Genomic DNA, 94,264 nt, shown 5'->3' with positions numbered 1-94,264 from the left:
AGGAGATCTCGCAGAACGGGCTGGGCGGCGCCGACGTGCACGCCGAGACGAGCGGTGTCTGCCACTTCGCGTACGACGACGAAGAGACCTGCATCGCCGAGGTGCGCTACCTGTTGTCGATGCTGCCGCAGAACAACCGCGAGAACCCGCCCCGGGCGGAGTCCTCCGACCCGGTCGACCGCCGCAGCGACGTCCTGCTGGACCTGGTGCCGGCGGACGGCAACCGGCCGTACGACATGGCCAAGGTCATCGAGGAGATCGTCGACGACGGCGACTACCTGGAGGTCCACGAGCGCTGGGCCCGCAACATCATCTGCGCCCTCGCCCGGCTCGACGGCCAGGTCGTCGGCATCATCGCCAACCAGCCCCAGGTGCTGGCCGGTGTGCTGGACATCGAGGCGAGCGAAAAAGCTGCGCGCTTTGTCCAGATGTGCGACGCTTTCAACATTCCGATCATCACTTTCCTGGACGTTCCCGGATTCCTCCCCGGTGTCGACCAGGAGCACGGCGGGATCATCCGACACGGCGCGAAGCTGCTGTACGCCTACTGCAACGCGACGGTTCCGAGGATCTCGCTCATCCTGCGCAAGGCGTACGGCGGCGCGTACATCGTGATGGACAGCCAGTCCATCGGCGCCGACCTGACCTACGCCTGGCCGACCAACGAGATCGCCGTGATGGGCGCCGAGGGCGCGGCCAACGTCATCTTCCGCCGCCAGATCGCCGATGCCGAGGACCCCGAGGCGATGCGGCACAGGATGGTCAAGGAGTACAAGGCCGAGCTCATGCACCCGTACTACGCGGCGGAGCGCGGTCTGGTCGACGACGTCATCGACCCGGCCGAAACCCGCGAGGTGCTCGTCAAGTCCCTGGCGATGCTGCACACCAAGCACGCAGACCTGCCGTCCCGCAAGCACGGCAACCCCCCGCAGTAACCCTGCGGAAACCTCTCTCACGGAGACTGACACCCATGGACAACGCTGACATCCGCGTCGAGAAGGGCCACGCCGAGCCCGAGGAGGTCGCCGCCATCACCGCGATCCTCCTGGCCCGTGCCGCCGCCCGCGGCTCCGCGCCCACGGCGACGCACCGTGGCCGCGCCAAGGCCGGCTGGCGCCGCCTGGAGCGTGAGCCGGGCTTCCGCGCTCCGCACAGCTGGCACTGAGCCCGTACGACGAAGAAGGGCCCCTCTCGGGAAGAGAGGGGCCCTTCCGCATGCGCTGCCCGACGCGCAATGCCGTGGGACGTGGAAAGGGGCACCCTCCAGCGGAGGGCGCCCCTTTCCGTGCGTACGGGTCCCGCTACCGCAGGCGCGCCATGAGCGCGTGCTCCACGAGTGTGATGAGCGCCGACTTGGCGTCCGCGCGGTGGCGGGCGTCCGTCGTGATGATCGGGGTGTCGGGGCCGATCTGCAGGGCCTCGCGCACCTCGTCCGGCTGGTACGGCTGGTTGCCGTCGAAGCCGTTGAGGGCGATGACGAACGGCAGCCCGCTGTTCTCGAAGTAGTCGACCGCCGGGAAGCAGTCGGCGAGACGGCGGGTGTCGACCAGGACGATGGCGCCGATGGCACCGCGCACGAGGTCGTCCCACATGAACCAGAACCGGTCCTGACCGGGCGTACCGAAGAGGTACAGGATCAGGTCCTGGTCCAGGGTGATACGGCCGAAGTCCATGGCGACCGTGGTGGTCGTCTTGTCCCCGGTGTGGGTGAGGTCGTCGATACCGGCCGACGCGGACGTCATGACGGCCTCTGTGCGCAGCGGGTTGATCTCCGAGACGGCGCCGACGAACGTGGTCTTGCCCACGCCGAAGCCGCCCGCCACCACGATCTTCGCGGAGGTGGTGGAGCGGGAAGGACCGCCGCTAGAGCTTGCGAAGTCCACTGAGCACCCTTTCGAGCAGTGTCACGTCTGGCTGGCCGCCGGCGTTCTCGTCGCCGCCGGGCTGATGGATGGCGACCAGGCCCGCCTCCGCCAAGTCGGCGACGAGGATCCTGGCCACGCCGAGTGGGATCGACAGCAGGGCCGAGACTTCGGCCACCGACTTGATCTCCCGGCAGAGGTTGCAGATCCGCTGATGCTCGGGCAGTTGGCCCTGCATCTGGTGCGGCTGCGCGGTGGTGTGCACCAGCGCCTCGATGGCGAGCTGGTACCGCGGGCGGGTCCGGCCGCCGGTCATGGCGTACGGACGCACCAAGGGGTTGTTCGACGCCCCGGCGGGCGCCGGCTCGGGACGACGCTGCGGCTGCACCGGCTGAATGCGCGGTGCCGGCGGCTGGTCGTACGGCGACGGGCCGGGACCCTGCGGCGCGTACGGCTGCCGGTGGCTCGGGGCGGAGGGGAAGTTGTACCGGTTCGCGGAACCGTCGTTCTGGCCCTGGGCAGGGCCGTACGACCAGTTGCCCGTATGAGAACCGCCTGGGGGTGTTGCCACTTTCTCTCCTCCTCCGACCGTGCCGGGCACCCATCCCTGTGGAGCCGCGTCCCGAAACCTTACGGCCCCGGGACGCGAAAACGCACCGTCTGATTGTCAGTTGAGAAGGCTTCCCTGGAGTTCGGCGCGCAGGTCCGGGGTAAGAACCGTGCCTGCGCGGTCGACCAGGAGTGCCATTTCGTACCCGATGAGGCCGATGTCCGCCTCGGGGTGGGCCAGGACGGCCAGTGACGAACCGTCGGAAATGGACATGAGGAACAGGAATCCCCGCTCCATCTCCACAACCGTCTGATTCACGCTGCCACCCTCGAAGATCCGGGAGGCGCCTGCCGTCAGAGACGTCAGACCGGAGGCGACGGCCGCGAGCTGGTCGGCGCGGTCGCGGGGGAAGCCTTCGGACATCGCCAGAAGGAGTCCGTCGGCGGAGACCACCACCGTGTGGGACACCCCCGGGGTGTTGTCCACGAAGTTGGTGATCAACCAGTTCAGGTTCTGTGCCGCCTGGCTCATCGGGCTCACACTAACGCTCCTGGTTGTAGGTGCTGTCAGGACCGAAGCCCTGGCCGTTCGTTTCACTGCCTGCGTTGCGTCCGCGCTGGACACCTCGACGCAGGTTGCTCAGCCTGCCCCGGACGTCCTCCGGGGCGCGGGAGACCTGGGGGCCTCCCTGGGGGGTGGTCTCGGCGGCTCCCTCGACCAGGTTGGCCTTGGGTACCCGCCGCGGCAGACCGGAGGAGGTGACACCGCCGGCCTTCGGCTTCCGGAGCTGGGAGGCCTGCTGCCACCGCTCGTCGTTCGCCGAACGCCAGCCGCTGTCACCGTTGTTCTGCGGTGCGGAGGCCGGCACGTCCTGGCGCACCCGCGCCGCGCCGTTCGAGCCGTTCGACCCGTTCGTACCGCCCGCGATGGATCCACGGCGCGGCAGCCCTGCGTCGGTCAGCTGGTGAGCGGCGTTGGAGGCCGATCCCGGACGGTCGAAGCCTACGCGGTCCTGCTCATTCACGTCACCGGCCTGCGCCGATTCCGCTTCCGGAGCGTACTGGCCCGGGTAGCCGTTCTGGTAGCCGCCCTGCTGCGGCCAGTCGTCCTGGTAGGACTGCTCCTCGTACGCCGGGAAGCCGTCGGACGCGGCGCCGCGGGCGGCCGCGGACTCCTCCTGGGCCGACTCCGCATACCCGGGCTCGGGGTAGCCGCCGTTCGGGGCGTAGGCGTCGCGCTGCGGCAGGCCGCCGTTCGGCGCGAAGTACTGCTCGTCGTACGCGGGCTGCTGCCGCTCGTCGTACGACGTGTGCAGCTGCTCCTCGTACGGCGGCTGCGGTGCGTAGCCCGTCGGCTGCTCCTGGTAGCCCGTACCGCTTGTGTCGTACCCCTGCGGGGCGTCGAAGTCGTCGGCGTAGGCAGGACCCTCGCCGCCCTCCGGACCGGGCTGCTGGCCGTGCGACTGGGCCTCAAGGGCCGCGCGGCGCTCCTCACGCATCAGCGAGCGGCCCACCGGGTCAAGATCGCGGATGTCGTCGGGAACCTCGGTGTAACGGCTGTCGTCGAAGCCGAGCTCGGCCGCAGTGCGCATCGGCGCCTGCGGGAGCTGGTTGAAGCTCTCACCCTGGAACTGCTGCTCCGGGATGATCTGGGAGACCGTGAACTCCTCGCGGTTCAGCGACTGTTCGCCACCGCCACCGTGCGTGATCGCGTCCGGCAGCATGACCAGGGAGGTCGTGCCGGCCTGCTCGCCCGAGGGGCGCAGCTGAACGCGGATGCCGTGCCGGTCGGACAGCCGGCCGACCACGAACAGGCCCATGCGCTGGGAGATCGCGGCGTCCACCGTCGGCGGGTTGGCCAGCTTGTGGTTGATGTCCGCGAAGTCCTCGGCGGTCAGGCCGATGCCCTTGTCGTGGATCTCGATCATGACCCGACCGTCGGGGAGACGGGTGGCGGTGACGCGAACCTTGGTCTGCGGGGAGGAGAACGTCGTGGCGTTCTCCAGCAGCTCGGCCAGCAGGTGCACGAGGTCGGTGACCGCGCGGCCGTGGATCTCGGCCTCCGGAACGCCGGACAGCTCGATGCGCTCGTACTGCTCCACCTCGGAGGAGGCGGCGCGCAGGACGTCGACCAGCGGGACCGGCTGGTCCCAGCGGCGGCCGGGCTCCTCGCCCGCGAGGACGAGGAGGTTCTCGCCGTTGCGGCGCATACGGGTCGCGAGGTGGTCCAGGCGGAAGAGGTTCTCCAGCTGGTCCGGGTCGGCCTCGTTGTTCTCCAGGTCGGTGATCAGGGTCAGCTGGCCCTCGATCAGCGACTGGTTGCGGCGCGAGAGGTTGGTGAAGATCGCGTTGATGTTGCCCCGCAGCAGGGCCTGCTCGGCGGCGAGCCGGACGGCCTCGCGGTGGACCTGGTCGAAGGCCCGGGCGACCTCGCCGATCTCGTCCGTGGAGGTGATCGGGATGGGCGCCACGCGGGTGTCGACGCGGCCGGGGTCGGTGCGCGAGAGCTGGTCGACCAGCATCGGCAGACGCTGCTCGGCGATGCCGAAGGCGGCGTTGCGCAGCTGGCGCATCGAGCGGCTCATCTGGCGGGCCACCAGACCGGCCAGGATGAACGCGGCGAGCAGGGCGACCACGACCACGGCACCGGTGATGAACGCCGAGGTCTTGGCGTTGTCGGCGATGTCGGAGGCCTCGTTCACGGCCTTGTCCGCGAGATCGAACTCGATCTGGTGGTAGGCGTTGAACTTGAGCGTGTTGAACGCCCACCAGTTCTGCGCGGTGATGCCCTTGGTGGCGAGCCCGGCGCGGGTGGTGGTGCTGGTGTCGCTCAGGGTCGCCAGGGCCGAGATCATCTTGGTCGGGTCGGCCGGCGGCGGCACGTAGTTCGGGTCCTTGCCCTTGGCCGCCTCGGCCATCGCCGCGCCGTCGGACCTGACCTTCGTCTCGGCCGTGTTCAGCTTCACCGTGTCGGCGTCGGTGCCACCGCCCTTGTACTCCTCGACGGCGATCCGCTCCAGGTAGGCGTACGAGGAGAGGGAGACCCGCTGGGTCGCCAGGTTCGGGGCGTCCGGGCCGGGCTTGATCAGCAGGTGCATGCCGATCGAGCGCTCCAGGGACAGGGCGGCCTTGGTCAGCGAGATGGCGTAGACGGTACGGCCGTAGGAGGTGATGTTGCCGGTGCCCAGACCGAGTTCGTTGGCGAACTCCATCAGGGGGTGGGCGATGTCGACGTAACCCTCTTCGGTCTGGACGCCGGTCACCTTCTTGCCGAAGGCGATCGCGCGCAGGTCCTGGAGCTTCGGCTCGCTCTCCCGGAACTGCTTCAGGCGGCGCTGCAGGCCCGCCTTCTGCGGCATGTTCTGCGCGGCCTGGTCGAAGGCGTCGGCGGCCTCGTCGGTCTTCTTGCGGATCGCGACGACGGTCGCGTCGTCCTGGCCCTTGCCCTGCAGCAGCGGGGCGGCGCTGACGTCACGCTCGACGTAGAGCGCGTCGGCGTAGCCGAGGGCGGCACGCACCAGGCGCGCGGTGTTCTCCGCGTCCTGGGCCTCCTGCCAGGTGTCGATCGAGCTCTTCACCTGGAAGCCGCCCATGACGAGGCCGACCATCACGGGTATGAGCAGGATCGCGTTCAGCCTGGTCGGCACCCGCCAGTTGCGGGGGGAGAAGCGGCCACCGCTCTTCGCGGGAGCGGCCGCCGGCTCCGAGCCGGGCACAGGGGTGGGCGCCGCAGCGCGCGGCGGCGGGGTGAAGTTGCCCCGCGCCGACGGCTCGGGACCGTTCTTGCTTCGCCTCACTCGACCAACAACCTCTCGGCGGCGGGCACCTACGTCGTGCCGCAGTCTCTCAGAGCCCGGTGTGTCACAGACCACTGGTGAGTACGTCTTTGACTATTGGGCAGTTCAGGCATTCCAGCACGTGGACCTGCGCACTTCCAAACAGTGGAAAGGGTCGATTCCCTGTGATGTAAGCCCTAGATAAATCGGTCATAAAGAGCGAGCCCCGTCAAAAGACGGGGCGTTTGTGGACGCAGCGATACCGCTTGACCGCGACGCGTGGCGATACCACCGGATTCCTCTGCCGAAACGTTATGAACACCGGAGCCGACCGTGTCAAAGGCCACAGCCGGCTCCGGTGTACTTACGACAACTGCCGTACGGCACTCCCGACTTGAGTGCTACCTCAGCCGTGCCATGAGGGCGTGCTCGACCAGCGTGATCAGCGCGCTCTTGGCATCGGAGCGGTGCCGCGCGTCCGTCGTGATGATCGGGGTGTCCGGCCCGATCTGCAGCGCCTCACGCACCTCTTCCGGCTGGTAGGGCTGCTGCCCGTCGAAGCCGTTGAGCGCGACCACGAACGGCAGACCCGAGTTCTCGAAGTAGTCGACCGCGGGGAAGCAGTCGGCCAGGCGCCGGGTGTCCACGAGCACCACCGCGCCGATGGCACCGCGCACGAGGTCGTCCCACATGAACCAGAACCGGTCCTGACCGGGCGTACCGAAGAGGTACAGGATCAGGTCCTGGTCCAGGGTGATACGGCCGAAGTCCATGGCGACCGTGGTGGTCGTCTTGTCCCCGGTGTGGGTGAGGTCGTCGATGCCCGCGCTCGCGGACGTCATCACGGCCTCCGTGCGCAGCGGGTTGATCTCGGAGACGGCGCCGACGAACGTGGTCTTGCCGACGCCGAAGCCGCCCGCCACCACGATCTTCGCGGAGGTGGTGGCCCGGCCTCCGTCAGAGCTTGCGAAGTCCACTGAGCACCCTTTCGAGCAGCGTCACGTCCGGAGCGCCGCCGTTGTTCTCGTCGCCACCCGGCTGGTGGATGGCGACCAGGCCGGCCTCTGCGAGGTCGGCAACCAGGATCCGGGCCACACCGAGCGGCATGGCGAGCAGCGCCGACACCTCGGCCACGGACTTCACCTCGCGGCACAGGTGGCAGATGCGCTGGTGCTCCGGGAGCAGTCCCATGAGCGCTGCCGGGTCGGCCGTGGTGCTGATCAGTGCCTCGATGGCGAGCTGGTAGCGCGGCCGGGTCCGGCCACCGGTCATCGCATACGGACGTACCAGCGGCTGGTCGCCCTCATCCCCGTACGGCTCCGCGTACGGATCATGAGAGGCGGTGGGCGGGGTCATGAATCCTCCGGGCGGGACAGCAAGTGCTCGGTCAGTCGGGCCGTCTGTCGGGGCCGGTGGGGGGATTGTGTCGGCCGGACGGTGATTTGGTGAGGTGGGTGTTGCCGGGGCCGATCAGTGAAGCAGACTTCCTTGGAGCTCGGCGCGCAGGTCGGGCGTGAGTACCGCGCCCGCGCGGTCGACCAGCAGCGCCATCTCGTAGCCGACGAGGCCGATGTCGCACTCCGGGTGGGCCAGGACGGCCAGCGACGAGCCGTCCGAGACGGACATGAGGAAGAGAAAACCTCGTTCCATCTCGACGACCGTCTGCGCCACGTTGCCGCCCTCGAAGATCCGGGAGGCCCCGGCCGTCAGCGAGGTGAGCCCGGACGCGACCGCCGCGAGCTGGTCGGCGCGGTCGCGCGGGAAGCCTTCCGACATCGCCAGAAGGAGACCGTCGGCGGACACGACGACGGTGTGGGACACCCCGGGGGTGTTGTCCACGAAGTTGGTGATCAACCAGTTGAGATTCTGTGCCGCCTGGCTCATCTGGCTCAACTAACGCTCCTGCTGGTGAGTGGGGTTCGGGTAGCTGCCGGTCTGGCCGGTATTGGCCTGCCGACCCTGCGCGATTCCCCGACGGAGATTGGTCAGCCGGCCGCGTACGTCATCGGGCGCACGCGAGACCTGCGGACCGGTTTGGTGCTGTTGCTGCTGAGCCGTACCCGGGACGAGGTTCGCCCTGGGCACCCGGCGCGGCAGGCCGGAGGTGGTGACGCCGCCCGCGGCCGGCTGCCGTACACGCTCTGCCTGCCGGACGAGTTCGTCGTTCGGCGAGCTGCGCCAGGAGCTGGTCACGGGACGCTGGGGGGCCGCGGAAGCGGCGGCGGGCGCGGGAGCCTGCGGCTGCTGCGGGGCCGGGGCGGGAGCCGAGCCGTTGCTCTGCTGCTGCCCCTGGCCGCCACGGAACCAGTTGGTCTCCAGGGTGTCGTACAGCGGCGTACGGCCGTCACCGGGACTGCTGGCCGGCGGCAGGGCCTCCGGCTCGTGGCGGGCCGGACGCTGCTGCGGGGCCTGCGGACGCTGGGCGCCGAAGTCGCCGCCCTGTCCACCGCCCACCTGCGGCCGCTCGAACTGACCCGTGTTCTGGGCGTTGTTCGGCGCGGGGTTGTGACGTCCGGGCAAGGAGTGCTGCCCGGTGGAGCCGGAGTCGTACGCCTGCGGGGCCGCGAACTGGCCCGTGGAGGAGCCGTCCTGCTGTCCGCCCGGCGCACCGAAGATGTCGGAGCGGACGTACGCGTTGTTGCCCTGCTGGCCGTTCGCACCGGGGCGGGCGTACTGGCCGGTGGAACCGGGGTCGTAGGCCGGTGCCGCGGGGTACTGACCGGTGTTCTGGGCACCGCCGTTGAAGTCCGGGCGGGGGAACTCGCCGGTGGCGGAGGGACCCTGGGCGGCGTCGATCCGGGGGATCTCGGACGTCGAGCCGGGGCCCTGGCGGTCGTCCACGCGCGGCATGCGCGCGGTCTGCGAGGGGTCCTGCTCGTCGTGGCCGCGCGGGGTGTCCAGCGAGGCGTGGGAGAGCTGTCCGGTCTCGTTGCCCCAGCCCGCGGCCGACGCGCCCGCGCCGGGCAGCTCGGCCCGCGCACCGCCGCGCGGCGGCAGCTGACGGCCCTGGTCCGCGGCATTGCCCGGACGCTGCGGGGCCGCGCCGCGGCCGCCGAACATGTCCTGCTGCGGGTTCTGCGCGGCACCCGGCGTCTGTCCGCCGAAGGTACCGGCGCCGGCACCGGCCGGAGCCGAGCGGTTCTGCTGGGGAGCCGACGGACCCTGCGGGCCACGGGCCGCGCCCGGGGCACCCGGACGGCCGTTCTGACCGGCGCCCGGAAGCGCGGCACGCGCGCCCTGGGCGGAGCCGACCTGGCCACGCGGGTTCGAGCCGAGGCCCGGACGTCCGCCGCCCGCACCGGCACCGAGAGCCCCGCCCGCGGCACCCGCGCCGAGCGCGCCGCCGCCCTGGCCGCCGCCCCGACGGGCCGCGGCCGCACCGGCCGCTGCCTGCGCGACGGCCGGACCGCCGGAGGACGCGGGGGCGCCGGGCTTGCCCGCGGCCGGCTTCTTGCCGCCCTGGGCGACGTCGACGGGCAGCATGACCAGCGCGGTCGTACCACCGGAGTCGGACGGGCGCAGCTGGATGCGGATGCCGTGACGCTGCGACAGACGACCGACCACGAACAGACCCATTCGGCGGGACACCGAGACGTCCACGGTGGGCGGCGAGGCGAGCCGCTCGTTGATCGCCGCGAGGTCCTCGGGGGAGAGGCCGATACCGGTGTCGTGGATCTCGATCAGCACGCGGCCGTCGGGCAGCGCGTGACCGGTGACCTTGACCTTGGTCTGCGGCGAGGAGAACGAGGTCGCGTTCTCGAGCAGCTCGGCGAGGAGGTGCACGAGGTCGTTGACCACGCGGCCGGCCACTTCGGTGGTCGGCACGGAGGCCAGCTCGATGCGCTCGTACTGCTCCACCTCGGACGCGGCGGCGCGGAGCACGTCGACCAGCGGGACCGGGCGGGTCCAGCGGCGACCGGGCTCTTCACCGGCGAGGACGAGGAGGTTTTCGCCGTTACGGCGCATGCGGGTCGCGAGGTGGTCGAGCTTGAACAACGAGGACAGCTGGTCCGGGTCGGCCTCGCGGGACTCCAGCTCGGAGATGAGCGAGAGCTGGCGCTGGATAAGACCCTGGGAGCGGCGCGAGAGGTTGGTGAACATCGCGTTGACGTTGCCCCGCAGAAGGGCCTGCTCGGCGGCGAGGCGGACCGCCTCGCGGTGCACGTCGTCGAAGGCCGCGGCCACCTGGCCGATCTCGTCCCGGGAGTGCACACCGACCGACTCCACGGACGTGTCGACGTCCTGCGGGTCGGACTCGGAGAGCTGCTTGACCAGCTCGGGCAGACGGTCCTGGGCGACCTTGGTGGCGGTCTCCTGCAGACGGCGCAGCGAGCGGATCATGGAGCGGGCCACGACGAAGGCGCCGACGAGCGACACGCCGAGGACGATGAGGATCAGGACACCGGAGATGATCGCGTCGCGCTCGGTGGCGTTACGCAGCTCGCGGGCCTTCTGCTCCATGTCCTCGAGCAGCGTGTGCTCGATCTTCTTCATCTGCTCGATCTTGGTCGAGCTGTCGTCCACCCAGTCGCGGTAGGAGCGCTTGGGCTGGTCCTTGAGGCCCTCCGAGCCGCCGAGGGCACGCTTGGCGTAGGTGTCCGCGGACTCGATCGTCGGGTTGCCCTCGTCGATCGGCTTGAGGAGCTCGGCGGCGTTGCCGGAGTAGATCTTCCGGAAGATGGTGACTTCGGAGTTCTCGCTGGACAGCGCCGACTGGGCGTAGAGCCGGTCGTTCTCCGAGATGCGGCCGGCCTCGGTGTTGTTGTCGGGCAGGGCCGCGGCGACGACGGCGCGCTGCACGGACGCGTACTCCTTGGCGGTGGAGAACGCCGCCAGGGCGCGGGTGCGCTGGATCATCTCCGGGTTGCTGGACGCCTCCGCCATGTCCTGCGAGAGGTCGATCAGCTGGGTGATCAGGCGGTGGTAAGCCTCGACCGTCTGCGTCGAGTTGTTCTTGGACTGGTAGGCCGACCGGCGGATCTTGGCCAGCTGGTCCAGCTGTCCGGCCAGACCGACGAGGCTGTCACGGACGCCCTGGAGCTGGCCCGCCTTGCTCGCCGCGTCGATCTCCTCGGACGCGTTGAGGAAGTTCTCCTTCGCGCGGTCCGTCTTGTCCTGGTAGCCCTTGACCGTGTAGTCGGTCGCCTTCAGGCCGTGCGCCAGCGGACCGGCGGACTGGTCGCGCTCCTCCTGGAGCGCGGCGGCCAGTTCGGTGGCCTGCTTGGTCATGTCCGTCAGCAGCTTCATGTTGTCGAGCTGCTGGATGTCGTCCATGGAGTCGCTGATGCGCAGCGCACCCAGCGAGGTGGCCGCGACCACGGGGAGCGCGAGCAGCGACACCAGACGCGTGGAGATGCGCCAGTTGCGCAGGGCTATGCGCGGTCCGGGGCCGGTCGGTCCCTTGGTGGACTTCACCGGCGGTATGGATTTCGGGGCGCCCGACGGCGTCGGCGCGCCGGGGCGCCCACCGCCGTCAGCGGACTGGGTCGGGCCCGGGTTCTGGGCGTGCTGGGGCGAGGAACCGCGGTCGGTCCCGCCATGCGGCTCCGGCTCCGCCGAAGCACTGCCATCCCTCTTGAAACGTCCCTGCACTAGCGTCGCAACCTCTGGACCAGGCACCCCTCCGCGCGAACGGAAGGACACGGTGTCGGCGTTGTGGGGGACGCCCTGAATGCGCCCCCCGGGTGGTCGTGAGTGACCGGCGCTGGACTCCCCCTGCCTCGCCGCCACCCGGCGCTGGTAGCGCCCTGTGCGCCGGCTCGATCCTGCGGCGGTCCGTGGAATTCCAGCACAGTGCCGGATCTCCAACAAGGGCCGTGGACCGAGCTGTGACCTGAGTGACAGGGAGTGAGTGACGCGTTACGAGACGTGGAAATTGATCTCGTACATAGCGGGCATATCCGTGTGAATTACTGGAGTTGGGCGGGTGTCCCAGTCGCCATGATCAGGAGCGGAATGATGGCTTCAGTGGGCCAATGTCCGTTTCGTTGCCATGAGTTGCGGGCCGGAATTGACCGGTTTGCCCGCGAGGTCGTGAGCAAACTCACACGCCGACCACGGCCACTTCGCGTCTTCGGCGGCGCATTGAATGTTTAGCCTGGCGCTTGACAAGACGCGTGCCTTTGTAAATCAGCACCCACACAGGACAGGGCCCAGGACAACCGTGAAGACGACGATGATGTTCCGCACCATAGCCAACCCGCGTCGCACGACTCTGGCGCACCTCGACGGCGCCGACGACCTGCAGACCCCGGAGCAGCCGGAGCACTCCGTCGACCTGCCCGCCCAGACCGCCAACCCCAGGCGCACCATCCTGGAAGAGGTCCCGGTGACCGCCGCCGTCGCCGAGTAGTACGGCCGCCGGCCGCCGAATGCTCAAGGCGGCCGCGACAGAAGTCCGGGGCGCCCCCGCAGGAGGGGCGCCCTTTCGGCGTCCGCGCCCGCGCCCCGGGGAATATGGGCGAGGCCCGGCCCCTTTGCCGCGTTAGCCTGGAGCGTCAGACTCCAGCCGGCTCGGTTTCTCAGGTAAGGGGCGCAAGGATCCCGTGCGCATCGCCAGGTTCTCCATCGACGGGAACGTCGCCTTCGGCGCGGTCGAGGGCGAGAAGCAGGACGAACTCGTCCTCGACATCATCAAGGGCATTCCGTTCGCCGACTTCGAGCTCTCCGGTACGAAGGTGCCGCTGAGCAAGGTCAGGCTGCTCCCGCCGGTGCTTCCCAACAAGGTCGTGGCCTTCGGCCGCAACTACGCGGAGCACGCGAAGGAGCTGGGCAACGAGGTCCCGGACGCCCCCTTCGCCTTCTTCAAGCCGTCCACCTCGGTGATCGGCCCCGGCGACGAGATCCAGTACCCGTCCTTCTCCGAGGAGCTGCACCACGAGGCCGAGCTGGCCGTCGTCATCGGCCGGCTGTGCCGCGAGGTCCCCCGGGACCGCGTCAAGGACGTGATCTTCGGCTACACCTGCGCCAACGACGTCACCGCCCGCGACGTGCAGCGACGCGAGAAGCAGTGGGCGCGGGCCAAGGGCTTCGACACCGCCTGCCCGCTCGGCCCCTGGGTCGAGACCGACCTGGACCTCGCCGCCGCGTCCGACCTGACCATCCAGCTCACGGTCAACGGCGAGCAGCGCCAGCTGGGCCGGACGAGCGAGATGATCCACTCCATCGAGGACCTGATCGTCAACATCTCCGAGGCCATGACGCTGCTTCCCGGCGACGTGATCCTCACCGGCACCCCGGCTGGGGTCGGCCCCCTGCACGTCGGCGACGAGGTCGCCGTCACCATCGAAGGCATCGGCACTCTCACCAACAAGGTTGTCAAGCGTGGCTAGCGCATCCGGCTCCCCCGTACGCGTACGTTTCTGCCCCTCGCCCACCGGTAACCCCCATGTGGGCCTGGTCCGCACCGCTCTGTTCAACTGGGCGTTCGCCCGGCACCACCAGGGCACTTTGGTCTTCCGTATCGAGGACACCGACGCGGCCCGCGACTCCGAGGAGTCGTACGCCCAGCTGCTCGACGCGATGCGCTGGCTGGGCTTCGACTGGGACGAGGGCCCCGAGGTCGGCGGCCCGCACGCGCCGTACCGGCAGTCGCAGCGCATGGACCTCTACAAGGAGGTCGCCCAGAAGCTGCTCGACGCCGGCCACGCCTACCGCTGCTACTGCTCCCAGGACGAGCTGGACACCCGCCGCGAGGCCGCCCGCGCCGCCGGCAAACCCTCCGGCTACGACGGCCACTGCCGCGACCTGAGCGCCGAGCAGGTCGCTCAGTACGAGGCCCAGGGCCGCACCCCGATCGTCCGCTTCCGGATGCCCGACGAGACGATCACCTTCACCGACCTGGTGCGCGGCGAGCTGACCTTCACCCCGGAGAACGTGCCGGACTACGGCATCGTCCGCGCGAACGGCGCCCCGCTGTACACGCTGGTGAACCCGGTCGACGACGCGCTGATGGAGATCACCCACGTCCTGCGCGGCGAGGACCTGCTCTCCTCCACCCCGCGGCAGATCGCCCTGTACAAGGCGCTGATCGAGCTGGACATCGCCCAGCAGATCCCGGCCTTCGGGCACCTGCCGTACGTGATGGGCGAGGGCAACAAGAAGCTGTCGAAGCGCGACCCGCAGTCGTCGCTGAACCTCTACCGCGAGCGCGGCTTCCTGCCGGAGGGCCTGCTCAACTACCTGTCGCTGCTCGGCTGGTCGCTCTCGGCCGACCAGGACATCTTCTCGATCGACGAGATGGTCGCGGCCTTCGACGTCACCGACGTGAACCCCAACCCGGCCCGCTTCGACCTGAAGAAGGCCGAGGCGATCAACGCCGACCACATCCGCCTGCTCGACGTGAAGGACTTCACGGAGCGCTGCCGGCCGTGGCTGACGGCCCCGTTCGCCTCCTGGGCGCCGGAGGCCTTCGACGAGACGAAGTGGCAGGCCGTCGCGCCGCACGCGCAGACCCGCCTCAAGGTCCTCTCCGAGATCACCGAGAACGTCGACTTCCTGTTCCTGGCCGAGCCGGTCTTCGACGAGGCGAGCTGGACGAAGGCCATGAAGGAGGGCTCGGACGCCCTGCTGCGCACGGCCCGCGAGCAGCTGGACGCGGCCGACTGGAACTCCGCCGAGTCCCTGAAGGAGGCCGTCCTGGCCGCCGGCGAGGCGCACGGCCTCAAGCTGGGCAAGGCCCAGGCCCCGGTCCGGGTGGCCGTCACCGGCCGCACGGTCGGCCTGCCCCTCTTCGAGTCCCTGGAGATCCTGGGCAAGGAGAAGACGCTGGCCCGCATCGACGCGGCGCTGGCGAAGCTCGCCGCATAGCGCTCACACAGGAGGGCGGCGTCCGGTTCGGGCGCCGCCCTTCGCGCATCCACCGACCCGTCACCCGGCCTCGCCGCCGGCCCAGGCTGACCGGCACCTCCGCCTGGAAGCTCACCGCCCGCCCGAGGGATGCCGAGGGTCCGGCGCTGACGCTGTCCGCTCGATGACCCTGGGCTGACCGCGCGTCGAGGAGGGTACGGTCGGAGCATGAGCATTCATGCCGTGGTCTGGGACGTGGACGACACCCTCTTCGACTACACGACCGCGGACCGCGAGGGCATGCGCTCCCATCTGGCGGCCGAGGGCCTGCTCCACGGGTACGACACCCCGGAGCAGGCCCTTCTGCGTTGGCGGGAGATCACCGATCAGCAGTGGGCCCGGTTCTCGGCGGGGGAGGCGACGTTCGAGGGTCAGCGGCGCGACCGCGTACGGGTGTTCCTGGGCGCGGAGCTGACCGACGACGAGGCCGACGCCTGGTTCGGGCGATACATCGGTCACTACGAGGCGGCCTGGGCCCTGTTCCCGGACGTCCTGCCCGTCCTCGACCTCCTCGCCCGCAGCCACCGGCACGCGGTGCTGTCCAATTCCAGTCTCACCGTCCAGGACCGCAAGCTGCGCGTCCTCGGCGTGCACGACCGCTTCGAGGCCATCCTGTGCGCGGCCGAACTGGGCGTCTCCAAGCCCGAGGCCGAGGCGTTCCTCGCCGCCTGCGACGCCCTGCAGCTCGCCCCGCATCAGGTGGCGTACGTCGGCGACCATCCGGAGATCGACGGGCGCGGCGCCGCCGAGGCGGGTCTGCTGTCGGTCTGGATCGACCGTGACGGCGCTTACACCAGCGGTGATGGGCCCACCGGCCGGCACCGGATCGCCTCGCTCGCCGAACTCCCCGCGATCCTTGGCGCGGATACCCGTTTTGGAGCCCCGTCCACCTTCAGGTAATGTTCTTCCTGCGCCGCCGGGGAGCGGGCCGAGAGGCCGGAAACCGGGGGAGCAAACTAGAACAAGATCCCCTCAGGGGCTTGCGTTCCAGTGGCCTATGGTGTAATTGGCAGCACGACTGATTCTGGTTCAGTTAGTCTTGGTTCGAGTCCAGGTAGGCCAGCTCGCAGAGCTCATCTGCAACCAGCGGATCACATCCGCAAGCCCCCGTTGTGTAGCGGCCTAGCACGCTGCCCTCTCAAGGCAGTAGCGCCGGTTCGAATCCGGTCGGGGGTACAGATCCTTCCCGCGAGGACAGTCAGGGTAGCTCCCGCTGACCTCGATGCAGGATCGCTAGGGCCCCCGTTGTGTAGCGGCCTAGCACGCCGCCCTCTCAAGGCGGTAGCGCCGGTTCGAATCCGGTCGGGGGTACTGCTGGTCTAAACCACATTGGTCTATGGTGTAATTGGCAGCACGACTGATTCTGGTTCAGTTAGTCTTGGTTCGAGTCCAGGTAGACCAGCTCGGATCCGCGGAAACGCGTGATCCTCGCCCCCGTTGTGTAGCGGCCTAGCACGCCGCCCTCTCAAGGCGGTAGCGCCGGTTCGAATCCGGTCGGGGGTACAGAACGAAGGCCCTCCGCTTCGGCGGAGGGCCTTCGGCTTGTCCGGGGACCGGAGGCCGGGGGCTACTCGAAGCCGTAGCGCCGTGCGGACTCCTCCTCCTGGGCCAGCCGGTGCAGCGCCTGGAGCAGCGGTTCGGCGAGGATCGCCCCGAGCACGGCCGTCTCCACCTTCTCGGCCTCGGACGGATGCGTCTCCACGAAGTCCAGGTCGAGCACGGCCGCCCGGTGCATCAACTGCGCGTACGCGACCAGCCGTTCGGACTCCCAGTCGTAGCCGAGCCGCCGGAGCGCGGCCACCGCCACCACCAGCGAGCGGTACGCGGGGGAGAGGGTGACCAGGGCCTGCGCGTTCGCCCAGCCCAGCGTCCGCAGCAGTTCGCCCACTTCTTGGTGCGCGGCCCGGACGTACTCGTCCTCCTCGTCCGGCTCGCTCACCTGGGGCAGTGCCCACAGGGCGGCCCCCATCCGGATCGTCCGGCCGAGCGACTCGTCGTCGACGTGCTTCAGCACCTCGCGCACCGTGGCCACCGGCACCCGGCCGACCTGGATCATCGCCCGCACCAGGCGCAGCCGGCGCAGGTGCTCCTCGTCGTACTCGGCCGTCGTGGTGTTGACCTGGCGGCCCGCCGGCAACAGCCCTTCGCGCAGGTAGTACTTGATCGTCGCGGTGGACACACCGCTGCGCCGACTCAGCTCGCCAAGCCGCATGTCTTGCGCCCTTCCTTGGTAAGTGCCACTATCCAAGCACCGCCGAGAAGGATAGTGCCGCTATCCGATAGGGGATCCGGAGGCTCGTGATGGTCGTGAAGCCGGTGCCCGGGCGCACCACCGCCGCGGTGGACGGGGACGCCGTGGTGCTCCTGATCGGCATGCGCGTCAACCACTTCTGGGCGGTGCACCAGTGGGTGCCGGTCATGGTGTCGATGCTCCGCATGCTGAAGGAGCTCGGACGGGACGCCGAGCGGGGGCTGCTGGGGCACGTACTGCTGACGGCCTCGCCGCGGACGTACTACGTCGTCCAGTACTGGGAGTCCAAGGAGAAGCTCTACGCGTACGCGCACTCGCCCGACATGTTCCACCACCGGGCGTGGGCGATCATCAACCGCAAGGAGCGGGCGGGAAAGATGCGCGGGCACGTCGGGCTGTGGCACGAGACGTACGTCGTGCCCGAGGGGTCGCACGAGTCGATCTACGCCGACATGCCGGCCTTCGGTCTCGCGGCGGCGCACGGTCAGGTCCCGGTCGAGACGCGGGGGCGCTATGCCAAGGACCGCTTCGCGCACCGCTCGGCCGCGGCCGGTGAGAAGACGGGTTGACGGGCCGAGTCGGCATGTCGGTCGGCGAGCCCGACCGGCAAGGGGGACGGGGGACCGGGGAGGGCCTGCCGCGGCGTTGAGGCCGGCCTTCCCCGGGAGCGTCCCTGATCCGGTGGTCAGCCGGAGCGGCGCAGGGCCTCGGACAGGCGCGCGGCGGCGTCGATGACCGCCTGCGCGTGCATACGGCCTGGGTGGCGGGTCAGGCGCTCGATCGGACCGGAGACGGACACGGCGGCCACCACGCGGTTGGAGGGGCCGCGTACCGGCGCGGAGACGGACGCGACGCCCGGCTCCCGCTCGCCGATGGACTGGGCCCAGCCGCGCCGCCGTACACCCGACAGGGCCGTCGCCGTGAAGCGGGCGCCCTGCAGGCCCCGGTGCAGGCGCTCCGGCTCCTCCCAGGCCATCAGGATCTGCGCGGACGAGCCCGCCTTCATCGTGAGGGTCGAACCGACCGGGACGGTGTCCCGCAGGCCGGACAGGCGTTCCGCCGCGGCCACGCAGATGCGCATGTCACCCTGGCGTCGGTAGAGCTGCGCGCTCTCGCCGGTGATGTCACGCAGGTGCGTGAGCACGGGGCCCGCCGTGGCCAGCAGACGGTCCTCGCCCGCCGCCGCGGCCAGCTCGGCGAGCCGGGGGCCGAGAATGAAACGGCCCTGCATGTCGCGCGCCACCATGCGGTGGTGTTCCAAAGCCACGGCAAGGCGGTGAGCCGTGGGTCTTGCCAGTCCGGTGGCCCCGACCAGTCCCGCGAGGGTGGCCGGACCGGACTCCAGAGCGCTCAGGACGAGGGCCGCCTTGTCCAGAACGCCGACGCCGCTACTGTTGTCCATGCAACGATACTCGCGTCTCACTCTGTGAAACGCAAGTTCAATTTTCGGTGAGACGCGCAACCCTTGTAAGCACAACGGCCCGAGCACCGAACGGGCCAGGCGGCGAGTGCCCGTGAACAGGGGCGCGGGCGCTGCCTCCTCAAGATCTCTAGTTGGGCCGGCGCACCATGGCCGGCCGAAGGGAAAGCGATGGGTAGGACACTCGCGGAGAAGGTCTGGGACGACCACGTCGTCCGGCGCGCCGAGGGCGAGCCCGACCTCCTCTTCATCGATCTGCACCTGCTGCACGAGGTGACCAGCCCGCAGGCCTTCGACGGGCTTCGGCTCAGCGGCCGCCAGGTGCGCCGCCTCGACCTCACCATCGCGACCGAGGACCACAACACCCCGACCCTCGACATCGACAAGCCCATCGCGGACCCGGTCTCCCGCGCCCAGCTGGAGACGCTGCGCAAGAACTGCGCCGAGTTCGGCGTCCGGCTGCACCCGCTGGGCGACGTCGAGCAGGGCGTCGTCCACGTCGTGGGCCCGCAGCTGGGCCTGACCCAGCCCGGCACCACCGTCGTCTGCGGCGACTCGCACACCTCCACGCACGGCGCCTTCGGCGCGCTGGCGTTCGGCATCGGCACCTCCCAGGTGGAGCACGTGCTGGCCACCCAGACGCTGCCGCTGGCCCGCCCCAAGACCATGGCCATCACCGTCGAGGGCGAGCTGCCCGAGGGCGTGACCGCCAAGGACCTGATCCTGGCGATCATCGCCAAGATCGGTACGGGCGGCGGCCAGGGCTACATCCTGGAGTACCGCGGCTCCGCCGTCGAGAAGCTCTCGATGGAGGCCCGGATGACCATCTGCAACATGTCGATCGAGGCCGGTGCCCGCGCGGGCATGATCGCGCCCGACGAGACGACCTTCGAGTACATCAAGGGCCGCGCCCACGCCCCCGAGGGCGAGGACTGGGACGCCGCCGTGGCGTACTGGAAGACCCTGAGGACGGACGAGGACGCGGTCTTCGACGCCGAGGTCGTCATCCACGCCGACGAGCTGTCGCCGTTCGTCACCTGGGGCACCAACCCCGGCCAGGGCGCGCCGCTTTCGGCGCAGGTCCCCGACCCGGCTTCGTACGAAGACGCTTCGGAGCGCCTGGCCGCCGAAAAGGCCCTGGAATACATGGGGTTGGAGGCCGGCCAGCCGCTGCGCTCCATCAACGTGGACACCGTCTTCGTAGGCTCCTGCACCAACGGCCGCATCGAGGACCTGCGCGCCGCCGCCGACATCCTGCGGGAGCGCAAAGTCGCCGACGGCGTACGGATGCTGGTCGTCCCGGGCTCCGCGCGGGTCGGTCTGCAGGCCGTCTCCGAGGGCCTGGACGTGGTCTTCAAGGAGGCCGGCGCCGAGTGGCGGCACGCGGGCTGTTCGATGTGCCTGGGCATGAACCCGGACCAGCTGGCCCCGGGTGAGCGCTCCGCGTCCACCTCCAACCGCAACTTCGAGGGCCGGCAGGGCAAGGGCGGGCGTACGCACCTGGTGTCGCCGCAGGTCGCGGCCGCGACCGCCGTCCTGGGCCACCTGGCCTCCCCGGCCGACCTGGCCGACGCAACCGCCGCCCCCGCTGGAGTCTGAGAGCCATGGAAGCATTCACCACCCACACCGGCCGGGCCGTCCCGCTGCGCCGCAGCAACGTCGACACCGACCAGATCATCCCTGCTCACTGGCTCAAGAAGGTGACCCGGGACGGGTTCGAGGACGGGCTGTTCGAGGCCTGGCGCAAGGACCCGGAGTTCGTGCTCAACCGCCCCGAGCGGCAGGGCGCCACCGTCCTGGTCGCGGGCCCCGACTTCGGCACCGGCTCCTCCCGTGAGCACGCCGTCTGGGCGCTGCAGAACTACGGCTTCAAGGCGGTCATCTCCTCCCGCTACGCAGACATCTTCCGCGGTAACTCGCTGAAGAACGGCCTGCTCACGGTGGTTCTGGAGCAGCAGACCGTGGACGCGCTGTGGGAGCTCACGGAGAAGGACCCGCAGGCCGAGATCACGGTGGACCTCGAGGCCCGTGAGGTGCGCGCCGAGGGCATCACCGCCTCCTTCGAGCTGGACGAGAACTCCCGCTGGCGGCTGCTGAACGGGCTGGACGACATCTCCATCACCCTCCAGAACGAGGCCGACATCGCCGCCTACGAGGCCAAGCGGCCCTCCTACAAGCCGCGGACGCTTCAGGTCTGAACCAAGTCCCGAACGGGTCGAGATTCGGCCACCGCAACACCCCCTCTGTACCCCCGATCGCCACGATTGGGGGTACAGCCATGTCTGCACCCGAACGGCCCTGGGCGTTCCCGCAGGTCCGCTCAACTTCCCACGTTAGTGCGGCGGTTGCCTGGGTAAGTGAGTGCTGTGATTGCGGGCTTGGCAAGTGCCCGGAAGGCCATTCGAGGCGGCAGTTGCACCCTGCGCAGGCGACAACTCGCCCCAGATGGCACAATCTGTGCATGGACAGCGACGGCCAACTCACGCTCTATACGGCGGTCGCGGCCCAACTGAAGGAAGCGCACGCAAGAGTGCGCGCACTGCAAGTCCCGGAGGGCGTACGGATGGCGCTGACCCGGAAGCTGCTGGTCATTACGGCCGCGGCCAAGCACGATCTCGCCGATGCGGCAAGGCGTCTGGAGCGGTTCACGGCGGACCTGGACGAGGGTCGAATCCCTGACGAGGAACGCTGAACCGCCCGAGACAACCGAGTCGGTTGCGGCACAAGGGTGATAAGCCCGTTTCGTGTTTGATTTGCGGTATATATCTGCCTAACGTGCGAAAAAGCTTGAACACTTTCGTTCTGGCGATGTCTCCGAAGGGGAAGACGTGAACAAGGCGCAGCTCGTTGAAGCGATTGCCGACAGGATGGGTGGCCGCCAGCAGGCCGCCGATGCTGTCGATCATGTTCTGGACGCCATCGTCCGCGCGGTCGTCGCGGGCGAGCGGGTCTCGGTCACCGGCTTCGGGTCCTTCGAGAAGGTGGACCGCCCCGCCCGCTACGCCCGTAACCCCCAGACGGGCGAGAGGGTTCGGGTCAAGAAGACCTCCGTGCCGCGCTTCCGCGCCGGTCAGGGCTTCAAGGACCTGGTGAGCGGCTCGAAGAAGCTGCCGCGCGGCGGCGAGGTCGCCGTCAAGAAGGCGCCCAAGGGCAGCCTGACCGGCGGAGCCGCCGCCACGGTCAAGAAGGCCGTGGCGAAGAAGACCACCAAGGCGGCCGCGAAGAAGGTCACGGCGAAGAAGGCGGCGCCCGCGAAGAAGGCCGTCACCGCCAAGAAGGTCACGGCGAAGAAGACGACCGCCAAGAAGACCACGGCGGCCGCCAAGAAGACGACCACGGCCAAGGCCGCGGCCAAGAAGACCACCGCCAAGAAGGCCCCGGCGAAGAAGGTCACCGCCAAGAAGGCCCCGGCCAAGAAGTCGACGGCCCGCAAGACCACCGCCAAGAAGGCCACCGCCCGCTAGAGGCGAGGCGCAGGGGCACTCACACGCCGGGCCGGACTCCCGTGGGGAGCCCGGCCCGCGGCGCGTCCGCGGGGACGCTCAGAACGTCTGCAGGGTCACGAGCGTGATGCGGAGGCCGTCTTCGGCACTCTCCGTCTCGATCCGTACGCGCTGTCCCGGCCGCAGCAGCCGCAGCCCTCCCGCGTCGAACGCCGGAGCGTCGAAGGGCACCGGCGTCCCGTCGTCGAGCAGTACCTGCCCGCTGCGGGTCTCGGGGTCGTACGTGTATGCGGTCGCCTGCATGGCGGAAGCCTACTGTGCCGCTACTGCCCGGGAATCAGCAGCCGGGCCGTCGCCGCCGCCGTCCGCGGACCCACCCCCAGCGCCAGCGCCGCCCGCAGGTCCTCGCCGGTGTCCACGTCCTGGCGTACCGAATCCACCGCGTCCAGCCCGAGTTCCACCGCCCCCGACGCCCGGTGTCGGGCCCGGGAATCGACGCCGAATGCCGGGTGCAATTCCCGGCCGCCGGCCGCCGTCAGCAGCGTGGTGCCGATTGCGGCCGCGTCGGGGAGAAAAGCCCGCGGGAATTGAGCCGCCGCGGCCAGGACCCGGGACAATTCCGCGGGGCGCAGGGCGGGCAGATCGGCGTTCAGGGCCGCCACGGGGGTTTCGGCACGCCGGGACCGTACGACCCTCGCCCCGTGCGCCAGGGCGGCGTTCAGGCCGCCACCGGGCTCGTCCGCCACGATGCGGGCCCCCAGCGCCGCGAGCTCGCGGCCCGCGAGCGCGTCGCCCGTGACGACCGCCACATCCCCGACCTGCGGACAGGCCAGCGCCGCGGCCACCGTGTCCTGCGCGAACGCGAGGGCCAGCCCCGGGCGCAGCCCGTCGGCGGCGGTGTCCGAGAGCCTGCTCTTGGCCCGCGCCAAGGGCTTCACGGGGATGACCAAGGTCCACTGCACCGGCGTACCGTCCCTTACTGGTTGCGGTCATTGTCACCCGGGTCCTCTGGCGGCCCGGGCGGCGGGGCGTACGGTGTTCTCGACAGACCGGCGGCCTGGGGCGACACTTGTGCGGCCCCCCCGGCCCCGGGGGGCAGTCCTAGAGGAAGGTGTCCGAGTGTCCCGCCGCAGAATCGGCTTCTGGTACCGCTTCGCAGCGGTCCTGTGCAAACCGCCGCTGGTGATTCTGATCAAGCGGGACTGGCGTGGAATGGAGCACATTCCGGCCGAGGGTGGATTTATCACCGCGGTGAACCACAATTCCCACGTCGACCCCTTCGCGTACGCGCACTATCAGTACAACACCGGACGCGTTCCGCGATTCCTGGCGAAGAGCGGGCTTTTCAAGAAGGGATTCGTCGGTGCCGCGATGCGCGGCACCGGGCAGATCCCCGTCTACCGCGAGAGCACCGACGCGCTCAGCGCGTTCCGGGCCGCGATCGACGCCGTGGAACGCGGTGAGTGCGTCGCCTTCTACCCCGAGGGCACCCTCACCCGCGACCCGAACGGCTGGCCCATGACCGGCAAGACCGGTGCCGCGCGCGTGGCCCTGCAGACGAAGTGCCCGGTCGTCCCGGTCGCGCAGTGGGGCGCCAACGAGCTCCTGCCGGCGTACGCCAAGAAGCCGGACCTCTTTCCGCGCAAGACGCACCACGTCCTGGCCGGCCCGCCCGTCGACCTGTCGCGCTTCTACGACCAGGAGATGACCCCGGAGCTCCTCAAGGAGGCCACCGAGGTCATCATGGCCGCCATCACCCGCCTGCTGGAGGAGATCCGCGGCGAGAAGGCGCCCGAGACGCCGTACGACCCGCGCCGCGAGCGGATCGAGCAGCGGCGCCGGACCGAGGCACAGACGCAGACGCAGGGCAGGCAGGCAGAAGGGCAGGGACGGGGCAAGTGAGCAAGCCGGTCAAGGCGGCGGTCTTCAGCGCCGGTTCGTGGGGCACGGCGTTCGGCATGGTGCTCGCCGACGCGGGCTGCGAGGTCACCCTGTGGGGCCGCCGCGCGGAGGTCGTGGAGGCGATCAACTCCACCCGGACGAACCCCGACTACCTGCCGGGCGTCGAGCTCCCGGCGAACCTGCGGGCCACCACCGACCCGGCCGAGGCCGCCGCCGGCGCCGACTTCACGGTCCTCTCGGTGCCCTCCCAGACCCTGCGCGCCAACCTCGCGGAATGGGGTCCGCTGCTCGCGCCCGACACCGTCCTCGTCTCCCTCATGAAGGGCGTCGAACTGGGCTCCACGATGCGAATGAGCGAGGTCATCGAGGACGTCGCCAAGGTCGGCCGGGACCGCGTCGCGGTCGTCACCGGGCCCAACCTGGCCCGGGAGATCGCCGCCCGCATGCCCGCCGCCGCCGTGGTGGCCTGCACCGACGAGGCGGTCGCCCAGCGACTCCAGGCCGCCTGCCACACCCCGTACTTCCGCCCGTACACCAACACCGACGTCGTCGGCTGCGAACTCGGCGGCGCGGTCAAGAACGTGATCGGGCTCGCGGTCGGCATCGCCGACGGCATGGGCCTCGGCGACAACGCCAAAGGCTCGCTGATCACGCGCGGTCTCGCCGAGACCACCCGGCTCGGTCTGGCGCTCGGCGCCGACCCGCTGACCTTCTCCGGACTCGCGGGCCTGGGCGACCTGGTGGCCACCTGCTCCTCGCCGCTGTCCCGCAACCACACCTTCGGCACCAACCTCGGCAAGGGCATGACCCTGGAGGAGACCATCGCGGTCACCCGGCAGACCGCCGAGGGCGTCAAGTCGTGTGAGTCCGTGGCGGATCTGGCCCGCAGGCACGGCGTCGACATGCCGATCACCGAGACGGTGGTGGACATCGTGCACGAGGGCAAGCCGCCGGTGGTCGCCCTCAAGGAGCTGATGTCGCGCAGCGCGAAGCCCGAGCGACGCTGAGCGACGCCGGACGGCCCCGCCGTTCCAACGCTGTCTCAGGGCACTACCACCGGGTACTCTCAACGCGATATGAGCACCGAGAACCTCCCCCAGAGCCCTGAGCAGCAGTCTCGCAAGCCGCGCGTGGCGGTCGTGTTCGGCGGCCGCAGCTCCGAACACGGGATCTCCGTGGTCACCGCCGGCGCCGTACTGCGCGCCATCGACCGGACCAAGTACGACGTCCTGCCGATCGGCATCACCCGGGACGGCCGTTGGGCGCTCACCGCGGACGAGCCGGACCGCATGGCCATCACCGACCGCCGCACGCCGAGCGTCGAGGAGCTCGCGGAGTCGGCCGAGGGCGGCGTGGTGCTCCCCGTCGACCCCGCCAACCGCGAGGTCGTCTACAGCGAGCCCGGCTCCGTGCCCAAGGCCCTCGGCGAGGTCGACGTGGTCTTCCCGGTGCTGCACGGCCCGTACGGCGAGGACGGCACCCTCCAGGGTCTCCTGGAGCTCTCCGGCGTCCCGTACGTGGGCGCGGGCGTGCTCGCCTCGGCCGTGGGCCAGGACAAGGAGTACATGAAGCGGGTGTTCACCTCCTTCGGGCTCAAGGTGGGCCCGTACGTGGTGATCCGGCCCCGTGAGTGGCAGCAGGACGAGCCGGCCGCCCGCAAGAGGATCGTCGACTTCGCCGGCGAGCACGGCTGGCCGCTGTTCGTGAAGCCCGCGCGCGCGGGTTCGTCGATCGGCATCACCAAGGTCGACGACCTCTCGGGCCTCGACGAGGCGATCGCGCAGGCCCAGCGGCACGACCCGAAGATCCTGGTGGAGGCCGCGGTGCGCGGCCGCGAGATCGAGTGCGGCGTCCTGGAGTTCGAGGACGGCCCGCGTGCCTCGGTGCCCGCGGAGATCCCGCCGCCGGACGCGCACGCGTACTACGACTTCGAGGCGAAGTACATCGACTCCACGCCCGGCATCGTCCCGGCCCCGCTCACCGACGAGGAGACCGCCGAGGTGCGCCGGCTCGCGGTGGACGCCTTCGACGCGGCCTCCTGCGAGGGCCTGGTCCGCGCGGACTTCTTCCTCACCGAGGACGGCGAGTTCGTGATCAACGAGATCAACACGATGCCCGGCTTCACGCCGATCTCGATGTATCCGCAGATGTGGCAGGCGACCGGGATCAGCTACCCGGAGCTGGTGGACCGCCTGGTGCAGGCGGCCCTGCGCAGGTCGACGGGTCTGCGCTGAGCGCTCCGCTGGAAGTGCCGAGACGGCCGTCCATCGTCTGCGGCGACGTCGTGGCTGGTCGCGCAGTTCCCCGCACCGGCCCCGGGCGCCGGGCGGGCGGCCGTCAGGTCATGGAGGCGATCCCCTTGGGGATCGCCTTCTTCACAGCCGCCGCCAGGTCGATGAGCACCTGGGCGCCGTCGTCCTGTTGCGACATCCCGTCCGGCAGGCTCACCTGCACATACGTCTCGCGCTCGGCCGTGGTGAACCGCCACGTCCCGTCGTCCAGCTTCTCCATCAGCCAGTCCACGCCGTTGACCCCGCCGCCTATCGCGTCGGGGTCTTCGCCACGGGCGACTTCGGGGTCGATCATCTTCGGCGGCCGGGTGATTCCGCAGCGCAGTATGATCGCCGGGCTTCCCCAGCCCGCCGTGAAGGCGGACCGGGGCTCGGGGTCGTTGCGCTTGCGTCCGTCGACCGTCCGCGGCAGCACCTCGTGCAGGGCCCGGCACTGCGCGGCCGTCTTCGCGTCGGGGCTGGGAACCGCGACGGTGGCACTGTCGTCTGCTGATGAGCAGCCCGCGACGCCGATGAGCAGGGCGAGCGCGGGCACGCCGATCGGCCGGTGACGGAAGATGTTCACCGGCCAAGGGTAGACGGGGGCTACAGATGGACGACCGGGCAGGTCAGGGTGCGGGTGATGCCGTCCACCTGCTGGACCTTGGCCACCACCAGGCGGCCGAGGTCGTCGACGGTGTCGGCCTGTGCGCGCACGATGACGTCATACGGTCCTGTCACGTCCTCGGCCTGGATGACTCCAGGGATCTTGCTGATCGTCTCGGCGACGGTCGACGCTTTGCCGACCTCCGTCTGGATCAGGATGTACGCCTGTACCACGGAACCTCCAGGGCGGCCACGAGGATCATGTGGGGAAAAGGAACGCCACGGTATCGCGTCGCCGCTCGCCGCGGGGAGACCTGCGGAGACCGAGGCTTGCGCGCCGGGGTGCGGGTACGACAGAAGTTGACGGTCATCTCGACCGTAATGGGGGCGAGAATGGCGCGCGAGCGGGTACGGACAGGCGACGAAGGGGCGATAGGGCAATGAAGGGCACTGTTGGTGAGCTAGGGGAATTCGGGCTCATCAGGGAGCTCACCTCCCGTCTCACCACCACCCCGGCGGTCCGGGTCGGCCCCGGCGACGACGCCGCGGTGGTCGCCGCGCCCGACCGCCGGGTGGTGGCGAGCACCGACATCCTGCTGGAGGGGCGGCACTTCCGCCGCGACTGGTCCACGGCGTACGACGTGGGGCGCAAGGCGGCCGCGCAGAACCTCGCGGACATCGCCGCCATGGGCGCCGTACCGACCGCGCTGCTGCTCGGCCTGGTCGTCCCCGCCGAACTCCCGGTCACCTGGCCCACCGAGCTGATGGACGGCCTGCGCGACGAGTGCCAGGTGGCGGGCGCCTCGGTGGTCGGCGGGGACGTCGTACGGGGCGACACGATCATGGTGTCGATCACCGCGCTCGGCGATCTGCGCAACCAGGAGCCGGTGACCCGGGCCGGCGCGCAGCCCGGCGACCTCGTCGCGGTGACGGGCTGGCTGGGCTGGTCCGCGGCCGGTTACGCGGTGCTGTCCCGGGGCTTCCGCTCGCCGCGCGCGTTCGTCGAGGCCCACCGGCGCCCCGAACCGCCGTACCACGCGGGTCCGGCCGCCGCCGGGCTCGGCGCGACCGCGATGTGCGACGTGAGCGACGGACTGATCGCCGACCTCGGGCACATCGCCGAGGCCAGCAAGGTCCGTATCGACATCCGCTCCGGCGCGATCGACATCCCGTCGCAGATGAACGACATCGGCCAGGCCGTCGGCGTCGACCCCATCCAGTGGGTGCTGACCGGGGGAGAGGACCACGCGATCGTGGCGACCTTCCCGCCGGACGTGAAGCTGCCGGCCCGCTGGAAGGTCATCGGCGAGGTCCTCAACCCCTCGGCGCTGCCCCAGGTGACGGTCGACGGGGCCCCGTGGACCAGCAAGGGCGGCTGGGACCACTTCGGGGACATCGAGTCGTGAGCGCCCCGCCCAGGGTCCTCACCGTGGCCGGCTCCGACTCCGGGGGCGGCGCGGGCGTCCAGGCCGACCTGAAGACGATGCTGGCGCTCGGCGTGCACGGCATGAGCGTGATCACGGCGGTGACCGCGCAGAACTCGCTCGGCGTGCAGGGCGCCTGGGAGCTGCCGGTGGAGGCGGTGCGGGCCCAGTACCGCAGCGTCGTGGACGACATCGGCGTCCAGGCCGTGAAGACCGGCATGCTGGCTTCGGCGGAACTCGTCGAGGCGGTGGCCGAATTGATCACCGGCACACACGCCCCGGCGGTCGTGGACCCGGTGGGCATCTCCAAGCACGGCGACTCGCTGCTGGCCGCCTCAGCGCTGGAATCGGTGCGCACGAAACTGCTGCCGGCGGCGACCGTGGCCACCCCGAACCTCGACGAGGTGACCCAACTCACGGGCCTGCGGGTCGAGTCGGAGGAGGGGCTGCGGGAGGCGGCCGCGGCCGTCCTGGAGTACGGCCCGCGGTGGGTGTTGATCAAGGGCGGGCATCTGCCCGGGGACGCCGTCGACCTGCTGACCGACGGCTCCGAGGAGCACTGGCTGCGGTCACCCCGGCACGACAACCGGCACACACACGGCACGGGCTGCACGCTCGCCTCCGCGATCGCGGCCGGGCTGGCGAAGGGCCGGACGGTGCCGGCGGCGGTGGGGGCGGCCAAGGAGTACGTCACCGGGGCCATCGCGGCCGGCTTCGCGCTGGGCGCCGGGATCGGGCCGGTGGATCACGCCTGGCGGCTGCGGGCCTGATCCGCGGGGACGGCGAAGGCGAGGACGGCCGACGCGAGGACGGCCGACGCGGGGACGGCCGACGCGGGGACGATCGACGCGGGGACGGCAAAAAGCCGGCCCACCCTCAGGTGGACCGGCTCCATGCAGCGAACCAGCAGTGGCCGCGCGCTCAGCGTTTGCGTCAGCGCGAGACCTTGCCGGCCTTGATGCACGAGGTGCAAGCGTTCACGCGCTTCGGCGTCCCGCCGACCACGGTACGCACACGCTGGATGTTCGGGTTCCAGCGGCGGGACGTACGGCGGTGCGAAAACGAGATGTTGTTGCCGAAGCCCGGCCCCTTGCCGCAGACGTCGCAGTTGGCAGCCACGGGTCACTCCAAAGACTTCAGATGCACTTACGGTTGATCCCGGCATGCCGGGATCGAGATCCTAGGATCTGAGATCTTGAGTGGCGTTGCCAGGGGGAATGGCCCGATCGGGATCGGGCAACCGGAGCAGCATACAACGACTGCGTCCGTACAACGAAACTACCATGGCAGCTCAGGCCCCCGCCCCAGGCCCTCCTCCGGCGCGCACCGACCCGGGGTCTACGCTGCGTCCCACGTCCAGCAGCTCAGGGAGGCGCAGGTGGCGCAGGTGCCGCAGACATTCTTCGATGCTCTCGCGGTGCGCACCTGGTGCGGTCTCGCACTCCGGGCGCTGGGGCAGGCGCGCGAGGAGATCGACGCGATCAACGTGTACCCGGTGGCCGACGGCGACACCGGCACGAACCTCTATCTGACACTGGAGTCCGCCGTGGCGGCGGTCGAGGCCGTGTTCGCCGGGTACGAGGCGGGTCCCGCGCAGGGCACGGGACCGTCCCTGGCCGACGCCGTGCACGCCATGGCCCACGGGGCCCTCATCGGGGCACGCGGCAACTCCGGCACCATCCTCGCCCAGCTGCTGCGCGGCATGACCCAGGTGCTCACCGCCGACGGCACGACCGCCCACACCGACGGACCGGGACTGCGGCTGGCCCTGCGGCACGCGGCCGACTCCGCCCGCCAGGCCGTGGCCCACCCCGTCGAGGGCACGGTGCTGTCCGTCGCCTCGGCCGCCGCCGACGCGGCCGAGGGCGCCGAGGGAGACTGCGGAACGGTCGCGCGCGCGGCCTACGAGGGGGCGCGCACCGCGCTCGCGGCGACTCCGGGGCAGCTGGCCGTCCTGGAGCGGGCCGGAGTGGTCGACGCCGGCGGGCGGGGCCTGGTGGCGGTGCTGGCGGCCCTGGTGGAGACGTTCACGGGGGAGGCGCCGACGGGGGTGCGGTCGACGGCGCCCGCGTACGGAGGGCACTCGGAGGCCCTCGCGGAGGCCCCCGCGCGCGGGGCGGCCGCCGCCCCGGAGGCGCCCGGGTGCGACGACGGGCCGGCGGAGGGCGGGCCCGCCTTCGAGGTCATCTATCTGCTGGAGGCCGAGGACACCGCCGTGGCACGGCTGCGCGAGCGGCTCGACGGCCTCGGCGACTCCCTGGTCGTGGTCGGCGGCGACGGACTGTGGAACGTCCATGTGCACGTCGACGACGCGGGCGCCGCCGTGGAGGCGGGCGTCGAGGCCGGGCGGCCGTACCGGATCAGGATCACCCACTTCGGGCTCGGCGACGCGCACACCGGCCGCGAGCGGCCGCCCCGCGAGCGGGCCCAGCGCGCCGTCGTGGCCGTCGTACCCGGCGAGGGCCTGGCCGGGCTGTACACCGAGGCCGGCGCCACCACCGTGCTCGCGCGCCCCGGGGAGCCGCCCGCCAGCGGGGAGCTTGTCCAGGCCGTACGGCGCGCCCACGCGCGCGAGGTGGTGCTGCTGCCCAACGACGCGGAGCTGCGCCACACCGCGGCCGCGGCCGCGGAGCAGGCGCGCGCGGAGGGGATCCGCGTCGCTCTCATCCCGACCCGCTCGGCGGTCCAGGGGATCGCCGCGCTCGCCGTGCACGCGCCGGAGCGCCGCTTCGACGAGGACGTCGTCCAGATGACCTCCGCGGCGGGCGCCACCCGCCACGCGGAGGTCGTCGTCGCCGAACGCCAGTCCTGGACCATGGCCGGCATCTGCCAGGCCGGGGACGTCCTAGGCCTCATCGACGGCGATGTGGCCGTGATCGGCTCGGACGTCACGGCCACCGCCGAGACCGTCCTGGACCGGATGCTCCAGGCCGGCGGCGAACTGGTCACCCTCGTCCTGGGCGACGAGGCGCCCGAGGAGATCGCCGGCCGCCTGGAGACACGGGTCAGGGAGTCCTACCTCGCCGTCGACACCGTCGTCTACCGGGGCGGACGGCAGGGAGCACTGCTGCTCATCGGCGTGGAGTGATCCCCTCCCGCGGGAGGGGGCACCCGGCGCCCGTCCCTCACCCCCGGCGGGCCTCCGGGAGGTCGGGCAGGTCCAGCATCTGGTGCGCCTCGGCCCGTCGCGCCCGCACCGCCTCGTCCGTGCCGTCGGCGCCCTCGTAGGCCGCGAGCACCGCACGCGCGCGTGCGGCCGCGTCGGCCGGGCGGCCCAGGTCGGCCTCCAGCCAGCCGGCGGCGAGCTCGGCACCCGTGCGGCTGTGCAGGCCCTCCTCGCCCAGCGAGCCGAACACGGCGCTCGCCCGCACCGCCTGGGCCAGCGCCTCCTCGAACGCGGCCCGGATCGCGGTGTCCTCGGCCTCCTCGGACGCCGAGCGGGCCACCAGGTCGGCGAACTGGCGATGGGTGTGACCCAGTTCGGCGGTGAGCGACTCGCGCGCCTCCGCGTCGTCCACCGTCTCCAGGGCCGCCTCGCACTCGCCGACCGCGTCCGCCATCAGGTCCCGGGCCCGGTCGGGCCCGGCCCCCGAGCGCAGCGCCAGCCACGCGCGGGCCCGCAGGCTGCGGACCAGGCCGTGGACGTTGCCGAGGGAACGCCACAGGTCGCCCGCGCGCGCGTAGGCCTGGTCCGCCTCGGCGGGCAGCCCCGCCTGGCCGAGGGACTCGGCGGCGAGGTGGGCCAGCGTGGCGTGGTCCTGCTGCTCGGGCCAGTTCCGGGCGATCTCGGCCGCCTGGAGCCGGCGTTCGGCCGCCGCGCGGTGCTCGCCGAGCTCACTGAGACAGTCGCCGAGCCACCACTGCGTCTGCACGATCGCGCCGTCGCCGTGCGTCTCGGCACTCAGGTCGGGCAGCGCCGACTCCAGCACCTCGGCGGCCTCCGGGTAGCGCCCCTGCCGCAGCAGGAAGCCGCCCAGCTGATGCCGAGCCCAGGAGCCCAGGGTCGTGCTCTCGCCCGCCTCGTCGGCCCAGTGCGCCGCCTCCAGGGCGTGCTCCGCCGCCTCCCGCACCTCGCCCAGGCCCCCGACGACCTCGGCGAGCTGGAGGTGCAGCTGGGCCCGCCCCGTCGCCTCCAGGAACGGCCCGCCGTGCTCCAGGGACGCGCGCAGCGCCCGCTCCGCCTCCGCCATGTCGCCGAGCTGGTGGGCGAGAGCGGCCACCCGCACCTCGTACTCCACCGCGAACCACGGCAGCCCGCCTTCCACGAACTCCCGCGCGGCGCGCCGGAACAGCCTCGCCGCGGCCTCGGCGTCCCCGGTGAGCTCCGCCAGCTCCGCGAGCATCGCCTGCCCCTCGGCGGCCCGGGACGCCAGCCGCACGTCGCCGCCGGTGTGCCCGTGGACCAGCGCCAAAAGCTCCCGTACGGCCCGCTCGGCGTCCGGCAGGGTGTGCTCCCCGTGCTCGTGCGCCCGCCGCATCAGGATCCGGGCCCGCCCCATCAGCACGGACGCGGTCTGCCGTACGCCGGTGCCGTCCTCCGCGTACAGCGCGAGGGCCTGGTCGTAGGGCTCGGCGACCGCCGCGAGCGCCTCGTCGACGTGACCCGACAGGGCGCGTACGTAGGCCGCACGCGTGCGTGCCGCCAGCGCCTCTCCGGGGTCGCCCCCCTCCGCGTAGAGCTCGGCCGCCCGCTCGAACAGGCCGATGCCGTCGGGTCCGCGGTCCATGGCCTCGTGGTCGGCGATCTCCGCGCGGTCCAGCGCGTCCAGTTCGACCCCCTCGGTGGCCCGGGCGACCGCCGCCCACGCCTCGATGGCGTTCGGCCGGAGGGTGTCCGACAGCCGCCGGGCCTCGGCGATCAGCGCCGGCACGTCCGGTTCCTCCTCGGGGCCGGCGACCGCGGCGGCCGGGGGCGCCGCGGGGGTGCGCACGGTGACCGTCCGCACGCCCAGCGGCAGCCGCTCCACCGGCGGACGCTGCTCCATGCGCGCGCGGGCCCGCTCACCGATGTACGGGGTGCCGTTGCGCCGGTCGAACTGCCCCGCCAGGTCCAGGGCCTCGGCGCGCGCGTGGGCGGCGAGTTCCGCCGCGGTCCACGCCCGCCCCGCGGGACCGGGCACCCGCTGCCCGCCCAGCCCCAGGGCGGTCAGGCGGTCCATCAGCAGGGACACGACGGTCATGAAGTCCAGCCGGCTGCGCGGCTGTCCCGCGTCCGTGAAGTAGGCCGGCCGCTCCGCGAGCAGCTCCAGGCCGCGCGCCTCGTTGCCGGTCAGCGCGCAGAACTCCACGTGGTCCGCGTACGCGCCGCGCATGCTCTCCATGGGCCGCACCAGCCGCAGGCCGCGCAGGTGGTGCGCGCGCGCCTCGTCCGTGCGGCCCAGCCGCAGCAGCGGCGTCAGGGAGGAGGCGAGCACGCTGTGCGGCTCGTGGGCGCAGGTGTACTCGCCCTCCAGGACCGGCCGCCACAGCTCCAGCGCCTCGGCGTCCCGGCCCCGGGTCACCTGCCAGATGCCCTGCCCGTGCAGCTCGCAGGCGTGGCAGTCGGCCATCCGGTCCCGGTCGGCGGCCAGCCAGGCGCCGTACGCCCGCTCCGCGCGGTCCAGGTCCCCGATGTGCGCGGCCACGTTGAACTCGGCGCTGCGCACGGCCCGTTCGGAGTGCCCGGCCAGCCGGTAGCGGTGCTCCATCTCGCCGAGCCACTTCTCGATCGAGGCGAGCGGGATGTGCGGCTGGTCCAGCATGCCCGAGGACATCCACTTGAAGACCCAGTGCAGCGAGTGGGTCTCGTACTCGTCGAAGTCCTCCGGGCGTTCGTCCCACATGCGCAGCAGCCGCGCGAACGGGACGAACATCTTGTCCTTCTCGGAGCTGTAGTTGTAGACCTTCAGCTGGTGCCCGAGCGCCTCGATCACGGCGAGCGGGATGTTCAGCCGCTCGGCGTCGGCGAGCAGTTGCTCCGCGCGCGCGTTGCGTGCCGGGCCCTCCGGCTGCTCCCCGTTCTCCGCCATCGCCCGGCGCAGCGCGTCGAAGTCGGTGATCCCGCTGTCTTCGGTCATCGGCGACCGTCCTCCCCGTGAGTGGCCCATTCCAGGAGGCCGATGAACGCGCGGTTGAGCAGCGCCGAGTCGGCGGGCCGCAGCGGCCGCTGGGCCATCAGCAGCGCCTGTCCGTACAGCGACTCCGTGGCGGTGCCGATCAGCTCCGGGTCCTTCAGGGAGCTGATCCGCCGGATCAACGGATTGAGGTGGTTGAGCACCAGACGCGCGCGCGGGGCGCTGCCGCGCAGCGAGCCGAGGATGCCCGCCCACAGGTCGTCGGCCTGCTCCTCGGCCTCCGCGCGGGCCTGCTCGTGCCGGGCGCCCCGGTCGTCCAGGTGCAGCGCGGGCACGGACAGCGGGTGGAAGGCGCGCAGGACGACGTCACAGCCCAGGGGGTCGAGCTTGGCCCGCGCGGCCGCCAGGAAACCGGACAGCGCCAGCTCCTCGGCCGGGTCGACCGCGTCCAGGTGCGCGGTCACGGTGTCCGCGTCCAGCTCGGCGACCACCGTGCCCGGGCGCACCGACGGCAGCGCCTCGACCAGCTCGCTGTCGTACGTGTAACCGCCGTTGATCACCCCGATGCCCTGCGCGGAGGCGATCGGCGCGACCTGCCGGTACTCCTCGACGGTCCGGGTGAAGTGCACCACCGGGTGCCGCTGCGCGAACTCCTCCAGGGACAGCCGTCCGTCGGTCGTCTCGAAGGGCAGCCACGGCAGCATCGTGCGCAGCATCTCCGGATCGTGCCGGGCGAGGGACTTCACTCCCAGGTGGTGCACCGCCAGGAACGCGGACAGCCGGTCGGGGTCGCCGGCCGCCAGTGCGGTCAGCCAGGACCGAATCCTTTCGCCGAGCGCCTCCCGTACGGCGGCGAGGGTCTCGTCCTCGTACAGCGACTCGCGCGAGGCCGTGGGCCGCAGGCTGTCCGTGTCCAGGACGCAGCGCACGAAGAACGCCCAGTCCGGCAGCAGCTGTTCGGCCCGCTCGGTCAGCAGCATGCCCTTCAGGTGCACCCGGTGGGTCGCCCGCTGGGCCGGGCTGACCGCCGCGGGCAGCACGTACGCCACCCCGCGGATCCCGGCCAGCGGCACGTTCAGCTCGATCGAGTCCAGCGGAGTGAACCCGAACAGCTCGCGACAGTGCCGGGCCAGCGCCACCCGGCGGGTGGCGGGGGAGGGATACGCGCGGTCCCAGGGCGCGGGCAGGTCGGTGACCGCCTCGTCGCCGACGCGGACGTCGTAGGGCAGCAGCGCACCGAAGTCCCGGGCCAGGGCGAGCACGCGCTCGGGCGAGAGCCACTCGGCCGACCCGGCGCGCGCCTCCAGGTGCACGGTGGTGCCGGGTTCGGGGCGCGCCTCGTGGGGCAGCGTCCGCACGGTGTACGAGCCGTCGTCGCGGGCCGTCCACTCCACGGGCGGGGCATCGGGCGTACGGGCGCTGCGGCTGACGACCCGGATCCGCTCGGCGACCACGAAACAGGCCAGCAGGCCGATGCCGAACTGGCCGAGGAAGTCGGAGCGGGCCTGCTGCAGCCCCTCCGCGCGCTTGGAGCTGCGGCCGATGGTCGCCAGCAGACTGTGCACGTCCGACTCGGTGAGTCCGACGCCGGTGTCCTCCACCCGCAGCGCACCGCCGTCGGCGTACAGCCGCACCCGCGCCGGGGCGTCCGGCTGCCCGGCGCGCCGGGCCGTGATGGCGTCCACCGCGTTCTGCAGCAGCTCGCGCAGATAGACCTTGGGACTGGAGTACAGGTGATGGGACAGCAGGTCCACCAGACCGCGCAGGTCGACCTGGAACGTGTGAGGTGACTGGGATGCCTGGGATGACTGTGAGGTCTGGGAGTCCATCGTCGCAGCGCCGGTGGGGGGATTTCGCGACGGCGCGGGGTCGGGCGGTCCCGTGTGAGGCGGTGACCGCGGGGGATGGCCGGAGCGCGCCATCCTAGAGCCCCAACAGCCCGTCTGACCAGGGGTTTCCCGGTATGTATACGGCAATGTCAGTGACGTGGTGTGCAATGGATCTCGTGCCCGCACTGGAAGAACCACTGAAACAACCACTGAAGTCAGTGCTCGGCCCCGCCACCGCGAAGGTGATGGCCGAGCACCTCGGCCTGCACACCGTCGGCGACCTCCTGCACCACTACCCGCGCAGGTACGAGGAGCGCGGGCAGCTCACGCACCTGGCCGATCTGCCCATGGACGAGCACGTCACGGTGGTCGCCCAGGTCGCCGACGCCCGCCTGCACTCGTTCGCCTCCTCCAAGGCGCCCCGGGGCAAGGGCCAGCGCCTGGAGGTGACCATCACCGACGGCAGCGGCCGCCTCCAACTGGTCTTCTTCGGCAACGGCGTTCACAAGCCCCACAAGGAGCTCCTGCCGGGCACGCGCGCGATGTTCGCGGGCAAGGTCTCCGTGTTCAACCGCCGCCTGCAACTGGCACACCCGGCGTACGAGTTGCTGCGGGGCGACAGCGACGAGACGGTGGAGAGCTGGGCCGGCGCCCTCATCCCGCTCTACCCGGCGACCGCCAAGCTGGAGTCCTGGAAGATCGGCAAGGCGGTCCAGACCGTCCTGCCCAGCGCCCAGGAGGCCGTCGACCCGCTGCCCGAGTCCCTGCGCGAGGGCCGCGGCCTGGTCTCCCTGCCCGAGGCCCTCCTCAAGATCCACCGCCCGCACACCAAGGCGGACATCGAGGATGCCCGCGCCCGCCTCAAGTGGGACGAGGCCTTCGTCCTCCAGGTCGCCCTCGCCCGCCGCCGCCACACCGACGCCCAGCTCCCGGCGGTGCCGAGGAAGCCCAGCCCGCACGGCCTGCTCACGGCTTTCGACGACCGCCTCCCCTTCACCCTCACCGACGGCCAGCGAAAGGTCTCCAAGGAGATCTTCGACGACCTGGCCACCGCCCATCCCATGCACCGGCTGCTGCAGGGGGAGGTGGGCTCCGGAAAGGCTCAGCCTCTCGACTCGCTCGTGCTGACACCCGTGGGCTTCCGGCGTATGGGGGATTTGCGGGAGGCGGACGAAGTCGTCGTGCCGGACGGCGGGATCGCACGGATCGACGGAGTCTTTCCGCAAGGAGAGCGCGATGTCTGGCGCCTGGTTCTTTCCGACGGAAGTTCTGTCGAGTGCGACGACGAGCATCTCTGGATCGTGGGTACGAGCCGTGGGTGGCACCGTTCTCAGGCACCCAAGATCATGACGACCCGGGAGATTCGTCTCGACACGTTCAAGGCGAACGGAGATTCGAAGTGGTATCTCCCGGTGGCCACTCCGGTCGACCTGGGAGACGATTGTGGACTGCCCCTCGATCCGTATCTGTTCGGTCTCCTGTTGGGAGACGGTTCATTTCGCCACAACCTGCGTCTGGCCACCATCGATGACGAGATCCGTGTCGCTGTGGCGGCAGCGGTGGCACCCGAGTGTGGCCTGATCCCGGTCAAGGGGTCCCATGGTGACTACACGATCCAGCTTGTGGAACGTGCCGGAGGCGCGCGCAATCCTGTGATTCAAATCCTGCGTGATCTGAATCTGTGGGGTGTGACGTCGCACGAGAAATTCGTCCCCGACGAGTTCAAGAACACCTCGATCAAGAACCGTCTGGCTCTGCTCCAAGGGCTTATGGACACCGACGGCACAGTCCAGCCGGATGGCATGAGCATCTCGTTCTGCTCAGCCTCGCGCAGGCTCGCGGACGATGTCGCCTGGCTTGTGCGGTCACTGGGCGGTCGAGCGCGCGTTCTGCAGAAGAAGGCAGCCTTCGACGTCTCAGTGGCCATGCCTGGCGAGTACGCTCCGTTCAGGCTGACCCGCAAGGCCGATCGCGTACGGCCCAGGTCGAAATACAGCACGTTCCGGCGCGGAATTCGCGCGGTCGAGTATGTGGGACGGAAGCCCGTCCAGTGCATCAGCGTCGCCCACCCCAGCCATGCCTACGTCACCGACCACTTCACGGTGACCCACAACACGATGGTGGCGCTGCGCGCCATGCTCGCCGTCGTGGACGCCGGCGGGCAGGCCGCCATGCTCGCGCCCACCGAGGTGCTCGCCCAGCAGCACCACCGGTCGGTCGTCGAGATGATGGGCGAGCTCGCCGAGGGCGGGATGCTGGGCGGGGCCGAGCAGGCCACCAAGGTGGTGCTGCTCACCGGGTCGATGGGGGCGGCCGCGCGGCGGCAGGCGCTGCTCGATCTCGTCACCGGCGAGGCCGGGATCGTGATCGGCACGCACGCGCTGATCGAGGACAAGGTCCAGTTCCACGACCTGGGGCTGGTCGTGGTCGACGAGCAGCACCGGTTCGGGGTGGAGCAGCGCGACGCCCTGCGCGGCAAGGGCAAGCAGCCGCCGCACCTGCTCGTCATGACCGCCACGCCGATCCCGCGCACGGTCGCCATGACCGTCTTCGGCGATCTGGAGACCTCCGTCCTGGACCAGCTCCCGGCCGGCCGCTCACCGATCGCCAGCCATGTCGTCCCGGCCGCCGACAAGCCCCACTTCCTGGCCCGCGCCTGGGAGCGGGTGCGCGAGGAGGTGGAGAACGGGCACCAGGGGTACGTCGTCTGCCCCCGGATCGGGGACGAGGAGGTGGACCCGAAGAAGAAGTCGCCCGAGGACGAGGCCGAGAAGCGTCCCCCGCTCGCCGTCCTCGACGTGGCCGACCAACTGGCCAAGGGCCCGCTCGCCGGCCTGAAGGTGGAGGTGCTGCACGGCCGTATGCACCCGGACGACAAGGACGCCGTCATGCGCCGCTTCGCGGCCGGGGAGAGTGACGTCCTGGTCGCCACGACCGTGATCGAGGTCGGCGTGAACGTCCCGAACGCCACCGCGATGGTGATCATGGACGCCGACCGCTTCGGCGTCTCCCAGCTCCACCAGCTGCGCGGCCGCGTCGGCCGTGGCTGCGCCGCCGGTCTCTGCCTCCTGGTCACCGAGATGCCCGAGGCGAGCGCGGCCCGCCAGCGGCTCACCGCGGTCGCCTCCACCCTGGACGGCTTCGAGCTCTCCCGCATCGACCTCGAACAGCGCCGCGAGGGCGACGTCCTCGGCCAGGCCCAGTCCGGCGCCCGCTCCAGCCTGCGGGTGCTCGCCGTCATCGACGACGAGGAGGTCATCGCCGAGGCCCGCGAGGCGGCGGCGGCGGTGGTGGCGGCCGATCCGGAGCTGAGCCGGCTGCCGGGCCTGCGCACGGCCCTGGACGCCCTGTTGGACGAGGAGCGGGAGCAGTACCTGGAAAAGGGGTGAGCCATGACGGCCGTACGACGCGCGGCACCCCCCACTTTCGCCTGCCAGACTGGACCTGTCACCGCCCCACGACCAAGGACCCCACATGACCCGCGTGATCGCCGGCACGGCCGGCGGACGCCGCCTGGCCGTCCCGCCGGGAACCGGTACGCGTCCGACCTCCGACCGCGCGCGCGAAGGCCTCTTCTCCACCTGGCAGTCCCTGCTGGGCGGCCCGCTGGACGGCGAACGCGTCCTCGACCTGTACGCCGGCTCGGGCGCCGTCGGTCTGGAGGCCCTGTCCCGCGGCGCCGGCCACACCCTGCTCGTCGAGGCCGACGCCCGTGCCGCCCGCACGGTCCGGGACAACGTGCGCAGCATCGGCCTCCCCGGTGCCGAGGTCAGGGCGGGCAAGGCGGAACAGATCATTCGGACACCGGCGCCGGCCGAACCGTACGACATCGTCTTCCTCGACCCGCCGTACGCCGTCACCGACGACGATCTTCGCGAGATTCTGCTCACACTCCACACGGAGGGCTGGCTCGCGGAGGAAGCGCTCGTCACCGTGGAGCGCAGCACCAGAGGTGGCGAATTCCACTGGCCCGACGGCTTCGAAGGGCTCCGGGCCCGCCGTTACGGCGAGGGAACGTTTTGGTACGGTCGCGCCGCCTCTACGTGCGAAGACGCACGATGACCGGACCGGAGAGCGAGGGATCACAAGTGCGCCGCGCCGTATGTCCCGGGTCGTTCGACCCCATCACCAACGGACACCTCGACATCATCTCCCGCGCCTCCCGCCTCTACGACGAGGTCTACGTCGCGGTGATGATCAACAAGGCCAAGCGGGGTCTGTTCGAGGTCGACGAGCGGATCGACCTGATCCGCCAGGTCACCGCCGAGTTCGAGAACGTCCGGGTCGAGGCCTTCCACGGCCTCCTCGTCGACTTCTGCAAGCAGCGCGACATCCCCGCCATCGTCAAGGGTCTGCGCGCCGTCAGCGACTTCGACTACGAGCTGCAGATGGCCCAGATGAACAACGGCCTGTCGGGTGTCGAGACGCTCTTCGTGCCGACCAACCCCACCTACAGCTTCCTGTCCTCCTCGCTGGTCAAGGAGGTCGCGACGTGGGGCGGCGACGTCTCCCACCTGGTCCCGCCGGTGGTGCTCGAAGCGCTCACCAAGCGCCTCGGCAGGGACTGACCGGCTGACGCCCCGTCACCCGGTGTCGGACGGCCACCCCATGGACGTACAGTCGTCCCGTCCGTCTCCAACACAGCTGTAGAGAGTGGCGAGCACAGGTGGACGTGCAGAAGAAGCTCGACGAGATCGTGGACGCGGTCTCCGGTGCCCGGGGCATGCCCATGTCGGCGTCGTGCGTGGTCAACCGCGCCGACCTGCTCGCCCTGCTCGAAGAGGTGCGCCAGGCGCTGCCCGGCTCCCTCGCGCAGGCGCAGGAGCTGATCGGTGACCGTGAGCAGATGGTCGAGCAGGCCCGCCAGGAGGCCGAGCGGATCATCGGGCAGGCGCACGCCGAGCGCGGCTCGCTGATCTCCGACACCGAGGTCGCCCGCCGCTCGCAGGCCGAGGGCGACCGGATCCTCGCCGAGGCCCGCAAGGAGGCCGAGGACGTCCGCGCCGAGGCCGACGACTACGTCGACTCCAAGCTGGCCAACTTCGAGGTCGTCCTCACCAAGACCCTCGGCTCCGTCGGCCGCGGCCGCGAGAAGCTGCTCGGCACCGGCCCCGGTCTGGACGAGCAGGGCTACGAGGACGAGGACGCCCCCGAGCGCAGCCACGACCCGGAGACCCTGCGCCGCGACGCCGACGCCTACGTGGACGCCAAGCTGGGTGCCTTCGAGGCGGTCCTCGCCAAGACGCTGGAGGCCGTCGGCCGCGGCCGGCAGAAGCTGCACGGCCGCATCGCCACGGACGACCTCGGCGCCCTCGCCGACGACACGTCGACCTTCCAGCACTCCAGCGACGCCGACTACCTGGCCGACCTCGCCGCCCTCGCGGACACCCCGGCCGAGCGGCCCGCCGACCCCCGGCCCGCCGAGCCGCAGCCGGCCGCCGCCCAGTACGACCAGCAGCCCGCCTACGGCTACCAGCAGCAGGACCCGTACGCCGGCTTCCCACAGCAGCAGGGGTACGCCCAGCAGGACCCGTACGGCTACCAGCACGCCGATCCCTATTCCCCCACCTCCGGCTACGCTCCGGCGGGAGGTGCCCCCTTCCAGGGCTACGACGCCCAGCAGGCCGCCTACGACCCGAACCAGGTCCCGCAGCAGCCCCAGCAGGCCGCCCAGCAGCAGGGCTACGCCCTCGACGAGACCAGCCTCTTCGACACGAGCATGATCAGTGCGGAGCAGTTGCGGGCCTACGAACAGGGCCGCGGCCTGTAGTCAGGACACCGGTGCGGCCTGCGGCGACGTACCGGATTGGGCCGAGAGCGAAAGGTCCAGTATCCTGGCTCTTCGGTCGCGTGTACGTCCGCGATCTGCGCTGCCCCGGGACACCACAGGGCAGTGTCCCGCAGAGCGAAGAAGATCGAAAGCAGGAATGGCCTCCAACGCCCGCCTCGACCACCGAAACCCCTTCGTGTTCGACACACACGAGCTGGGGAGGCGTCCTGGTGCGCTGCAGCGGCTGACCCGCACGGTCGACGCCCCCAGGGACTTCGGTCTCCAGGGAGTCATCGAGGTGCCGGAGGGCGCCCCGGTGGAGCTCGACCTCCGCCTTGAGTCGGTCATGGAAGGTGTGCTCGTCACAGGCACCGCCCGTGCACAGGCCGAGGGGGAGTGCGTAAGGTGTCTGGAGCCGCTTCAGCTCGACGTCGAAGCGGACTTCCAGGAGATGTTCTCGTACCCTGACGCCGACGACCGGGGCCGCGTGAAGGCGGAACCGGCCGACGACGCCGAGGAAGACGAGGACAGGCTCCTTCTCGAGGACGGCCTGTTCGACCTCGAACCCGTGCTGCGGGACGCGGTGGTGCTCGCACTGCCGATGCAGCCGGTGTGCCAGGAAGACTGCCCGGGCCTGTGCTCCGAATGCGGGGCGCGGCTGGCTGACGACCCGGACCACCACCACGACGCCGTCGACATCCGTTGGGCGGCATTGCAGGGACTCGTCGGCACCATGTCGGACGGCGAGAAGGACGAGATGAGCGGCGACGGGCCTGAATCCGCGCGCGCCGCCGAGAAGCAGGAGAAGTAGCCGTGGCTGTTCCGAAGCGGAAGATGTCGCGCAGCAACACGCGCCACCGCCGGTCGCAGTGGAAGGCTGCGGTCCCCACCCTGGTTGCGTGCGAGCGCTGCCACGAGCCCAAGCTGCAGCACATCGCGTGCCCGTCTTGCGGCACCTACAACAAGCGCCAGGTCCTCGAAGTCTGAGCGGGCTGGTGAGAGGCACTGTGTCCAGTCCCAAGAAGGCGGAAGACGCCATGGCGGACGCACCCGCCAAGAAGAAGGCGGACAACACGGCCTCGTCCCACACGCTTCTGGAAGGGCGGCTCGGCTACCAGGTCGAGTCCGCCCTTCTGGTGCGAGCGCTGACCCACCGTTCCTACGCGTACGAGAACGGCGGTCTGCCGACGAACGAGCGGCTGGAGTTCCTCGGGGACTCCGTCCTCGGCCTCGTCGTCACGGACACGCTGTACCGCACCCACCCGGACCTGCCCGAAGGCCAGCTGGCCAAGCTGCGGGCCGCAGTGGTGAACTCGCGTGCGCTGGCGGAGGTCGGCCGCGGGCTCGACCTGGGCTCCTTCATCCGGCTGGGCCGCGGTGAAGAGGGCACGGGCGGCCGGGACAAGGCGTCCATCCTCGCCGACACCCTGGAAGCGGTGATCGGCGCGGTCTATCTCGATCAGGGCCTCGACTCGGCGTCCGAGCTGGTGCACCGGCTCTTCGACCCGCTGATCGAGAAGTCCTCGAACCTCGGAGCCGGCCTGGACTGGAAGACCAGTCTCCAGGAGCTCACCGCGACCGAGGGGCTCGGCGTGCCCGAGTACCTGGTCACGGAGACCGGCCCCGACCACGAGAAGACCTTCACTGCTGCCGCCCGCGTCGGAGGCGTCTCGTACGGCACCGGCACCGGCCGCAGCAAGAAGGAGGCGGAGCAACAGGCCGCCGAGTCCGCATGGCGGTCCATCCGGGCCGCGGCGGACGAGCGCGCCAAGGCGGCCAAGGAGGCCGCCGAGGACGACAGTCCGTCCTCCGCCTCCGCCTGAGCGAAACGGAAGAACAGCGCACCGAGCGCCCACCCCGGCCCCGGGGCGGGCGCTCGGCTCGTACACGGTAGTCACGGGGGTCCCGATGCCGGAGTTGCCCGAGGTCGAGGTCGTACGTCGCGGTCTGGAGCGGTGGGTCGCCCACCGTGCCGTCGCCGACGCCGAGGTCCTGCACCCGCGTGCGGTACGCCGTCACGAGGCGGGCGCGGACGACTTCACGCACCGTCTCAAGGGCCATCGGGTCGGCGTTCCCCGCCGTCGCGGCAAGTACCTGTGGCTGCCCCTGGAGGACACGAACCAGTCCGTCCTGGCCCACCTCGGGATGAGCGGTCAGCTGCTGGTCCAGCCGGCCTCGGCCCCCGACGAGAAGCACCTGCGCATCCGGGTCCGCTTCGCGGACGGCCTCGGTACCGAGCTGCGCTTCGTCGATCAGCGCACCTTCGGCGGCCTGTCGCTGCACGACAACACCCTCGACGGACTGCCCGACGTCATCGCGCACATCGCCCGCGACCCCCTCGACCCGCTGTTCGACGACGAGGCCTTCCACCAGGCGCTGCGCCGCAAGCGGACCACCATCAAACGGGCGCTGCTGGACCAGTCGTTGATCAGCGGCGTCGGCAACATCTACGCGGACGAGGCCCTTTGGCGCGCCCGCGTGCACTACGAGCGCCCGACCGCCGGCTACACCCGGCCGCGCACCGCCGAACTCCTCGGCCACGTGCGGGACGTGATGAACGCGGCCCTCGCCGTCGGCGGCACCAGCTTCGACAGCCTGTACGTCAACGTCAACGGCGAGTCCGGCTACTTCGACCGCTCACTGGACGCGTACGGCCGGGAGGGCCTGCCGTGCAAGAGGTGCGGCACGCCCATGCGCCGCCGCCCCTGGATGAACCGGTCCAGCTACTTCTGCCCGACGTGTCAGCGGGCGCCGCGCGTGTCGTCGTAACGCTCGCGGGACGCCAGTACGTCGTCCATGCGGCCCTCCACGAAGTGGATGAGGTCCAGCAGGCGTGCCGCGACCTCGCGGCCCAGGGGAGTCAGTTCGTAGTCCACGCGCGGCGGGTTGGTCGGCTGCGCCTCGCGGTGCACCAGACCGTCGCGCTCCAGCGCGTGCAGGGTCTGGGACAGCATCTTCTCGCTCACGCCGTCGACGCGGCGGCGCAGCTCGTTGAAGCGCATCGAGCCCTCGTACAGCGCGCCGAGCGTGAGACCGCCCCAGCGGCCGGTGACGTGCTCCAGGGTGCCGCGGGAGGGGCAGGCCTTGGCGAACACGTTGTACGGGAGGTCCTGCTCCTCGGAGCACGCCTGGGTGGTCGTCATACCGAGAGCGTACTCGAATGCAGCGCTCACCGGCGGGTTGCACTATCCAATAGTTAGTGCTTTCCTTCTATCAGTGCCGGTGAGCTGGTCATTCGCCCCGGCCGTCTTTCACGTCCCCCTGAGGAGTACTTGCTGTGACCACGCCTGTTGTCTCCATCGCCTACCACTCCGGCTACGGCCACACCGCCGTCCTCGCCGAGGCCGTCCGCGCGGGTGCCGCCGAGGCCGGTGCCGAGGTGCACCTGATCAAGGTCGACGAGATCACCGACGAGCAGTGGGCGGCGCTCGACGCCTCCGATGCGATCGTCTTCGGTTCGCCCACCTACATGGGCACCGCGTCCGGCGCCTTCCACGTGTTCGCCGAGGCGTCCTCGAAGCGCTGGTTCGGACAGGACTGGAAGGACAAGCTGGCCGCCGGCTTCACCAATTCCGGCTCCAAGAGCGGCGACAAGCTGCACACGCTTCAGTTCTTCCAGATCCTCGCCGCCCAGCACGGGATGAACTGGATCAACCTCGGACTGCACCCGGGTTGGAACAACAGCGAGGGCTCCGAGCACGACCTCAACCGCCTCGGCGTCTTCGCGGGCGCGGCCGCCCAGACCAACGTCGACCAGGGCCCGGACGCCGTCCACAAGGCCGACGTGGCGACGGCGGAGCACCTCGGGCGCCGCGTGGCCCAGACGGCGAGGGTGTTCCTCCAGGGGCGCGCGACGGCCGCCTGAACCTCTGGCAAGAGGCCTGTCCGAGCCCGGTGCCCGTCACCTTCGTCGCCCCGGCTCGGGTGCGTGACGCCGCTACTCGTGCTCGTGGCCGAGGACGTCGTACAGCCCGTGCTGGACGTAGCGGCGCACGGCGTCGCCGACATGAGGGTCGAGCAGGAGCCATTCCCGCGCGGCCGTCACCATCTGCCCCAGGGCGAGAGCTTCCTCGTGCGGCCTGAGTTCGACCCGGTCGGTCACCCCACAGGCGATAGATCCCGCCCGCGTTCCCGGGCCTGTGGCCTGCACTTTTGTCAGTAGCCGAAGTCCTGCGTCCACCACGGGCCGCCGGCGCCGAGGTGTACGCCGACGCCCAGCGTCTTGAAGTCGCAGTTCAGTATGTTCGCGCGGTGGCCCGGGCTGTTCATCCAGGCGTCCATGACGGCCGCGGCGTCGGCCTGGCCCCGGGCTATGTTCTCGCCCCCGAGGCCGGCTATGCCGACCTTGGCCGCCCGGTCCCACGGGGTCGAGCCGTCCGGGTCGGTGTGGTCGAAGAAGTCCCGCAGGGCCATGTCCTTGCTGAAGGATTCGGCGAGCTCGGTCAGCGAGCTGTTCGCGGACACCGGGCTGCAGCCCACCTTCGCCCGCTCCGCGTTGACCAGCTTCAGCACCTCGGCCTCGGCGGCGGCCGACGCCGAGACCGTCACCGGCGCGGAGGCCTTCGGCGGGGTCTTCGGGGTCTTCTTCGCCGGATGCGTCTTCGGCTTCTTGGCGTTCTTCGAAGGCGTCGTCTCGGCGGCCGGCTTCTTGGGCTGCGTCTTCGAGTGCCCGGGCGAGGTGGAGGCCGAGGGCGCCGAGGCGGACGGCGCCGGTGTGACCGGGCGGCCGCCGCTGTTGCGGCTGGTCGAGGAACCGTTGTCCCGGCCGGTGTCGGCGCTGCCGGAGGTGCCGCCCTGCTCGCTGTTGCTGTTGCTGGGCGCGCCCGCGGCCTGCACCGTGTCACCGCCGGTGGTGGTGGTGCCACCGAGCCGGTAGTTGTCGAGGCCGGGCACCACACCCGTGGCCACCGCGACCGTGCCGATGGCGACGGCGGCGGAGACGCCGAGCAGACCGGTGCGCACGGGCGTCACGGCCTTCTTCTTGCGCCGGTGCCCGCGGGCCCGGGAGGCCTCACCCGCCGGGGTGAATCCGTCCGCGGGGAAGACGACCGTGTTCGTGACCCGCGCGTACTCGTCGTCGGTCGCGTACAGGTACTCGTCGACCCGAGTGTGGGCGTCGGTGTAGGCCTCGGGGTTCAGATAAGGAGCGATCCCCATCGTGGGTCGGTCGTCCGGGTACGAGTGGTGCGGGTCGTGGCTGCCCGTGTACGAGCCGTGCGTCTCCGTGACCCCCGTGGCGCGGCCCGTGGCGGCGCGGCCGGCGGCTGAGCGTCGGTGGCGTCCCATGTCCTTGCCTTCTTCCTCGTCTCGCGGTCGACCGTTGGTCCCCTTGGTCAACCCAACTCACACGATCGAGTGAGTTTCAGATGAGATTCATTGGGTGGGGACGGTACCGCATGACGCCCGGGGAGGAAGTGTCCCGAGTGACATTGGCCGGTTAGGTTGCAGCCATGAGCGAGGATGTTCGACTGGTCGCCTGGGTGCGTGGACGCGTCCAAGGTGTGGGTTTTCGCTGGTTCACGCGTGCCAAGGCGTTGGAGATCGGCGGTCTGAGTGGTTTTGCTCTCAATTTGGGCGACGGACGGGTACAGGTGGTCGCCGAGGGCAGACGCGAGGGCTGCGAGGGACTCCTCGACTGGCTCCAGGGCGACGACACGCCCGGGCGTGTGGACGGTGTCACCGAGATCTGGGACACACCCCGCGGAGGCTACGACGGCTTCGCCATCCGGTGAGCCCGTTCGGCAAAGTCCGCAGGCAGAAGCGGAGGGGGATGCCAACGGCAGGTGCCCCGAGCAGGAACGACCTGGTGGTTGCCAAGAAGGGCTTGTCGTGGCAGGCTCCGCAGTTACAGATCATCGCCACGCCCTGAGGGCCCCGCAGGAGTCGCAGCGCCGCCGCCCCAGGCCGCGCGCGCCCGGGTTCGCCCGCCAATACGGGGCGTGATCGTGTTGACCGTCAAACTTTTTGGTGAGACGCTGAAAGCCCCGCGCACCTTAGCTGTTTGGCATGTAGCAACGGCAGAGCAACATTCAAGTGTCAAGCACCGCGGGTGCGAATCCCTCACGACCCACACCGCTTCGGTCGGTCACTCAGTGTGGAGGACCATCCATCATGGCAAAGGCGCTTCTCGGTTACGTCGGCGGCTCCGACCCTCGACTCCTCGCCGAGATGCGACGGCTCCAGCAGCGCGTACAGGACCTGGAATCCGAGCTCGTACGAATCCAGGCGGAGAACGACGCGCTGACGGCTGCCGCTTCTCACGACAGTCTCATGGAGAGCGTCGACGCACACCAGGCGGAGCCTGTGCTCACCTGATCGCTGCATCGCTCCACAAAAGCACACGCAGTGGTTGGGCTGCCCGTATCAACCGCTCAGCAGTCAGAGTTGCAAGGGACGCTTCGGCGTCCCTTCTTTCTTTCCCCCGCGCATCCTTTCACTCTCTTTAACGTCTGGTGTGCCCTGCATGTTCATGCGTGAAACCGCGGGGTTGCGAGGGTTCGTGGAGTGAGATAGCGGCGGCAGGTAGAGTCCAGCGGCGTGCACCTCAAGGCCCTGACCCTTCGCGGGTTCAAGTCGTTCGCCTCGGCGACCACACTCCGGTTCGAGCCGGGCATCACGTGTGTCGTCGGACCGAACGGCTCGGGCAAGTCCAATGTCGTGGACGCGCTCAGCTGGGTCATGGGCGAACAGGGTGCCAAGTCGCTGCGCGGCGGCAAGATGGAGGACGTCATCTTCGCCGGCACCACCGGCCGCCCGCCGCTCGGCCGGGCCGAGGTGTCCCTGACCATCGACAACTCCGACGGGGCCCTCCCCATCGAGTACTCCGAGGTCACCATCACGCGGATCATGTTCCGCAACGGCGGCAGCGAGTACCAGATCAACGGCGACACGTGTCGCCTCCTCGACATCCAGGACCTCCTCTCCGACTCCGGCATCGGCCGCGAGATGCACGTCATCGTCGGCCAGGGCCAGCTCGACTCCGTCCTGCACGCCGACCCCATGGGCCGCCGCGCCTTCATCGAGGAGGCCGCAGGCGTCCTCAAGCACCGCAAGCGCAAGGAGAAGGCGCTCAGGAAACTGGACGCGATGCAGGCCAACCTCGCGCGCGTGCAGGACCTGACGGACGAACTGCGCCGCCAGCTCAAGCCGCTCGGCCGGCAGGCGGCGGTCGCCCGCCGCGCGGCCGTGATCCAGGCGGACCTGCGCGACGCGCGCCTGCGCCTCCTCGCCGACGATCTCGTACGGCTGCGCGAGGCGCTGAGGACCGAGGTCGCCGACGAGGCCGCGCTGAAGGAGCGCAAGGAGGCCGCCGAGCAGGAGCTGAAGAAGGCGCTCCAGCGCGAGGCGCTCCTGGAGGACGAGGTACGGCAGCTCACGCCGCGCCTGCAGCGCGCCCAGCAGACCTGGTACGAGCTCTCCCAGCTCGCCGAACGCGTCCGCGGCACGATCTCGCTGGCCGACGCCCGGGTGAAGAGCGCGACCTCCGTGCCCCCCGAGGAGCGGCGCGGCCGCGACCCCGAGGACATGGAGCGCGAGGCCGCCCGGATCCGTGAGCAGGAGGCCGAGCTGGAGGCTGCCCTGGAGGCGGCGCAGCGGGCGCTGGACGACACCGTCGCGCACCGCGCCGAGCTGGAACGCGAACTCGCCCTCGAAGAACGCCGTCTGAAGGACGTCGCCCGGGCCATCGCCGACCGCCGTGAGGGGCTCGCCCGGCTGAACGGGCAGGTCAACGCCGCCCGTTCGCGTGCGGCCTCGGCCCAGGCCGAGATCGACCGCCTGGCCGCCGCGCGGGACGAGGCCCAGGAGCGGGCGGTAGGGGCCCAGGAGGAGTACGAGGCGCTCCAGGCGGAGGTCGACGGCCTCGACGCCGATGACGTCGAGCTCGCCGACGGGCACGAGTCGGCGAAGCAACGGCTCGCGGAGGCGGAGGCCGCGCTCGGCGCCGCCCGCGAGGCGGCCACCGCGGCGGAGCGCAGGCGCGCCGCGACCCAGGCCCGCCACGAGGCGCTGGCGCTGGGCCTGCGCCGCAAGGACGGCACCGGGGCGCTGCTCGGCGCACGGGACCGGCTCGCCGGGCTGCTCGGACCGGCGGCGGAACTGCTGACCGTGACACCGGGCCACGAGGTCGCCCTCGCCGCGGCCTTCGGAGCGGCGGCCGACGCGATCGCGGTGACGACCCCGGCATCGGCGGCGGAGGCGATCCGACTGCTCCGCAAGCAGGACGCCGGCCGGGCCTCCCTGCTGCTGGCGGGCGCACCGGAGGACCTCGCCCGGACCACCGCCCCGGACGGCGACTTCGGCACGGGCGCCCCGAGCGAAACCTCGGGCGGAATCGGTTCGCCGCCAGAGGCGAACGGGGCCGGGCCTTCGGCCACCGCCGCTCCCCCCTTCGCCGCCGACCTGGTCCGCGGTCCCGTCGAGCTGATGCCCGCCGTGCGGCGGCTGTTGCGGGGGATCGTTGTCGTCGGCACGCTCGAAGACGCCGAGGATCTCGTCTACGCCCGGCCCGAACTCACCGCCGTCACCGCCGAAGGCGACCTGCTGGGGGCGCACTTCGCGCACGGTGGGTCGGCCGGGGCGCCCAGTCTGCTGGAGGTGCAGGCCTCCGTGGACGAGGCCGCCGCCGAGCTGGAGGAGCTGGCGGTGCGCTGCGAGGAGCTCAGCGAGGCGCAGCAGGCGGCCGTCGAGCGGCGCAAGGAGTGTGCCGCGCTGGTCGAGGAGCTGGGGGAGCGGCGGCGGGCGGCCGACCGGGAGAAGTCGGCCGTGGCCCAGCAGCTCGGGCGCCTCGCAGGGCAGGCGCGCGGTGCCGCCGGCGAGGCCGAGCGCTCCACGGCGGCCGCGGCGCGGGCGCAGGACGCGCTCGACAAGGCCGTCCTGGAGGTCGAGGAACTCGCCGAGCGGCTGGCCGTCGCCGAGGAGCTGCCGATCGAGGAGGAGCCGGACACCTTCGTACGCGACCGGCTCGCCGCCGACGGCGCCAACGCCCGGCAGACCGAGATGGAGGCCCGCCTCCAGGTCCGTACGCACGAGGAACGGGTCAAGGGACTCGCCGGACGGGCCGACGCGCTCGACCGGGGCGCCCGCGCGGAGCGCGAGGCACGCGCGCGTGCCGAGCAGCGGCGGGCCCGGCTGCGGCACGAGGCGGCCGTCGCGGAGGCCGTCGCCTCGGGCGCCCGGCAGCTGCTCGCACACGTCGAGGTCTCTCTGGGCCGTGCTGCCGAGGAGCGCACCGCCGCCGAGGCCGCCAAGGCCCGCAGGGAACAGGAACTGACCGCGGCCCGCGGCACCGGACGCGATCTGAAGTCCGAGCTCGACAAGCTGACCGACTCGGTGCACCGGGGCGAGGTGCTCGGCGCCGAGAAGCGGATGCGGATCGAGCAGTTGGAGGCCAAGGCGCTGGAGGAGCTGGGCGTGGAGCCGGCCGGGCTCGTGTCCGACTACGGCCCCCACCAGCTCGTACCGCCGTCCCCGCCCGCCGAGGGCGAGGTGCTGCCGGAGGACCCGGAGCACCCGCGCAACCAGCCGAGGCCGTTCGCGCGGGCCGAGCAGGAGAAGCGGTTGAAGGCCGCCGAGCGGGCGTACCAGCAGCTCGGCAAGGTGAACCCGCTCGCGCTGGAGGAGTTCGCGGCCCTGGAGGAGCGGCACAAGTTCCTCAGCGAGCAGCTCGAAGACCTGAAGAAGACCCGCGCCGACCTGCTTCAGGTGGTGAAGGAGGTCGACGAGCGCGTCGAGCAGGTCTTCACCGAGGCCTACCGGGACACGGCCCGGGAGTTCGAGGGCGTCTTCAGCCGGCTGTTCCCGGGCGGTGAGGGCCGGTTGATCCTGACCGATCCCGACAACATGCTCACCACGGGCGTGGACGTGGAGGCCCGGCCGCCGGGCAAGAAGGTCAAGCGGCTCTCGCTGCTCTCCGGCGGTGAGCGGTCGCTGACCGCCGTCGCGATGCTGGTGTCCATCTTCAAGGCCCGGCCGAGCCCGTTCTACGTGATGGACGAGGTCGAGGCCGCGCTCGACGACACCAACCTGCAGCGGCTGATCCGCATCATGCAGGAGCTGCAGGAGGCCTCGCAGCTGATCGTGATCACGCACCAGAAGCGGACCATGGAGGTCGCCGACGCGCTGTACGGCGTCTCCATGCAGGGCGACGGTGTGTCGAAGGTCATCTCCCAGCGCCTCCGCTAGACCCATGCGGGCTACACCTATCCTCACCTGCGCTTCTTGATTTCTTCACTTCTTGAACCCAATACCCCTGCAGGCTGCTTAAAGGTCACATGACATCAAGTATTGACTTCGAAACTTGAAGGCATAGTCTCTGCAACGTTGCTTTTACCTTCAGGTTGAAGGGCTCACCCCCACCCCGGCGACGTTGCCGGTGGCCCCAGGAGTTTCCACGTGACCAGCACAGCGCAGGCACCCGCGTCAGGAGCCAGGTCGGCTCAGCCCGAGCATCTCGGGCATGTCATCTTCATCGCGGCGGCGGCCGCGATGGGCGGCTTCCTCTTCGGCTACGACAGTTCCGTGATCAACGGCGCCGTCGAGGCCATCCGGGACCGGTACGACATCGGCTCCGCCGCGCTGGCCCAGGTCATCGCCGTCGCCCTGATCGGCTGTGCCATCGGCGCCGCGACGGCCGGCCGGATAGCCGACCGCATCGGGCGCATCCGGGTCATGCAGATCGCCGCGGCGCTCTTCGTCGTCAGCGCCGTCGGCTCCGCGCTGCCCTTCTCCCTGTGGGACTTCGCCCTCTGGCGCGTCGTCGGCGGCTTCGCCATCGGCATGGCCTCCGTCATCGGCCCCGCCTACATCGCCGAGGTCGCCCCGCCCGCGTACCGCGGCCGCCTCGGCTCCTTCCAGCAGGCCGCGATCGTCATCGGCATCGCCATCTCGCAGCTGGTCAACTGGGGTCTGCTCAACGCCGCCGACGGCGACCAGCGCGGCAAGCTGATGGGCCTGGAGGCCTGGCAGGTCATGCTCGGCGTCATGGTCGTCCCGGCCGCCCTGTACGGTCTGCTCTCCTTCGCGATCCCCGAGTCCCCCCGCTTCCTGCTCTCGGTCGGCAAGCGCGACCGGGCCAAGGAGATCCTCGCCGAGGTCGAGGGCACCGGCACCGACCTGGACGCCCGCGTCGCCGAGATCGAGCACGCCATGAAGAGCGAGCACCGGTCCTCCTTCAAGGACCTGCTCGGCGGCGGCTTCTTCTTCAAGCCGATCGTCTGGGTCGGCATCGGCCTGTCGGTCTTCCAGCAGTTCGTCGGCATCAACGTCGCGTTCTACTACTCCTCGACGCTGTGGCAGTCGGTCGGCGTCGACCCGGCGGACTCGTTCTTCTACTCCTTCACGACGTCGATCATCAACATCGTCGGCACCGTGATCGCGATGATCTTCGTGGACCGCGTCGGCCGCCGTCCGCTGGCGATCATCGGCTCGGTCGGCATGGCCGTCGGCCTCGCCCTGGAGGCCTGGGCCTTCTCCTACGATCTGGTCGACGGCAGGCTGCCCAGCGCCCAGGGCTGGACCGCGCTGGTCGCGGCCCATGTCTTCGTCCTCTTCTTCGCCCTGTCCTGGGGTGTGGTCGTCTGGGTCATGCTCGGCGAGATGTTCCCGAACCGGATCCGCGCCGCCGCCCTGGGTGTGGCCGCCGCCGCGCAGTGGATCGCCAACTGGGCCATCACCGCGAGCTTCCCGTCGCTGGCCGACTGGAACCTCTCCGTGACGTACGTGATCTACACGGTCTTCGCCGCGCTCTCCATCCCGTTCGTCCTGAAGTTCGTCAAGGAGACGAAGGGCAAGTCGCTGGAGGAGATGGGCTGACGACCCGCCCCCTCGGTGCTCGGGGGGAAGGGCCAAGTCCCCGCTGCCCCTCTCCTCGTACCTCCGCCGCCCCTGCCCGGCCACTGCCCGGGCGGGGGCGGCGGTGTCATGTCCGGGCACACCGGACGGCCCGCGGGTCAGCCGCCCAGCGCCGGGAGCACCCGCTCCGCGAACAGCCGCAGGCTCCGCCAGCCCTCGGCCACCGGCATCCCGCCCGCCAGCGGATGCAGGACGAGGTTGTCCAGCCCCTGGGCCACGCATTCCTGCGGCGTCAGGATCCGGTACACGCCCTCCGCGCGCAGCTCGTCCACCGTGGTGGCCGCCGATCGCACCGCCGAGTGGATGTCCTCGGACTGCCAGGAGGCGTACGTCCGCGCCTCGTGCAGGAAGTGCCCTCCGTACTCGGCCCACGCCCGGTCCGGGTCCTCGGCGATGTGCAGGAGCGGGGTCTCAGCGGCGGGCATCATCGTCCAGCCCTCCGTGCCGTACTCGACGAGCCGCTCCTTGTAGTACGTCTTCAGCTCCGGCAGGCGCGCGCTGGGGAAGAACGGCAGGCCGAGCCGGGCGGCCCGGCGGGCGGCGGCCTTCGAGGAGCCGCCGACCAGGAGGAGGGGGTGCGGATCGGTGTACGGGCGCGGGGTGACCCGTACCGTACGGCCCCGGTACTCGAACTCCTCGCCGGTCCAGGCCTTGAGCAGGGTCTCCAGCAGCTCGTCCTGCAGCCGGCCGCGCCGCCTCCACTCCACGTCGAACAGGGCGTACTCCTCGGGCCGGTACCCGATCCCGGCGACGGTGATCAGCCGGCCGCCGCTCAGCAGGTCCAGTACGGCGATGTCCTCGGCCAGCCGCAGCGGGTCGTGCAGGGGGCCGATGACCGCGGAGACGGTGACCGTGATCCGCCGGGTCGCCCCGAACACCGCGCCCGCGAAGGCGAAGGGGGAGGGCAGCCAGTTGTTCGGGACTCCGTGGTGCTCCTCGGTCTGCACGGTGCTGATGCCGTGCTCGTCGGCGTACGCGGCCATGTCCACGGCGGCCCGGTAGCGGGCTGCGAGGGAGGCGGGCTCGGCGCCGGGCTCGACGAGGTTGAAACGGACGACCGTCACGGGCATGGCTGGTCCCCCTGTCACCGGGTCGGTGGGGTTCGGTGCGGGGGACGTTAGCTGACGATGCGTCAGATGGCCATGGGTGTGGCGGGGCGGTCGCGCTCAGGCCGTGACCCGGCCGCAGTCCTCGGTCGGCTCCGAGTGCGCGGTCGTCGCCGCCGGCTTGGGCAGGAGCGCGTACAGCAGGCCGGCGGCGAGGATCGTCGCCACCCAGCCGAGGCCGAAGCGCCCCACCGGGTTGTTCGCGGCGAGCGGGCCGCGGAACCAGTCGGACCTGGTGAACAGCAGTCCCGTGCCGAGGCCGACGGCCCAGGCCGTGACGGCGGCGGGGCAGAAGCCGCCCCGGTACCAGTAGGCGCTGGTGCGGGTGGTGTCGAGCAGGGCCCGCGCGTCGTACGCGGTGCGGCGCAGCATGTCCGCGCCGAAGACGCCGACCCAGGCCGAGAAGGCCACCGCGAGCAGCGACAGGAAGGCGATGAAGGAGCCCGTGAAGCTCCTCGCCACCAGCATCAGGACGCCGCCGAGGACCAGCGAGATCACCGCGTTGACGCAGACCGCCCAGGGGCGCGGGATCCTGAGGCCGAGGGTCTGCGCGGTGAAGCCGGCCGAGTACATCGACATCGCGTTGATCAGCAGCATGCCGACCAGGGCCGTGAGGAGGTAGGGGACGGCGAGCCACAGGGGGAGGATCTCGCCGAGGAAGGAGACGGGGTCGGCCGTCGAGGCGAGGTCCGGGGTGGCCCTGGCCATCACCGTGCCCATGAGGATCATCGGGAGTACGACGACGACCGCGCCGCCGACGGTGTTGCGCACGATCGCCGTCGAGGACGCCCGGCGCGGCAGGTAGCGCGTGAAGTCCGGCGAGGTCGGCGCCCAGCTGATGCCCCCGGCGGCGATCAGCCCGATCCCGGTGACCATCGCGGCCGTGGGCCCGGCGGGCTCGCGGAAGACCCCGCCCCAGTCCGTGCTCGCGACCAGGTGGCCGAGGACCAGCACGGAGAAGGCGCCGAACAGCCAGGTCGCCCACCTGTTGCAGCGCCGCACCGCGTGGATGCCCATGCCCGAGATCGCGAACGTGGCGACCACGAAGAGCAACAGGGTGGCGATGATCAGGGGAGTGGTGCTCCTGATGCCGAAGAGGATGTGCAGAACGGTCAGCAGCGCGTACGCGCCGATCACCGCGTTGATCGTCTCCCAGCCCCAGCGCGCGACCCAGATCAGCGAGCCGGGGAGCAGATTGCCGCGCTGGCCGAAGACCGCGCGGGACAGGGCCATGCCGGGCGCGCCGCCGCGCTTCCCGGCGATTCCCGTCAGGCCGACCAGGCCGAACGAGACGACCGGCGCCGCGACACCGACCACCAGGGCCTGCCAGAAGTTCAGCCCGTACGACACTCCCAGGCTCGCGCCCATGGTCAGCAACAGGACGGTGATGTTGGCGGCGATCCAGGTGGAGAGGAGTCCGCGGGTCCGCGCGGTGCGCTCGGCGCGGGGGACGGGTTCCAGTCCCCGGGTTTCGACGCCGTGGCACTCCAGGGTCTCTTCGAGCTGTTCCAGGGCGCCATCGCGCGGGCCGGTGGTGCTCATGGCGCACCATCGTACGTTAATCCGACAAAGCAGCCATAATGGACCTTGACGCTTGGAGGAACCCACAAACTGGGTTGCGCCGGTACCCATAGCTGATACTGGACGCGTTATGGAAACCGTCATCCTTGCTGTAGTCATCGCCGTGGTCGTGCTCGGCGCGCTCGGCGGGCTCATCGTCGGCAGCCGACGGAAGAAGTCGCTGCCCCCGCCGCCGCCCGCCGCGCCCGACATCACCGCCCCACCGGCCGAGCCGCACGTCGGCGACGAGGCCGAGACGCCCCGCGACGAACCGCGCCGGACGATCGAGGAGGTGGACCTCCCCGGGGGCTCCCCCCCGGTCGCCGTCGAGGAGCCACCCGCCGTCGAAGAGCTGCCGGTACCCGAGATCGAGGTCCCGGAGCCCACCGCAGGCCGGCTGGTCCGCCTGCGCGCCCGCCTCTCCCGCTCGCAGAACGCCCTCGGCAAGGGCCTGCTCACCCTGCTGTCCCGCGAGCACCTCGACGAGGAGACCTGGGAGGAGGTCGAGGACACCCTGCTGACCGCCGACGTCGGCGTGCAGCCCACCCAGGAGCTCGTCGAGCGGCTGCGCGAGCGCGTGAAGGTGCTCGGCACCCGCACGCCCGCGGAGCTGCGCGGGCTCCTGCGCGAGGAGCTGCTCACCCTCGTCGGCACCGACTTCGACCGCACGGTCAAGACCGAGCCCGAGGACCGCAAGCCGGGCATCGTGATGGTCGTCGGCGTCAACGGCACCGGCAAGACCACCACCACCGGCAAGCTCGCGCGCGTGCTCGTGGCCGACGGCCGTACCGTCGTCCTCGGCGCCGCCGACACCTTCCGTGCCGCCGCCGCCGACCAGCTGCAGACCTGGGGTGAGCGCGTCGGCGCCTACACCGTGCGCGGCCCCGAGGCCGGCGACCCCGCCTCCGTCGCGTTCGACGCGGTGAAGGAGGGCAAGGAGATGGGCGTCGACGTGGTGCTCATCGACACCGCCGGGCGGCTGCACACCAAGACCGGCCTCATGGACGAGCTCGGCAAGGTCAAGCGCGTCGTCGAGAAGCACGCGCCGCTGGACGAGGTGCTCCTCGTGCTCGACGCCACCACCGGGCAGAACGGCCTCGTCCAGGCCCGCGTCTTCGCCGAGGTCGTCGACATCACCGGCATCGTGCTGACCAAGCTGGACGGCACCGCCAAGGGCGGCATCGTCGTCGCGGTCCAGCGCGAGCTGGGCGTGCCGGTGAAGCTGGTCGGTCTCGGCGAGGGCGCCGACGACCTCGCGCCGTTCGAGCCGGAGGCGTTCGTCGACGCCCTCATCGGAGACTGATCACTCCCCGGAAACGGAAAGAGATCGTCTCCCGCAGTCAGGAGAAACGATGAGGCGCCCGCCCCACGACACAGTGGGGGACGGGCGCTTCGCCTTGTAGGGGTGTTCGGTTTGTAGGGGTGATCGGTTTCGGCGTTCGGCCACGACGGCACGGTCGCGGCCGAAGGGTCACGCCCTCGACCGGTGCGCCACGTACGCCAGCGTCCCCAGGAGCAATCGGGCCGCCGGGGGCCTCGACACCGAGTCCAGTGCCGGCGGCCGCAGCCAGCGCACCGGGCCGAGGCCGCCCCGGTCGGACGGCGGCGCCGTGATGTGGGCGCCCGGGCCGAGGCCGCGCAGGTCGAGGGAGGACGGGTCGTCCCAGCCCATGCGGTAGAGCAGCGCCGGCAGTTCCGCGGCGGCGCCGGGGGCGACCAGGAAGTGGGCGCGGTGGTCCGGGGTCGCGATCACCGGGCCGAGGGGGAGGCCCATGCGTTCCAGACGGACCAGCGCGCGACGCCCGGCGGGCTCGGCGACCTCGATGACGTCGAACGCGCGCCCGACGGGCAGCATCACCGCGGCGCCGGGGAACTCGCCCCAGGCCTTGGTGACGTCGTCGAGCGTCGCCCCGGCGCAGACCTGGGGCGCGAACTCCAGCGGATGCGCGCCCGGTGCGCGACAATCCGCCCGGCCACAGGAACAGGCACCCCCCGCGGCCCGTGCGCCCGGTACCACGTCCCAGCCCCACAGTCCGGTGAACTCGGCAACGGCCGTGCACTCCGACGAACGCCCGCGCCGCCGCGTGCCGGAGCGGATCTCCCGAATGCCGCCGATCGTGAAGCCCATGCCCCCTCCAACGGGTTCAGCGCGCCGGTGGTTACGCCATGGAACGGAACGGAAGCAGAAAGTGACTCAACGTCGCGGCGGACCCGCCCGAGGGGTCGGGTGGCGCCCTGAAGTGCCCGTGGTGGTGCGCCCGGCGGTGTGCGCCCCTGAGTGCACCGCTCCACCTACTCCTGGCCGTCCTATGTCAAGTGAATCGCGCCTGGGCGACCGTGAGTTCATTCGAAGGGGTGGCGAATGGTGGCGTTTCCGGGATCGCCATGGCTGGGCGCGTGATCGTAGGATTACTTTGAGTGCACGAGTCCTGGGGGCACATGCACTCGTGGGTATGCCGGAGGCAACTCGACATCCCGTTCGAAGGGTGAGAAGTACCGGACGGGCGGCCGTATTTACCGGCATTCTGATAGGGCTTGGCGCAGTCGGCGACAAGTGGTCTCAGGGATGGGGGCGTTCCAGTGGGCGGCAACGGCGGTAGCGGGATGAACGCTGACAAGCGCCCCAATGAGCTGCTCGGCTCGTGGTTCGTGCGCAGCGGCTGGTCCAAGGGCGAGCTGGCCCGGCAAGTGAACCGCCGGGCACGCCAGTTGGGCGCCAACCACATCTCCACGGACACCTCGCGAGTGCGCCGCTGGCTCGACGGGGAGAACCCGCGCGAGCCGATCCCCCGGATCCTGTCCGAGCTGTTCTCCGAGCGGTTCGGCTGCGTGGTCTCGGTCGAGGACCTCGGTCTGCGGGCCGCCCGCCAGTCACCCTCCGTGTCCGGCGTCGACCTGCCCTGGACCGGCCCGCAGACGGTGGCTCTGCTCAGCGAGTTCTCGCGCAGCGACCTCATGCTGGCGCGGCGCGGCTTCCTCGGGACCTCGCTGGCCCTGTCCGCGGGCCCGTCCCTCATCGAGCCGATGCAGCGCTGGCTCGTCCCCTCGCCGGGCGGCCCCATCGCGTCGCCCGAACCCGAGCCGTACGAGTCGCGCCGCCCCGGCCGCCTCTCCAAGCCCGAGCTGGACCTGCTGGAGTCCACCACGGTGATGTTCCGTCAGTGGGACGCCCAGTGCGGCGGCGGGCTGCGCCGCAAGGCGGTCGTCGGCCAGCTGCACGAGGTCACCGACCTGCTCCAGGAGCCCCAGCCGGAGGCCACCACCAGGAAGTTGTTCAAGGTCGCCGCCGAACTCGCCGAACTGGCGGGCTGGATGAGCTACGACATCGGGCTCCAGCCCACCGCGCAGAAGTACTTCGTCCTCGCCCTGCACGCCGCCAAGGAGGCGAGCGACAAGCCGCTCGGCTCGTACGTCCTGTCCAGCATGAGCCGCCAGATGATCCACCTGGGCCGGCCCGAGGACGCCCTGGAGCTGATCCACCTCGCGCAGTACGGCAGCCGGGACTGCGCGAGCCCGCGCACCCAGGCGATGCTGTATGCGATGGAGGCCCGCGCCTACGCCAACATGGGCCAGCCCGGCAAGTGCAAGCGGGCGGTCCGGATGGCCGAGGACACCTTCTCCGAGGCCGACGAATGGGACGAGCCGGACCCCGACTGGATCCGCTTCTTCTCCGAGGCCGAGCTCTACGGCGAGAACTCCCACTCCTTCCGCGACCTCGCCTATGTCGCCGGCCGCAGCCCCACCTACGCCTCCCTGGCCGAGCCCCTGATGCAGCGGGCCGTGGAGCTGTTCGCCAAGGACTCCGAGCACCAGCGGTCGTACGCACTGAACCTGATCGGCATGGCCACGGTGCACCTGCTGCGCCGCGAACCCGAGCAGAGCACGGTGATGGCCTCGCAGGCCATGCAGGTCGCCAAGAAGGTCCGCTCCGAGCGGGTGAACACCCGTATCCGAAAGACCGTCGGCTCGGCCGTGCGCGACTTCGGCGACCTGACCGAGGTGGTCGACCTCACCGACCAGCTCGCCGTCGACCTTCCCGAGACCGCCGAGGCGGTCTGACCACCGCCCGACCCCCGAGCCCCGGCCGCGGCCGGCCCTCCCGAACTGCCCGACTCGGCTCCCCCATGCCAGGTCATCGGAAGGCCGACCGCGGCCGGTTTCTTTCCTCCGCAAAAGGTTGCGCCACGATAACGATCCCCGGGACGGACATCCCGCAATTCATCGAGGCGTAACACACAGGGCGCCTTCGTCACTCCGGCGAAACAACGAGGGGCTTCGACCGAAACCGCGCTGCGCCAATCTCATGGCGCATAACCGGCCCACCCCTCACTTGACCGGACCGCTCTCAGGCTTCGCCCGCACGGGGCCGTACCAATCGACGAGGAGACGCCGATGGCACCAGCCATCACGCTTGCCGCGGAGGCACCCAAGCTGTCCTCCGCGAACACAGGCTTCATGCTCATCTGTTCCGCCCTGGTGCTGATCATGACCCCGGGTCTCGCCTTCTTCTACGGAGGCATGGTCCGCGTCAAGAGCACCCTCAACATGCTGATGATGAGCTTCATCAGCATGGGCATCGTCACCATTCTGTGGGTGCTCTACGGCTTCTCCCTCGCCTTCGGCACGAACAACAGCCTCATCGGCTGGAACTCCGACTGGTTCGGCCTCAGCAACATCGGGCTGACGCAGCTCTGGGACGGCTACAACATCCCGATCTTCGTCTTCATGGTCTTCCAGATGATGTTCGCCATCATCACACCGGCCCTGATAAGCGGCGCCCTCGCGGACCGCGTCAAGTTCTCGGCGTGGTCGCTCTTCGTCGCCCTGTGGGCCACGATCGTCTATGTCCCGGTCGCCCACTGGGTCTGGGGCGCCGACGGCTGGGCCTACAAGCTCGGCGTGATCGACTTCGCCGGTGGTACGGCGGTCCACATCAACGCGGGTGCCGGGGCCCTCGGCGTGATCCTGGTCATTGGCAAGCGCGTCGGCTTCAAGAAGGACCCGATGCGTCCGCACAGCCTCCCGCTGGTCATGCTCGGCGCAGGGCTCCTGTGGTTCGGCTGGTTCGGCTTCAACGCCGGCTCGTGGCTCGGCAACGACGACGGCGTCGGCGCGCTGATGTTCGTCAACACGCAGGTCGCCACCGCCGCCGCCATGCTGGCCTGGCTCGCCTACGAGAAGATCCGGCACGGCGCCTTCACCACGCTGGGCGCCGCCTCCGGTGCGGTCGCCGGTCTGGTCGCGATCACCCCGTCCGGTGGCGCGGTCTCCCCGCTCGGCGCGATCGCCGTCGGCGCCATCGCCGGTGTCGCCTGCGCTGCGGCCGTGAGCCTGAAGTTCAAGTTCGGCTACGACGACTCCCTCGACGTCGTCGGCGTCCACATGGTCGGCGGAATCATCGGTTCCCTGCTCATCGGATTCTTCGCCACCGGCAAGGGCCAGTCCACCGCGACGGGTGTCTTCTACGGCAACCACTCCTTCGACCAGCTGTGGAAGCAGTGCGCGGGCGTCTTCGCGGTCCTCGCCTACTCCCTGGTCGCCTCCGCGATCCTCGCCTTCCTCCTCGACAAGACCATCGGTATGCGGGTCACCGAGGACGAGGAGGTCTCCGGCATCGACCAGGCGGAGCACGCCGAGACCGCATACGACTTCAGCGGCGCGGGCGGCGGTGTCCTCGGCACCGTCTCCGCTCCTGCCGTGGCCGGCACGCAGAGCAAGAAGGTGGACGCATGAAGCTCATCACCGCCGTCGTGAAGCCTCACCGGCTCGACGAGATCAAGGAGGCCCTTCAGGCCTTCGGCGTGCACGGACTGACGGTCACCGAGGCCAGCGGCTACGGTCGTCAGAGGGGACACACCGAGGTCTACCGCGGTGCCGAGTACACGGTCGACCTGGTCCCCAAGATCCGTATCGAGGTGCTGGCCGAGGACGACGACGCCGAGCAGCTGATCGAGGTCGTCGTCAAGGCGGCCCGTACGGGCAAGATCGGTGACGGCAAGGTCTGGTCCCTGCCGGTCGAGACGGCCGTCCGGGTACGGACCGGCGAGCGCGGCCCGGACGCGCTCTGAGCCGACCCGCTCGGAGCGGATCCGCCACCACGGACGGCGGGCCCGCTCACCACGGAAGAAGGACAGGAGTCGCTGGGTGACGAGTACGGATGTTCCGAAGGACGCGGAGGACTCGGGACCCAGCGGCTACGCGGCGGCCCGGCTGCGCCTCCTCACCGAGGGGGCGCGGTCCGGGCCGCCGCGCCGTGCGGCCCTCGCCGAGCTGACGGACGACTGGCTGACGGGGCTGTTCACCGCGGCCGCCGAGGGGCTCAAGGGTGTCTCGCTGGTGGCCGTCGGCGGCTACGGACGCGGCGAGCTGTCCCCGCGCAGCGACCTCGACCTCGTCCTGCTGCACGACGGCGGCGACAGCAAGACGGTCGCCGCCCTCGCCGACCGCCTCTGGTACCCCGTCTGGGACCTCGGCCTGGCCCTCGACCACTCCGTGCGGACGCCGTCGGAGGCCCGCCGGACGGCCGCCGAGGACCTCAAGGTCCAGCTCGGCCTGCTCGACGCCCGGCACCTCGCCGGCGACCTCGGCCTCACGGCCGGACTGCGCACGGCGGTGCTCGCCGACTGGCGCAACCAGGCGCCCAAGCGCCTGCCCGAACTCCAGGAGCTGTGCGCCGAGCGCGCCGAGCGCCAGGGCGAGCTGCAGTACCTGCTGGAACCGGACCTCAAGGAGGCCCGGGGCGGCCTGCGCGACGCCACCGCCCTGCGTGCCGTCGCCGCCTCCTGGCTGGCCGACGCCCCGCGCGAGGGCCTCGCCGACGCCCGGCGGAGCCTGCTCGACGTGCGCGACGCGCTGCATCTGACCACCGGGCGCGCCACCGACCGGCTGGCCCTGCAGGAACAGGACCAGGTCGCCGCCGAGCTCGGCCTCCTCGACGCCGACACCCTGCTGCGGCAGGTGTACGAGGCGGCGCGGGTCATCTCGTACGCCAGTGACGTCACCTGGCGTGAAGTGGGGCGCGTGCTGCGCTCGCGCGCCGTGCGGCCCCGGCTGCGTGCCATGCTCGGGGGCTCCAAGCCGGTCACCGAGCGGTCGCCGCTCGCCGAGGGCGTGGTGGAACAGGACGGCGAGGTGGTCCTCGCCCGCGCCGCACGCCCCGAACGCGACCCCGTGCTCCCGCTGCGCGCCGCGGCCGCCGCCGCACAGTCCGGCCTCCCGCTCTCCCTGCACGCCGTGCGGCGCATGGCGGCCACCGCCCGCCCCCTGCCCACGCCCTGGCCCGCCGAGGCCCGCGAGCAGCTCGTCACCCTGCTCGGCTCCGGCCGTCCCACCGTCGAGGTCTGGGAGGCACTGGAGGCGGAAGGCCTGATCACGCGCCTGCTGCCGGACTGGGAGCGGGTCCGCTGCCGCCCCCAGCGCAACGCCGTCCACATCTGGACCGTCGACCGGCACCTCATCGAAACGGCCGTCCGCGCCTCCGAGCTCACCCGTCGCGTCAGCCGCCCCGACCTCCTCCTCGTCTCGGCGCTGCTGCACGACATCGGCAAGGGCTGGCCCGGCGACCACTCCGTGGCCGGCGAGATCATCGCCAAGGACGTGGCGGCGCGGATCGGCTTCGACCGCGCGGACGTGGGCGTCCTGTCGACGCTCGTACGCCACCACCTTCTCCTCATCGAGACGGCCACCCGGCGCGACCTGGACGATCCGGCCACCGTCCGCTCGGTCGCCCAGGCGGTCGGCACACAGGGCACCCTGGAGCTGCTGCACGCGCTCACCGAGGCGGACGCGATGGCCACGGGGCCCGCCGCCTGGTCGTCCTGGCGCGGCTCCCTCGTCGCCGACCTGGTGAAACGGGTCTCGGCCGTGCTCGCGGGGGACGCCCCCGAGGAACCCGAGCCCGCCGCGCCCACCGCCGAGCAGGAGCGGCTCGCCATCGAGGCGTTCCGCACGCGCGGGCCGGTCCTCGCGCTGCGCGCCCAGGCCGAGCCGCCGGCCGAGGAGGAACCGTCCGGGGAGCCCGAACCCCTCGGCGTGGAGCTCCTCATCGCCGTACCGGACCAGCCCTGGGTGCTGCCCGCGGTCGCCGGTGTGCTGGCCGTGCACCGCCTGACCGTGCGCACCGCGGAACTGCGCACCCTGAGCCTCCCGGACGACGTCGACGACGGCTCCGTGCTGCTGCTCGACTGGCGCGTGGCGGCGGAGTACGGCTCCCTGCCCCAGGCGGCCCGGCTGCGCGCCGACCTGGTCCGCGCCCTCGACGGCTCCCTGGACGTCACCGGCCGCCTCGCCGAACGCGACGCCGCCTACCCCCGCCGCCGTGGCTGGATCGCGCCGCCCGCCCGCGTCACGGTGGCCTCCGCGGCCTCCCGGCACGCCACGGTGATCGAGGTCCGCGCCCAGGACGCCCCGGGCCTGCTGTTCCGGATCGGGCAGGCGCTGGAGGACGCGCGGGTGCGGGTGCGCAGCGCCCATGTCTCGACCCTCGGCGCCAACGCCGTGGACGCCTTCTACGTGACCGGCACCGACGGCTCGCCGCTGCCCGGCGACGAGGCGGCGACGGTGGCGCGGAAGCTGGAGGAGGCCCTGCAGGGGTGACAGCGCCCCCGGAAGTGGCCTTCCGGGGATGACAGTGACCCGCTTCAGCCGGGCCGGGATACCCTGGAGGGCGATTCCTTAAGCCGACCCCGACCCCGAGGACCGACGCCGCCGTGTTCGATACTCTCTCCGATCGCCTCTCAGCGACTTTCAAGAGCCTGCGCGGCAAGGGGCGGTTGTCCGAGGCGGACATCGACGCCACGGCCCGCGAGATTCGCATCGCGCTCCTCGAAGCGGACGTGGCCCTGCCGGTCGTGCGGACGTTCATCAAGAACGTCAAGGAGCGCGCCCTGGGCGCCGAGGTCTCCAAGGCGCTGAACCCCGCCCAGCAGGTGCTCAAGATCGTCAACGACGAGCTGGTCACCATCCTCGGCGGCGAGACCCGGCGGCTGCGTTTCGCCAAGCAGCCCCCCACCGTGATCATGCTGGCGGGTCTGCAGGGTGCCGGTAAGACCACCCTCGCGGGCAAGCTCGGCCGGTGGCTGAAGGAGCAGGGCCACTCGCCGCTGCTGGTCGCCGCCGACCTCCAGCGCCCGAACGCCGTCAACCAGCTGAGCGTCGTCGCCGAGCGCGCCGGCGTCGCGGTCTTCGCCCCCGAGCCGGGCAACGGCGTCGGCGACCCGGTCAAGGTCGCCAAGGACTCCATCGAGCACGCGAGGACCAAGGTCCACGACATCGTGATCGTGGACACCGCCGGCCGCCTGGGCATCGACCAGGAGATGATGCAGCAGGCCGCGGACATCCGGGACGCGGTCTCGCCGGACGAGATCCTCTTCGTCGTCGACGCGATGATCGGTCAGGACGCGGTCAACACCGCCGAGGCCTTCCGCGACGGCGTCGGCTTCGACGGCGTGGTGCTCTCCAAGCTCGACGGTGACGCCCGCGGTGGTGCCGCCCTGTCGATCCGCCAGGTCACCGGCAAGCCGATCATGTTCGCGTCGAACGGCGAGAAGCTGGAGGACTTCGACGCGTTCCACCCGGACCGGATGGCCTCCCGCATCCTCGACCTGGGTGACCTGCTCACCCTGATCGAGCAGGCGGAGAAGACGTTCAGCCAGGAAGAGGCCGCCAAGATGGCCTCCAAGCTGGCGTCCAAGAAGGGCCAGGACTTCACCCTGGACGACTTCCTGTCCCAGATGGAGCAGGTCAGGAAGATGGGCAGCATCAGCAAGCTGCTCGGCATGCTCCCGGGCATGGGCCAGATCAAGGACCAGATCAACAACCTGGACGAGCGCGAAGTCGACCGCGTGGGCGCGATCATCAAGTCGATGACCCCGGGCGAGCGCCAGGACCCGACGATCATCAACGGTTCGCGCCGCGCCCGTATCGCCAAGGGTTCCGGCGTAGAGGTCAGTGCGGTCAAGGGCCTGGTCGAGCGGTTCTTCGAGGCCCGCAAGATGATGTCCCGCATGGCCCAGGGCGGCGGCATGCCCGGTATGCCGGGGATCCCGGGCATGGGCGGCGGCCCCGGCCGCGCCAAGAAGCAGCCGAAGAAGGCCAAGGGCAAGCAGCGCTCCGGCAACCCGATGAAGCGCAAGCAGCAGGAGCTGGAGGAGGCCCAGCGCCGCGAGGCGGCCGCCCAGGGCGGAGCTTTCGGGCTGCCGCAGCAGGGCGGTGAGGAGTTCGAGCTGCCGGACGAGTTCAAGAAGTTCATGGGCTGACATGCGGCATGGGCTGACATGCGTACGGCACTGAGGGCGCCCTTCTTCCGGGAGGGGCGCCCTCAGCGCGTGCCGAGGTCCGCCATGTGCCGTAACGTCCAGATATGAGCAATGCCGCGCCACCCCGCAAGGCACCTGACCAGCCGTGGCGCTCCGAGGGCACCCCGGACGAGTCGCCCCGGCGGCCCGGGGGCAGACGGCTGCGCGGCAAGTGGTGGGGCCTGGTCTTCGCCGCGCTCGTGGTGTTCGTGCTGGCCTACGTGGGGCTCAACTACCTCGGCCAGGGCAACGAGCCGACGATCTCGTACACGGAGTTCAGCCGGCAGGTCGACGCCGGCAACGTCGCCAGGATCTACTCCAAGGGCGACGCGATCCAGGGCCAGCTCAAGACCGCCCGGAGCAATCCCGAGGGCGGCGGCGAATACACCAAGTTCCGGACACAGCGCCCGGCCTTCGCGTCCGACAACCTGTGGAAGAGCCTGACCGGCCACGGCGTCCAGGTGACCGCACAGCCGGTCGTGCAGGAGCGCAGCCTGGTGTCCAACCTGCTGCTCTCGCTGGTGCCGATCGTGCTGCTGGTCGGCGTGTGGATCTTCTTCGCCCGGCGCATCGGCGCCGGACTGGGCGGTGCGGGCGGAATGTTCGGCCGCAAGGAGCCGCCCAAACCGGTCGAGCTGCGGCCCGGCACCGAGCGCACGACGTTCGCGGACGTGGCGGGCATCGACGAGGTCAAGGGCGAGCTCGACGACGTCGTCGACTTCCTGGAGCACCCCGACGCCTATCGCAAGATGGGCGCGAAGATGCCGAGAGGCGTGCTGCTCGCGGGTCCGCCGGGCACCGGCAAGACCCTGCTGGCCCGGGCCGTCGCGGGCGAGGCGGGTGTGCCGTTCTTCTCCGCCTCCGCCTCCGAGTTCATCGAGATGATCGTCGGTGTCGGCGCGTCCCGGGTGCGCGAACTGTTCGCCGAGGCCCGCAAGGTGGCGCCGTCGATCATCTTCATCGACGAGATCGACACGATCGGCCGGCAGCGCGGCGGCGGCCCCTCGGTGAGCGGCCACGACGAGCGCGAGCAGACGCTGAACCAGATCCTCACGGAGATGGACGGCTTCTCCGGCTCGGAGGGCGTGATCGTCATCGCGGCGACCAACCGCGCCGACATCCTCGACCCCGCGCTGACCCGGCCCGGCCGCTTCGACCGCGTGGTCAACGTCGCCCCGCCGGACCGCGGGGGCCGCGAGGCGATCCTGCGGATCCACACCCGCGAGATCCCGCTCTCCGGGGACGTCGACCTGGCCCACCTGGCCCGTACGACCCCCGGCATGACAGGTGCGGATCTGGCCAATCTCGCCAACGAGGCCGCGCTGCTCGCGGTCAAGCGCAAGCAGGACGAGGTGACCCGCTCGGACCTGTCCGAGGCCCTGGAGAAGGTGCAACTGGGCGCCGAACGCACCCTCGTCATGCCCGAGGAGGACCGCCGCCGCACCGCGTACCACGAGAGCGGGCACGCCCTGCTCGGCATGCTGGAGCCCGGCGCCGACCCCGTCCGCAAGGTCACCATCGTGCCGCGCGGCCGGGCGCTCGGCGTGACGATGTCGACCCCCGAGGTCGAGCGGTACGCGCACTCCGAGGGATACCTGCGCGGACGCATCATCGGCGCGCTGGGCGGCATGGCGGCGGAGCAGGTGGTCTACGGGGTCGTCACCACCGGCGCGGAGAACGACCTCGAACAGGTCACCAACATCGCGCGCGGGATGGTGGCCCGCTGGGGCATGAGCGAACGCGTCGGCCGGCTCTCCGCCCTGCCCAGCGACGCCCAGCAGGCGTACGGCCTCGCCGCCGCCCCGCAGACGCTCGACGTGATCGACGCGGAGATGCGCCGGATCGTCGACGAGTGCTACGAGGAGGCCCGCGACAAGCTCCGCGAGCACCGGGGCAAGCTGGACGCCCTGGCCGAGGCGCTGCTGGAGAACGAGACGCTGGAGGAGGCGGACGCGTACCGGATCGCGGGCATCACCCGCCTGACGAAGAACGCGGACGCCTAGGGCGTCCGGGAGGTCCGCGCCCAGGACGTCCGCCGCCTAGGGCGTCCGGGCGATCAGGTAGCGGAACACGTTCGGCATCCACACCGTCCCGTCCCGCCGCTGGTGCGGGTGCAGGGCCTCGGTCAGTTCCTTGTCCACCCGCTCCTGGTCCGTGGCCGCGATCGCCGCGTCGAACAGTCCCGTCGACAACAGGCCGCGTACGGCGCTGGCGAGGTCGGCGTACCCGAACGGGCAGGCCACCCGCCCCGAGCCGTCCGGCCGCAGCCCGGCCCGCTGGGCGACCTCCTCCAGGTCGTCGCGCAGGGCGGTGCGCCAGCCGTGCGCCGCGCGCTCGGGATCCGCGAGCCGGGACGCCACCCGCAGCACGGCCGAGGTCGCGCAGCGCTCCGGCGGCCCCCAGCCGGCCAGCACCACCGGCGTGCCGCGCTCGGCGAGCGGGGTGGCGGCGGCGAGCTGCGCACCGAGCCCCTCGGAGTCGCCGGCCAGGCACCCGATGGGCTCGAAGGCGGTCACCAGGCTGTACGCGGGCGTCTTAGCGCCGGCCGCGTCCCGGGGTGGACCCGCGACGATCCGGCTGCCCGCACGCGCGCGTGCACGCCAGGCGTTGGGCAGCAGCCGCTCCCGCGCGAGGGCTAACCGCTCGGGGTGGTCGGACTCGACGCCGGTGACCGCGGCCCCTCTGGAGGCCGCCATCAGCAGGGCGAGCCCGGATCCGCAGCCGAGGCCCAGCAACCGTGTGCCGGGGCCGACGTCAAGTCGCTCGTAGACGGCCTCGTAGAGCGGGACAAGCATCCGCTCCTGGATCTCCGACCAGTCACGCGCGCGTGAGTCCAGGCTCACGCGGGGTGCGGATCCCGCATGAGACAGGTGGTCCCGCACGAGCGTAGGTGTCATAGGTAAGCGCCCCAATCCGCCAAGAGTTGGTGGTGTGCCCGGTTCAGTGGCCCCCGTGCCGTGCGCTCGCACTCCCCACGTATGCCAGGTAACTCCCGGCTCGCGACGGCGTCCAGGGGTCGTAGGTCCCCGGATCGGGGTTGCCGGTGCCTGTGGCGAGAATTCACATCCCCGCAATACGAGCCCGTACCATCACGCCATGGCGAAGGCACCCATTCTCACGCCCCGTGCGGACGACTTCCCGCGCTGGTACCAGGATCTGACCGCCAAGGCCGAGTTGGCCGACAACGGACCGGTGCGCGGCACCATGGTGATCCGACCGTACGGGTACGGGCTGTGGGAGCGGATGCAGGCCGAGATGGACGCCCGGATCAAGGAGACGGGGACGCAGAACGCCTACTTCCCGTTGCTGATCCCGCAGTCGTACCTCACCAAGGAGGCCGACCACGTCGAGGGGTTCGCGCCCGAACTGGCGGTGGTCACGCACGGCGGCGGCAAGGAGCTGGAGGAGCCCGCGGTCGTCCGCCCGACGTCCGAGACCATCATCAACGACTACTTCTCCAAGTGGGTGCAGAGCTACCGCGACCTGCCCCTGCTCATCAACCAGTGGGCGAACGTGGTGCGGTGGGAGCTGCGTCCCCGACTCTTCCTGCGCACCTCCGAGTTCCTGTGGCAGGAGGGGCACACCGCGCACGCCACGTACGAGGAGGCGCGCGACTTCGCCGCGCTCATCCAGCGCGAGGTCTACGGCGACTTCCTGGAGGACGTCCTCGCGATGGACTTCGTCTCCGGCCGCAAGACGGTCAAGGAGCGCTTCGCGGGGGCCGTCAACACCCTCACGCTCGAAAGCATGATGGGCGACGGCAAGGCCCTGCAGATGGTCACCAGCCATGAACTGGGCCAGAACTTCGCGAAGGCGTTCAACACCCGCTATCTGTCGAAGGACGGCACGCAGGAGTACGTCTGGCAGACCTCCTGGGGCTCGACCACGCGCATGATCGGCGCCCTGGTGATGACGCACGGGGACGACGACGGCCTGCGCGTGCCGCCGCGTCTGGCGCAGATCCAGGCCGTCGTCCTCGCCATCAAGGACGACGAGGCGGTTCTGGCCAAGGTCCGCGAGATCGGCGACCGGCTGACGGCGGCCGGGATCCGCGTCCGGGTCGACGACCGCACCGACACGCCGTTCGGGCGCCGCGCGGTCGACTGGGAGCTCAAGGGCATCCCGGTGCGCATCGAGATCGGCCCGCGCGACCTGGAGAACGGCACGGCGATGCTGGCCCGCCGCATCCCGGGCGGCAAGGAGCCGGTGGCCCTCGACGCGCTCGCGGACCTCCTCCCGGCGATCCTGGAAGAGGACCAGGCGCTGCTGCTGCGGCAGTCCCGGGAGCGCCGCGAGTCCCGTACGACGGACGTGGCGACGATCGGGGAGGCCGTCGAGGCCGTCACCGCCGGCGGCTGGGCGCGTATCCCGTGGGCCGTCCTCGGCGAGCGGGGCGAGGCCGAACTGGCCGAGCACGCGGTGACCGTACGGTGTCTGGTCGCCGCGGACGGGTCCGTTCCGGACGACGGGGACGCCCCGGGTAACGTCGCGGTCGTCGCGCGCGCTTACTGAAGTAGCGCCCGCGTCACGAGAGCGACCGAAACGCCTCTTGCGCACTCGCCGACCACAACTGTCCCGGCGCGCGGATCAACGCTACGCGCCGGGGCGTACGTCACTCTACGCACCGGCTTGGTATGAGCTGTGAGGCTTCTCCGCAGATCAGCGCACCCGCCCTCGTCAGGACGCATCAGCGGCAACTGACGGGTAAGTGCAAATTATTTGGGATGCCCCGGAATAGGAACACGGGGGCACTCACGCTCGTTGTCATTACGTGAGCACGACACAGACACCACCTGTCCTCGCCGCAGAGCTGGCGCAGGCGTGGGCCGACATTCAGCGGTACCACCCCGAGCTGCCAGACCTTGCCGCGCCAGAGTCCCTGATCGGGGAGTCGTCGTCCGCGTGCGGTCACGAACTCTCCTTCGAACGACTGCTCCATGAGGCAGTCCACGGCATCGCCGCCGCCCGGGGGATCCGTGACACCTCCCGGGCCGGCCGCTACCACAACCGCAGATTCCTCGCGATCGCCGAGGAACTGGGCCTGGACCACCCCGACGAGCCGCACCCCAGCAGCGGCTTCTCGCTGGTCACGCTCAACCCCGAGGCGAAGCGGCGCTACCGGCCGACCATGGAACGGCTGCAGCGCGCCCTGAAGGCCCATGTGGTGGCCACGTCCGCCGACACCACCCGCTCCTTCCGCGGCCCCGCCGCCCGACACGGCTCCTCCGGCGGCGGCGTCCGCGTCAAGGCGGTCTGCGACTGCGGCCGCAACGTCCGGGTGGTCCCGTCGGTCCTGGCCCAGGCCCCGATCGTGTGCGGCGGCTGCGGCAAGCCGTTCCGCATCCCGGAGATCGTGGGGGCCGCGGCGGGCTGAGACCGCGACTGCTCGTGGCAGCCGCGGTCCACTGGCCCGCAATGTGCCGGTGCCGGGCAACGCACCCGACGTGACCTCACCTCCACGCCGGGTGCCGCTCCGGCGTGCCCTGACGTACCTGCCGCACCGCACGGACCCTCGGCCGAGAGCGGCCCGCCGCGTATGGCACAATGGCTAGCTGTACTCGACAGCCGCACAGGACCCCTCTCTCCTCCGGCTGACGCGTCCGTCGGGCACTCGGGTACCGCATCCCCACGCGGCATTCTCGCCGTGCCCAACCACGTCAAATCCAGGAGAATCCACTCCCGTGGCAGTCAAGATCAAGCTGAAGCGTCTGGGCAAGATCCGTTCGCCTCACTACCGCATCGTCGTCGCCGACTCCCGCACCCGTCGTGACGGCCGTGCGATCGAGGAGATCGGCAAGTACCACCCGACCTACAACCCGTCGGTCATCGAGGTGGACGCCGAGCGCGTGGCGTACTGGCTGGGTGTCGGCGCGCAGCCGACCGAGCCCGTCCTCGCCATCCTGAAGAAGACCGGCGACTGGCAGAAGTTCAAGGGCGAGCCCGCCCCGGCGCCGCTGCTCGTCGCCGCCCCGAAGGCCGCGCGTCCGTCGTTCGAGGCCCTCGCGGGTGAGGACGAGGGCAAGGGTGAGGCGATCACCCAGAAGAAGAAGGCTGAGAAGAAGGACGAGGCCGCGGCTGAGTCCGAGTCGACCGAGGCCTGAGCAGCATGCTCGAAGAGGCGCTTGAGCACCTCGTGAAGGGCATCGTCGACAACCCGGACGATGTGCAGGTCGCCTCGCGCAACCTGCGCCGCGGGCGCGTGCTGGAGGTTCGGGTTCACCCCGAGGACCTCGGCAAGGTGATCGGCCGCAACGGCCGCACCGCGCGTGCCCTGCGCACCGTCGTGGGCGCCATCGGCGGCCGCGGCGTCCGCGTCGACCTCGTCGACGTGGACCACGTCCGCTGACGTTTCGCAGCACCGGCTCGGGCCGGGGAGGGCCTCTGGGCCGTCCCCGGCCCGCAGTCGTATGACAGGAGATCAAGCACAGTGCAGCTCGTAGTCGCACGGATCGGCCGCGCCCACGGCATCAAGGGCGAGGTCACCGTGGAGGTACGCACCGACGAGCCCGAGCTCAGGCTCGCACCCGGCGCCGTATTGGCCACCGATCCCGCATCCGCGGGCCCGCTCACCATCGAGACCGGCCGCGTCCACAGCGGCCGCCTCCTCCTGCGCTTCGAGGGCTTCGGCGACCGCAACGCCGCCGAGACCCTGCGCAACACCCTCCTGATCGCCGAGATCGATCCGGAGGTGCTGCCGGAGGACGAGGACGAGTACTACGACCACCAGCTCATCGACCTCGACGTGGTCACCGAGGACGGCACGGAGGTCGGCCGGATCACGGAGATCTCGCACCTGCCCTCCCAGGACCTGTTCATCGTGGAGCGGCCCGACGGCAGCGAGGTGATGATCCCCTTCGTGGAGGAGATCGTCACCGAGATCGACCTGGAGGAGCAGAAGGCGGTCATCACGCCTCCGCCCGGCCTGATCGACGACCGGGCCGAGATCGCGTCCTCGCGGGACGAGGCGTAATGCGCCTCGACGTCGTCACGATCTTCCCCGAGTACCTGGAACCGCTGAACGTCTCCCTGGTCGGCAAGGCACGCGCGCGTGGCCGGCTGAACGTGCACGTGCACGACCTGCGCGGGTGGACGTACGACCGGCACAACACCGTCGACGACACGCCGTACGGCGGCGGCCCCGGCATGGTCATGAAGACCGACCCCTGGGGTGACGCCCTGGACTCCGTCCTCGCCGACGGCTACGAGACGGGCTCCCGCGCGCCCGCGCTGATCGTCCCGACCCCCAGCGGCCGCCCCTTCACCCAGGAGCTGGCCGTGGAGCTCTCCGAGCGCCCCTGGCTGATCTTCACGCCGGCCCGCTACGAGGGCATCGACCGGCGCGTCATGGACGAGTACGCCACCCGGATGCCGGTGTACGAGGTGTCCATCGGGGACTACGTCCTGGCCGGCGGCGAGGCGGCCGTCCTGGTGATCACGGAGGCCGTGGCCAGGCTGCTGCCCGGCGTCCTCGGCAACGCCGAGTCCCACCGGGACGACTCCTTCGCGCCCGGCGCGATGGCGAGCCTCCTGGAGGGCCCCGTCTACACCAAACCGCCCGTCTGGCGCGGCCGTGACATCCCGGACGTGCTGCTCAGCGGCCACCACGGGAAGATCGCCCGCTGGCGCCGGGACGAGGCCCTGCGGCGTACGACCGCCCACCGGCCCGACCTCATCGAACGTTGCGACCCCAAGGCCTTCGACAAGAAGGACCGCGAGATGCTCTCCATCCTGGGCTGGGCCCCCGACCCGGACGGCGAGCCGTACGGTCGATTTTGGCGCAGGCCAGAGGGCGTGGAAGAATAGACCGCTGCTGTGCGTCCGTCCGGCGTGCGCCCCTGCCGCAGGGGGACACGACGTCCGCCCCGACCCGCACGGCAGTCCTCATGGAAACCTAGTTGCCGTTGATGACCTGTGGCATCAGCGAAGAAAGCAGACGAAATGTCTCACCTGCTCGACTCCGTCGACTCCGCCTCGCTGCGCAGCGACATCCCGGCCTTCCGTCCGGGTGACACCGTCAACGTCCACGTCCGCGTCATCGAGGGCAACCGCTCCCGTGTGCAGCAGTTCAAGGGCGTTGTGATCCGCCGCCAGGGCTCCGGTGTCCGTGAGACCTTCACGGTCCGCAAGGTCTCGTTCTCCGTCGGCGTCGAGCGCACCTTCCCGGTGCACACCCCGATCGTCGAGAAGATCGAGCTCGTCACCCGTGGTGACGTGCGTCGCGCCAAGCTGTACTACCTGCGCGACCTGCGCGGCAAGGCCGCGAAGATCAAGGAGAAGCGCGAGAACTGAGCGGTCCTCGGAGTTCGCAGCGGGGCCGGATAGCATCTGGCCCCGATGGACACCGAAGCACAGCCGACGGAGCGCGACCGCTCCTCCCGCCCCGCCACGCGAGGTCCGGAGGGACGGTCGCGTTTCGCGTTGGTGCCGCGGCTCGCCGATCTGGTGCCGGGCGGACGGATCACCCTCACCGTCTTCGTCTGCCTGGCGTTCCTGCTGCTCCTCAACACGTTCGTGGTGCAGCCGTTCCAGATTCCCAGCGGATCCATGGAGCAGGGATTGAGGATCGGAGACCGCGTTCTCGTAAATAAGTTGGCGTACCGTTTCGGTGCCGAGCCGCGGCGCGGCGATGTCGTCGTGTTCGACGGCACCGGGTATTTCGGGGACGCCGACTACATCAAGCGCGTTGTGGGTGTAGGGGGAGACCACGTGGTGTGCTGCGACAAGAAGGCGAGGATCGAAGTGAACGGCCGGCCGGTCGACGAGACGGCGTTCCTCCATCCCGGGGACCGCGCGTCCACTGTGCCCTTCGACGTCGTCGTGCCCGAAGGCAGGCTCTTCCTCCTCGGCGACCACCGCAGCGACTCCAGCGACTCCCGCGACCACCTGGGCTCGCCCGGCGGCGGCATGGTCCCCGTCGGCGACGTGATCGGCCGGGCCGACTGGATCGCCTGGCCGTACGGCCACTGGACGCGCATCCGGCGTCCCGCCGCCTACGCGCACGTGCCCGCAGCCGTCGGGGAGGGTGCGCATGGGTAACCGTGGCAAGCCGCGCGGGGTGGTCGGCAACGCCGCCGACAACCTGCTGCCCACCGGGGTCCGGCGCGCCTCCTCCTCGTCCGGCGGCCGTACCCGCGCGGAGCGCCGCAAGCTCCAGCGCAAGGTCAAGCGCAAGCGCAGGCACTCGGCCGTCCGGGAGATCCCGCTCCTGGTCGGTGTGGCCGTCCTGATAGCGCTCGTCCTGAAGACCTTCCTCGTCCAGGCGTTCGTCATCCCGTCGGGCTCCATGGAGCAGACGATCCGGATCGGCGACCGCGTCCTGGTCGACAAGCTCACCCCGTGGTTCGGCTCCAAGCCGCAGCGCGGGGACGTCGTCGTGTTCCACGACCCGGGCGGCTGGCTCAACGACGAACAGACGGCCAAGAAGAACGACCCCGTCGTCGTCAAGCAGTTCAAGGAAGGCCTCACCTTCATCGGCCTGCTGCCCTCCGACAACGAGAAGGACCTCATCAAGCGCGTCATCGGCGTGGGCGGTGACCACGTCAAGTGCTGCGACGCGCAGGGCCGGGTCACCGTCAACGGCGTGCCGCTCACGGAAGGGGACTATCTCTATCCCGGCAACGCCCCCTCCCTGAGCCCCTTCGACGTCACGGTGCCCGAGGGGCGCCTGTGGGTGATGGGCGATCACCGGGGTGACTCCGCGGACTCCCGTTTCCACCAGAACACGGCCTACAAGGGCACCGTCTCCGTGGATTCGGTGGTCGGCCGGGCCAGATGGATCGGTTGGCCCTTCGGGCACTGGACGAGCCTGCAGGAACCTAAAACCTTCGCAAGCGTTGCCGACTCCGTGTCGGGGACGACTGCGGCCCCTCCGCCGTCGCATAGGGTTGCCCCTGACGATCCGAAGGCAATGACCGAACTCCCGACCCCTGCGGAACTCCCGCTCGTTATGGGAGTGGTGGGCCTGCACCGACTATGGGGCAGGCGGCGGCACAGAGTAAGGAGTTGGCGTGGGGGATGTGGCGGTTGGCGCTCGATCCGGGCACGACGGCGAGGAGCATCGCGGGCACCCCGCGGAAGACAAGGTCCCCGCGGCGGACGGCGCCATGACCTCCGGGAACGCTTCCGGAGCGGATGGGGACGGCATGGAGTCCGGTGGCCCGTCCCGGACGAACGCGAACGGCGACGGCGAGGGCCCCGGCGGCTCGGCGTCCAAGCCGAACAAGCCGCGCTCCTTCTGGAAGGAGCTGCCGATCCTGATCGTCATCGCCCTGGTGCTGGCGCTGCTGATCAAGACCTTCCTGGTGCAGGCGTTCTCGATCCCGTCCGACTCGATGCAGAACACCCTGCAGCGGGGCGACCGTGTCCTGGTCGACAAGCTGACCCCGTGGTTCGGCTCCGAGCCCGAGCGCGGCGAGGTCGTCGTCTTCCATGACCCCGGCAACTGGCTGAGGGGCGAGCCGACGCCCGAGCCCAACGCCGTGCAGAAGGCGCTCAGCTGGATCGGTCTGATGCCCTCGGCGGAGGAGAAGGACCTGATCAAGCGCGTGATCGGGGTCGGCGGCGACACGGTCGAGTGCCAGGGGACCGGCCCGCTGAAGGTCAACGGCAAGGCGCTGAACGAGCCGTATGTGTACCCCGGCAACACGCCGTGCACCGACGACACCACCGGCGGTCAGTTCAAGGTCAAGGTGCCCAAGGGCTTCATCTGGGTCATGGGCGACCACCGGCAGAACTCGCGCGACTCGCGGTACAACCAGGACGACAAGTACCACGGCATGGTGCCGGTCGACGACGTCGTCGGCCGCGCGATCGTGAAGGCCTGGCCGATCAACCGCTGGGGCACCCTGCCGGTGCCCGACACGTTCGACCAGCAGGGTCTGGACAAGTAGGCGTCCGCCGCCGCAGGACTGCCCCACACGCCGAGGCCGCCGTGCTCTCCCCGTGATCCAAGATCTCGGGGAGATCACGGCGGTTTTTTTCGTCGCGCGATATGGTTCCCGGCGCGGACCGTGGAATGGGAGTGGACGTGGCAGCTGCTGGACACGACAACGGGAAGTCGAACACCAATCTGGGCGGCATACTGTCCGGTCTGGCCGTGGCGCTGGGCCTGGTGCTGTTCCTCGCGGGGTTCGGATGGGCGGCGGTGGTCTACCGGCCGTACACCGTGCCCACCAGTTCGATGGCGCCGACGATCAACATCGGCGACCGCGTCCTGGCCCAGCGCGTCGACGGCGGCGAGGTGCGCCGCGGTGACGTCGTCGTCTTCCGCGACAAGTCCTGGGTCACCAACGCGAACGTGGTCAAGCGCGTCGTCGCGGTCGGCGGTGACACGGTCTCCTGCTGCACCGAGGGCAAGCTGACCGTCAACGGCAAGCAGATCGAGGAACCGTATCTGCCCAAGGGCAGCCTGGCCGAGATCAAGAACTTCCCGACGGTCAAGGTGCCCCAGGGCCGGCTCTTCCTCCTCGGTGACGAGCGCCAGGGCTCCCTGGACTCCACCGCCCACCTCACCGACGCGGCCAGCGGCACCGTCGCGCGCAGTGCCGTGAGCGCCCGCGTGGACGCCGTCGTCTGGCCGATGAACGGCATGCTGAAGCAGCCCACCGGCTTCGAGACCCTCGGTGCCCTCTCCCAGCCCGGCCCGCTGCGCATCATCGTCCTCATGGTCGTCGGCGGCGCCGTGCTCGTCCTCGGCGGCGGCGCTTACGGCCCGATCGCCAAGCGGATGGGCCGCTCCCGCGCCCGTTCGCGGACGGAGCCCGTCAGTGCCGGCTGAGGCCACGGACGCGGACGGGACGGCCGCCACGGGCCCCGCCCAGGGCGAGCCCGAGGGCGGCCCGCGCCAGGTCGCCCGGGTGGTGCTGCTCGACCCCGAGGACCGCATCCTGCTCCTCAACGGCCACGAACCGGACGACCCGGCCGACGAGTGGTGGTTCACGCCCGGCGGCGGTGTGGAGGGCGAGGAGACCCGGGAGGAGGCCGCGCTGCGGGAACTCGTCGAGGAGACCGGCATCACCGAGGTCGAACTCGGTCCGGTGCTGTGGCGGCGCAGGTGTTCCTTCCCGTTCGCCGGCCGCCGCTGGGACCAGGACGAGTGGTACTACCTGGCCCGGACGACCGATACGCCCAGTGTGGTGCCCGCGGCCGCGGGTCTGACGGAACTGGAGCGACGCAGTGTCGCGGGTGCGCGATGGTGGACGTGTCAGGAACTGACCCGGGCGCATGAGACGGTGTATCCGACCAGACTCGCCGAGCTGCTGCGCAGGCTGCTCGACGAAGGTCCCCCGGCCAAGCCCGTCACCCTTGACACGGAAATCGTCTAGGGGCGCGCGAGACTGGCGCACAATGGTGGGATCGCACGGCTGAAGGGGAACATGCCATGAGCGCCGAGGACCTCGAAAAGTACGAGACCGAGATGGAGCTCAAGCTCTACCGGGAGTACCGCGATGTCGTCGGTCTGTTCAAATACGTGATCGAGACCGAGCGGCGCTTCTACCTCACCAACGACTACGAGATGCAGGTGCACTCGGTCCAGGGCGAGGTGTTCTTCGAGGTCTCGATGGCCGACGCCTGGGTCTGGGACATGTACCGGCCGGCTCGCTTCGTGAAGCAGGTGCGTGTCCTGACGTTCAAGGACGTGAACATCGAAGAGCTGAACAAGAGCGACCTGGAGCTCCCGAGCGGGTGACGGAGTTGTCCACAACCGCTGAGTAACCCACCAAGATCCACTTCTCTTGGCGGGGCGCGGGACGGTTGGCGCCGGAGGTGGTGCCGACATGAACGCACGCAGTGCACTCGGCAGGTACGGCGAGGAGCTGGCCGCGCGCCGGCTGACCGGGGCCGGCATGACGGTCCTGGAGCGCAACTGGCGCTGCGGCCGGTCCGGGGAGATCGACATCGTGGCCCGGGACGGCGACGCGCTGGTCGTCTGCGAGGTGAAGACCCGGCGCGACGGTGGCTACGAGCATCCGATGGCCGCGGTGACCCCGGAGAAGGCGGCCCGGCTGCGCGACCTGGCAGAACGCTGGATCCAGGCCCATGGCGGCGCCCCGCCCGGCGGCGTCCGCATCGACCTGATCGGCATCCTGCTCCCCGACCGCGGCGCACCCGTCGTCGAGCACGCGCGGGGGGTGGCCTGACATGGGATTCGCCCGTACGTGCTCGGTCGCGCTGGTCGGCGTCGAAGGCGTGGTGGTCGAGGTCCAGGCGGACCTGGAGCCCGGGGTCGCGGCGTTCACGTTGGTGGGGTTGCCGGACAAGAGTCTGACCGAGAGCCGTGACCGGGTGCGGGCGGCCGTCGTGAACTCGGGCGGCGAATGGCCGCAGAAGAAGCTCACGGTCGGTCTCAGCCCCGCGTCGGTGCCCAAGGCGGGCTCCGGCTTCGACCTGGCCATCGCCTGCGCGGTGCTCGGCGCGGCCGAGCGGATCGATCCGCACGTGCTCACCGACATCGTGATGATCGGCGAGCTGGGGCTGGACGGCCGGGTGCGTCCGGTCCGGGGCATCCTGCCCGCGGTGCTCGCCGCGGCCGACGCCGGATACGAGCAGGTGGTGGTGCCGGAATGCGCCGCTGCCGAGGCCTCACTGGTGCCGGGGGTGTCGGTGCTCGGCATCCGCAGCCTGCGCCAGCTCATCGCCGTCCTGACGGACGAGCCGGTGCCCGAGGAGGAGCCGGATGCTCAGGGCCGCCCGGACCCGCTCCTGGCCGGCCTGCGGGTGCCCGGCACCGGGGCGGCCACCGGCATGCACAGCCTGCGCGCCGCGCAGCACGACCAGGACCACGACCTCGCCGACGTCGTCGGCCAGCTCTCGGCACGGACGGCCGTGGAGGTGGCCGCCGCGGGCGGGCATCACCTCTTCCTGGAAGGCCCGCCCGGCGCGGGCAAGACCATGCTCGCGGAGCGCCTGCCCGCCGTGCTGCCCCGGCTCAGCCGCGTGGACTCCCTGGAGGTCACGGCGGTGCACTCGGTGGCCGGGCTGCTGCCCCCGGGCAAGCCCCTCATCGACGTCGCGCCGTACTGCGCCCCGCACCACTCGGCGACGATGCAGTCGCTCGTCGGCGGCGGTCCCGGCATCGCCCGCCCCGGTGCCGTGTCGCTCGCCCACCGGGGAGTGCTGTTCCTGGACGAGGCGCCGGAGTTCCACAGCCAGACCCTCGACGCCCTGCGGCAGCCCCTGGAGTCGGGGCACGTCGTGATCGCCCGCAGTGCGGGAGTGGTGCGGTTCCCGGCGCGGTTCCTGATGGTGCTCGCGGCCAACCCGTGCCCCTGCGGTCGCTTCTCGCAGCGGGACACGCTGTGCGAGTGTCCTCCGTCGACGATCCGCCGCTATCAGGCACGGCTGTCCGGACCCCTGCTCGACCGCGTCGACCTGCGCGTCGAGGTCGACCCCGTCACCCGGGCCCAGCTCACCGCGCCCGGCGCCCGGGGCGAGTCGACGGCGACGGTCGCCGACCGGGTCCGGGCGGCGCGGGCGCGGGCGGCCGCGCGCCTCGCCACAACCCCGTGGCGGACCAACAGTGAAGTGCCCGGCAGGGAACTGCGCAGCCGCTGGCACGCGGCGATCGGCGCCATGGACGAGGCCGAACGCAACCTCGAACGCGGCGTGCTCACCGCCCGGGGACTCGACCGCGTCCTGCGGGTCGCCTGGACGGTGGCCGATCTCCTCGGTCACGACCGGCCCGACGCCACGGACGTCGCCCTGGCCCTCCAACTCCGCACCGGCGTTCCACGCGGCGTGCCCATGGCCATCGGGGCCCTGACGTGAACGGAGGCGACGATCCGGACACCGACCTGCTCTCTCGCGTCTTCCTCACCCGTGTCATCGAACCCGGTGACGAGACCGGCGGGCGCTGGCTGCGGGAGTGGGGCGTGGCGGAGGTGGCGCGGCGGCTGCGGGACGGTGGGGAGCCGTTGCCCGGGGTGAGCGGTACGCGGTGGGCCGGGCTGGTGGCCCGGGCCCGGCGGGCCGAGCCCGGGCGGGATCTGGAGGTCGCGCGGGCCGCGGGAGTGCGCTTCGTGGGCCCCGGGGACACCGAGTGGCCCGGTCAGCTCGACGACCTCGGCGACACCCGCCCCCTGGGACTGTGGGTGCGCGGCCGGCCCAGCCTGCGGATGTGGGCGATCGGCTCGGTCGCCCTCGTGGGCGCCAGGGCCTGCACCGAGTACGGCGCCCACATGGCGTCCACACTGGCCGCCGGGCTCGCCGAGCGCGGCTGGGTGGTGGTGTCCGGCGGCGCCTACGGCGTCGACGGCGCCGCCCACCGGGGCGCCCTCGGCGCGGGCGGCGCCACCGTCGCGGTCCTGGCCTGCGGGGTCGACCGGCCCTACCCGCGCGGCCACACCGAACTGATCAACCGGATCGCGGAACAGGGCCTGGTGGTGGGGGAGTTGCCACCCGGCGATCACCCGACCCCGAGCCGCTTCATCCTGCGCAACCGGGTGATCGCGGCGCTCACCCGGGGCACCGTGGTCGTGGAGGCCGCCTACCGCAGCGGCTCGCTGGTCACGGCGCGGGCGGCCCAGCGCCTGGGCCGGTTCACCATGGGCGTCCCGGGCCCCGCCACCAGCGGACTCTCCGCGGGCGTGCACGAGCTGCTGCGCGGCGAGGCGGTGCTGGTCACCGACGCCGCGGAGGTCGTCGAACTGGTCGGCGACATGGGCGAGCTCGCTCCGGCCAGGCGCGGCCCCGTACTGCCCCGTGACCTGCTGAGACCCGCCGCCCGTCGGGTCCTGGACGCCCTGCCGGCGGGCCGGCCCGTGGCGCCCGGGGAGATCGCCCGCGGCGCGCAGACCACGCGGGACGAGGCGCTCGCGAAGCTGTACGAACTCCGATCACTTGGATATGTCGAACGACACGGCGATGGCTGGAAGTTGACACGCCAGGCGATGATCTCGGTCCCGGACGGTCGCAGTCGATGCTGACCGAGCGTGTTCGGCCGTCCGGGGGAACCCCCGACGCCCTTGGGATTTCGAGGAGTTGGGCCCTCCGGGTGGTCACGTACAGCGACGCCCGGGAGAGGTCGGGGTGCGCCGGGGGGCGCATCCGCGCAGGGGTGGTGCCTCGCCGTTCGCACACCGCGACTCCCCAGTCACGCTACGCTCACGAAGACCCCGACGCAGAACGCGCCAACTCGACACCAGACCGACAGCTCACCCAGTCCCACACCTTCACCCCCCATCGCACTCCTTCACCCCTCTTCGCGGCACTTCACTGCAGAACGGCACAAGGCGACGAATGCCCCAGCACACCTCCGGGTCCGACCGGGCGGCGCTCCCCCCAGCCGCCCGTGACGGTGGCAGCATGCGGCGGCCCGCTCCCTCGACGCTCGACGAGCTGTGGCGGTCGTACAAGGCGACGGGGGACGAGCGGTTGCGGGAGCAGCTGATCCTGCACTACTCGCCACTGGTGAAATACGTGGCGGGACGGGTGAGCGTCGGTCTGCCGCCGAACGTGGAGCAGGCCGATTTCGTGTCCTCGGGGGTGTTCGGGCTGATCGACGCGATCGAGAAGTTCGACATCGAGCGGGAGATCAAGTTCGAGACCTACGCCATCACCCGGATCCGCGGCGCCATGATCGACGAGCTGCGGGCGCTGGACTGGATCCCGCGCTCGGTACGGCAGAAGGCGCGGAATGTGGAGCGGGCGTACGCGACCTTGGAGGCCCGGCTCAGACGCACGCCGTCGGAGTGCGAGGTGGCCGCCGAACTGGGCATCGAGGTGGACGAACTCCACTCGGTCTTCAGCCAGTTGTCGCTGGCCAACGTGGTCGCCCTGGAGGAGCTGCTGCACGTCGGCGGCGAGGACGGGGACGGGCTGAGCTTCATGGACACGCTGGAGGACACCGCCGCCGACAATCCGGTGGAGGTGGCCGAGGACCGGGAGCTGAGACGGTTCCTGGCGCGGGCCATCAACACGCTGCCGGAGCGCGAGAAGACCGTCGTCACGCTCTACTACTACGAGGGGCTCACGCTCGCCGAGATCGGGAACGTGTTGGGGGTCACCGAGAGCCGGGTCAGCCAGATCCACACCAAGTCGGTGCTGCAGCTGCGGGCGAAACTGGCCGGCTTCGGCCGCTGAGCCGACCGGTCGGCGGGGGCGGAAGTCGGCGTGGGTGGTGTGGAGTGCCTCCCGCCCGGGGTGGCGCGTCCGTACAGTGGTTGACGTGCCAAGGATTCGAGCGGCCTCCGTGGCCGAGCACCGGTCGATGCAGCGAGCCGCCCTGCTGGACGCGGCTCGCTCCCTGCTGTCCGAGGGCGGGACGGAGGCGCTGACCTTCCCTGCCCTCGCCGAGCGGACAGGGCTGGCGCGGTCGTCCGTATACGAGTACTTCCGGTCACGGGCCGCCGTGGTCGAGGAGCTGTGCGAGGTCGACTTCCCGGTGTGGGCGGCCGAGGTCTCGGCGGCGATGGAGCGGGCGGAATCGGCCGAGGGCAAGGTCGAGGCGTATGTGCGCCAACAGCTCGCCCTGGTCGGCGACCGGCGCCACCGGGCCGTCGTGGCGATCTCGGCGACCGAACTGGACGCGGGGGCGCGCGAGAAGATCCGCGCCGCCCACGGCGGACTCGTCGCGATGATCGTCGAGGCACTGGCGGAGCTGGGACACGAGCAGCCCCGACTGGCGGCCATGCTCCTCCAGGGCGTCGTCGACGCGGCCGTACGCCGCATCGAACTCGGCGCGGCGGAGTCCCCCACCGACATCACGGCCGCGGCGGTGGCGATGGCCCTGCGAGGCGTACACGGCTGAGGCCCAGGGGCCAGAACAGCGGTGCGGCGCATATCGCCAGTGGCGCTGCGCGGGCGGGGGCGGCAGGTCGGCGTCGGCGTCGGCGTCGGCCCGGGACCGGGCAGCGGGATGGCGAATGCCGGCAGCGCGGTGCGCCTGTGCGGGCAGTGGCGTGCGCTGACACCGGCGCCGGCCCTGGGCGGGTGGTAGCGGGGCGAATGCCGGCCAGGCGGTGGTCTCACGCGGGCGGGCGGCAGGTCGGCGTCGGCGCCCGCCCTGGACGGGGCAGTGGGATGGCGAATCCCGGCACTGCGGTGGGCCTGCGCGGGCAGCGGCGTGCCGCCACCGGCGCCAGCCCCGGGCGGGCAGCGGCGGGGCGAATGCCGGCCAAGCAGTGGCCTCACGTGGGCCGCGGCAGATCGGTGGCGGCGCCAGCCCTGGGCCAGGTCAGGCAGCGACCCCGGTCGCTGGTCGGTGGCGGTGTGCTGGGCATCCGTAGCACCGGCCCAGCCCAGCCCTACGCACCAGCCCAGCCCTGCGCGGGCACCGGCACCCCCAGCACTGGTAGCAGTCTCGGCGGCCCCCCGTTCAGGAGCCACGGGGGCAGTAGGGACAGGGGGTTCAGGTACGTCTTGCCTCTCCGTAGGCCCCAGTGGAGGCATGTGGTCGTGCAGTGGGAGCCCGTGGGCTCCAGGGTGCCCACGGTCTCGCCCGCCGCCACCTCGTCACCCTTGTGGACCGAGGCGGTCACCGGCTCGTAGGTCGTTCGCAAATCTGTTCCCCCGAGCTCCACGGACACCACGCCACGGCCCGCCACCCGGCCCGCGAAGGACACCCGGCCGGCCGCCACCGCCCGTACCGGAGTCCCGGGGGCCGCGCCCAGGTCCACGCCCCGGTGACCGCGGCCGTACACCGTGGCCGGCGGCTCCCAGCCGCGCAGGACCGCCGGGCGCACCCCCACCGGCCAGGCGCGGCCGATCGCCGGTACCGGTGGCCCCGAGTCGCCGGGGCCGGGCGTCGGCGGATCCGCCCCGGCGGTCCCGACCGCCCAGGCCGCCACCGTCGCCCGGGCCACCACCGTCGACGGGGCCAGGGCCGGCATCACCAGGCCCATCAGCACCACCACCACGCCCGGCAGCAGCCACGCCGCCCTCACCCACCGCACCGCTCGTGTCACAGACATGCGAGAACCGTCCCGCAACCCGATCGATCACGATCGCGATCTGGGGACAACTCACCGGTTGTGGACAGGGGCGTCACCCAGCGCCTCCCCGGTCCCGTACACTTCTGATGGCGACCCGGGCCACCGGGTCGACTTCGCACGCCCCGACACGACGCGCGACCGGAGACGGTCCGTTCGTGTCAGCGCCCCTCGGTCCTTCGCGGCACGGCGCACCGCGGGCGTCAGGCGCGGGTGCCGTCCGGCACCCGCGGCACAACCGAGAAAACTCAAGGAGAACGGCCATGGCCGTCGTCACGATGCGGGAGCTGCTGGAGAGCGGCGTCCACTTCGGTCACCAGACCCGTCGCTGGAACCCGAAGATGAAGCGCTTCATCTTCACCGAGCGCAACGGCATCTACATCATCGACCTGCTCCAGTCGCTGTCGTACATCGACCGCGCCTACGAGTTCGTCAAGGAGACCGTCGCCCACGGCGGCACGGTCATGTTCGTCGGCACGAAGAAGCAGGCGCAGGAGGCCATCGCCGAGCAGGCCACCCGCGTCGGCATGCCCTACGTCAACCAGCGCTGGCTGGGCGGCATGCTCACCAACTTCTCGACCGTCTACAAGCGTCTGCAGCGCCTCAAGGAGCTTGAGCAGATCGACTTCGAGGACGTCGCCGCGTCCGGTCTGACCAAGAAGGAGCTTCTCGTGCTCTCGCGCGAGAAGGCCAAGCTGGAGAAGACCCTCGGTGGTATCCGCGAGATGCAGAAGGTGCCCAGCGCCGTCTGGATCGTGGACACCAAGAAGGAGCACATCGCGGTCGGCGAGGCCCGGAAGCTCAACATCCCGGTCGTCGCGATCCTCGACACCAACTGTGACCCCGACGAGGTCGACTACAAGATCCCGGGCAACGACGACGCGATCCGCTCGGTCACCCTGCTCACCCGTGTGATCGCCGACGCGGTCGCCGAGGGTCTCATCGCCCGCTCCGGTGTCGCCACCCAGGGCAAGGGCGAGAAGGCCGCGGGCGAGCCGCTCGCCGAGTGGGAGCGCGACCTGCTGGAGGGCGAGAAGAAGGCCGAGCCGCAGGAGGCCGCCCCGGCCGCCGAGGCTCCTGCCGCTGAGGCCCCCGCCGCCGAGGCCCCGGCTGCTGAGGCCCCCGCCGCCGAGGCCCCGGCTGCTGAGGCCCCCGCTGCTGAGGCTCCCGCCGCCGAGGGCGAGCAGGCCTGACCGTCAGCGTCGGTGTTGACGGCGGGAGCGGGTGACATGAAGTCCGCTTCCGCCGTTCACCCGTCGGTCAGCGGAGCGTTCGCGGACCCCGTTACATGGGGTACGCAGACTCCGTAGATCTTCGATCTTCCAGACTTCGAGAAAGATTCTCAGACTCATGGCGAACTACACCGCCGCCGACGTCAAGAAGCTCCGTGAGCTCACCGGCGCCGGCATGATGGACTGCAAGAAGGCGCTGGACGAGGCCGAGGGCAACGTCGAGAAGGCCGTCGAGGCGCTGCGCATCAAGGGCCAGAAGGGCGTCGCCAAGCGCGAGGGCCGCTCCGCCGAGAACGGCGCCGTGGTCTCCATCATCGCCGACGACAACTCCTCCGGCGTCATCGTCGAGCTGAAGTGCGAGACGGACTTCGTCGCCAAGGGCGAGAAGTTCCAGGCCGTGGCCAACACCATCGCCCAGCACGTCACCAAGACCTCCCCGGCCGACATCGAGGCCCTGCTCGCCTCCGAGATCGAGCCCGGCAAGACGGTCCAGGCGTTCGTGGACGAGGCCAACGCCAACCTGGGCGAGAAGATCGTCCTGGACCGCTTCGCGCAGTTCGCCGACGGCTTCGTGCTTGCCTACATGCACCGCACGATGCCCGACCTGCCCCCGCAGATCGGTGTCCTCGTCGAGCTCGACAAGCCGAACGCCGAGGTCGCCAAGGGCATCGCCCAGCACATCGCCGCCTTCGCGCCGAAGTACCTGTCCCAGGCGGACGTCCCGGCCGAGGTCGTCGAGTCCGAGCGTCGCATCGCCGAGGAGACCACCCGCGCCGAGGGCAAGCCCGAGGCCGCGATCGCCAAGATCGTCGAGGGTCGCCTGGGCGGCTTCTTCAAGGACGCCACGCTGCTCGGCCAGCCGTACGCGCTGGACAACAAGAAGTCGGTCCAGAAGATTCTGGACGAGGCCGGTGTCACCCTGAAGCGCTTCGCGCGCATCAAGGTCGGCATCTGAGTCCGTACCGCGATCGAAGCACGACCCCGATAGGGTCGACAGCAGTCGTCCGGGCACACCGCCGCACCAAGGCACGTGGCGGACGGCAGCAGATCTGACGAGGAGGCCATTGCCGCGCATGGGAGCGAATCGCGACCCCAACCGGCAATGGCCTTCTTCGTATGTGCACCACGTAACAAAGGCGGGATCTCCATGACCACCAAGGCCCAGAAGAGCGACGACGGCAAAGTACGCGGCCGGTTTCTGCTGAAGCTGTCCGGAGAGGCGTTCTCCGGTGGCGGGGGCCTCGGCGTGGACCCCGACGTGGTGCACAAGATCGCCCGCGAGATCGCGGCCGTCGTCCGGGACGGCGCGCAGGTCGCGGTCGTCATCGGCGGCGGCAACTTCTTCCGCGGCGCCGAACTTCAGCAGCGCGGCATGGACCGCGCCCGCTCCGACTACATGGGCATGCTCGGCACCGTGATGAACTGCCTCGCCCTCCAGGACTTCCTGGAGAAGGAGGGCATCGACAGCCGGGTGCAGACCGCCATCACGATGGGGCAGGTCGCCGAGCCGTACATCCCGCTGCGCGCCGTACGGCACCTGGAGAAGGGCCGCGTGGTCATCTTCGGCGCCGGTATGGGCATGCCGTACTTCTCCACCGACACCACCGCCGCCCAGCGCGCCCTGGAGATCGACGCCGAGGCGCTGCTGATGGGCAAGAACGGCGTGGACGGGGTCTACGACTCCGACCCCAAGCGGAACCCGGACGCCGTCAAGTTCGACTCCCTGGGCTACGGCGAGGTCATCACGCGCGACCTCAAGGTCGCCGACGCCACCGCCATCACGCTGTGCCGCGACAACAAGCTCCCGATCCTCGTGTTCGAGCTCCTGGCGGAGGGCAATATCGCGCGAGCCGTCAAGGGTGAGAAGATCGGCACGCTGGTGGGTGACCAGGACAGCCGGGACTGACCATGGCTCCCCCGGTGCCCGACCGGGGGATGGACAATGTCCTGCCGGTCGGGAACCGTGCAGGAAGAAGACGCGACGCAGCCGGCCGCCGCCACCGTCAAGGAACCGCAGCCGGGCCTACTCAAGACACGCAGGAGCAAGTGGTGATCGAAGAGACCCTCCTCGAAGCCGAGGAGAAGATGGAGAAGGCCGTCGTGGTCGCCAAGGAGGACTTCGCCGCGATCCGCACCGGCCGTGCGCACCCGGCGATGTTCAACAAGATCGTGGCCGACTACTACGGCGCGCCGACGCCGATCAACCAGCTGGCTTCGTTCTCCGTGCCGGAGCCGCGCATGGCGGTCGTGACCCCGTTCGACAAGACCGCCCTGCGCAACATCGAGCAGGCGATCCGCGACTCCGACCTGGGCGTCAACCCGAGCAACGACGGCAACATCATCCGCGTGGTGTTCCCCGAGCTCACCGAGGAGCGCCGCCGCGACTACATCAAGGTCGCCAAGGGCAAGGCCGAGGACGCGCGTGTGTCCATCCGCTCCGTGCGCCGCAAGGCCAAGGACGCCATCGACAAGCTGATCAAGGACGGCGAGGTCGGCGAGGACGAGGGCCGCCGTGCGGAGAAGGAGCTCGACGACACCACCGCGAAGTACGTCGCCCAGGTGGACGAGCTCCTGAAGCACAAGGAAGCGGAGCTTCTCGAGGTCTGATGAACGACTCTTCCTGGGGCGCGCCGGCGCAGGCCGGTTACTGGGGGCCCACCACGCAGGCCCCTGACCAGGGGCATGTCCAGGGGGCTGCCCCGGCGGGTCCCGCGTACGATGCGCATGACGCCCAGCAGACTCGCCCCATGCCCATCGTCCCCGACGACGTACCCGCGTACGGCCCGGACCAGGATGACCACTCGGGGGCCGCTCGGCTGAGCGGCCCCTTGTTCCGCGACGAGACGCCGCAGGCGCAGCCCTACCGGGTGGCGCCGCAGAATCCGGAGCCCATGCCCGACGCCACGCAACCGGCGCCCGCACCGCAGAAGAAGTCTGCGGGCCGGGACCTCAGCGCGGCCATAGGCGTCGGCGTCGGGCTCGGCGTCGTGATCGTGGCGTCCTTGTTCATCGTCAAGGCCGTCTTCGTGGGCGTCGTGGCCGTCGCCGTCGTCGTGGGACTGTGGGAACTGACCAGCCGGCTCCAGGAGCGCAAGGGCATCAAGGCGCCCCTGGTCCCGCTGGCGCTCGGCGGAGCGGCGATGGTCGTCGCCGGGTACGTGCGGGGTGCCGAGGGTGCCTGGGTGGCCATGGCGCTGACGGCGCTGGCGGTCCTGGTGTGGCGCATGACGGAGCCACCCGAGGGTTATCTGAAGGACGTCACGGCGGGTGTCTTCGCGGCGTTCTACGTACCCTTCCTGGCCACCTTCGTCGCGATGATGCTGACGGCCGACGACGGTCCGTGGCGTGTGCTGACCTTCCTGCTCCTCACGGTCGTCAGCGACACCGGCGCGTACGCCGTCGGCTGGCGCTTCGGCAAGCACAAGCTCGCTCCGCGCATCAGCCCCGGCAAGACCCGCGAGGGGCTGCTCGGCGCGGTGGCGTTCGCCATGGTCGCCGGTGCCCTGTGCATGCAGTTCCTGATCGACGACGGCACCTGGTGGCAGGGCCTCCTGCTGGGCCTCGCGGTCGCGGCCAGCGCCACGCTCGGCGACCTGGGCGAGTCCATGATCAAGCGGGACCTGGGCATCAAGGACATGGGCACGCTGCTCCCCGGTCACGGGGGCATCATGGACCGGCTGGACTCGCTGCTGCCCACGGCCCCGGTGGTCTGGCTGCTGATGGTGGTCTTCGTCGGCTCCGCGTGAGTACGACGTGTCTCTTGAGTACGACGTGTTTCTTATGCGTACGGCGATGGGCCTCAGCTCCGTCAGGGCTGGGGCCCTTTGTCGTACCCGGGTAACGGGTGCGCGCTGCGATGGTGACGTGCACGACCCGGTGGGACGATCGGAAGTAAGCCCTCACGCGGGGAAACCCTGAGCGGATGGAGGAGGGCGTGATGTCCGCCTTCCACGAAGAGATCACCGTCGACTGCACTCCCGAGGATGTCTGGGCCTACGTCATCGATCCCTCCCACCTGCCGGAATGGCAACTGGGCACGGTGTCCGCGGAAAAGGTCGACGAGGGGGACCTCGGCCTCGGATCCCTGCTCCGCGTCATCCGGCACGTCGGCACCCACGAGGTACCGATGACCATGGAGGTCACCGAGTACGAACCACCCCACGTCTGGGGCATGCGCGGCATCGACGGCCCCGTCCGGGGGCTCGTCCGCGGCGAGATCACGCCCATCGACGGGGGCCGCCGCGCCCGCGTGTCGATGGACCTCGACTTCGAGGGCCACGGGTTCGGCAAGGTCCTGCTGCCCCTGCTCGTGCGCCCGCAGGCCCGCAAAGAGCTGCCGCGCAACGAGCAACTGCTCAAGGACCACCTGGAGCACACGGGCGCCGCCGGGGAGCAGTGAGACGTACGCGGCGAGACGTACGCGGCGACGCGTACACGCCGTACGCGGCGGAACCCGGATGCCGTACCACGAATGGCCGGACGGCACGGCCCGGCCGCACACTCCCGAAGGGGGCGACAGTTTCGGGAGTGGTGCGCGATGACCTACGACTCGGCCTCCGTCTCGGTCTCCGACACGCCTGAGCCGCCGGTGCGGTTCTGGCCCGTCGCCGACCTGCCCGGCCTCGACCCCGATCCGTTCCTGGACGAGGTGTTGCGCGAGGAGCCGATCACCCGGATCAAGCTGCCGTACGGGGACGGGGACGCCTGGCTCGTCACCCGGTACGAGGATGTCCGCTTCGTCACCGCGGACCCGCGTTTCTCCCGCGAGCAGCTCCTCGGCCGGTCCGTGACCAGCATGCGGCCGGAACCGGTGGCTTCGCAGACGGCCGGGCTCCAGTACATCGACCCGCCTCGGCACAACCGGCTGCGCCGGGTCGTCGCGCGGGCCTTCACGGGACGGAGCATGCAACGGCTGCGCCCGCTGGCCGAGGGGCGGGCGGCCGAGCTGCTCGACGTCATGGAGGCGGCCGGGGCACCGGCGGACCTCATGGAACACCTGCACGGCCCCTTCCCGATCGCGGTGGTCCGCGACTTCCTGGGCGTGGAGGAGAGCGACTGGCACCGCTGGGCCCAGACCGGCGAGGCGCTGCTGTCGGCGGGCTCGGACGCCAAGGGACGCGGCAAGGAGGCGAGCCAGAACACGCGCGCCCGGATCGTCGAGCTCCTGGAGCGCCGCCGCCGGGAGCCGCGTGAGGACCTGGCCGGAGTGCTGGCGCAGGCGGTGGAGGCCGGCGAGATCACGGACGACGAGGCGATCTCCCTCGCCACCGCGATCCAGGTCAGCGGCGGGCACGCGGTGCGCAACAACAGCGGCTCGATGATGTACGCGCTGCTCACCCACCCCGAGGAGATGGACCGCCTGCGGCGCGAGCCGGAACTCCTGCCGAAGGCCGTCGACGAGCTGTTCCGCTACGTCCCCCACCGCAACGGCGTCGGCATCCCTCGTGTCGCCACCGAGGACGTGGAGGTGGGGGGCCGGCTGATCCGTGCCGGTGACGTGGTCTACAACGCCTACGTCGCCGCCAACCGCGACCCCGAGGCCTTCGCCGAGCCGGACACCCTGGACTTCGACCGTGAGACCAACGCCCACCTGGCCTTCGGCCACGGCCCCCACCACTGCTTGGCCGCGATCATGGCCCGCATGGAGGCCGAGGTGATGATCTCCGCCCTCCTCACCCGCTTCCCCGACCTCCGCCTGGCCGTACCCCCCGCGGAGGTCGAATTCCAACGCCAGGGCCTGATCCGGGGCCCGAAGACGCTTCCCGTGATCTGGTCTGTCCGCGGTTGACCTTCATGCCGCCGTATCGGGGGCAGCGGTTGTCAGGTCGTGCTCCCGCTGCGGCGGCATTCGACGGCCGTACCGGCCTACTCAAGGAAGCCGAGTGCCGTATCAGGGCGGCATTGGCTGCACGCCGGCACGTGCCGGCGCAGTGCGTCGAGCGCCTGTGCTCGGGAGAGGCCGACGCATCGACCGCTCTTGGTCACCTTCCAACACCCGCCCGCATGCACCGCGACCAGGTTCTTCTTGTCCAGGCCGCGCTCGATCAGCCACTCCGGCGCCGGTGGCCGCACCTCCTCGCCCCGGCGCCGCTCCGCCTCCCGCCGCTGCTCCTCGGCGATCCACCGGTCGAGCTGCGCCAGAGCCGCCTTTGCCTGCTGGATCACGACACGGCGCGCGAAGTGCAGCAGCTCCAGGCGGGACGGCGATTCATCGGTCACGTGTTCGATTCTAGATTTCCGTGTGCCGATGAGCACCACGGCCCCGGCTGTCCCGTGCCACTGGATCTTGACCGTTTGCCATCGGACTTTGACGGACGCGAGTTTGTGTCATCGGAGTTTGATCACCGCAGGTCAGCGACTCGGCGCATCTTCGGTGCGCGCCGGGGGCGTGGTAAGACCCGTGGCGCGCTGGAGGTGCTTCCGTCTGCCCTGACGGCCATCTGCACGGGTGCAGCCTGTCGTCACCGTTCCGTCACAAGTAGTCGCCGCACGGAACCCTGCCGCTCTCCCGCCCTATCTGCACTCACGCACCACGACCACGCGTACCGCGGGGCAACAACCGACGACCGAAACCCGCGGACGAGACGACTCAGGGGGACGACAGCATGCGTCACAGCAACGGCATTCGCAGGGCGGCTCTGACGACGACGGCGGTCACGGCCGTCGCGGCGGCGGTGACCGGCATCCTGCCCGGCACCGCCATGGCGGCGAGCACCACCACCACCTCCACCCCGCCGCCCGCCTGCCCGGCCTCCGCCCTCCAGGTCAGCGCCTGGCAGGCCGTCCACCGGCCCGTCGGGACCGGGACCGGGGCGGCGGTCGTGCAGTTCACCAACGTCTCCCGGAGGACGTGCGTCCTGAAGGGCCATCCGACGGTCGCGGGCGCCGGCAACGGCTCCCCCGCCCACAACACCCCGCTCAAGGTCACCCCCACCGGCAGGGCGGCCACCGTGACGGTCCGGCCGCACGGCAAGGCGTGGGTGAAGCTGACCTTCGTCCAGGTCCAGGGGGAGGCCGACGGCTACTGCGTGTCGGGCAAGGACCCGGTGACGTATCCGACGATGGTCATCGGGCTGCCGCACTCCGGGAAGCACCAGGTCGCCCTGAACGACGGGTGGTGGGCCGAGTGCGACAACAAGGTGACCGTCACCCCGGTCTCGGCGGTCAAGCCTTCCTGACCCCCCGTCCCCACAAATCGAGCAGCCTGCATGACGATCGCGATGCTCTGACCTGCACGTTTACGAGGCACTGCACATAAGTGCAGGTCAGCGACTCAGCGCACCTTCGGTGCTG

Annotated in this window: 88 protein-coding genes, 5 tRNA genes and 1 pseudogene; 68 read left to right on the top strand and 26 right to left on the bottom strand. The window is 70.8% G+C overall.

Features of this window, described 5'->3' with window-relative positions; genetic code table 11:
* Both ACWGKT_RS33710 and ACWGKT_RS33705 read left to right on the top strand, forming a co-directional pair.
* A partial coding sequence (locus ACWGKT_RS33710; protein ID WP_453276615.1) for an acyl-CoA carboxylase subunit beta occupies positions 1–935 on the top strand: 935 nt, incomplete at its 5' end.
* Positions 936–970: 35 nt separating this feature from the next.
* Entirely contained in the window at positions 971–1,165 is a 195-nt protein-coding gene (locus tag ACWGKT_RS33705; RefSeq protein WP_235454557.1) for an acyl-CoA carboxylase subunit epsilon, read from the top strand.
* A gap of 136 nt (positions 1,166–1,301) precedes the next feature.
* On the opposite strand, the gene ACWGKT_RS33700 is transcribed toward ACWGKT_RS33705, so the two are convergent.
* The 8 genes from ACWGKT_RS33700 to ACWGKT_RS33665 form a co-directional block, all read right to left on the bottom strand.
* Entirely contained in the window at positions 1,302–1,883 is a 582-nt protein-coding gene (locus ACWGKT_RS33700; RefSeq protein ID WP_071369867.1) for a GTP-binding protein, read from the bottom strand.
* Positions 1,864–2,433, bottom strand: coding sequence for a DUF742 domain-containing protein (locus ACWGKT_RS33695; protein ID WP_356146905.1), 570 nt, complete (start codon positions 2,431–2,433; stop codon positions 1,864–1,866). The genes ACWGKT_RS33700 and ACWGKT_RS33695 overlap by 20 nt, the downstream gene beginning before the upstream one ends.
* A gap of 96 nt (positions 2,434–2,529) precedes the next feature.
* Entirely contained in the window at positions 2,530–2,943 is a 414-nt protein-coding gene (locus ACWGKT_RS33690; RefSeq protein WP_030948713.1) for a roadblock/LC7 domain-containing protein, read from the bottom strand.
* 10 nt (positions 2,944–2,953) lie between these two features.
* A complete protein-coding gene (locus ACWGKT_RS33685; RefSeq protein WP_453276614.1) occupies positions 2,954–6,208 on the bottom strand; it encodes a nitrate- and nitrite sensing domain-containing protein in 3,255 nt (1,084 codons plus the stop codon).
* Between the two features lie 380 nt (positions 6,209–6,588).
* Positions 6,589–7,164, bottom strand: a complete 576-nt coding sequence (locus tag ACWGKT_RS33680) for a GTP-binding protein (protein WP_030793795.1) — start codon at positions 7,162–7,164, stop codon at positions 6,589–6,591.
* Positions 7,145–7,543: a DUF742 domain-containing protein gene (locus tag ACWGKT_RS33675; RefSeq protein ID WP_019058642.1), complete on the bottom strand. Its 399-nt coding sequence runs from the start codon at positions 7,541–7,543 to the stop codon at positions 7,145–7,147. Before ACWGKT_RS33675 ends, ACWGKT_RS33680 begins: the two co-directional genes overlap by 20 nt.
* A 114-nt stretch (positions 7,544–7,657) precedes the next feature.
* Positions 7,658–8,071: a roadblock/LC7 domain-containing protein gene (locus tag ACWGKT_RS33670; RefSeq protein ID WP_003973453.1), complete on the bottom strand. Its 414-nt coding sequence runs from the start codon at positions 8,069–8,071 to the stop codon at positions 7,658–7,660.
* Positions 8,072–8,080: 9 nt separating this feature from the next.
* A complete protein-coding gene (locus tag ACWGKT_RS33665) occupies positions 8,081–11,779 on the bottom strand; it encodes a nitrate- and nitrite sensing domain-containing protein (protein ID WP_453276613.1) in 3,699 nt (1,232 codons plus the stop codon).
* Between the two features lie 571 nt (positions 11,780–12,350).
* On the opposite strand from ACWGKT_RS33665, the gene ACWGKT_RS33660 reads away from it, so the two are divergent.
* From ACWGKT_RS33660 to ACWGKT_RS33620, 9 genes are all read left to right on the top strand, one after another.
* Entirely contained in the window at positions 12,351–12,539 is a 189-nt protein-coding gene (locus ACWGKT_RS33660; RefSeq protein ID WP_453276612.1) for a hypothetical protein, read from the top strand.
* A 193-nt stretch (positions 12,540–12,732) separates the two neighbouring features.
* Positions 12,733–13,518 (top strand): fumarylacetoacetate hydrolase family protein, encoded by a 786-nt coding sequence (locus ACWGKT_RS33655; protein ID WP_356146915.1) that lies wholly within the window; start codon positions 12,733–12,735, stop codon positions 13,516–13,518.
* Positions 13,511–14,995 (top strand): glutamate--tRNA ligase, encoded by a 1,485-nt coding sequence (gene gltX, locus ACWGKT_RS33650; protein WP_453276611.1) that lies wholly within the window; start codon positions 13,511–13,513, stop codon positions 14,993–14,995. Before ACWGKT_RS33655 ends, gltX begins: the two co-directional genes overlap by 8 nt.
* A 207-nt stretch (positions 14,996–15,202) precedes the next feature.
* Positions 15,203–15,934: an HAD family hydrolase gene (locus ACWGKT_RS33645; protein ID WP_356146923.1), complete on the top strand. Its 732-nt coding sequence runs from the start codon at positions 15,203–15,205 to the stop codon at positions 15,932–15,934.
* Positions 15,935–16,025: 91 nt separating this feature from the next.
* Positions 16,026–16,097, top strand: a tRNA-Gln gene (locus tag ACWGKT_RS33640).
* 40 nt (positions 16,098–16,137) lie between these two features.
* Positions 16,138–16,210: transfer RNA gene (locus ACWGKT_RS33635), tRNA-Glu, on the top strand.
* A 62-nt stretch (positions 16,211–16,272) separates the two neighbouring features.
* A tRNA-Glu gene (locus ACWGKT_RS33630) sits at positions 16,273–16,345 on the top strand.
* Positions 16,346–16,364: 19 nt separating this feature from the next.
* Positions 16,365–16,436, top strand: a tRNA-Gln gene (locus tag ACWGKT_RS33625).
* 28 nt (positions 16,437–16,464) lie between these two features.
* Positions 16,465–16,537, top strand: a tRNA-Glu gene (locus tag ACWGKT_RS33620).
* A 64-nt stretch (positions 16,538–16,601) separates the two neighbouring features.
* Here ACWGKT_RS33620 and ACWGKT_RS33615 read toward each other — a convergent pair.
* Positions 16,602–17,246 (bottom strand): MerR family transcriptional regulator, encoded by a 645-nt coding sequence (locus tag ACWGKT_RS33615; RefSeq protein ID WP_235454565.1) that lies wholly within the window; start codon positions 17,244–17,246, stop codon positions 16,602–16,604.
* Between the two features lie 89 nt (positions 17,247–17,335).
* Between ACWGKT_RS33615 and ACWGKT_RS33610 the strand changes: the two genes are divergently transcribed.
* Positions 17,336–17,854, top strand: coding sequence for a DUF4188 domain-containing protein (locus tag ACWGKT_RS33610; RefSeq protein ID WP_453276610.1), 519 nt, complete (start codon positions 17,336–17,338; stop codon positions 17,852–17,854).
* Between the two features lie 116 nt (positions 17,855–17,970).
* Here the strand turns inward: ACWGKT_RS33610 and ndgR are convergent, their stop codons facing one another.
* Positions 17,971–18,687, bottom strand: coding sequence for an IclR family transcriptional regulator NdgR (gene ndgR, locus ACWGKT_RS33605; RefSeq protein WP_123973900.1), 717 nt, complete (start codon positions 18,685–18,687; stop codon positions 17,971–17,973).
* Positions 18,688–18,876: 189 nt separating this feature from the next.
* Here ndgR and leuC point away from each other — a divergent pair, with 189 nt between their 5' ends.
* From leuC to ACWGKT_RS33585, 4 genes are all read left to right on the top strand, one after another.
* Entirely contained in the window at positions 18,877–20,304 is a 1,428-nt protein-coding gene (gene leuC / locus ACWGKT_RS33600) for a 3-isopropylmalate dehydratase large subunit (protein ID WP_356146930.1), read from the top strand.
* 5 nt (positions 20,305–20,309) lie between these two features.
* Positions 20,310–20,903, top strand: a complete 594-nt coding sequence (gene leuD, locus ACWGKT_RS33595) for a 3-isopropylmalate dehydratase small subunit (protein WP_356146933.1) — start codon at positions 20,310–20,312, stop codon at positions 20,901–20,903.
* Between the two features lie 263 nt (positions 20,904–21,166).
* Positions 21,167–21,397 carry an SCO5555 family protein gene (locus ACWGKT_RS33590; RefSeq protein WP_235454569.1) on the top strand — a complete coding sequence of 77 codons (231 nt, stop codon included), beginning with the start codon at positions 21,167–21,169 and terminating at the stop codon, positions 21,395–21,397.
* Between the two features lie 136 nt (positions 21,398–21,533).
* Positions 21,534–22,169 carry an HU family DNA-binding protein gene (locus ACWGKT_RS33585; protein ID WP_356146938.1) on the top strand — a complete coding sequence of 212 codons (636 nt, stop codon included), beginning with the start codon at positions 21,534–21,536 and terminating at the stop codon, positions 22,167–22,169.
* Between the two features lie 78 nt (positions 22,170–22,247).
* On the opposite strand, the gene ACWGKT_RS33580 is transcribed toward ACWGKT_RS33585, so the two are convergent.
* Positions 22,248–22,451, bottom strand: coding sequence for a hypothetical protein (locus ACWGKT_RS33580; protein ID WP_356146941.1), 204 nt, complete (start codon positions 22,449–22,451; stop codon positions 22,248–22,250).
* 20 nt (positions 22,452–22,471) lie between these two features.
* Positions 22,472–23,110 carry a 2-phospho-L-lactate guanylyltransferase gene (gene cofC, locus ACWGKT_RS33575; protein ID WP_453276609.1) on the bottom strand — a complete coding sequence of 213 codons (639 nt, stop codon included), beginning with the start codon at positions 23,108–23,110 and terminating at the stop codon, positions 22,472–22,474.
* Positions 23,111–23,267: 157 nt separating this feature from the next.
* Here cofC and ACWGKT_RS33570 point away from each other — a divergent pair, with 157 nt between their 5' ends.
* From ACWGKT_RS33570 to ACWGKT_RS33560, 3 genes are all read left to right on the top strand, one after another.
* The gene (locus ACWGKT_RS33570) at positions 23,268–24,050 is read left to right on the top strand and encodes a lysophospholipid acyltransferase family protein (protein ID WP_453276608.1); all 783 of its coding nucleotides are present in this window, start codon (positions 23,268–23,270) and stop codon (positions 24,048–24,050) included.
* A complete protein-coding gene (locus ACWGKT_RS33565; RefSeq protein WP_356146949.1) occupies positions 24,047–25,057 on the top strand; it encodes an NAD(P)H-dependent glycerol-3-phosphate dehydrogenase in 1,011 nt (336 codons plus the stop codon). The genes ACWGKT_RS33570 and ACWGKT_RS33565 overlap by 4 nt, the downstream gene beginning before the upstream one ends.
* Before the next feature lie 69 nt (positions 25,058–25,126).
* On the top strand, positions 25,127–26,284 hold the full coding sequence (locus tag ACWGKT_RS33560) for a D-alanine--D-alanine ligase family protein (RefSeq protein WP_356146952.1): 1,158 nt from the start codon (positions 25,127–25,129) through the stop codon (positions 26,282–26,284).
* Between the two features lie 103 nt (positions 26,285–26,387).
* Here ACWGKT_RS33560 and ACWGKT_RS33555 read toward each other — a convergent pair whose 3' ends face one another.
* Complete coding sequence (locus ACWGKT_RS33555; protein WP_453276607.1) at positions 26,388–26,906, bottom strand: DUF3515 domain-containing protein; 519 nt, start codon at positions 26,904–26,906, stop codon at positions 26,388–26,390.
* A 20-nt stretch (positions 26,907–26,926) separates the two neighbouring features.
* Positions 26,927–27,160 carry an Lrp/AsnC family transcriptional regulator gene (locus ACWGKT_RS33550; RefSeq protein ID WP_020121007.1) on the bottom strand — a complete coding sequence of 78 codons (234 nt, stop codon included), beginning with the start codon at positions 27,158–27,160 and terminating at the stop codon, positions 26,927–26,929.
* A 206-nt stretch (positions 27,161–27,366) separates the two neighbouring features.
* Here ACWGKT_RS33550 and ACWGKT_RS33545 point away from each other — a divergent pair, with 206 nt between their 5' ends.
* Together ACWGKT_RS33545 and thiD are read left to right on the top strand one after the other, a co-directional pair.
* A complete protein-coding gene (locus ACWGKT_RS33545) occupies positions 27,367–28,332 on the top strand; it encodes a thiamine-phosphate kinase (protein ID WP_235454577.1) in 966 nt (321 codons plus the stop codon).
* Positions 28,329–29,120 (top strand): bifunctional hydroxymethylpyrimidine kinase/phosphomethylpyrimidine kinase, encoded by a 792-nt coding sequence (gene thiD, locus ACWGKT_RS33540; RefSeq protein ID WP_453276606.1) that lies wholly within the window; start codon positions 28,329–28,331, stop codon positions 29,118–29,120. The genes ACWGKT_RS33545 and thiD overlap by 4 nt, the downstream gene beginning before the upstream one ends.
* A 163-nt stretch (positions 29,121–29,283) precedes the next feature.
* Here the strand turns inward: thiD and rpmB are convergent, their stop codons facing one another.
* Positions 29,284–29,469, bottom strand: a complete 186-nt coding sequence (rpmB, locus tag ACWGKT_RS33535; RefSeq protein WP_009190838.1) for a 50S ribosomal protein L28 — start codon at positions 29,467–29,469, stop codon at positions 29,284–29,286.
* 259 nt (positions 29,470–29,728) lie between these two features.
* On the opposite strand from rpmB, the gene ACWGKT_RS33530 reads away from it, so the two are divergent.
* Positions 29,729–31,438: a DAK2 domain-containing protein gene (locus tag ACWGKT_RS33530; protein WP_453276605.1), complete on the top strand. Its 1,710-nt coding sequence runs from the start codon at positions 29,729–29,731 to the stop codon at positions 31,436–31,438.
* Between the two features lie 37 nt (positions 31,439–31,475).
* Here the strand turns inward: ACWGKT_RS33530 and ACWGKT_RS33525 are convergent, their stop codons facing one another.
* The gene (locus tag ACWGKT_RS33525; RefSeq protein WP_453276604.1) at positions 31,476–34,406 is read right to left on the bottom strand and encodes a tetratricopeptide repeat protein; all 2,931 of its coding nucleotides are present in this window, start codon (positions 34,404–34,406) and stop codon (positions 31,476–31,478) included.
* Positions 34,403–36,232 carry an HSP90 family protein gene (locus tag ACWGKT_RS33520; RefSeq protein ID WP_453276603.1) on the bottom strand — a complete coding sequence of 610 codons (1,830 nt, stop codon included), beginning with the start codon at positions 36,230–36,232 and terminating at the stop codon, positions 34,403–34,405. Before ACWGKT_RS33520 ends, ACWGKT_RS33525 begins: the two co-directional genes overlap by 4 nt.
* Before the next feature lie 167 nt (positions 36,233–36,399).
* Here ACWGKT_RS33520 and ACWGKT_RS33515 point away from each other — a divergent pair, with 167 nt between their 5' ends.
* From ACWGKT_RS33515 to mutM, 8 genes are all read left to right on the top strand, one after another.
* Positions 36,400–39,621: a helicase-related protein gene (locus tag ACWGKT_RS33515; protein ID WP_453276602.1), complete on the top strand. Its 3,222-nt coding sequence runs from the start codon at positions 36,400–36,402 to the stop codon at positions 39,619–39,621.
* 85 nt (positions 39,622–39,706) lie between these two features.
* Positions 39,707–40,294, top strand: a complete 588-nt coding sequence (gene rsmD, locus ACWGKT_RS33510) for a 16S rRNA (guanine(966)-N(2))-methyltransferase RsmD (protein ID WP_235454583.1) — start codon at positions 39,707–39,709, stop codon at positions 40,292–40,294.
* 26 nt (positions 40,295–40,320) lie between these two features.
* On the top strand, positions 40,321–40,800 hold the full coding sequence (gene coaD, locus ACWGKT_RS33505) for a pantetheine-phosphate adenylyltransferase (protein WP_356146972.1): 480 nt from the start codon (positions 40,321–40,323) through the stop codon (positions 40,798–40,800).
* 98 nt (positions 40,801–40,898) lie between these two features.
* Positions 40,899–42,002 (top strand): cell division initiation protein, encoded by a 1,104-nt coding sequence (locus tag ACWGKT_RS33500; protein WP_453276601.1) that lies wholly within the window; start codon positions 40,899–40,901, stop codon positions 42,000–42,002.
* Positions 42,003–42,159: 157 nt separating this feature from the next.
* On the top strand, positions 42,160–42,813 hold the full coding sequence (locus ACWGKT_RS33495; protein ID WP_453276600.1) for a YceD family protein: 654 nt from the start codon (positions 42,160–42,162) through the stop codon (positions 42,811–42,813).
* A 2-nt stretch (positions 42,814–42,815) separates the two neighbouring features.
* Positions 42,816–42,989, top strand: coding sequence for a 50S ribosomal protein L32 (gene rpmF / locus ACWGKT_RS33490; protein ID WP_007493396.1), 174 nt, complete (start codon positions 42,816–42,818; stop codon positions 42,987–42,989).
* Positions 42,990–42,997: 8 nt separating this feature from the next.
* Positions 42,998–43,825, top strand: coding sequence for a ribonuclease III (gene rnc, locus ACWGKT_RS33485; protein ID WP_356146976.1), 828 nt, complete (start codon positions 42,998–43,000; stop codon positions 43,823–43,825).
* 85 nt (positions 43,826–43,910) lie between these two features.
* Positions 43,911–44,771 (top strand): bifunctional DNA-formamidopyrimidine glycosylase/DNA-(apurinic or apyrimidinic site) lyase, encoded by an 861-nt coding sequence (mutM, locus tag ACWGKT_RS33480; protein WP_453276599.1) that lies wholly within the window; start codon positions 43,911–43,913, stop codon positions 44,769–44,771.
* Here mutM and ACWGKT_RS33475 read toward each other — a convergent pair.
* On the bottom strand, positions 44,744–45,145 hold the full coding sequence (locus ACWGKT_RS33475) for a winged helix-turn-helix transcriptional regulator (RefSeq protein WP_453276598.1): 402 nt from the start codon (positions 45,143–45,145) through the stop codon (positions 44,744–44,746). The genes mutM and ACWGKT_RS33475 overlap by 28 nt on opposite strands.
* A 134-nt stretch (positions 45,146–45,279) precedes the next feature.
* Between ACWGKT_RS33475 and ACWGKT_RS33470 the strand changes: the two genes are divergently transcribed.
* Complete coding sequence (locus tag ACWGKT_RS33470; protein WP_356146984.1) at positions 45,280–45,867, top strand: flavodoxin family protein; 588 nt, start codon at positions 45,280–45,282, stop codon at positions 45,865–45,867.
* A 72-nt stretch (positions 45,868–45,939) separates the two neighbouring features.
* Here ACWGKT_RS33470 and ACWGKT_RS33465 read toward each other — a convergent pair whose 3' ends face one another.
* Together ACWGKT_RS33465 and ACWGKT_RS33460 are read right to left on the bottom strand one after the other, a co-directional pair.
* Positions 45,940–46,104 (bottom strand): hypothetical protein, encoded by a 165-nt coding sequence (locus ACWGKT_RS33465; protein ID WP_453276597.1) that lies wholly within the window; start codon positions 46,102–46,104, stop codon positions 45,940–45,942.
* A gap of 53 nt (positions 46,105–46,157) precedes the next feature.
* The gene (locus ACWGKT_RS33460) at positions 46,158–47,288 is read right to left on the bottom strand and encodes a CAP domain-containing protein (RefSeq protein WP_453276596.1); all 1,131 of its coding nucleotides are present in this window, start codon (positions 47,286–47,288) and stop codon (positions 46,158–46,160) included.
* A 164-nt stretch (positions 47,289–47,452) separates the two neighbouring features.
* On the opposite strand from ACWGKT_RS33460, the gene ACWGKT_RS33455 reads away from it, so the two are divergent.
* From ACWGKT_RS33455 to ACWGKT_RS33440, 4 genes are all read left to right on the top strand, one after another.
* Complete coding sequence (locus ACWGKT_RS33455; RefSeq protein WP_356146992.1) at positions 47,453–47,734, top strand: acylphosphatase; 282 nt, start codon at positions 47,453–47,455, stop codon at positions 47,732–47,734.
* 379 nt (positions 47,735–48,113) lie between these two features.
* Positions 48,114–48,317 carry a hypothetical protein gene (locus ACWGKT_RS33450; RefSeq protein WP_235454594.1) on the top strand — a complete coding sequence of 68 codons (204 nt, stop codon included), beginning with the start codon at positions 48,114–48,116 and terminating at the stop codon, positions 48,315–48,317.
* Positions 48,318–48,539: 222 nt separating this feature from the next.
* Positions 48,540–52,184, top strand: a complete 3,645-nt coding sequence (locus ACWGKT_RS33445) for an AAA family ATPase (protein ID WP_453276595.1) — start codon at positions 48,540–48,542, stop codon at positions 52,182–52,184.
* Between the two features lie 210 nt (positions 52,185–52,394).
* Entirely contained in the window at positions 52,395–53,813 is a 1,419-nt protein-coding gene (locus ACWGKT_RS33440) for a sugar porter family MFS transporter (protein WP_453276594.1), read from the top strand.
* Positions 53,814–53,950: 137 nt separating this feature from the next.
* On the opposite strand, the gene ACWGKT_RS33435 is transcribed toward ACWGKT_RS33440, so the two are convergent.
* Positions 53,951–54,922 (bottom strand): LLM class flavin-dependent oxidoreductase, encoded by a 972-nt coding sequence (locus ACWGKT_RS33435; protein ID WP_356147002.1) that lies wholly within the window; start codon positions 54,920–54,922, stop codon positions 53,951–53,953.
* Positions 54,923–55,018: 96 nt separating this feature from the next.
* The gene (locus ACWGKT_RS33430) at positions 55,019–56,500 is read right to left on the bottom strand and encodes a cytosine permease (RefSeq protein WP_453276593.1); all 1,482 of its coding nucleotides are present in this window, start codon (positions 56,498–56,500) and stop codon (positions 55,019–55,021) included.
* A gap of 109 nt (positions 56,501–56,609) precedes the next feature.
* Between ACWGKT_RS33430 and ftsY the strand changes: the two genes are divergently transcribed.
* On the top strand, positions 56,610–57,821 hold the full coding sequence (gene ftsY, locus ACWGKT_RS33425; protein WP_356147008.1) for a signal recognition particle-docking protein FtsY: 1,212 nt from the start codon (positions 56,610–56,612) through the stop codon (positions 57,819–57,821).
* Positions 57,822–57,989: 168 nt separating this feature from the next.
* On the opposite strand, the gene ACWGKT_RS33420 is transcribed toward ftsY, so the two are convergent.
* Positions 57,990–58,646 carry a bifunctional DNA primase/polymerase gene (locus tag ACWGKT_RS33420; protein ID WP_453276592.1) on the bottom strand — a complete coding sequence of 219 codons (657 nt, stop codon included), beginning with the start codon at positions 58,644–58,646 and terminating at the stop codon, positions 57,990–57,992.
* A 452-nt stretch (positions 58,647–59,098) separates the two neighbouring features.
* On the opposite strand from ACWGKT_RS33420, the gene nsdA reads away from it, so the two are divergent.
* The 6 genes from nsdA (at position 59,099) to ftsH (ending at position 68,816) form a co-directional block, all read left to right on the top strand.
* Complete coding sequence (nsdA, locus tag ACWGKT_RS33415) at positions 59,099–60,577, top strand: transcriptional repressor NsdA (protein ID WP_453276591.1); 1,479 nt, start codon at positions 59,099–59,101, stop codon at positions 60,575–60,577.
* A gap of 333 nt (positions 60,578–60,910) precedes the next feature.
* Positions 60,911–62,251 carry an ammonium transporter gene (locus ACWGKT_RS33410; protein ID WP_453276590.1) on the top strand — a complete coding sequence of 447 codons (1,341 nt, stop codon included), beginning with the start codon at positions 60,911–60,913 and terminating at the stop codon, positions 62,249–62,251.
* A complete protein-coding gene (locus ACWGKT_RS33405) occupies positions 62,248–62,586 on the top strand; it encodes a P-II family nitrogen regulator (protein ID WP_039656487.1) in 339 nt (112 codons plus the stop codon). Before ACWGKT_RS33410 ends, ACWGKT_RS33405 begins: the two co-directional genes overlap by 4 nt.
* 76 nt (positions 62,587–62,662) lie before the next feature.
* Positions 62,663–65,113, top strand: coding sequence for a [protein-PII] uridylyltransferase (locus ACWGKT_RS33400; protein WP_453276589.1), 2,451 nt, complete (start codon positions 62,663–62,665; stop codon positions 65,111–65,113).
* Between the two features lie 113 nt (positions 65,114–65,226).
* The gene (ffh, locus tag ACWGKT_RS33395; RefSeq protein ID WP_453276588.1) at positions 65,227–66,774 is read left to right on the top strand and encodes a signal recognition particle protein; all 1,548 of its coding nucleotides are present in this window, start codon (positions 65,227–65,229) and stop codon (positions 66,772–66,774) included.
* A gap of 104 nt (positions 66,775–66,878) precedes the next feature.
* Complete coding sequence (gene ftsH, locus ACWGKT_RS33390; protein ID WP_453276587.1) at positions 66,879–68,816, top strand: ATP-dependent zinc metalloprotease FtsH; 1,938 nt, start codon at positions 66,879–66,881, stop codon at positions 68,814–68,816.
* A 36-nt stretch (positions 68,817–68,852) separates the two neighbouring features.
* Here the strand turns inward: ftsH and ACWGKT_RS33385 are convergent, their stop codons facing one another.
* Positions 68,853–69,710 (bottom strand): SAM-dependent methyltransferase, encoded by an 858-nt coding sequence (locus ACWGKT_RS33385; RefSeq protein WP_453276586.1) that lies wholly within the window; start codon positions 69,708–69,710, stop codon positions 68,853–68,855.
* A 199-nt stretch (positions 69,711–69,909) separates the two neighbouring features.
* Between ACWGKT_RS33385 and proS the strand changes: the two genes are divergently transcribed.
* The 18 genes and pseudogenes from proS to ACWGKT_RS33295 all read left to right on the top strand — a co-directional run bounded on the left by proS (position 69,910) and on the right by ACWGKT_RS33295 (position 84,559).
* On the top strand, positions 69,910–71,325 hold the full coding sequence (gene proS / locus ACWGKT_RS33380; RefSeq protein ID WP_453276585.1) for a proline--tRNA ligase: 1,416 nt from the start codon (positions 69,910–69,912) through the stop codon (positions 71,323–71,325).
* Between the two features lie 259 nt (positions 71,326–71,584).
* A complete protein-coding gene (locus ACWGKT_RS33375; RefSeq protein ID WP_356147034.1) occupies positions 71,585–72,187 on the top strand; it encodes a hypothetical protein in 603 nt (200 codons plus the stop codon).
* 307 nt (positions 72,188–72,494) lie between these two features.
* A complete protein-coding gene (rpsP, locus tag ACWGKT_RS33370) occupies positions 72,495–72,914 on the top strand; it encodes a 30S ribosomal protein S16 (protein ID WP_235454609.1) in 420 nt (139 codons plus the stop codon).
* Between the two features lie 5 nt (positions 72,915–72,919).
* Positions 72,920–73,159 (top strand): RNA-binding protein, encoded by a 240-nt coding sequence (locus ACWGKT_RS33365; RefSeq protein WP_009190870.1) that lies wholly within the window; start codon positions 72,920–72,922, stop codon positions 73,157–73,159.
* Positions 73,160–73,240: 81 nt separating this feature from the next.
* Positions 73,241–73,783: a ribosome maturation factor RimM gene (rimM, locus tag ACWGKT_RS33360; RefSeq protein WP_356147038.1), complete on the top strand. Its 543-nt coding sequence runs from the start codon at positions 73,241–73,243 to the stop codon at positions 73,781–73,783.
* Entirely contained in the window at positions 73,783–74,616 is an 834-nt protein-coding gene (trmD, locus tag ACWGKT_RS33355) for a tRNA (guanosine(37)-N1)-methyltransferase TrmD (RefSeq protein WP_453276584.1), read from the top strand. The genes rimM and trmD overlap by 1 nt, the downstream gene beginning before the upstream one ends.
* Positions 74,617–74,751: 135 nt before the next feature.
* The gene (gene rplS / locus ACWGKT_RS33350) at positions 74,752–75,102 is read left to right on the top strand and encodes a 50S ribosomal protein L19 (protein WP_030346458.1); all 351 of its coding nucleotides are present in this window, start codon (positions 74,752–74,754) and stop codon (positions 75,100–75,102) included.
* A gap of 45 nt (positions 75,103–75,147) precedes the next feature.
* The gene (gene lepB, locus ACWGKT_RS33345; RefSeq protein ID WP_356147043.1) at positions 75,148–75,849 is read left to right on the top strand and encodes a signal peptidase I; all 702 of its coding nucleotides are present in this window, start codon (positions 75,148–75,150) and stop codon (positions 75,847–75,849) included.
* Positions 75,842–76,930: pseudogene (gene lepB, locus ACWGKT_RS33340) on the top strand (signal peptidase I); the annotation flags it as partial. The gene lepB (ACWGKT_RS33345) and the pseudogene lepB (ACWGKT_RS33340), both read left to right, overlap by 8 nt.
* Complete coding sequence (gene lepB / locus ACWGKT_RS33335; RefSeq protein WP_356147046.1) at positions 76,821–77,702, top strand: signal peptidase I; 882 nt, start codon at positions 76,821–76,823, stop codon at positions 77,700–77,702. The pseudogene lepB (ACWGKT_RS33340) and the gene lepB (ACWGKT_RS33335), both read left to right, overlap by 110 nt.
* Positions 77,703–77,827: 125 nt before the next feature.
* Complete coding sequence (lepB, locus tag ACWGKT_RS33330) at positions 77,828–78,589, top strand: signal peptidase I (RefSeq protein WP_453276583.1); 762 nt, start codon at positions 77,828–77,830, stop codon at positions 78,587–78,589.
* Positions 78,579–79,136, top strand: a complete 558-nt coding sequence (locus ACWGKT_RS33325) for an NUDIX hydrolase (protein ID WP_453276582.1) — start codon at positions 78,579–78,581, stop codon at positions 79,134–79,136. The genes lepB (ACWGKT_RS33330) and ACWGKT_RS33325 overlap by 11 nt, the downstream gene beginning before the upstream one ends.
* A 56-nt stretch (positions 79,137–79,192) precedes the next feature.
* A complete protein-coding gene (locus ACWGKT_RS33320) occupies positions 79,193–79,501 on the top strand; it encodes a DUF2469 domain-containing protein (protein ID WP_003993268.1) in 309 nt (102 codons plus the stop codon).
* A gap of 88 nt (positions 79,502–79,589) precedes the next feature.
* The gene (locus ACWGKT_RS33315) at positions 79,590–79,952 is read left to right on the top strand and encodes a YraN family protein (protein ID WP_235454615.1); all 363 of its coding nucleotides are present in this window, start codon (positions 79,590–79,592) and stop codon (positions 79,950–79,952) included.
* Position 79,953: 1 nt separating this feature from the next.
* Complete coding sequence (locus ACWGKT_RS33310; RefSeq protein WP_453276581.1) at positions 79,954–81,579, top strand: YifB family Mg chelatase-like AAA ATPase; 1,626 nt, start codon at positions 79,954–79,956, stop codon at positions 81,577–81,579.
* Positions 81,576–82,736 carry a DNA-processing protein DprA gene (dprA, locus tag ACWGKT_RS33305; RefSeq protein ID WP_453276580.1) on the top strand — a complete coding sequence of 387 codons (1,161 nt, stop codon included), beginning with the start codon at positions 81,576–81,578 and terminating at the stop codon, positions 82,734–82,736. Before ACWGKT_RS33310 ends, dprA begins: the two co-directional genes overlap by 4 nt.
* Before the next feature lie 313 nt (positions 82,737–83,049).
* A complete protein-coding gene (whiG, locus tag ACWGKT_RS33300; protein ID WP_356147063.1) occupies positions 83,050–83,892 on the top strand; it encodes an RNA polymerase sigma factor WhiG in 843 nt (280 codons plus the stop codon).
* A gap of 109 nt (positions 83,893–84,001) precedes the next feature.
* Positions 84,002–84,559, top strand: coding sequence for a TetR/AcrR family transcriptional regulator (locus ACWGKT_RS33295; RefSeq protein ID WP_453276616.1), 558 nt, complete (start codon positions 84,002–84,004; stop codon positions 84,557–84,559).
* A gap of 496 nt (positions 84,560–85,055) precedes the next feature.
* Here ACWGKT_RS33295 and ACWGKT_RS33290 read toward each other — a convergent pair whose 3' ends face one another.
* Complete coding sequence (locus tag ACWGKT_RS33290; RefSeq protein ID WP_453276579.1) at positions 85,056–85,721, bottom strand: murein hydrolase activator EnvC family protein; 666 nt, start codon at positions 85,719–85,721, stop codon at positions 85,056–85,058.
* A gap of 281 nt (positions 85,722–86,002) precedes the next feature.
* On the opposite strand from ACWGKT_RS33290, the gene rpsB reads away from it, so the two are divergent.
* From rpsB to ACWGKT_RS33255, 7 genes are all read left to right on the top strand, one after another.
* Positions 86,003–86,932, top strand: coding sequence for a 30S ribosomal protein S2 (gene rpsB / locus ACWGKT_RS33285; RefSeq protein ID WP_453276578.1), 930 nt, complete (start codon positions 86,003–86,005; stop codon positions 86,930–86,932).
* 157 nt (positions 86,933–87,089) lie between these two features.
* Complete coding sequence (tsf, locus tag ACWGKT_RS33280) at positions 87,090–87,926, top strand: translation elongation factor Ts (RefSeq protein ID WP_453276577.1); 837 nt, start codon at positions 87,090–87,092, stop codon at positions 87,924–87,926.
* Positions 87,927–88,118: 192 nt separating this feature from the next.
* Positions 88,119–88,877, top strand: coding sequence for a UMP kinase (gene pyrH, locus ACWGKT_RS33275; RefSeq protein WP_235454622.1), 759 nt, complete (start codon positions 88,119–88,121; stop codon positions 88,875–88,877).
* 143 nt (positions 88,878–89,020) lie between these two features.
* Entirely contained in the window at positions 89,021–89,578 is a 558-nt protein-coding gene (frr, locus tag ACWGKT_RS33270; RefSeq protein ID WP_069783545.1) for a ribosome recycling factor, read from the top strand.
* Positions 89,578–90,717 carry a phosphatidate cytidylyltransferase gene (locus ACWGKT_RS33265; RefSeq protein ID WP_356147079.1) on the top strand — a complete coding sequence of 380 codons (1,140 nt, stop codon included), beginning with the start codon at positions 89,578–89,580 and terminating at the stop codon, positions 90,715–90,717. The genes frr and ACWGKT_RS33265 overlap by 1 nt, the downstream gene beginning before the upstream one ends.
* 191 nt (positions 90,718–90,908) lie before the next feature.
* Positions 90,909–91,370: an SRPBCC family protein gene (locus ACWGKT_RS33260; protein WP_356147082.1), complete on the top strand. Its 462-nt coding sequence runs from the start codon at positions 90,909–90,911 to the stop codon at positions 91,368–91,370.
* A 138-nt stretch (positions 91,371–91,508) separates the two neighbouring features.
* Positions 91,509–92,759, top strand: a complete 1,251-nt coding sequence (locus ACWGKT_RS33255; protein ID WP_453276576.1) for a cytochrome P450 — start codon at positions 91,509–91,511, stop codon at positions 92,757–92,759.
* A gap of 77 nt (positions 92,760–92,836) precedes the next feature.
* Here ACWGKT_RS33255 and ACWGKT_RS33250 read toward each other — a convergent pair whose 3' ends face one another.
* Entirely contained in the window at positions 92,837–93,190 is a 354-nt protein-coding gene (locus ACWGKT_RS33250; RefSeq protein ID WP_453276575.1) for a DUF6233 domain-containing protein, read from the bottom strand.
* Between the two features lie 386 nt (positions 93,191–93,576).
* Between ACWGKT_RS33250 and ACWGKT_RS33245 the strand changes: the two genes are divergently transcribed.
* Positions 93,577–94,149: a DUF4232 domain-containing protein gene (locus tag ACWGKT_RS33245; protein WP_453276574.1), complete on the top strand. Its 573-nt coding sequence runs from the start codon at positions 93,577–93,579 to the stop codon at positions 94,147–94,149.
* Positions 94,150–94,264 lie beyond the last annotated feature (115 nt).

The organism is Streptomyces sp. NPDC054794 (assembly GCF_053611585.1).
This window is presented reverse-complemented; position numbering and strand designations above follow the sequence as displayed.

Coding starts and splice junctions, on each gene's coding strand:
- ACWGKT_RS33705 (WP_235454557.1), top strand. CDS start 971: ATGGACAACGCTGACATCCGCGTCGAGAAGGGCCACGCCGAGCCCGAG.
- ACWGKT_RS33690 (WP_030948713.1), bottom strand. CDS start 2,943: ATGAGCCAGGCGGCACAGAACCTGAACTGGTTGATCACCAACTTCGTG.
- ACWGKT_RS33675 (WP_019058642.1), bottom strand. CDS start 7,543: ATGACCCCGCCCACCGCCTCTCATGATCCGTACGCGGAGCCGTACGGG.
- ACWGKT_RS33670 (WP_003973453.1), bottom strand. CDS start 8,071: ATGAGCCAGGCGGCACAGAATCTCAACTGGTTGATCACCAACTTCGTG.
- ACWGKT_RS33645 (WP_356146923.1), top strand. CDS start 15,203: ATGAGCATTCATGCCGTGGTCTGGGACGTGGACGACACCCTCTTCGAC.
- ACWGKT_RS33615 (WP_235454565.1), bottom strand. CDS start 17,246: ATGCGGCTTGGCGAGCTGAGTCGGCGCAGCGGTGTGTCCACCGCGACG.
- ACWGKT_RS33610 (WP_453276610.1), top strand. CDS start 17,336: ATGGTCGTGAAGCCGGTGCCCGGGCGCACCACCGCCGCGGTGGACGGG.
- ndgR (WP_123973900.1), bottom strand. CDS start 18,687: ATGGACAACAGTAGCGGCGTCGGCGTTCTGGACAAGGCGGCCCTCGTC.
- leuC (WP_356146930.1), top strand. CDS start 18,877: ATGGGTAGGACACTCGCGGAGAAGGTCTGGGACGACCACGTCGTCCGG.
- leuD (WP_356146933.1), top strand. CDS start 20,310: ATGGAAGCATTCACCACCCACACCGGCCGGGCCGTCCCGCTGCGCCGC.
- ACWGKT_RS33590 (WP_235454569.1), top strand. CDS start 21,167: ATGGACAGCGACGGCCAACTCACGCTCTATACGGCGGTCGCGGCCCAA.
- ACWGKT_RS33580 (WP_356146941.1), bottom strand. CDS start 22,451: ATGCAGGCGACCGCATACACGTACGACCCCGAGACCCGCAGCGGGCAG.
- ACWGKT_RS33560 (WP_356146952.1), top strand. CDS start 25,127: ATGAGCACCGAGAACCTCCCCCAGAGCCCTGAGCAGCAGTCTCGCAAG.
- ACWGKT_RS33545 (WP_235454577.1), top strand. CDS start 27,367: ATGAAGGGCACTGTTGGTGAGCTAGGGGAATTCGGGCTCATCAGGGAG.
- ACWGKT_RS33525 (WP_453276604.1), bottom strand. CDS start 34,406: ATGACCGAAGACAGCGGGATCACCGACTTCGACGCGCTGCGCCGGGCG.
- ACWGKT_RS33520 (WP_453276603.1), bottom strand. CDS start 36,232: ATGGACTCCCAGACCTCACAGTCATCCCAGGCATCCCAGTCACCTCAC.
- ACWGKT_RS33515 (WP_453276602.1), top strand. CDS start 36,400: ATGGATCTCGTGCCCGCACTGGAAGAACCACTGAAACAACCACTGAAG.
- rsmD (WP_235454583.1), top strand. CDS start 39,707: ATGACCCGCGTGATCGCCGGCACGGCCGGCGGACGCCGCCTGGCCGTC.
- ACWGKT_RS33495 (WP_453276600.1), top strand. CDS start 42,160: ATGGCCTCCAACGCCCGCCTCGACCACCGAAACCCCTTCGTGTTCGAC.
- mutM (WP_453276599.1), top strand. CDS start 43,911: ATGCCGGAGTTGCCCGAGGTCGAGGTCGTACGTCGCGGTCTGGAGCGG.
- ACWGKT_RS33475 (WP_453276598.1), bottom strand. CDS start 45,145: ATGACGACCACCCAGGCGTGCTCCGAGGAGCAGGACCTCCCGTACAAC.
- ACWGKT_RS33460 (WP_453276596.1), bottom strand. CDS start 47,288: ATGGGACGCCACCGACGCTCAGCCGCCGGCCGCGCCGCCACGGGCCGC.
- ACWGKT_RS33455 (WP_356146992.1), top strand. CDS start 47,453: ATGAGCGAGGATGTTCGACTGGTCGCCTGGGTGCGTGGACGCGTCCAA.
- ACWGKT_RS33450 (WP_235454594.1), top strand. CDS start 48,114: ATGGCAAAGGCGCTTCTCGGTTACGTCGGCGGCTCCGACCCTCGACTC.
- ACWGKT_RS33435 (WP_356147002.1), bottom strand. CDS start 54,922: ATGCCCGTGACGGTCGTCCGTTTCAACCTCGTCGAGCCCGGCGCCGAG.
- ACWGKT_RS33430 (WP_453276593.1), bottom strand. CDS start 56,500: ATGAGCACCACCGGCCCGCGCGATGGCGCCCTGGAACAGCTCGAAGAG.
- ftsY (WP_356147008.1), top strand. CDS start 56,610: ATGGAAACCGTCATCCTTGCTGTAGTCATCGCCGTGGTCGTGCTCGGC.
- ACWGKT_RS33420 (WP_453276592.1), bottom strand. CDS start 58,646: ATGGGCTTCACGATCGGCGGCATTCGGGAGATCCGCTCCGGCACGCGG.
- ACWGKT_RS33410 (WP_453276590.1), top strand. CDS start 60,911: ATGGCACCAGCCATCACGCTTGCCGCGGAGGCACCCAAGCTGTCCTCC.
- ACWGKT_RS33405 (WP_039656487.1), top strand. CDS start 62,248: ATGAAGCTCATCACCGCCGTCGTGAAGCCTCACCGGCTCGACGAGATC.
- ftsH (WP_453276587.1), top strand. CDS start 66,879: ATGAGCAATGCCGCGCCACCCCGCAAGGCACCTGACCAGCCGTGGCGC.
- ACWGKT_RS33385 (WP_453276586.1), bottom strand. CDS start 69,710: ATGACACCTACGCTCGTGCGGGACCACCTGTCTCATGCGGGATCCGCA.
- proS (WP_453276585.1), top strand. CDS start 69,910: ATGGCGAAGGCACCCATTCTCACGCCCCGTGCGGACGACTTCCCGCGC.
- ACWGKT_RS33365 (WP_009190870.1), top strand. CDS start 72,920: ATGCTCGAAGAGGCGCTTGAGCACCTCGTGAAGGGCATCGTCGACAAC.
- trmD (WP_453276584.1), top strand. CDS start 73,783: ATGCGCCTCGACGTCGTCACGATCTTCCCCGAGTACCTGGAACCGCTG.
- rplS (WP_030346458.1), top strand. CDS start 74,752: ATGTCTCACCTGCTCGACTCCGTCGACTCCGCCTCGCTGCGCAGCGAC.
- lepB (WP_356147043.1), top strand. CDS start 75,148: ATGGACACCGAAGCACAGCCGACGGAGCGCGACCGCTCCTCCCGCCCC.
- lepB (WP_453276583.1), top strand. CDS start 77,828: ATGGGAGTGGACGTGGCAGCTGCTGGACACGACAACGGGAAGTCGAAC.
- ACWGKT_RS33320 (WP_003993268.1), top strand. CDS start 79,193: ATGAGCGCCGAGGACCTCGAAAAGTACGAGACCGAGATGGAGCTCAAG.
- ACWGKT_RS33315 (WP_235454615.1), top strand. CDS start 79,590: ATGAACGCACGCAGTGCACTCGGCAGGTACGGCGAGGAGCTGGCCGCG.
- ACWGKT_RS33310 (WP_453276581.1), top strand. CDS start 79,954: ATGGGATTCGCCCGTACGTGCTCGGTCGCGCTGGTCGGCGTCGAAGGC.
- whiG (WP_356147063.1), top strand. CDS start 83,050: ATGCCCCAGCACACCTCCGGGTCCGACCGGGCGGCGCTCCCCCCAGCC.
- ACWGKT_RS33290 (WP_453276579.1), bottom strand. CDS start 85,721: ATGTCTGTGACACGAGCGGTGCGGTGGGTGAGGGCGGCGTGGCTGCTG.
- rpsB (WP_453276578.1), top strand. CDS start 86,003: ATGGCCGTCGTCACGATGCGGGAGCTGCTGGAGAGCGGCGTCCACTTC.
- tsf (WP_453276577.1), top strand. CDS start 87,090: ATGGCGAACTACACCGCCGCCGACGTCAAGAAGCTCCGTGAGCTCACC.
- pyrH (WP_235454622.1), top strand. CDS start 88,119: ATGACCACCAAGGCCCAGAAGAGCGACGACGGCAAAGTACGCGGCCGG.
- ACWGKT_RS33265 (WP_356147079.1), top strand. CDS start 89,578: ATGAACGACTCTTCCTGGGGCGCGCCGGCGCAGGCCGGTTACTGGGGG.
- ACWGKT_RS33260 (WP_356147082.1), top strand. CDS start 90,909: ATGTCCGCCTTCCACGAAGAGATCACCGTCGACTGCACTCCCGAGGAT.
- ACWGKT_RS33255 (WP_453276576.1), top strand. CDS start 91,509: ATGACCTACGACTCGGCCTCCGTCTCGGTCTCCGACACGCCTGAGCCG.
- ACWGKT_RS33245 (WP_453276574.1), top strand. CDS start 93,577: ATGCGTCACAGCAACGGCATTCGCAGGGCGGCTCTGACGACGACGGCG.